We start from the raw sequence: 82685 nt of genomic DNA, 5'->3' as shown, positions 1-82685 counted from the left end.
TCCCTCTGTACTGGTGCAGCCCTTATCTTCTTCAAGCAGAAGAAGGGGTTGCATACCAAGAAGGAGGATCATGGTGTGTTCATCTATGCTTGTTCGCATAGAATGTGATTAAACTCAATTCAAACGTAAACAAATGAGCAAGTGTGTTGAAATCTGAATAGTGTAACCGATAGGCTCACCCTTTCGTCAGGATGGGCCTATCTTCATATCAAGTTAATGTAAACCCAGAACAAGAATGATTCTATACGTTATCATAACATTCGTGGCTATCCTTATTGGTATGGCACTTTCCGTATCAGCCTTTGGTACAGGCGGTAAGCGCAAGAAGATATTCCAGGACATCTACTTCTCCATCGAGGACGTGGATGGCATCGGTGTGATCTATACCAAGACCGGGGAGTATTCTGCCATCCTGAAGATGGAGAACCCCGTCCAGAAGTATTCTGCCAACATCGACAGCTATTATGAGTTCAACCATCTGATGACCTCCCTTGCCCAGACTCTTGGTGAAGGCTATGCCATCCATAAACAGGATGTGTTTGTCCGCAAGCATTTCCATGATGAGAGTAACGATAATCATGAGTTTCTGTCAGAGTCTTATTTCAGGTATTTCACAGGCCGTCCCTATACCGACAGTCAGACCTACCTTATCATTACTCAGGAGAACAAGAAGAGTCGCATCTTCTCTTTTGACAGCAAGAAATGGCGTGACTTTGTCGTGAAGATACGCAAAGTGAAAGACCAGCTGAAGGATTCGGGAGTATCGGCGACCTATCTTGACGGCACCACAGCCCGCGACTATGTTGACCGTTATTTCGCGATGAACTTCAAGGACAAGATAATCTCCATGACCAACTTCAAGGTAGATGAAGAGTCCATCTGCATGGGCGACAAGCGTTGTAAGGTCTATAGCCTTGTCGATGTCGATTGCATCAACACCCCTTCCATCGTCCGTCCCTTCACCAATATTGAGGTGAACAATGTCGCCATGCCTGTTGACATGGTGTCCTTGGTTGACAGCATCCCGTCAGCCGATGTCGTGGTGTATAACCAGATGTTCTTCATACCGAACCAGAAGCGAGAGCTCTCCCTTCTCGACAAGAAGAACCGTCATGCCAGTATGCCCAACCCCAGCAACCTCATTGCTGTGGAGGACATCAAGAAAGTTCAGGAAGTCATTGCCAGGGAGAACAAGCAGCTGGTCTATGCCCACTTCAACCTTGTTGTGGGTGTTCCCATTGATGCCGACATCCAGAAATGCACCAACCATCTGGAAAACGCCTTCGGTCGTTTGGGCATCCATATCAGCAAGCGTGCCTACAACCAGTTGGAGCTGTTCGTCAACTCCTTCCCCGGTAACTGCTACGGCATGAATCCCGACTACGACCGATTCCTCACATTGAGTGACGCTGCCGCCTGTCTCATGTATAAGGAACACATACAGCATAGTGAGGAGACCCCTTTGAAAATCTACTATACAGACCGACAAGGTGTTCCTGTTGCCATTGACATCAGCGGCAAGGAAGGCAAGAACAAGATCACGGACAACTCAAACTTCTTTTGTCTGGGTCCAAGTGGCAGCGGCAAGTCGTTCCACATGCATGTCATATGGACTAAAACGCATCGAAAAGAACTCCAAACAAAACTTAGAGAAACGTCATAAATAGCTCATTTTCAATACATATTCATTAACATAACGCTCCAACCGCCTATTGCGAGTTTCATCCGTTTATAGTAATTTTGTACCACGGTTGTACCATGGGCAGAGGGACACACGGTTCTTAATGAGGGTTCTTATTTCCTCTTATTTCCCCTTGTTTCCTCTTAAAAGTTTCCGTCAAGGACCATCCCCCATGAGTCACTGCAAAATTCAAAAATAACGGTAAAAATGAATACTACAACTCGCATTCCAATCGTGCTGATGTCCGTAGAGGAAACAGCGCAGGCAGTAAGCATCAGCGTCAAGACAGTACGCAGTCTTATTCGTCAAGGCAGGCTAAGAGCCGTAAATTTCGGTACACGCATGACCAGGATCTATTTGCAAGACCTTCTTGAAATAGCCAAGGGACAAGGTTATCAGGTGGTTCTCCCTTCTTCCCTATCGTTAGAAGGAGCAACGTCCAAGAAAGCACAGAGGCTAAAAGATGCCGAGACTGGCTCAGTCAACAAGTTGGCAAAGTGTCGCAAGACTCCCAGGGCTGGTGAAAGAGCACCTGATGGAGTAACCCACGACACCCATTACACAATGGCAGAGGTGTTGAGCACCTTTAATATCAAGTATGGAAGATTCTATGAAGTCCGCAATCGTTACCAACTCCAGTCAGTTCACGCATGGGGAACGACCTGCTTCAAGAAAGAAGACGTGGAAAGGGTTATCGGGCTTTATAATGAAGAACAGGGAAAGAACATTTCCGATGACTGGTACACCTGCTTCGACATCATGAAACTCTACGGATTGGGTAAGACTCAGGTACGCAGATTTGCAGAAACTCATGGAGTGAGAATCCGAAAGTTCAAAGGCGGAAGAGCCAACTACTATCTGAAAGCAGACTGGGAGGCAGCACGCAAGAAGGCAGAGAAAAGCAGCACTTCGACCAAGGCAAAGCGGAAGTGAGAAACAAACTCATATACGACCCATGCCGTTGCAAATGGTCTGAAACTGCTATCATTGACGGTCGAAACAAACCCCAAACGCAGAGAAACGGATATAAGATAAAATGCGCTACTGAAACCCCATTTAAGTCCGATTTTTAGCGTAAAATCATACTCAAAAGCAAATTCAGGTTAAATTCAGATACTATTTGAAGCCATCTTTGCTTTCCTCTTTTCACGGCAATCTAACTTTGCATCGGATTTGAGAGTTAAAGCGTTGCGACCATGGCTATTCGCATCCTCAGATACACATCGGTAAGAATAATAAAAGAATAACAATATGACGAACATTTGTACAAAGGTCACCGTGCGGAAACGACCTATCAAGAACGGACAGACTTCCCTCTATCTGGATTTCTATCCCCCAATCCGCAACCCGAAGACAGGCAAACTCTCACGCAGGGAGTACCTTGGTCTTTACATCTACACCAACCCAGTTGAACGCTTTCAGCAGGAGTACAACAAGAGTATGATTCAGAAAGCGGAAATCATCAAGTGCCGCAGGACTGAGTCCATCATCAATGAGGAGTATGGCTTCCTCGACCGCAACAAGGGCAAGGAGAGCTTCTTGGAATACTTCAAGAACCTCATGATTGAGCGTGGCAGCAGCCAGAACTGGGCAACCGCCTACATGCACTTCCACAACTACACGCATGGAGAGTGCCGTTTCTGCGACCTTACCGTTCCGTACTGTCAGGGATTCCTCGACTACCTGTTGTCGGATGCCTGTATGCACAACGGCAAGCGCATGATGGGAACAACAGCCAACAACAACCTTACCAAGTTGAAGTGCATCCTTGCCATCGCATACGAGGACGGACTGCTCAAAGAGAATATCGCCAAGAAACTTGTGCGTGCCAAGGCTCATGGCAACAAGCGGCAGTTCCTCACCAAGGAAGAGTTGTTGCAGCTGTCTCAGACTCCTTGCAAGAGTGATGTCCTTCGCCGTGCAGGTCTCTTCTCCTGCCTTACAGGTCTTCGCCTTTCTGACTGCATCAGACTCCAGTGGGAGAACATAGTCAAGTTGGCTGATGGCGGCTGAGGAATGGACATTATCACAAAGAAGACTTCCACCGCTGCAATCCTGCCTATCAGCGAAGAGGCTCTGCAGCTCTGTGGCGAGCGAAGCACTGGACAGGTGTTCAAGAATCTCACGAACAGTACAGTGGCATTGTATCTCAAACCGTGGATAAAGGCTTCCGGCATCGAGAAACACATCACCTTCCACTGCTTCCGTCATACCTTTGCCACCTTGCAGTTGGCAGAGGGAACGGACATCTACACCGTGAGCAAGCTGCTTACCCATAGCAATCTTGCCACTACTCAGGTGTATGCCGATGTGGTGGACGAGCTTAAACGTGATGCAGCAGAACGTATCTCTCTCAAGATGCCAACCAAAGCAGAGAGTGACCAGACATAAGTGAATAAAATAATCAGGATAACAAATGGAAGAAAACAAATCATTATCGTTCGACCAGCTGCCCACTGCAGTTGGCGAACTTCTGACCAAGGTCAATACGATGATGACTCGTCTTGATGACATTGGTCAGAGAATAGGCAATGTTCCGTGCGAGAATGACCATGTTCTTATGGACATCAGAGAAGCAAGTGCCTTCGTCCGAAAGAAGGTCTCATCGCTCTATGCTTACACATCTGAAAGGCGCATTCCTTTCTACAAGAGAGGGAACACGCTCTACTTCTTCAAAGACCAGCTGATAAAATGGATTGAGGCAGGTGGCTCATGGGACAAGCCTTACGAATCGACCCAGGAGGAACAGGCAGACTTCGAGGCTCATCTGGCAATGTTACAGAAGAGCAAGAAGAACAAGCCTGCCTCCATGAAGAGGGACAAGGATGAGAAAATTCCTAATGGGGAAAGAATGACATGACGGATAAGAGAATCATGTAATCTACTTTTTACGAAAGGGAAAAGAGAAACTATTCATTCTTTCTTTGCTGAGTAATCCGTTTCACTTATAATCCGTTTTTCAAGATGAGTAACCAAAGCATAAAATACGGAATCCTGCTGACCAAGGAACAGCTCGATTTCTTGAAGGATGACAGGCAGGGCTTCCACCGCATGACCGCCTTCGGCACTTTTGTATCAATGGCATCCACCAAGCCAAGTGTTTATCTGAAGACAGGCTTCTCCGCTTCTCTCTCCATCGGGCAGTTTGCCATCTCTACCGTTGAGCTGTCTGCCCTTTGGAAGTGTGACCGCAAGACAGCGGCAAAGGTGGTGGAACTGTTCAATCAGGTGGGCATCCTCTCAACCGAGAGGAACAACCGCACCTCCATACATACGATACTATGCATCGCCTTCTGGTACGTTGACGGCATCAAGGAAGCCATCAAGAACCCCTTCTACAACCGTCAATCCGTGACTTCCGCCACCCAAGAGGAATCGGTGTCCAATGTCCCATCCGATACCGCTTGCTCTTCGGAAGGCAATCTTTCCAATGGCATAGGTCAGCAGAAAGACAGCAGCGTCAATCCTGCCACTACTGACATTCTGCAGCCCCATGTTCCTGCCTCTTATAATACCTCTTCCCCTTTCGTTAATTCTCATGTTATCGGGGATGGACTTTCAGATCCTTCTCCGATACCACAAGACTTCAAACAAAGGGAAAAGGAAGGTGATGACCATTTTGAGTATGAGGTTGGACAGCCGTCAGAAGATGACTGCAATCAAGGAGAAGGGGCATCACCCATTGAGTTGCTGCCGTCTCCTGTCTATGATGACGAGGGCAACCTCTTGCAGCCACCGCCCCATGAAGGACGATGCGAGGATCACACGGAGAGACATGGCGCGCATATCACCCCAAGTCACTCATGATGTCATCTCTACTTTTCCCTTATTTCGACTATTGACGTTCCCGACAGGCAAGCTATCCAGAAGCCGCTACCTCTATTAGCCGTAGTTTTTTTTCGGAGGTCTAAACAAGAAGTACCAGTGTCAGACGGTTTCGCTTCGCCCACCGCTTCCTACTGGCATTCTTGAATGTTCGCAGGCTCACATTGGCTGTCCTGTTATATCAAGTATAAACTTTATAAACCCCATCTACAATGACAAAAGACAAGAATAACAACACGGAGAAAACCTCAAGGAAGAGACCTCCGAAGACCAGACACATTGACGTTCGTTTCACAGAAGAACACTACGACTTGGTAGTACATAATGCCCGACTGTCAGGCAGGAGCAAGAGCACATATCTTCATGACTTAGGCATCGGACACAAGCCATCCCTACCCATGACCGCAGAGCAGGAGGAAGCCTTGAAGGGCTTAATCGGGGCAAGGTCTGAACTGGTTTATGTGCGCAATGCGCTTCATGCCCTGCCACAGACCGAGAGACTAAAACTCTTCAAGAGAGCCGACTTCATGGAACGTTGGCTTCAAGGCATCAACACCCTGATAGAGGAATTGAGCCGCATTAGAGACAAATTCTTGGATATGTTATGATAGCAAAAGCGTCAGCAATTCAGCATGGTCAGGCAATGACCAATTACGCAACCAAAAACAATCGCGCGGACATCGTCAAGACCAACCATCTCAGCGAGGGTCTGCCGCCGATGGGCATGTGGGACGAGATGGTGCTGCATCAGTCCATGTTCAAGCAGAGGTATGCCAAGAAGCCCATCGAACTGACGTCCATCCGCTTTGAGCTTTCCCCATCTGAGGAGGAGGCACGTAACTGGACTATGGAGGACTGGAGAAGATTCCTTGACGAGTTCATTCGTGAGATGGATGGTATCTCCAAGGTGAACCACATCGGCAAGAAGAAAGGCAAGGCTGCAACTTCGGTCAAGCCGACCAACATAGCCAACTCACAATATTTTGCCGCCCTTCACCGTGACTCCAAGAGTGGCATTCCCCACCTGCATCTGGTGGTGAACCGCATCGACATGGACGGTAATCTCAATGATGTGAAGTTCATCGGTGAGCGTGCCGTGATGGCTGCGAAAGCCATCAATCAGCGTCATGGTTGGAAGGATGCCATGGATATTCGTCAGGAACGCATTGCAGAGGTGACCAAAGCCTGTATGGATGTGCTGCGTTCAATGCCGTTCTTTGATTGGGATGAATATGCCGACCGATTGAGGGCAAAGGGATATGACATCGAGCTTATCCGTGACAAGAATGGTCAAGGCAGGGTGCATGGCTACCGCTTCAAGTTCGGAAAAACTACCATCAAGGCTTCCGAACTGGGTGTAGGAAGGAATCTCACCGCATCGAAAATCGGGAATACCTTCCGCAAGCTGCACCCTCAGCCAACACCTGTTGCAGTTGGTCAAAGACCTTCTCCTTCTGTTTCAAACGCTACCACATTGGACAGCAGAAATACGGCATCGCAAGGTGGTCTGTCTCGTACAAGCAATGTTGCCAAACCTGACCTTCCTGCCGGATTGAGAAAGATTATTGAAGTCGATGGTGAGCGTTTCAGCATAGTCATGCCGAGAACTGCTTACGACACGATGAACAGTTGTATCGAAGTTCCCGAGAATGGATCCGCAAGCCACACTGACATTCTGAATGTAGCCATGCTGCTCTTCATGAACTACCTTGATGCTGCCACATCGATGTCTGAGTCATGTGGTGGCGGTGGCAGTCCTGGCAGTGGCTGGGGACGTGATAAGGACGATGATGACCGTGAATGGGCAAGACGTTGCGCAATGCAAGCAAACACACTCTGCAAGCCGATAAAGAGAGGCATGAAACGATAACTTTTCAAACAAGAACGGTATGGGAAGAAACAAGAAAGATGCCACACAGGATGTGCTTAACCTGTACAATCAGATGCAGGAGGACGAGAACATCGAGAGTGGCAAGGAAGAAATCAAAGTGACCCTGAAAGAGATTGAATCAGCCAAGAAAGCACTCTATGAGGCAAAGGAGGAACTGGGCAATGCCTATCGGAGGTTGGAATCAACGAAAGTGGCACTTATGGCTGCCCACAGGAGCACGGACAACATCGTGGATAGTATATGCCATGCCATAGTCAAGGCAGAGCAGAGCAACCTCAAAGTCGGCATCAACGATGAAGGAGTTGCCCAGTTGGATAAGCGGAACAACACCGCCATTTCTGCTTTCAAGCAAGCCCTTGACGAGCATGAGAAGCGGATAAACGACCTGTTCACTCACCAGCAGAAAGAGCTTAAACGAATCCGCAATATCGAGGAGGGTGCATACTTCAACGGTAGCACCTATGCCTGGATGTTCGGCTTGGCTTTCCTAAGTTGGTCTATCATCTTTGTTGAAATCACCATTTGGATATGCATCACACTTTTTTAGAAAACTCAAAACATCAGAATCATGACAGACAACGAATACAGCAAGGCAAGAAAAGCCGCTGTTGATGCCCTTATCTACTGGGCAAAGACAGGCATGAGAGAGTTCACCATGCGTGACGCAGTAAACGACTATCTGGAGGCGAGCGGTGCTAACCGCCCCTCCATCGGTGGCGAATAGACCATCCTTGCACACAGAAAAAATGCAGCCAACCGACTGGCGATTGACTGCATATACAATTCATTTTGCAATAAGATTACTTACTTTCCCTCTTTTCCATCGGTTTTATTAGATGAGTTTGTTTTTGTAGTTGCTGTTTTTGATGAGGTTGCTCGTGGAAGAAGAGTTGGATTAGAGCCTATTGACCAACGATTATTCTTCGGTTGCGACGGAGGAACATTTGTGTTTGTGCGACTGGTTTCTTTTCGCTTTTGTTCCGCTTTTCTTTTTTCCTCTGCTCTTCTCCTCGCATTTTCCCGTTCTAAAGCAATGCGATTACGTTCATTAATCTCATGAAGACGTTGATTGTTTATCCTTTGTTGCTCTTGTTGGAATCGTCTCTCATTTTCTTTTCTAATTTGTTCATTACGTTCTTCTTCAAGATATCCTAAATTCCGCAGCATTTTAGTTTAACTTATTTTATAAGTACCTGAGCAACAAAAAGTTGCTCAGGATTTTGCTATGTCAGATTTTTCACCTATCTTAGTGTTGCAAATCAAAATATGTATCAAACCCGACAGACATGGCAAAGGTAGCAATAAAATCTGAGAAACTCTCTCCTTTTGGAGGAATTTTTTCAATAATGGAGCAATTTGACTCCAATCTCTCATCTGTAATCGACTCAACCCTCGGTATGAGATGTAGGCTGTATGGTTATCAATACAGCGAAATCATCCGTTCGCTTATGAGCGTTTATTTCTGTGGCGGCTCATGCATAGAGGATGTCACCACTCATCTGATGTACCACCTCTCGCTTCATCCGACACTTCGCACATGCAGTGCCGACACGATTCTCAGAGCCATAAAGGAACTGACCCAGGATAACATTTCCTACACATCCGACACTGGCAAGACCTACGACTTCAACACGGCAGACAAGCTGAATACACTGCTCCTCAATTGCCTATTGTCCACAGGGCAACTGAAAGAGGGCGAGGGGTATGACGTTGACTTCGACCACCAGTTCATAGAGGCTGAGAAGTATGATGCGAAGCCTACATACAAGAAGTTCCTTGGTTATCGCCCTGGCGTGGCGGTTATTGGCGACTTGATTGTCGGCATTGAGAACAGCGACGGCAACACAAATGTCCGTTTCCACCAGAAGGACACGCTGAAGAGGTTCTTTGAAAGGTTTGAACAGAACAAGCTTATTATCAACCGTTTCAGAGCTGATTGCGGCTCGTGTTCTGAAGAGATAGTGGAAGAGATTGCTAAACACTGCAAGACCTTCTATATCCGTGCCAACCGATGCAGTTCGCTCTACAATGACATCTTTGCCCTCAGAGGTTGGAAGAAAGTGGAATTGGGCGGCATTGAGTTTGAGCTGGCCTCCATTCTCATCGAGAAATGGAAAGGGAAGGCATACCGTCTTGTAATCCAAAGGCAGAAGCGGATAGACGGCGAACTCGACCTGTGGGAAGGAGAATACACCTACCGCTGCATCCTTACAAATGACTACGAGTCTTCCGAGAAAGAGATTGTCGAATTCTATAACCTCCGTGGAGGGAAGGAACGCATCTTCGATGACATGAATAACGGATTCGGCTGGAACAGGCTTCCAAAATCCTTCATGGGAGAAAACACGGTGTTTCTTCTGCTTACGGCACTCATACGCAACTTCTATAAATTCATCATGGCGAGGCTTGACGTGAAGAGGTTCGGACTCAAAGCAACAAGCCGCATCAAGGCGTTTGTCTTCAAGTTCATCTCTGTGCCAGCCAAATGGGTCAGGACATCAAGGCAGTATGTGCTGAATATCTATTCATGCAACAACGCTTATGCTGATGTGTTCCAGAATGACTTTGGATGACACCGACAACTTATGGTCGTGATTTTGCGTATTGCCTCAAGTCGCATGGTGGGGTAAGGGGATTTAATGCGTCTTTGTGGCGATTTTTGCTGCGTTGCACCCTCTTTTGCCACAGTGTCGCTACCTTTTTGACCTCTGTGTCATCTTATGAGGGCGGTTGCGGATTTGAGGTTGAACTTTTGTGCAATGTTGAAGATTAGTAATTCTATTCAACATTTGTGCTAAAAGTCGGCTCCATCGCCAATTTGCCAGCCGTTATGCGGCAGCTTAAAAAAAGACGACACCAAACCAAAAAAATCATCTTGACAACCACCCGACTTTGAACTACGAAGGATGAAATTTTTCAGGGACAACTTCCAGCATTTCCAAAAAACAGTTTAACCATTGACTTGGAGACAAACAAACAATTTGAGCATTAAGGTTTAAACCGAATTTTTCCGAAATTGACCTGACCTGACTTTTCCTGAAAATCGACTTTAAAGCTGTTTTTACAGATAAATCAGGTTTCTCTAACAGACAGGAAATAAATGCTAAGTATTTGGCTTTAAACTTAAAATCAAAAAATAAGTGTTTTCTTTTAATGTTTAACAGGGCTGATTTGACAGTTGGCGGTGGCAAGAAACTTTCAGGACCTACCTCATAGACAAGTTTCAAATCAAAAAAAGTATGATAGAAAACGGTATATGGATTGTAAAGCTTCCTCGAAAATAACTTTTGTGTAGGTTCTAATTGAAGGACAATGGAACCTCCCAGAAAATTTCCAAGACTCTCAAACATCAGGATTTTGAAAATATCGGAAGTAATGCCATAAGGAATATTTGACACCACTTTGAAAGGAAATTTCGGAACTGCAAAATTCCTAAAATCACAACCGACAACTTGAACATTTCGGGCATCAGAAAATAATTTTCGTAAATGTTCAACCAAAGCTGTGTCGTTTTCAATAGCAACAACATTGTTGGCGATTTTTAATAAATGAACAGTAAGAAACCCCTTGCCTGCCCCAATATCTAAAACCGTATCCTGATTACTTATATTTGCTTGTCTTATTGCATCTTTTATTAGCACTTTATCAATAGTAAAGTGCTGACCCGTAAAACGAACGGGCAATTTCTTTTTTGTCATCCTTAATTCCGCAACACTTTGATTTAACTTTATTTATAAGTACCTGAGCAACTGTTCATACAACGGTTGTTACATCCTGCGCATGACATTGCATTTGCAGTTTCTGACAAGATAGGACTTGACAGGAGAGCTGCACCAGCCAAAATAGGCAGAGCACCTTTAGCGGCTCTCTTAAAGAACTCACGACGAGACTGAAGTTCTTCATTCTTACCATTTTTCTTCATAAAATAAAAAATTTAAATTAAACAATATGCCTTTCGGCATTATTTGACAATCTCAATAAAATCAGTAGGAATATACGCAGTAGCGACAAGGCACAATCCCGAGATCTCAACAACAATTCTTTGTTGTCCTGCTATTCTGGCAACTTTTCCAACCACTCCCTTGAAGTCACCAGCTATTACTCGTACTTTATCTCCACTTTTATAGTGACACTGTTCCGCTGTAACAATGCGTACATGCTCACTATCAGTACTTGTTGCTTTGATAAAATTTATCATTGCATTGTATGGTATAATAAGCGGAGGATTTTTACCGTTTGCCTCTGGAGGAAGCGTCTTATCCAAATAATATTTTATAAAAGAGATTGGGGCATCAACTGTCTTTTTCACAAAACTGTCTGATTGTTCCCTTGTGGCGTATATAAAAAGAAAGTTGGGAAGAAGAGGCTGTTGTATTCGCTTCTTCTTCCCAGCAATCACTTTTAGTACATAGTGCATCGGCACGTATGTCTTAATATCATTCTTCTTTGCTTTCTCTACGGCTGCATTTACCCTGTTATAAGTAGCACGAAGAACAAACCAGTTGTAACCTTCCTGCTGGACATATTCCGAGGACACCCCTGTTTGTGAGCTTTGGGCTTCGGGGGAGACATTGGAGGCAAATCCAATGTGAGGAGGTGAATCGCAACCTCGTTTGGTATGCGCATTAAGCAATGCGTTCATATCGGCTTATATGTCGTTGCTCGTTAATAGCAATATAGACATAAAAAGAGCGTGGAAACGTCTGTTGTCTATTCCACAGTCTGAGGCTCTAGCAATTGCCTATCATAGTTGAACAGACAACGTCAGAGCCCACGCCGATATGAATAATCATTTCCATTAGGAGACCATAATAAACAATTGTTGTGCCCGAAAAGGTACAATCCGTGCTTACAGGTCTCCGCAGGAGCGATATTATCACACCCGGGACATCTACCGTTGGCTTTGCTCAAGACTATGATAACTGTTAATTTGCTAGATTACAGACTGTCTTAAACAGAGCGTTAGTAAACGCCTTCATTATGTCTGGACTATCTTTCCCACCCAATGCCCGCTTTGTACCGCTTTGTCATTATGACTCCGCCATACTCAGCACGGCGTAGGCTGCCTTGTATGCCATCACGAAAGAACACGTCTAACCTCAATGGCTATAAACATGGCGATAATAGTCCGCTGCAAAAGTACAAAGAAAATCTCAATACAACCTCATTTTGTTATGGAAAAGTATGTATAAACCTTAAATTTAACCATAATTAACTAAATTCTTGCTCAAATCTCGTATATTTTGTGTAAGGAAATGGCCTCTTATTGGCGTAAAAAGCAAAAGACAGATGCGAATGTCACATCTGTCATTATTGTTGTCGCACATGTCTTTCTTGAAAGAAAGCCTATGGCTGGTTTATTTCAGAATGATTTTCTCCTTTGCTGGATGACATAAGGAGAATGTACTTTTGCCGTCTTTGTTTGTATAGCAGAAGTCGCATGAATTTATAATATCCATGCCAATCACCACATCATAGTCTGAATTGTCGTTAAGCAGAGCCTGAACATTCAACTCTGCTGTTCCTGTTGGAAGGATAACATGAACAAGGTAAGTCCAGGATTCGACATCACCTCCTGCACTCGAAATAAGAGCCTTGTTCTTCGGTTGTAACCCTAAAGCATTTACAACTTCCTGTGAAATCAATGTATTGGTCGCTCCTGTGTCCCACAATACATTTTCAACTTGGCAATGAACAGGAACAGCCACGTTTGCCGACAAATCTACGGCTGGACAGATAATGACGTTTGTAAGAATAGCCTCTGGCTGGGATTCGTATTCTTTTGTATATACAGCCATTCCTACCTCAACTCAATTTTTCCCGTATATGAAGTTTGTTGAGGAACAGGCTCGTCAGTGATAAGGCGAACCAAACGGACATAACCTGTCCGTGCAGCTCTATTTCCGTTAATGACGGGAGCCTGAACTGCGGTTGCAAAATCTATTGTCTTGTTCTTTATAACTTTCATATACCTACAATTTAAAAAATGTCCCGCTGGGTACGCTGTTCTTATGGGAAGCGAGCGGGATTTGTCAATGCAAAGGTAGGCATTCAATTCCAAAAAACCAAACAATTGGAAGAAAAACTAATCTAACTACCCTAAATTTAACATTTTATCAGGAAAACTACTAAACAATGAATACGTCTTTCAAACGCTATTCTATTGCCGCCGAATTATTAACCTGCATTGTCTATCAGCAATATATGCCGACTGAGATACAACTGAGGTACAAGACATCCATTTTCGCCCAATGTTGAAGCCACCAAGAAGGCTCTCTCATCCCTCTTTTTCTTTTTCGATTGTCACACTCTTTATGGCTGATGGAGGTGGGACTTATTATCAAAAATGCGCTCTTTGGATAGCAATCAGCCAAAATTACCCAAAATATTTTCATAAATAATCTTAAAACCACTTTTTACCCCTGTCATAGTTTTTTCTCTTTGCCGAGTGCTTTGAACTATAGATTTTCGCCTGTTCAAAATTTGTACCGTTTTGAATTTGTTGTTTTCAAGAGAGTGCTGTAGCTCAGCGTGTTAGGAGATATAAAAAGGCTTCCACATGAACACCCAAGAGAATTAGATAGATTTATACGAATGTTATTAACAAGAATAAACTCCCAATTTAAAGGGCAGAAAGAAGAAAGAATAATTTTAGGAGGGCGCAATATACCAAACCATGATAATGATTTGCTTGGTTATCGTATACCTATTCCTGAAGATACTATTAAAAATGTGATAGTGTATCCTGCTGTACACAAAAGCTACGTAGAAAAACTTGAAGCTATTACCTTTATTAAGGATAAGATAATAGAAATGGCATAAGAGTCATTTACCTATTTCTTCTTTTCGTTATTTACTTATGTCATAGCAATAGAACTAATAAATTCAAGAAACTCTACATTCAAATGGACAATAACGAAATACGTAAACAGATGGAGCTAGACCAGAAACGTGCTTTCTGTAAACAAAGCTGTACAAAAATTGACCAAGGTCTTGATAAACTTGATCCTCGAAGTGGAGAACGGGCAATTTGGGAACTATTTCAAAATGCTCGAGATTTGGCACGATTAGACAATGGAAATAAAACGGCTCACATCAAAATAACCTTAACCCCAACAGAGTTTATTTTTGCACATAAGGGACAGCCATTTGACCACGACTCTCTTACATCGTTGGTTATGCAGGTGTCTTCTAGAGGAAAGGAAAATGATGACACAGTAGGTCAATATGGCACGGGGTTCTTAACAACACATGTCTTCGGTCGGAAATTGCACGTCACAGGTTCTTTGGATATGGGGAAATATTCTCCCGGAACCTACTCGGATATCAATCGCTTTGTCATTGATAGAACGTATGATAATATTACTGAGTTTGTAGACAAAGTAGCACATCAACTTCTTGCAGTTAATGAGTTTGCTGACGCACCCAAGACCACATACTTCCGTGAATGGACGGAACTGTGTTATGACCTTTCGTCAATGGAACGTGCTTTGGAGAACGCAGAAGCCGCTCTCGTATCTTCATTAACTGTTATTCCATATGTAATGACGGTAAATAATCCAATCGTAGATGTAGTAATAGAGAATAAACTGACAAATGAGATTTATCAGTTCGAGAAAAGACAGCTACCGGATGAGGAAGGTTTAAAAGTAATGGCTGTGCTTATCACTCATAATGAAGAGTACGAAGAAAGAAAGATTTATTATCTAGAGTCTGAGGATGGAGATGATCTGGCAATACTTCCACTCGAAACTCCATATAAAGCAAAGAATTTGAGTGGAATAGCGAAGTTATTTGTATACTTTCCACTCCTTGGCACAGAGAATTTCGGTATGGATGTGATATTTCATTCTAAAAAATTCTTTCCTGTTGAAGAGCGCAACGGATTACATCTGCCGGTATCAAACGCAAATGTTCGCTCAAAATATGAGCAGAATACTCAAGTTCTTGACTCACTTACAGAAATGGTTCAGCAGTATTATCGAGAACATGCAGAAAACATTACCAATTGGGTAAATATTTCTGGACTGTCATTTGATTGCGAGCATCATAAAGAAGATGTGACAAAAGATTACTTTCGGACTTTCAAGAAAAAATGGAGCAACTTCTTCCAAAATCTTCCTATGGTTGATTTCGGTGATAGGAGAATAAGCATAACCGAATCGGATATTCGTTTCTTCTCACAGGAAATAATATCGGATTTCACTGATGAAAAAGCAGGAGAAGTATACTTTGAGGCTCTATATGATGCAGCTATCGTAACAAACAGTATGGTTGCACGCTCAGAGATAATAGCATGGAGCAATGTAGTAGCTTCTTGGGATGAATTGCATCCTTCTTTAATTGGAGTAGAGGAAATAGCTAAAAAGCTCGGAGCATGCGATAATGTTTCTAAATCGACACTATATGCGTTTGATTCATATCTTTCCCAGAAAGGATTTAGTACTTTATTTGACACATGTGCCCTTATCCCTAATAGAGCCCATATTAAGAAGAAGAGAGCAGAACTTCGTGATGCTTCCGCTATTCCGGAATGGCTTGAACAAATCGTCACGGAGCTTGTCCCGGACAAAGTAGATTCTTTTTCAGATGATATGTTTATTGGTCTTGCCGGAATGACAGAATTTACACGCAACGACCTACGCGATGCAATTACAAGCCGCCTTAGAACTTTACGACAAGACTGGCTTGAAAAAGGCAATATTTATGAATCTTCCGTGGTAGAAACATTACTTAAACTTAGCTTAATATTCACATCTGAAACATCATCTATAGGCCGTAGAAACACGACAAAGATTATTAAAGAACATCTCGGAATAGCTGCCGATGCGCGTATGATGGCACCTCTTGATAGTAATGAGAGAGACATAGCGGAATTGCCTTTCAAACATTTGGTTGAGTGTATGCTTCTTGAAATATCTCAACAAGATAAAGAATGGATAACAAATAATAGCGATTATATTATTTCGCTACACTCTTCACTCTCAGAATGGACAGAATATTATAATAGAAACAACCATGATGGTCTATGCATCAAATACGGTGCATTCCCAAATCGAAACGGCTGCCCATCTATGGTTCGCAACCTTGAAAAAGGTATTGATATTCCAGATGAATTATCTGTGCTATATCAGGAGGTAATGGATAACGATCTTAACGACAGACTGGTTGACAATCGCTTTGAGTCATTCTGTGATTTCAATAATCTTTCAGCCAAGGATGTGGCAGAAGAAATTGAAAAACGGTTGGAAGAAAATGGATTCCAAGGCTCTGCAGTCCTTGATATCATCAATAATATTGACAAGGATGAATGTTGGGGACGCTGGTTCCCTCGGATTGCCTCCCAAAAAGCGGAATTGTTCCTAAATCACGTTCGAGAAGACTGTAAAGAAAGTGTTTTCAAATTGATGAAAATAAACGATCCGGATAAGTTAGAACAGCTTGCTGAACTTGCAGATGAAATTGATCTTGATGAGATTATCAAGAATGGTCGTGCATCTATAACTACTCAACGTAATAGAGAAGTTGACTTCAATTTCAAATTTGAATTGGGAAGGTATGTTGAGCGAATGATTCAGCAATATTTATCTGATTACATAATAGAAGACGATATAACAGTTGTAACTGAACAATATGGTGCGGACTTGAGTATCTGCAAGAACGGCACCCCGGCATACTACATTGAAGTGAAGTCTCGCTGGGGGACAGATCAATCCGTAATGATGTCACCTTTACAGATGTCACAATCTGTTAAAGAAGCAGATAATTATGCTCTGTGCTGTGTTGATATGTCTCATCTTAAACTCTCAGATGACGAATTACATTCATATCCACCGCTCGAAGATGTATTTCCACTGATTAAAGTTCTACCAGACATCGGCAATCTGAACAAAGAGGTGTCAGACATCGCTAATGGTCAAAATAAACGCCTCGTCCGAATTGGTGGTGATTTCAAATGTGTAATTCCTCAGGAGACCATTAGGGCTTACGGAGTTAGCTTTGTTTCACTCATTGACACAATCATTTCTAAAATCTTATCAGATTAACCAATGGACAAGTTCATTAAGTCATTGTTTTCATTAACTATTTTACCTAATTTTGTAATGTGAAAGACAAGATAATGGCACAGAATTACGAAGATATAGTACGCGAGTGGTACACTCGCTTGCGTCCGGAGTTTCTTCGCCGTCTGACGGCGAAGTATTCCAGCTTATCGCTCTATGATGCCGAAAATCTTTATCAAGATACGTTTATAGCCGTGCAGGAGAATCTTATGCGTGGTCGTATCAAAGAGGATACATCGTGGAGCAACTACATCATGACAATCGGGATGAACCTGGCCAGCAAAGCATGGCGTAAGATTGGCAAGACCGATTCGACCGATGAGGGATTCGATGATGATACTGGTTCAAAAACAGCCCGCAAGGTGCAGGAATTATTGAAAGCTCTTCCGGACGATGAGGATGAAAAGCCTCTCTATAAAAATGAAGAGGCACTTTCTTTGCTTGGCAATGAACTGACTCATACGCCTGAGCCGTGTGGCTCTATAATTCGTCTATTCTATTATGAAAATATGTCTATGGACGAGATAGCCGAGGAGATTGGTTATCGCAACGCCACAACCGCAAAGGCAAAGAAAAGCCAGTGTATGACCGACTTGATCAAGCGAGTGGCTGATGCGTTGCGTCGAGCCGGTTTTGATGTTACACCTAAAAAACGGAATCGCAATGGAAAGAATTGACCTATACGATAAATATATTAATGACCAGCTTTCAGAGAAAGAACGGTCAGGCTTTGATGCCCGGTTAGAATCTGACGAGAATTTTGCATCGGACTTCAAGGTATATCTATTCACCGTTGATGGCATCTGTCGTGAAGCTCATCAGGACAATCTTGATTTTGGATTGGCATTGAAAAACCTTTCCAAAGAGCAACTACGCAATATTATAGGTGCCAAGGCAGAGAGTCCTGTTAAGCCAAAAATCTTGCATTTCAAACCGTGGATGTGGCAAGTAGCATCGGTCGCCGCAATTTTCGTTATTGTTTTTGGAATGTTTTTCAATATCGAAAAGAACGCTAGTTATGCGGTGGACAATGCCATATATACTTGTGCTGACATCAGCCCTGACCTGGTCAGAGCAGGTGGTAAGCCGATTGACATTACGTCAATGACTCAAGACGAGTTAAAGACTAAACTTACTGAATTGGAATCCCTATATCAATCTGCCTCTACAAATGATGAGATAGCTGATACTGGCTATGCTCTCGCCATGGCATACTTGCGCCTTCATGATAGAGACAGAGCAAAAAGTGTGCTCAATCAACTTATCGTAAGGTTTGAAGGCAATGCAGACTATGCAGATGATGTGAACAAATGGAAGTCTATTCTGAATCTCCTAAAATGATAAAGAGAATAAGCATATTAGCCATTATATTTTTTATTGGCTGTATGAGTAGCTTTGCTAAGAAAAGAGCCTTGCTGATAGGCATTGGCAACTACGATTTTACCGCTACCGGCTGGTCCGTAATACATGGAAACAATGACGTTGCTCTGCTTGAATCAAAACTTAAAGCAAAGGGGTTCTCTGTTACTTATCTCACTGATAACAGAGCTACAAAAAGCAACATCAGGTTCGCATTATCTGATCTTGTAGCTTCAGTAACCGCTGGAGATATAATTTATCTTCATTTCTCAGGTCATGGCCAACTTATCGAAGATATGAATAATGATGAGCAAGAAGATCTTGATCAATCTTTTGTCTGTTATGATGCTTGCTTCTCGTCCAATTATAAAGTATCTGGCACCAGTTATCGTGGACAGAACCATTTTATAGATGACGAGACGTTCCCATATCTTAACAACCTCAAGCGAAAAGTTGGTAAAACCGGTTCTGTAATAGTAGCATTTGATACATGTTATAGTGGCGGTGCTGACCGAGGAGAACAAGCAGACAGTTCAGACTCGGAAAGTGATGTGGAATGGATTGACATTACACGCGGCACAGACGATGAATTCAAGGCGAACGCATCAGCAGAAACGTATCTTCGCACTATTAGGAAACCAGGTAGCTATACAACTGGAGGTGGTAAAATCACTATAATTAGTGCTTGTGAGAGTGATAAGAAGAATTATGAATGCAAGGAACGTCATTCTGGTCGTAAGTATGGTTCTCTGAGTTATTGCATCGGCAAGATGCTCGACATGAACATTCCCATAACCCAATGGGAAACATACTTTCTGTGTCAGAAATTTCGCACATTACATATTATCCGACCATCGCAAAATCCAGTAGTTGAAAGCTACAAATAACGAAAACATATAGAAATCGAGTAGGAGGTAAACACTAATCATAGGTTGTTTATCTCCTATTTTCGTGTTTACCGACCTCTCACACCACCGTACGTGCCGTTCGGCATACGGCGGTTCTTAACGCGGGTGCACTTTCTCGTAATATTCCGTAAGCGTGGGATAGTGCGCCCGTTTCAAGTTCTCATTGGATATAGCACGTGTAAGTATGGGGCTATGGACGGTGCGCCAATAGCCTTTTCGGGTATTTGCCCACTGCCATGCCTGCCATTTGGCGATGCCACACCTTTGTAGGTTCTTGAAGCGTGTCCGCACTCGTTTCCAGCATTTCCATATACACATGCGTATGCGACTACGCAACCATTCATCAGTTTCCCTTAGATAGTTGCGCATCTCGGCAAGCCGAAAGTAGTTCACCCACCCTCGGATTGCATAGGTCAGTCTCTCCTTGCGCTTCTCGTAGCCCCAGCCGTTACTGCGCGATGTCAGTTCTTTCAACTTTGTGCGTAGTTTGGCTTTGGTCTTCGGATGAACGCACAAGAGAGCCTTTCCTCTTCACATATTGAACGAGTAGCCGAGGAACTTCTGTCCGTGGACACTGCCGACATGCGTTTTCTCGCGGTTTACTTTGAGGAAGAGTTTCCCCTCTATGAACTTCGATATACTTTCGCATACTCTTTCAGCCGCCCTCGGACTTTTGCAGAAGATGACGCAGTCGTCGGCATAACGCACAAACGGAAGTCCGCGCCTTTCAAGTTCACGGTCGAGTTCCGTCAGCATTATGTTGCTCAGTATGGGACTGAGCGGTCCGCCCTGCGGCACGCCCTCCGTCGTGTCCTCATACTTGTGTCCGACCATTACTCCTGCGTTGAGATACTTGTGTATCAGTGATATGACCCTGCCGTCTTTGATGGTTTCGCCAAGTAGCTGTATCAGTTTGCTATGGCTGACCGTGTCAAAGAACTTTTCGAGGTCAAGGGCTACGCAGTATTTATATCCGCTGTTGATGATTTCCTGCGCCTTTCGCAGTGCTTGGTGCGCGCTCCGTCCCGGTCGGAAGCCGTAGCTTGTCTCCGAGAACTTCGGTTCGTACACCAGGCTCAGAACCTGGGATATGGATTGCTGGACTACGCGGTCAACCACGGTGGGTATGCCGAGCCGGCGCGTCTTGCCTACCTCTTTGGGTATCTCTACCCTCCTTACGGGATTGGGGCGGTAGCTTACGCCAAGCAGACTTTCAGTTATTTCTTCCTTGTGTTCCCGCAGATATGGCAGCAGTTGCTCTACTTCCATTCTGTCGATTCCACCGCTCCCCTTGTTGGCCTTGACTTGTCTATATGCTCTGTTAAGGTTGTCGGGAGTGAGGATGTACTCTAACATCCTGTCTGACGATAGTTGCACTTCTACGAGTTCGTCTCCAACTATCCCAATCAAAGTAGGCGCTCCCTCATACCTTTCGCTTTCCGAGCTATTCTTCCGAGGGCAGCTTTCTGATGTTTTCGGCTTTTCTCCTTTCATCGGGTAAATAAAGTCTTGCTCGTGTGGTTAAGTTTTGCCCTTCGTCTCCGCCCACGAGCTTTAAGGCGTTGACTACTATGGCATCTGCTGACTTCTGTGGGTTTGTTGTTACTGCTTGCCTTGCGGCTCGCCCCACAGACCTCCCCGATTAAGAACATAATCTTTCAGTCTTATACTCCCTTGATTTACTCGCGTCAGTCCGGATAGCTATCGGGCTTCGGTTTGTTCAGCAACCTTACCCCTGACTTTGAGCCTTGTATCAAGTTTCTGTGCGTGGAGCCAGACTTTTGTCCTTAGCTTCCTTCCGATTCCCCTCGCGGTGGACACCGTTGCCTCGGACTATGCGCTTCCCGCTATCGGGGCGCGCTCGGGACTTTCACCCATTAGATTATGCCCATGTCGGGCGAACTAATATGAAGTCCATCTCCGAAATTGAGATGGACTTTTTCGTTTACCCTTTTCTTGTTTTGGTATTACTAAGTGTTAGACAAATTTAAAACAAAAAAGGATATGATTACAAAACAGGAATTTGACATCGCCACAAAGTCGGCCAGAGCCAACTTAGCCTTGGTACTTCCAAAAATGATTAGTTATAAAAGCTACATTCAGGTATCTGTACTTGATATTACAACTTCTCAGGAACTTGCAGATGTACGTGATGGTCGCATCAATCAAGTTTTGATTGACAAATTATGCCACATAGCACACCAAGAATGGGTGTTGTCTCGAGATGCCACTTCGCTCTATTGCGTAGCAATGGCCGTAGCAACTATCGTCAAAGAATATGACTGGGGAACGCAATACCTCATCGGTAACGGCTTATGGGAAATTGCACAACGAATACAAAACGCTTAAACTCAGAACACATGGAAACTCAGAACTTTAATTTTGTCGGAAATATCAACGGCCACAGAAAAAAACTTGTAGTTATAACACCAGTAGAAAACGGTGGCGTTTATACCAATAAGTATTGCCCGCAAGAGCTTCTTACTGGTGGCCTTGGTTTTGTTGTGGCAGTCAATGGGGAAAATCTTGACGAGTTTGTGAAGGATTGCCAAAAACAAATGATAGCTATGGAAGCAGCCGGTGTGCAGAAAACGTTGCTCGATGTTCACATAGCAGGTCTAATGGGCGCAGTAATGGATCACCTCACACGGTGCGGACGGTTGATATTTGGAGACCTGCTCATCTATATGGATTGTTTCTGTCTTCTATTGGAAGCTGATGGCTTTTCAGAAGACGAAATCGGTGACATATACCCTCGTGTAACCCGCACTATCGTTGAACTTTATCCAGACTACATTTTCAACACAGCAGATCTCTCGCCATTCAAAGGAAGTCATTTTGACTTTGTACTCTACAATCTCACCCACAAATAAATCAGAAACTATGAAGAAATTTCTATCCACAGTTTTAATCATCCTCATTGTCACCTGTGTCTCGTGTGCTGATTCAATCAATGAGATAGAGAAAACCTATCAACGAGGCATTGAGAGGGCTAAATCCGCCCAATCCCCTGACGAACTATCCCAAATCACAATTGATGTGCGTAATGACCTTATTAATGGGGCGAAAGGAATCGGAGGAGACCGAAAACTGAGTGAAACAGAAATGCGCCGTTATTACAATGCTCAGCGTGAGTTTGAGCAAGCGGTCGAGAATCGACACTATCAGCTTACCGGTAACAGGGGCGTTTGGAGGGAAGTAGAATGATTTACCTTTCTCAACTCAAGGTATATAAAATAAAAGAAACCTATAAAACTCAAAGATATGGAACTATCACCAATGGACAGAATGATTGTCCCCGGTTTGTTTTCGCCGCAGGAAAAACAGTCTTTATATCAAGTAATGTGCGCAGTACGCCGGATTGGTAATCATCACATGATGCAGAAAGAGAAGCACATCCACGAAGTAATGACAATAACCGGAATCACATCTAACGACCAAATCCAATCGCGGACATTATCCCAGCCACAGATGACCGACATACTGAAACGTATGGACAACGGCAAAAAACTTTACTTCGCCAAATTTGTTTCTATCACCGGACTCATAGGCGGACTCTCGGAAAAAGAAACAATGTTCATCAACTGGCTTTTCTCTGAAATCAACGTGCCTACAGACTTCTAACTATGTTTAATCCTCCAAAACATCGTTTCCGCGACTATTTCCGTCAGGATCTTATCAACAATCTGATGAACCGGTCAAATCAAGGGACAATACAACTCTATAAACATCATATCATAACGGAATGTGTCATGTACTCTTGCGATATGTGTTTGGAGTTTCAGCGCAAATCCGATGGGCTGTTGACTTCAGTCTGGATCGAACATATCACGAAAGAAGCAGGTGAAGCTCTCAAAATCATACTGCCAAGAGATTTCAATGATGCTGACATCCACGTCGCAATCGACAAGGTACAACAGCTTATGCGCTTTCCTGCCACAAATCTACAAGAAGAAGTTGACAGATATTATAACCGTATTTAATTTTACGAAGAGATGAAGCTTTTAATAAAAATCACACTGGTTCTTGCCGTATCGGTAATGACATTTCAGCCGATGGCAGCAAAAAAAGATGAGCCGTCATATAATCTCAGTCGTGCGCTTGAAGAAGCACAGCGCGGCAACAAGCAGAGTGCAATGGAATACTTCAACAAAGAAGTAACCGATAATCCCAAGAACGGATATGCTTATATGGCGATGGCTGCTTTCCACATGGATAATTCAGACTATGGCGAGGCTCGAAATGCAGTTGAATCAGCTCTGAAATACCTGCCTAAGAAAGATAAGGGTAGCCACGCATGTATACTTCTGTTTCGTGGTCAACTGCTCGCTATTGAATGCGACACCGTTGGCGCATATTCCGACATGGCTACTGCAATTAAACTTGATCCAACCAAGGAAGAAGCGTATGAGAAACGAGCCCAGTTGCTTTATGAACAGGGGCGTTACGATGATGCTGATACTGATTATCAAAAAATACTCGTACTCAATCCCGGGGGTGTGATGGGTAGAATGGGGCTTGGACGCAATGCTTTTGCCCGTAAAGATTATGATATAGCAATCGAACATTATAATCGTATCATAGCTCTTAATCCTGATTATTCTTCCAGTTATTCTTTTAGGGCAGAAGCTTATCTCGCCAAAGGAGAACATCTGAAAGCCATTGAGGACATCTGTAAGGCATTGGAGATAGACAGCGATTCAAAAGCCCATTACCTTCTGTTTCAGTTCCCTCCAAATCAGCTTCCGCTTATCGTAACTAAGTTAAAAGGGCTTTCTGCAAAGCATCCCCATACAGGAGAATATGAATACTATATTGCTCAGCTATATCAGGACAAGCGTATGTTTGTCCAGTCGAATGAAGCACTTGAACGGTCTTTTGACATAGATGCGCAAGGTTTTGTATTGGAGATGATTGCTGACAATTACTCGAAAATGGGTGAATATGAAATTGCGCTGAAGACCTTAGACCGTGCTATGCAGATGATTCCCGATGATGACGACTTGATAGCCAAGCATGCTGATATGCTCGGCGAATCGGGAAACTTTGAAGGTGCAATATCTCAATGGGGAGAATATATAAAAAAACATCCTGACTATTTTGGTGGCTATTATAGACGTGGTTTTTTTGAAGATAATTCCGATCGCACGGAGGATGCCCTTGCAGACTACGAAATGTCAATAATGTTAGCACCAGAATATGCTTATGCTTATCTTGGCAAAGCTGACATTCTTGAGAGACTTGGTCGACATGAAGAGGCAATTACAACTTATCAAAGAGTTGTTGAATTAGATACCGTCCCCAATAACGAATCATGTGCTATGTACGCTCTGTTGGCACTAAACCGTCGAAAGGATGCTATTGCATTTATGGATAGAGTACTTGATAATGACAGTATCAATCCAGGTAATTATTATGATGCTGCTTGTCTTTTTGGCAGATTAGGTGATAATAAAAAAGCGTTGGTGTATCTCGAAGAATCGTTGAAAAAAGGATTTCACCGTTTTATGCATATATGGCATGATGATGATTTGGCAGAGTTACGTTCATTTCCTGAATTTGAAAAGTTAATTGCAAAATACAAGAATAGAAAAATTTGTCAAACAAATAATCAAACAAAAGAGGAAGTCATGAATACAGACAGCGTGTCTGATATGTCAGAAATCCCGTTTACGCCATGTGGAGGCATTGTCAAGGTAAATTGCTTGATAAACAATCTCCCATTGAACTTCATATTTGATACTGGAGCAAGCACGGTTTCACTTTCCTTGGTTGAAGCTAATTTCATGATGAAGAATGGCTACCTTAAACCGAGTGATGTCGTTGGAACAGGAAATTTCTATGATGCAAATGGTGACATATCAGAAGGCACAATAATAAACCTCCGTCAGATAGATTTTGGAGGTTTAAAACTGGATAATGTCCGTGCTTCCGTTGTAAAGAACCAAAAAGCACCGCTCCTTTTAGGACAATCGGTACTAGGACGCCTCGGTATAGTTGAAATAAACAACCAAAGCAAGAAACTTATCATCAAATCCAATAGATGACAAATTTCAAACATAGTTCATTTACCTTTTTCTTGTTGATGGTATCACATTATATAACGATAAAATATATTAGACATGAAGAAAGCAATTATGTTTTTGATGTTCCTACTCGGAGTTGTTACGGCTGAGGCCGGAGAACCTTATGGCGACTATGTTTGTCGCTATATAGTAGAAAATGGTAGATATCATGAAATCTACAATCCGATCAAAATTACCCACTATGGTATTCAAGTAAAAAACACAAATGCAGGTACAAAAATATGGAAAGCAAATTATCAGGGTCCGATAAGACTGACAAATCGAGGCGGAAGTGAGAGATTCCACAACTTTTATCTCACTAATCAACGTGTAGAATTTTCTATCAGTGATCGCCCCTGTGCCTCATACAACGGTAAAAAATACTATATTATCAACTTTGATGGTCAATGGCAACTTGCAGAAGCAATATAGAACGATTCAACTATGAACAACTATTTAGAAATTCTCAGTGTCACGTGTGTGGCTGTATCTATTATTGCACTTTCAGTTGAAAAGGTCATAGATTACTTAAAAAAGTGCCTGTCACATCCAAGCGGAGACTCATCGGAGCAGCCTGATACAGCAAGATTGATGTTCAATGTCCTTAGCGAAATTGGCTGTCAGCCAGAGAAGGACAATGATGGATCTATCAATGTTCAATATCAAGGAGAAAACTTTCATATAGACTTTGGCGGGATGTATGCCAGAGTCTGGGATCCAATGTGGGCTGGAATAAAGGCCAATGATCCGAATCTACCACAGATACGTGAAGCGGTGAATGCCGCCAATTTCAACTTCGGACCAACAATCGTTCTTTCATCTCCTGATGAAGATGGCATTATTGGTTTTCACACACGGCGCGACATAATGCTTCATCCCTCATGCCCAGACAATGCACAGTATGTAAAAGCTGTTCTTGATTCATTTTTCAAGGCGAAAGAACAAGTCAAGGGGAACTTTCAAGAAATCAAGGCTAGTCAAGATAAAATCATTAAAAAAAGACGTCCAATAGGTTTTAATACTGATTATACAAAAGACGAAATAGCGAAATAATACGAGTCATCTCTGATGTCCTGCATACAAAATTGCAGCACACATAACCACCATCCCACCAACAGAGAATCCAATTAGTTTCAAAAGCTCCATGGAGTGAAACAGGAAGATGTTGGCAGCAATCACAAGTCCAAGGAAGGCGGCAAGGAAGAAGAACACAATGAACAGGCAATAGGCGGCTGGCAAAGGGATAGATACCCTTTTGTCAGCCATCTTTGCTTTCTTGACAGTTGCCTCCACCTTGGATTTGAACGTGTCAGCAGCAAGTGTTCCTTGCGCTTTGGCTAAAGTTATCAGCTGAGATTCCACATCTTTCGGGATATGCACTGCGCTCGCTTCCTTCAACGCATCTGCAAGTGGCGACAGCTTGCCTATAGTGTCATTGATGTCTGACAGCGTTTCTGTAAGGACGGCTATTTCCTTGTTCACCTCTTTCTCTTTTCTGTCACGCTCCTGCTCAAGAGAGAACTTGTCCAACTCTGCACGGAGGTCTTCGGTATTTGTAATCTTCATTTTTTTGATGTTATTATTCTATGATTTGGAAACTGTTATCTTCTCATACTTTTCTTTGGCTTTCTGCCCAATGCCTTGATGGCAGCTTGCGCACAACGACGAGCCCATTCCTTTTCGTCCTCATCCTTGTCTCTTCCCCATCCTTGGTCAGAAGAACTGCCACCTCCGCCACCTGACGGAGATACATCAGGAACAGCGAGCATGGTGAAGAACGCCATCGCCAGATTGGTGAGCGGCTGCCAGTTGAAGACTTCACGACTATCAAAAGCATCCTCGAAGATACTGACAACATCGTTGGGGATATAACGGGTGAAGGTCTTGTTTCCAGTCTCGATGATGACCTTGGAACGGTCGGGCTTCCATTGGGTGTAGTCCTTTGCAAAGGTCGAACGTCGTGTTCTATTAGCAGCATGTTGTTTAGGTTGCTGCTGTGTCGGTTGCAGGACAGAAGGGCCTGTCTGCTGGGGAGACATTGCCACTGATGGCTGGTGCAGTCTCTGCCATGTCTTCTCTATCTTTGATGCTGTCAAGTTACGACTTGTTCCAAGGTCGGAAGCCTTATAACGCACATTCGGGTTCTTCTTGCTGACAAGTGTATAGCCCCTTACCACGCCTTGCTTATCCACTTGTGACTTGACATAGTACCCCTTGCCATACAGCCTCTGGAAATAATCATCGAATGACCATTGAGGCATGGCACGCAATACTTCCATGCACTCCTCGTTGACTTGCTGGATGTAGGAAGTCCGTATCTGGTTTGCCGTTGTCCATCCTCTTCTCTTGGCAACCGTCTCCGCTGCCCGTTGTGCGCGAAGATGAATCTGATGGTCATTGTTGATGTTCCCCTCCTCGTCCACACGGCAGACAAGGGCATGCAGATGAGGGATGCCGCTGTCTGACTCTTTGTGAAGCCAGACAGTGGCTTTGCTCCCCAAGATATTAGTGGGCAAAGAAAGTGTTCTTCCCTTGCCGTCATGGATGGTCTGCCTGTCGAACTCCTCGGCAACTTCCTGCCACAACTTCCGCCAATCGTCTATTGTGAAGTCTTTGGTGTGCTCCATTGCCGGACTGACCTCTATATGGATTACAGAGTTCTTGATGCAGGGATGGCTGTTTGCTGTGAGTGACATTTCAAGCCAGATACCCATTGCATCCAGGTCGGGAGACAGGTATTGGTCACATACATGATGTATCTTCTCCGGCTCTTTCTTGTTCCTCGACTCTCCTTTGATGTACCGCAGGGCATTGATGCCATGCGATATTGCCTTTGCCTTACCAATCATAAGTTTATTCCCTCCTTATAATCATTCGTTGTGCGTGGCCTAAAAATACCAGCTTTCATCACGAACTGCAAGTACTCTATTACAAGGTCGGTTACAGGAGCCACTTTCTCGTACCAATCAAGCATTATACGATGGTTGCGGAAGAGGGACAGTTTCTCCTCTTTCGTCAGTCCTGACAGGGCATTGGCGAAGTTGACCATGTCACGGCGGCTGTCTCCGAGATTTCGCAGCAATGCTTTTTCCTCGTCAGAGAGACGAGCCTTCAGCTGCACACTATACAACAGCGAGCGGAAAAGCGCACTTTTATTGATGCCGCAGCGTGACACCAACTGTTTTGCCATACGGTAGTCCTTTTCCGACAATCGGATGGTAACGGTACGGTTCAGCTTATCCTTGTCTTGTTCATTGCTTCCTGTGGCAATATTACCTTCGGCAGCGTTACCAACTGTGATGTTCTTTATTCTCTTATTTGTCATATCATTATTCTATTATTGTGTATAAATTCGGCAATGATGCTGTTTCATTGCCATTGTTATAACAGTATTCTTCCCTGTTGGGAAGGCAGTCAATACAGCTCTTCCTACAAGAGGTATTTGGCAGGATGCGAGCCTGCGAGCGTCCTTATCATGCGAACGGCAGTGAGTATGCGAGAGTGCCTTGGTGTGGACAGAGCGTAGCGATGTAACACAAAGGCATATCTCGCAACAAAAAATCTGCGGCTCGGCTAAACACGTATCTGCTATGGTCAAAACCATTGACAGGATATGTATGGAGGTGCTTAACTGCTGCCTGACGACAGCAGGCAAATTGTCAGTCTGCCTTGTTTCGCCCACCTCACAAGAAGCCTTTAAGGTTTGCCCACGACTTCATTCTCTTCCCTCTTGTTCATTCCTTTCTGCCTGTTTGACGTGGTAGGGATTAACGATGAATCCCTTTCCATTGAGTGTCCACCCGTCAATGCAGGGGAAAGTCATATAGGAGGCTATCCGTGACGGGTAAGTCCTGACTAACCCCAATAGTTCCATCCGCTGCAATAGATTCCTTACCCGTTTGCGTCCAAGATTCCATAGTATCGACAGCAGCTCCTCAGAATATTGCATCTGACCGACATGCAACAGCAATGGTCTTCGGAAAACAAAATGAGGGAAAGAAGAATGAGAAGGCGAGGCCTCACAAAGATGCGTGTCTGGTATGGCATATTCTTCCGATTCTTCAGAGAACTGCATCCTTACAAGCAGGTCATGGAAAAACCGCCTGTTGGATATCTGAATTCCGTTGTCATCCCTCGTTGTCCCATCCAACCAGACTAATGCTTCTGTGGAAAGACGGAAGATGATACTTCTGACATTTGCAGGGAACATCAAAGATGCAGTTTCCTTGTTCTTTTGATTCATGCTCTATGATATTTTGTTATTTGATTGATATAGGAGAACCAAAGCATGGGACACACCACAAATCTTTGATGTGGGACAGTGTTTCTTGTCCCATGCAATCGCGCTCCTTATTAATGAAACCTTCTCATGACAAGAAGCGGCAAGTGCAGATGTTTTGCATTTTCTGTGCAGATATTTGGTGAGGTATATGCACATACTCTCACAGACATCTGCTACCTGCTTGCTTCTTTGCTGAGGACCTGACATCAGTACGGTCATGGCTTAGCCATTGCGTTTACGTTGGAATTAGCAGGACTTACGGCATTGCCACCTGGACGCTTGTCGAAGTTGTTGTAAACCTCATCGATGTCTTTCTTGCAGACGGCAATGGTGAATAGGGACTGCCCCAGGAGAATAGCCTGCTGCTTGTCCACATAGTCTGCCACCCGTTTCATCAGAAGAAAGGAACGGCTCACCCGATGTCCCTGTATCATCTCTGTGCTACGCTGGTTGTTGCTCAACCCATAGTTGAGGTAACGGTTCACGGCTATGCGGTCATCATGGAGCATGTCATCACAAGATGTCTTTCCATCTGCAATGGCAATGCTCACCCTGAGGGCATCAGCCTCGTACATTCCTACTGATTCCAGAAAGCCTCGGATAACCTGTGCTTCCTTGGAACTGTCATTCTTTCTCTCACTCTTTCCTGCACTCTTCTTCAGTGCGGGAGCGGATGCAATATCGGCAACCTGCTCCATGTTCTTGATTTCGTCCATTCAATAATGAATTAAAGGGTTAATAACTGGTGTTGTCTATTTGCGGCTGATGATGTAGCGGTTGGCTTCCTCCTCTATCTCATCCAGCGAGGAGATGCGCACGCCTGTGAGGAATGCGTCGAGATCCTCCTGCTTGAAGAAACACAACTTGCCCGTAGGCTTGTACATAGGAATCGTTCTCCGCATCATCAGCTTGCGGAAGTAGGAGAGCTTGAAACCGCAATACTCGGCAGCCTCCTTAGTGCTTAACAGCTTTTTCTTTTCGCTCATATATAATCTGTTTTTGGTGAATAATACGTGCCTCATTCGTCATGAAGACAGTGCAAAGGTAGTGAGGAAATAAAGCCGAAAAATGAATGTAAACAGCACAAGGAGAACGAATTGCGAATAATAAACGGCAATATAAACAGAACCCATCGGATTATAACGGAATTATAAACACACCATAAACACCAAATAACCCAGCATGAGAATACAAGGGAATGCGCCTTGGCGTTCGCTTCGGAAAAGGGCACAAAAAATCCCGCCACTTTCTTACGGTGACGGGGAACAAGGAGTATGTCTGTCCTTACAGATTTGACATTAACAGAAAAAGTCAATGCCCTTTGAAATACTGGAGGTCGTATGTGTCGAGTTCCGGACGGATGCGCGTTGCCTTGCGGAGCAGTCTGGCAATCTGTTTCTGGTATTGTGTCGATGCGTCCTTGGTCTCCTGCTTGTACCTGCTGACGGTCTGTGTGCCGTTATTGATAGGCCACAGTTTCTCGAATATCTTCCACTTGCCCTGACGTATGTTCAATGCGGTGCATACGGCATCGGCAATATAGGCATACAGCGTCTGGTTGATTTCTCCGTCCTCTTTCCTTATGGCAGGTTTCAGCTCGCTGTCAAGGAAACCGCCTTCCTGAAGCATCAACAATAGGAACAGGGCATCTTCGGATTTGAGCGTCTGGGGTAACTGCTCCTTTACGCCAGAGGGAATGCTTGCAACCATCTTCTCATAATACGCTATCTCTTCTTCCTGACTCATGGACTTGGGTGCAGGTGAAGGAATGACAGCCTGTTTCACCTCTATTTTTGACATGGCACTCTCTCTGTCTTTCTTCTTGAGTTTATCATTCCACAGTTTCAGCAAAAAAGAAGAGATTTGTCTTCCATAGACCATACACACCATGTACGGCAGGAGGAATATGACGGCAAAGAGGGACAGCATGACTATGGCCGTGCTCCAGTCAAGATGCTTGTCGGGAGTAAGGATGAAAGACAACAGCAAGGAAAGGAGAAACCATGTGGCAGCTATGACAGAACGGTCTTTGGAGAGCCACCTGTCAATGATGGAGTCATACAGGAGGAAAAACTCGCTTACGAGTGCTATCCATGCGAACAAGGAGAAGAAGGAAAAGACAAAGCCTTCCGTGTTTGCCTCCATACGGAAGGCAATCACGGCAAACATTGTCAATGCTATTGCCGCTGTCAATGTCAGGGGCAGCAGCATGATGAGAACAGTATCTTTAGGGCGATTCATTGTCGGTTTAATGTTGATTTCTATAACAGTGCATCGGTGAGTGACCAGTAAAAGTAAGCCTCGGGATTGCCCATCCTCAACTTGTTCAGCTTCGTGGTCAGTCTATTACCTATCGCCATGCCTGATACCGACAAGGGGTTGCCATCGTAGTGTCTGACCTCACGGATGCCCTTTTCAAGCAGGGTTGCGAGATAGGCAGCCTTGGAAGCGTCTGCAATAGCATCCTCTATCTTGTAGTTCTGTCTGTACATGAAAGGACGAATGCTTGTGATGCCTTTCTGGAGCAAAGCGAATTTATCCTTATCCACAAATCCTCTTGTGGAGATATTCAGGGCAGTCTGCCTGATGTCTTCATAAATGAGAGATACATCATTCGTAGGCAGCCCCCTATAGCCAAGTTCTACCGGCGCAATCTTTGAGAATGCAGCTTCTGTGATGGTGAGATTGTCCACACGGTCAAAAAGTCTTCCTACATCATACAACTGCTTGATGATTTCAAGGGTAGCCAGCTTGTCGTTCTTGTAATAGGGAATACCTGTGGTCTCGGGTGCAAAGGCGGTCAGCTTGTCACCAAGGATGTCGCCAATGGACGGGACATTGACCAGCGGACATTCTCCGATCATTTCTATCAGCTCACTTTGAATAGGCACACGCTCCACCTGCTGATAATGGCAGTCCTCATACAGTACGTCCAACAAGATGTACGATGTCCTGTCCATGTCTGCCTTGAAAGCCACCTGATAGAAGAACTTGGAATGGCTCTTGGGCACATCCGTCCCAGCCTGTTTCCGTTCCACAAGCTTATAGTCAATGAATCCGCAATCCGCATACGAGGCAAGGTACCGCTCGATGTCCGTACCCAGCGGACACATGATGTCGATGTCTATGGACAAACGGTGGGGAGTGTCATGTAGCAGAAGCATCAGGCATGAGCCTCCCTTGAAGTGGAACGGACATCCTGAACGGACAAGCATATCCAGCAGGGAAAGCGCACGGATGACTTTCTCAATGAGGTTGGTGTCCGAATAGTTCAGCTCCTTGGCTTTTGTCTCTATCCATTCGGTGGTAAAACATTTGTTGTCAATCATAATAACCCTTCTATTTTCAATCCGCGCCTTTTCGCATAGCGTCTCAGACGGGTGGTGTTAATAATATAAAGTGCCTTGGCATTGTCCATCATCCGCTCTGCCTCCGCACCATGCAGGTAGGAGAAGTCTGCATCCTTGTTTATATCCACCAGCAGTTTCTCCAAGGTGGGTACGGTGACTCCTTCCATTTTCTGCAAGGGAGCCTCGGTAACAAGCGGCTTCACGATTATGCCTCCTTTTTCAAGATCAATGTAGCGATAGACCATATCCTCGTCAGGCATCAGCCACACCTCCTTGCCGCTTTGTTCCTTGATATACTCAAATATGCTCTCCATTGCCTGACGGTCTGTCTCCACGTATGTCATGTTGTTACCTGACAGATGGTGCTGCAAGGGTGCTATACTCTTGCCGTTGTATATACAGAAGGGAGCAAATGGGAAACGTTCTTTCAGGTTCCTCGCCAGATCCAGCTCCTCCGATGTCAGTTCAACAGTGAACAGGTTCTTGTGTCCTGCCGAAGCATACACACCTCTGGCTATGCGGACAAGTTCTCCCTTATCCACCATCCTTGAAAGCATACAGTTCATGGTGCTGCGGGTTGTCAAGCCCATTGCCGATAGCCAACCCCAGAGGTCATCCAAAGAGAACGAGTCCTTCTTTGTCGAGTATTGCAATATAAGGTTCTTGTATGTGTCCATCTTGCTTTTGAAATACTATTTTGCATGCAAAGGTAATATAAAAACGGCAACAATCAAAATCTGTTGCCGTTTTATATCAATATCAGGCGATTTCTTGACGTTCCGCAAACTTTTTGTCCCAATCAGGCAAAGGCGGCATCAATCAGGCTGACGGCATCGTCTTTTTTCTTGTTGATGATTTTTGCGTAAATCTGCGTTGTCTCCACCTTGGTGTGGCCAAGCAATTTGGAAACAGTGTAGATGTCGGCTCCCAATGTCAGCATCATGGTAGCGAATGTATGGCGGCTGCAATGGAACGTGATGGGTTTTGTTATACCTGCCGAGTCAAACCAGTCTTTGAGCAGATGCTTTGTACTTACCTGTACGGGAAGTTTTGGGAATATGCGGTCGTCATCCTTGGCAGTACCTCTTTCGGGAAGCCATTGCAGGGCTTTCTTCGACAATGGCAGGTAAATCGGTGTCTTTGTCTTGTGCATGATGATATGCAGGCGGCATTGACCGTTGTCGTCTGTCAACTGCCCCCATGTGATTTTCCTGATGTCGCTCGTACGAAGTCCGCAGTAACACCCGAAGAGGAAGGCCTGCTTTACATACAGGTACTTGCATTCCGCCTCTTCTAAGCGTTTCACCTCCTCGATGGTAAGGAACTCACGCTTGCTTTCCGGTGCTTTTACCTTGTCCTGTGGCGTGAGCCTGTTCATCGGGTTCTCTGGAAGAACGTCCTCGCGGACTGCCATATTGAGTGCGTTTCTCAGGCAAGCCATGTAGTTGATGACCGTATAGGCCTGTATCGGCGTTCCGTCTGGCTTCCTGTGCTCATTCCTAAGATAGTCTGTCAGTCCGACGAGATAATCCCTGCCCACATCCCGGATGGCAATGTCCATACCGTACCCTTTGAGGGCATGGATGGTGTTGGAAATGAGCTTTCGGTCTTTGATGCCACGTTCCTCCTGCCGTTTCTTGTATGTCTCCATCCAATCGGACAACTTTACTCTCGATTTGAGGGAAGTGTTCTTCAGACCTGCCTTGTTGTTCGTGAACTCCAGGATACGCTTCAGTTTGATGGTGTTGGCAGCATTCAGCGTCGCTTCGTTGCGTGCCTTGGCTGCCGCATTCGTCTCTGGTATGAGGTAGAGTTTCAGGAACTCATAACTGCGCCTCCCGTTGTCATAGCAGTCGAGGTAAAGCGATTCTGAACCGTTGGCCAGTTTCTTGCTACGGAGTCTGATAGGTTCTTTCGGTGTTTTTGACTTTATCTTCTTTATCATGGTGTATGCTGTTTGAGGGTTGTGCTTTCTACATTATTATATATGAGAAATCTGTCTTTGATGGTCCTGTGGGCTTAGGGTATCATTTCATCCATCAATCCCACAGTCTTGTCCTTGACGCTGTCAATGATTTTAGCATAGCGTTGGGTATGTCTTATGCTGGAATGTCCAAGGAGTTTTGAAACCGTATAAAGGTCAACTCCAAGAGATATAAGCATGGTGGCGTATGTGTGCCGCGCCACATGAAAAGTCACGCGCTTGCCCTTTATTCCCGCTTTCTCAACCCATGTATGCAGATGGTCAGAGATGAGTCCTGCGCTCAATCCTGCAAAGACAAGTTCCTCGCCGTCTCTTTCTCCGGGATTACTTCCCAGCCACCTCATTGCCTGTTTGGGAAGCGGAATATATACCAGGTTGGTGGTCTTCTTCATGCGTGTACATACTCTCCATGCACCGTCGTCAAACGTGATGTCTTTCCATCGCAGGGACAGGATGTCTCCACGCCGCAGGCCGCAGTTGCAAGAGAACAGGAAGGCACGCTTGACAATATCCTTGTCGCATGGGGTGTCTATGAGCCTTTTCACCTCGTCTATGGTCAGGTACTCACGGACTGTCTCTTTGGGAATAATCTTTTCTGAAGCATTGAGTTTCGTGATGGGATTGACACGAATCACTCCCTCGTTGACAGCAATATTCAAGGAGGTTCGGAGTTGTCCAAGCACATTAAACCCCGTCTTGCCGCTCAGTGTCTTTCCGTCCTTTGTCTTGTACCCGATTTTCAGGAAAGCGATAAAGCCAAGGCAATACGAAATGTCAACATCCTCCAAAGCCACTTCTTCATTCCTGTACAATGACAAAAAGCGTCTGAGGGAACGGATGCTACTGAGGTCTCTTACTCCTCGGCTCTTTTGGATTTCTTCATACCTGCCAATCCAGTCCAATAATGACAGTTTGCGTTCTTGCTTCTCGCTTTCTACGGCTAAACTCTGCTGTTTTTGGGCTTTCAATATTTCCCGTTTTCGCTGCCTGCATATCTTTTCAGCCTTGGCGAGAACAGCCTGATTGGCTTTTATAGCCTTTTGGTCTGTTTCGGGTACAATCACCAGGTCTGGTATGCGTTCGTATGTGCGCACACCTTCCTTGTAGAACTCCAAGTAAACTACTTGTTTTCCACCTGCCCGTTGCCGCAGTTGAAGCCTTACGGGTTCTTTCTTATATGTAGTCTCTTTTGTATTCATATTATACCCTGTTGTGTGGTTTCGGGTGCAAAGGTAACAAAAATAATTCAACCTGTCGCAAAAACGAGTAACAAAATATCGAAGAAAATGAGAATTTGACAGAACCAAAAGGAATGGGGTATGTATTTATAAAGTATTGTGTGTAAACATTATATGGTTACTTTCGTTTCTTTTAATTTCTCTTGTTTTCCTTACATTGGGAATTAGGCTTCCCGAGACTGAAAAAAAGTGGCACGTGCAAGCACGCTGCCTATCGTTGCTTAACTCCATTCAGCGAAGTGCGTACGGAGCGTCTGAAACGCTTTGGCGAGATGGTTATTATAAAGGGTGATTCAATAGTCATTGTTTTCAGCAGAAGAAGAGACCGAAGGGGTCTGGGTCGGTGGCAGCTTATGTCCCCTAATTGAGGGAAATGGAGGGTTATCGTAATAGGTGGATTCAACACCTGAGCTGTAATGCTCGAAGATGCAGTCCATGAGGATTACCTCACCCTTTGAATACTCCGATGTCACTTCTGCCATATAACTGGGCTTGCTGTTGGTGCGTAGTGCAGCAGCCATGATGCCAAGTGTAGCAATCACTTTGTGCCAGTCCCAGACATGGTTTTTACCGAACAGGAGCTCGACCGAGTCAGATAACTCTTCAGGCAATTGTTTGTGTGCATCGAGGACATGAAGCATCGATACTGCCAGGCCGTCGAATATGACAGTCTGCTCATTAAGCACGTGTCGTGCAGGTATTCCGCCATTCCCTTCTTTCTTCGCCATGTCCAACTTCAAGGCATAATACCGGTTGTAAGATTCCGCCACCTCATTTGCTCTTGTCCTGCCTTTGAGATAGCGCACAAACTGCATGGCACAGAAGTCGAGAATATCGTCTGGTGTCTCAACAAAGAGAGACAGACGCTGTGAGAGGTTGACCGAAAAGATGAAGCTCTTGGAGTAAGGCTTGGCAGAAATATGTCCGAGGTTTGCCAGCCCTGCGATAAATTGCCGTACAGTGGCACGCTGCCATTTCCATTGGCGTGAAAGTTCTGAGATGGTGGCAACGAACTGGCCAGGCAGCAACTGCAACGCACCTTCGGCTTCAGGTGTGGCGTATGCACCTGCGGATGCTCTGGACAACAGGTCGCAATAGGCTTCGAGCTTGCTGTAACGTTCCTCCGATTTGGGTTTGAGAAACTCCAGCAATGAACGATCCACACTTTGTGGAGTCTCTCCCTCAGAAGAGACATGTTTTGATGATTGGTTCATTTGAGTCATTCTTTAATTTGATATGTTATTTACCAGAGCAAGTGTTGTCTAATCTCTGCCACAAACAAGTGGCATTTAATAGTAGTTTTTGAATATCTGTTCCAACCGTTCTTCATGCTTTTTGAGCGGTTTGGAATCATCGCAAAGTGCAAGCACTTTTTCAGATGGGTAAAAGACCGCTGCCATACTGAGTGTGAAGAACAGATGAAAGACACTGTTCATATACGGAATGGCATAGCAGACCATTGCCACAAATACAGTGAAGAACCAAAGCCGCTTCCTCTCATGCAACAGTCTCAGTACGCTAACCATAATCTTTCTGGATATAAGAATGAGAGTAATAAGACAGGAGAGAGCCACAGCTATGTTCGGGTCTGTCATACAGCAGCACCAGTTGATGAAGATGAGAAGGAACGTAACCATGCTGACATAGAAAAGCTTGCTGTTACGGAGTGAGACCATCTTCCACATGAATGTTTTCATGAACTTGTATTCCTTCTTGTATAGACAGAAGAATGCCACCAAGAGCAGGAAAGGGAAGATGAAACGAATGATGGTAAGAGTCAGTGTCATATTTAATCGTTATTTTATTTGAGGATTATTTTGAGGCAGATTCCAATGACTCCAGTCGTGCAGCAATGTATCTGTTCAACTGGATGTTATAACTGGGAGACATCTGGTCAATCTCGGGGTCTTTTGAAAGCTTTTCATCTGCCTCAATCAGGAGACGAAGATACAGATCGACATTAGAGCCATGGTCAGTCTGAGCGTGGATGTCCTCCTTCTCAGTTTTTAGTAGAGAGCCGACAGGCTGCATTGTATCGGGGTCAATATCATCGGGCAACTGATAAGCATTCCGAATACTACGCATGACCAACAGACAGAAGAACACAATCAGGCACAGTATGGATTTGGCCATCAGGTTCAAGTCAAACACCATCATTGCCAGCACAGCCAGTGCTATGATGGTAATGTAGAAGGCATATACCTTTTTCTTAGTATTCATAATCGTCGAGTTCAAGTTTTATTATTCCAAAAGATGCTTTTTCGATAATGTATTCAACATCACGCAATGTGAGGGCATTCCTCTTGACACGTACAGATGCGGACGGGTCTTTCCTGCACAGGGCTGCCACTCCTTGGTTCAAGTCATATTCACTTATATTCCATGTGCGTGATTTGATGAAAGAGTAATGCTCTCTGTAACTTTGAAGAGTGATAGCCTTGTAGAACAGGGTTTTCAACACACCATCCTGAGGTATTCTCATCTCTATAAGCCTTTCCGTGTCTATGACCTTTATCCATGTCCTGTTTTTATGTATGATGTCAGCAATGAGATAAAATGTTCTTTTCTCCATCAAAGACCGCAGTTGAAGTCGTTCATGATTTGAACATGTTCACGTTTCACCTTGAAGGTTCCACGCTTCTCGTGAAGACGTAGGTCTTCAAAGAGGTCAGCTGACATCACCTCAATGGAGTTGTATATCGTGACATTGAGCTGGTGGACAAGTCCGTCAACATGTGTCTTGCAGTTAATCTTGAACATGCGTTCCGTGACGGGGAAGCAGTAGGCGCAGCTTTCATGGCCGAAGACCGTATCAACTGGTGGTTCCAGATGATAGAGGATGGCAAGATCAGCATTCATTTCCAACATTTCCAGGACATTCTCCATAGACTGAGGCTTGGGAACGTCATACAGAAGAATGGCGTAATCCTCATAGGAAGTGACCTTGCTGAGGAAAACATTATCTATGAGATCTGGCAGGATTACTGGTCCTGACGTTTTAAATTTGTAGATGGCTTCCTGTAACATTTTCGAGGTTGATTAGAGAGTTGATATGTATAAACGCATGAGCTGTGTTGGCAATTTATCGGACAGTTCCTTGTCTAAAAGATGTTTGCTGTCAAGCCTTGAAACAATCGCCTGGAAGTCCTTCGCAATATCTATCATGGCTTGTGACTGTTCGGGAGTAAGCATTGCCACGCCAAAGGAATCCATCGACAGGTACGGCTGGAGCATCATCCACAAATAGGCATTGGCTTGAGGAGCATCTTTTATCTTACCTCTTTTTAGTACCTCGTGGCAGATCTTTGCATTGAGAATCAATCGGCGGTTGGTTCTCATGGACATATAAACCAGTGCTTCCTCTGCGGAAATTATCTTCTTGGAGGCATTTGAATATACATTTGTACAGATGTCGGTTGTCAGGTTCGTAATGCCAGTCATATTCATTGAGGAGCATTTGTCAAGATGCGCAAGAAAAGAGCGGAAGTGTCTGTCCTCATTGGCTATGTAATTGAGGAAGTCCTTCTTTGAATGGATTCCCATCCTGTTCACCTCGGAAAGGTACTGGGAGTAGTCTGCAAGTATCTCACGTACATCTTTATTATAGATTGGACTCTTATCCAAGCTGGAATAGAAATTACCAGCAGCCTGTTTTAAGGAATCAAGTCCACTCTCTTCAGCATATTTAGATGTGTGTAATTTCACGTATGCCACATCACTCAAGGTGCATTTATCAGCCAATCTTAGCAGTGCCGTGCGAATGGAGTCCGTGTTTTCCGCAAACACCATTGATAAGCCGGCATGAGCTGTGAACGCTGGGTCTTTCTCGATGTAATGAAGAACTGTATCTGACAACTCTTGCCACTGGTTGATGTAAGCAGCCATTTGTTCAGAATTGACTACTTGTTGTTCCTGTATGGAATGAAAGAAGCTATTATATTTCCTCAAAGCGTCCTCAGAAGACTCAAAATCATATTGAGTTCCAGTAGAACACGAAGAGGAAATGAATAAGGTGCATAAAAAAAGCAAGTGAAAGATTAAACTCTTATGAGTCTTTTTTCTTTCACTTGCTTTACTTTCTTTCATTTCGCTTTTGAGACCTGAAGCAGAAGGGTTGCAAAGGCAACGCTGATAATGGAAACAGTGTGGTATTATCCTATATTTCATTGGCATTTATATGTTAAATTCGAGTGCAAAGATACGGTTATTTTTCCATACCACAATGAAAATAATGCCACTTTAAATTATTTTGTTATTCATACTCTATAAAGTATGATAAATTACCAACCATGGAAAGCATTAAACAAGGTTAAATAATCAAGAAAGGTTAATTATATTGCCTCAGTATGATTATTATTATGAATATAATTTGTAACTTTGCACGCAATATAGAATGATGCGTATGACCAAACCTCACTACCACAAACGGATGGCTGTAAGGTTAGGTTGTATCTAACCATCATAATATCAGATAAATACCTTTTTACAATGGCAAAAATTGGCTACATCATGGCTATCTCCCAGTACGACAGATTGGAGGAAGACCGAAAGTGGATGAACGACTATGGTTGCATCCGTATCGTTGAAGAAAGTGACGAGAACGAACGCAACAGACCGCTCTGGAAACAACTGATGGTTGCCCTGCAAAGGGGCGACGAACTTGTTATATCCAAGTTTTCCAATGCCTTGCGTGGCAGTCGGGAACTGGCAACATTTCTGGAATTTTGCCGAGTCAAGGTCATCCGTATTATAAGCATCCATGACCAGATTGATTCAAGGAACGAGCTGTTTCCCGAAACAAGGCCGTCCGATGTATTGGAAATGATGGGGGCTTTGCCGGAAGAGGTTCTTGCCCTGCGTAAGTCTGCGGAGCATGTCGTCAATTTACAGGAGAAGATGATAGTGTCACTACCTCCCGTCTCGTCAGCAAAGATGCAGAAGCTCGACAGAGAAAAGACAGTCATCAACCTGTATGTTGCAGGTCATCCCATTGATGAAGTATGGAGAGCCAGCGGTTTCAGAAGCCGAAGCTCTGTGTTCCGCATACTGAACAAGCATGGCATCAAGCTGAACCGTGGCAATCATTCTGGGCCAATCAAGAGAAAGGGCATATCTGACAATCCACAAGACAAAGAATAAATAGCATGAAAAAGATACTGTTCCTACATGGTTTCTTTGCTACTGGCAGCTGTCCGATGGCGAGAGCACTGAGGGAGGCCTTTGATGGGCAAGCCATCGTGCTGACTCCCGATCTGCCTCTCCATCCCAAGGAAGCACTGAAATACATACGCATGCTTATCGACAAGGAGAAGCCAGACCTGCTCATAGGCAACAGTTGCGGGGCTTTCCTTGCACAGATGCTTTCTCCTGTCGTGGGCATCCCTGCCTTGCTCGGTAATCCTCATTTCAAGATGACGGACTTCCTGAGGGAACGCATTGGCGAACATGAGTACAAGGCTCCGCGCATGGACGGTAATCAGACAATAGTCATCAACGAATCACTCATCAATGAGTTTGAGCAGCTCGAAGCCTTACAGTTTGACTATTGTAATCCGTATTACAAGGATCGTGTGTGGGGACTATTTGGTGAACAAGACACACTGGCTCATTTTGAGCCGTTGTTCTTGCAGCACTATAACAAGAGCTATCACTTCCCTGGCGGACACACGCCCACAGAGCAGGAAGTCAAGACTTGGTATGCCCCATTGGCACAGAAGATGCTCATGGAGTATTCAGTTAAAGAAGAAAGGTTTTTCCGTCATTTTAAGGGAGGAATGTACAAGTATATCCATTCCGCATATGACAGCGAGACTCAGGAGCGCATGGTGGTATATCAAGCACTATATGGTGAGGAAGCATACTGGGTTCGTCCCGAGAAGATGTTTTTCGAGCAAATAACAAGAGACGGAAGGACATTTAACCGATTCACAGAAATAGACAGATAAAGATGGAAACATTCAAAGACGTTATATCAAGCGACCAACTTGTCTTGGTCGATTTCTTCGCCACATGGTGTCAGCCATGCAAGATGATGCACCCCATTCTGGAGCAGGTAAAGGGTGTATTGGGCGACCGCATCCGAATCATCAAGGTGGATGTGGACAAGTACGGAGTAACAGCAAGCCAATACCGCATTCAATCCGTGCCTACGCTGATGCTCTTCCGAAACGGAGAAGTATTGTGGCGCACAAGCGGTGTGGTAGATAAAGCCGAACTGCTGGCTACGCTTGATCCATTCTTAAAATAAAAAGATGAAAAGAATAAAGGAAGAGCAGCGAGTTGTGGAGCAGATGATACGTTCTGTACTGCAGGAAGAAGGAGGGCAATAATGAATTATGTCCTGGGTGCCAAGAGTTGCTACAGTACGCTACTGCAAGACTGGAACGCTGTAAGTTTGGCGAGAACAAACCAACTAGCAAAAAGTGTCCCATCCACTGCTATCGTCCTCAGATGAAAGAACGAATGTGCAAAGTGATGCGCTGGGGTGGGCCAAGAATGTTTTGTATCACCCGGTAGCTGCCATCAAGCATGTCATAAGAGAATTGTAACAATAAGAAAATGAGCATAAAACAGATAGAAACACTCGTCTTTGATTATGGAGGTGTCATCGTGAACATTGATGATGCTTCTGTTGTGAAAGCCATGGAGAGCCTGGGCGTAACGGCGTTCAAGCGACTAATCCATGTCCGCAAGATCAAGAGACTGATGCACCAATATATTAATGGTCTTGTAGCGGAATCAGAAACATTGAAAGTTATGCTGAGTCTTTGCCGTAAAGGAACCACAACCGAGGATATTGAAAAAGTGCTCGAAGAGCTGTGTGGTAATCTGCCCGTAGAAAGACTGGAAGCATTAGTCAAACTTCGGAAGCAGTACAAGGTCTATCTGCTCAGCAACATCAACGACACGCTTTGGCAGAAGTCGGTCAGTCTGATGAAGCAGCTTGGATATTCCACGGACGAGTTGTTTGATGAAGTATTCCTCTCATACGCCATGCGGAAGGAGAAGCCATCCGTCGAAATCTATGAAGAGATGACGAAACAGACTGGATTGAATCCAGCCACCACCCTCTATTTCGATGACCGTGCCGAGAATGCCGAAGCTGGCAGAAACTTCGGCTTCCAGAGTGTACTGGTAAAGACCAATCATCTGGAGGAGCATCAGGAATGGCAAGAAATTAACAAGAATACAAAAGAATAATCTTATGCACATAATAGGAAACTTACTTTGGTGGCTCTTCGGAGGTCTCGAAGCTGCCATCGGTTATTTCACCGGAAGTCTGGCTCTTGCATGTACTATCATCGGCATTCCCTTTGCGATACAGACATTCAAGATTGGTCTGCTATGCCTATGGCCTTTTGGTTCTACAGTAAGAGAAACGAATAGTCCAACTGGTTGCATTCGCATCCCGCTGAATTTACTCTGGCTGATTTTCGGAGGTTTGTGGGCTTGCCTCATGCATCTGTTCTTCGGCTTTCTCTTATGTATAACCATTATCGGCATTCCTTGGGGGAAACAGCATTTCAAGATGGCCGGGCTTTCGCTCGCACCATTCGGCAAGGATGTGGAGTTGGGAATTTAAAGAGATAAGAAAACGCAGTTGAAGAGTATGAACACATTACATAGTTACCTCGCCTACTATCTCCTTGCCATCAACGCTGTTGCATTCATCGTGTATGGCATTGACAAATACAAGGCCAAAAAAGCCAAGTGGCGCATTCCAGAAACCACGCTTTTGTTGCTGGCAGTCATTGGCGGCAGTATCGGAGCATGGGTAGGTATGCGGATTTGGCATCACAAGACAATGCACAAGAAGTTTAAGTATGGCATACCCGTAATAATCATCTTTCAGGTAGCCTTAGCGGTTTATCTTCTAACAAATATTGAATGAACAATGAATAAAAGAGAATACACACAAGTTAATAAAAATTGGCTTACAGCTAAAGCACAGGAAGAGGGAGTGAAACCGCTCCCCAAGGGTATATATTATAAGGTGTTGGCAGAGGGCAAGGATGACGGAAAGCATCCTACGCCCAGAAGCATAGTCACTGCCCATTACACAGGCCGTACCATCGACGGCAAACAGTTTGACAGCAGCCGTGGAGGTGCACCTTTGGCAATACGTCTGTGTGACCTTATCGAGGGATGGATCATCGCTATGCAGCAGATGTGTGTGGGCGATAAATGGGAGGTATATATCCCTGCCGAAATGGGTTATGGCAAGTTCTCACAGCCAGGCATCCCTGGGGGCTCCACACTCATCTTCGAGATAGAGCTTCTTGGCATTGCGTAAGTAAAAGAAACTAAAGTGGCAGCACGTCAGAACGAAGAACTCACTCCCATTGTTTATGTGGATGATAACAAATATTACATCGAACTGAAATGCGAGCGCGGAACATGTGCCGTAATTGCTTTTGAATAAATATGAAAGTACAAGAATACAGAGATTACATTGCAGCAGGGAAACCTGTCGTGGCTGGTAGCGAACCACACCTCTTCATGCACCAGATGGCACAAGAGGCTATTCGCATTACCATGGAGATTAATAATAAGTACCACACACCTGAGGAACTCAGGAAGCTGTTCTCCGAACTTTGGGACATTGACGTACCAGAGACATTCGGCATGTTCCCTCCGTTCAATACGGATTGTGGCAAGAACACCCACATTGGTGAGCGTGTGTTCATCAATAGCGGTTGTAAGTTCCAGGATCAAGGAGGCATCTTCATCGGCAATGATTGCCTTATTGGTCATAATGCAACACTCTGTACTATCAATCACAATCCCGATCCTGAGCATCGTGGCGACATGACATTCAAGCCTATTCGTATAGAAGATAAGGTTTGGCTTGGAGCAAATGTTACGATACTGCAAGGAGTGACAATAGGCGAAGGAGCCATTGTTGCAGCTGGAGCTGTTGTAACAAAAGATGTAGAACCAAGAACTGTTGTTGGTGGTGTACCTGCTAAGTTCATAAAGAAGATTTAGAAAAATGAAAGATAAGATAATCTCATTCATCTGGCAACACGTTCTGCTTCTCACCTTTTTCTTAGCTTACATCCAAACTACAGAGGCGAAAGGTCAATCACCATGTCCTTCATATGGGGCAAGCATTATGAATGGGGATTTATATTGCGGTCATCAGGAGGATAGTGCTTTTGCCATGCATAGCGTCATGAAATTTCCACAGGCTTTATACGTAGCAGACTACTTGCACAAGAAAGGACTGACACTGAGCGACTCTGTTCTTGTACACAAGGATAGTCTGGACGCTGAGACATGGTCGCCTATGCTTTCAATATTTGAAGGTATGCGTTATTTCACATTTGCAGAGTTAACAGAATGGTCATTGAAACAGAGCGACAATAATGCGTGCGACCTTTTGTTTGCATCATGCGGACAGCCGGATGCAGTAGAGAAATATATCCATACGCTTGGATTCAAAGACATCCATGTGCAACTGACGGAGAAGGAGATGAAAAAAAATCCTCATAGAGCCACAGAAAATTCAGCCACTCCGAAAGAAATGGCAAGGCTCTTGGAGTGGTTCTATCTTCATAGGAATGACAACAAGAATCTCTCCTTTATCTGGAATACAATGGCAGATTGTAATACTGGTAAGCAACGCATAGCAGCAGTCTTGCCCAAAGGTGGCAAACTGATTCACAAGACAGGTTCAGGCTTTCCTTCTTCTGACGGAAGACAAGATAGAAACGATGTTGGAATCGTTCTTTTGCCCGATGGTTCTCACTTATCAATTGCCATCTTCTTGCAAAACTCAAAAGAGGAGAAAGAGGTGGCAGAGATTGCAGAACAATGTTTGATGCGCATCCAGGCAGATGGATTTCTACGTAACATGCCGTCTGACCTTCTAATGCCATAAAATTTATCAATAACAAATAATATATGAACATAGAAAAATGTAAAATACAACATACCAATGCAATCATCATTGGAGAAAAGAAAGAGAATGCGTTTCTATTTGTACATGGACAAGCAGGCAACAAGGAAGAAGCGATTCGCTTTGCAAATATTGCTGTTCCTTTAGGCTATCAAGTGATTGGGATTGACTTATCCGTTATGGATGTGCCTTGGAATGTTCTTCCTAAACTTTTGGAAGTAAAGGATTTTCTCAAAGAACACTATTCAACAATAAGTCTCCGTGCCAACTCAATTGGATGCTGGTATTCCTTGTTGGCTTTTGAGAATGAAAAGATTGAACAAGCATTGTTCGTTTCCCCAATTTTGGACATGAAAAGATTTGTTGAGGGTATGGAAGAGAAAGATGAACAGTATTATGAATGGGTTGTATTACATCAAATAGCAAATTGGTCCAACAAGACATATATTTTGCGTGCTGAAAAAGATTTGGTTGTCAGCGACAAAGTGAACGAGACATTTATCAATCAGTTCATGTGCAATGTTGTAACATTAAAGGACAGCGAACATTGGTTACACACTCCGGAACAACTGTCTTCATTGAGAAAATGGGAAGAATCTGTTCTAAAACAACAATATGATGACACTCAGATACATCTTCCATAGTGGATTCCTGCTTGAAACGGATCGGTGCATCCTGGTCTTTGACTACTGGATGGATCCTGCCGATGTCATGAGTGGGTACATGAATACATGTAAACATGTGTACGTGTTTTCAAGCCACTTCCATGAGGATCACTTCACGAAAGCAATCCTCAGATGGAAGAATAGCATCCCAAATATCACATACATCCTGTCAAAGGATATACTCAAACGAAGAAGAGCGCAGAAAGAGGATGCCGATGTATGGATGGCCAAAGGAGCGGTATGGGAAGATGAGAACCTGAAAGTGACAGCCACAGGCAGCAATGACAGTGGCGTGAGCTGGATTGTTGAAACAGAAGGTAAAACCATCTTTCATGCTGGTGACTTGTGCAACTGGTACGCACGCTTTCTTGTTGACGGCACGCCTGAAGGAGAGGTCTTCTGTGAAGAGTTTGGTCAATACATCAATCCAGTGGCAGAGGAAAAGCGGTTCCTTGGTGAACTGAAAGACATTCGAAAGATAACCGATTCCTTTGACCTCGTGATGTTTCCTGTGGACGGACGCATCGGCAATGGCTATACGCTTGGAGGGCGTCAATTTATAAATCGCTTCAAGGTTGGGATGTTCGTTCCAATGCACTTTGTCATGAGTGGGTTTGAGAGTGCGTGGCGCATGGAGCCTTTCTGCAAAGAAAAGGATGTCCCCTTTTGGTGCATCGGGCACGAAGGAGACAGCTTAACAATATAATAATAACACATCAAATCATCAAAACAATGGACGCAAAAGAAAAAGTATTAGCAACAATGAAAGAGGCAGGTCAGCCTCTTAACGCAGGTAAAATCGCAGAACTCAGCGGTCTCGACCGCAAAGAGGTAGATGCAGCCATGAAGCAGCTGAAGGCAGAGGGCGCAATCGTCTCTCCTGTTCGTTGCAAATGGGCACCTGCAGAGTAAAAACTTTAATGGCTTGGTACTGCGGTCTTGAATAACAGGCTGCAGTACCTTCCTTTCCTATCTGAACTTCTGTACCACCAATAGGATGATTACCCGACTGCAAAGGTATACCTTTGCTACGTTTTTTTTATAAAGTAACAAAACATTCGCCACATAGTAGCCATGCAAGATCTTTGTTTGTCTTGTTATATGCGATTTTTTATGGAAATCGCATCGTTTTTCAAAAAAAAATCGTACCTTTGCACCGAAATGTCAGATACACATGAATACTGAACAAGTATGAGGTGACACAGAACAGGAAGAAATATATGGCATTACCAATAAACATCGACGAACTGCAGAAGGGGAAGACTATGGAATGGTCACTTCCTTGCGACGGTGCCCATACATCAGGCTTTTGTTGACGAGAAGGCTTATCTTGTCTCTATTGGCAAGGAACTGGATGAGGGTGGCAAGAAAGAAGGAAAGAAAGACAATGATTTCCTAAAAGACTTCCCAAAATACTTCCCAAAAGAATCTATGGAAGAAATAACTGATAGACAGCGGATTATACTATCATTGGTGCAGAGTGATTGCACTTTAACTTCCCAAAAGATTTCCCAAAAGATTTCGGAAAAAGAACCTGTAACACAGAGAACGATAAAAAAAGATATTGCAGACCTGCAATCCAAAGGCATACTCTCTCGTGAAGGCGGTCGCAAGAATGGCCGATGGGTGATAACAAACAAAAATGACAACAAAAATCGTGAGTAGTGCAGAAATCAGAGTTATTGGCAACGCTTGACCCATTCTTAAGATAATGAAAGCATATACATATATAGATAAAGGCAGGTTTGAAGATTGACACCACACCGCTCATCACCCACCGTTTTCCGTTGGAGAGGATAGCTGAAGCCTATGAACTCTTTGAGCAGAAGCGAGATGGAGTTATCAAAGTGGCCATAACTCAATAAACAGATAAAGGAAAGATGAAGATACATCAAATCATATTCAACCCCACGGGAGGAACTCAACGAGTGAGCGAAATCCTACTCTTTCTGCTTCTCACCTTTTTCCTGGCTTACATCCAGACTACAGAGGCGAAAAGTCAATCCCCATGTCTTTCATATGGGGCAAGCATTATGAATGGAGAATTATGTTGCGGTCATCAGGAGGATAGTGCTTTTGCCATGCATAGCGTCATGAAATTTCCACAGGCTTTATACGTAGCAGACTACTTGCACAAGAAAGGACTGACACTGAGCGACTCTGTTCTTGTACACAAGGATAGTCTGGACGCTGAGACATGGTCGCCTATGCTTTCAATATTTGAAGGTATGCGTTATTTCACATTTGCAGAGTTAATAGAATGGTCATTGAAACAGAGCGACAATAATGCGTGCGACCTTTTGTTTGCATCATGCGGACAGCCGGATGCAGTAGAGAAATATATCCATACGCTTGGATTCAAAGACATCCATGTGCAACTGACGGAGAAGGAGATGAAAAAGAATCCTCATAGAACCATAGAAAACTCAGCCACTCCAAAAGAAATGGCAAGGCTCTTGGAGTGGTTTTATCTTCATAGGGATGACAACAAGAATCTCTCCTTTATCTGGGATACAATGGCTGATTGTAATACGGGTCAGCAACGCATAGCAGCAGTCTTGCCCAAAGACGGCAAACTGATTCACAAGACAGGTTCTGGTTTTCCTTCTTCTGACGGAAGACAAGATAGAAACGATGTTGGGATCGTTCTGTTGCCCGACGGTTCTCACTTGTCTATTGCCATCTTCTTCCCAAAGTCAAAAGAGGAGAAAGAGGTGGCAAAGATTGCAGAACAATGTCTGATGCGCATCCAGGCAGATAAATTCCTACGTAACATGCCGTCAGACCTACAACACAAACAGACATTGGCTATACTCAGGGCTATTGATGGAGATAACAAAGGGTTGACAGCTGTCCGTAATGCCCGGAATGCTCTACCCAAGTATTCTGACCATGTGGAAACAAAGATGATTACCCCATCCATGCGCCTTTATGAGCCCAAGGGAAGTCAAGACCAACGCCTTCCTGTCTTGTTGTATCTGCATGGAGGAGGCTGGACTTTTGGGAGCATCAATAGTTGTGGAAGGTTCTGTGATGCCCTGGCTGCATCGGGCAAGATGAGAGTTATAGCTCTTGACTATCGTTTGGCTCCAGAGCACCCTTATCCTGAAGGACTGGACGATTGTATCTCTGCCGTCAATTACATCATCGACCATGCTGCAGAGCTGCATATTGATGCCAACCACATCACCATTGGCGGTGACAGTTCGGGAGGCAACCTTGCCCTGGCCACAGCTTTGTCAGAAACATGCCGCGGCAAAATAGAATCCTTGCTTCTGTTCTACCCTGTGACAAAGGCTTTTGACGATGGTTCGGAATCATGGAAGCAATATGGTAAAGGATTTGGTTTGGATGCCGAAATCATGGAAGCTTTCATTCGGGCGTACACCATCAATGCAGACAATCGCTGTTCCGCCATCAGCGTAGGCCTGTGTAGTGATGAAGTGTTGAATATGCTTCCGAGAACTTTACTCATAGCTGCAGAAAGGGACATTCTGCGCGATCAAGGATTGAATCTTGCAGAAAGAATGTGCGGACAGATACAGAGGATAGAATATAAAGGAGCCGTACATCTTTTCATCACAGTTCCCGGGCAGGATACGGCATTTGACAGAGCAGTCAAAGATGCCATTGGATTTATCTGTAACAAATAATAAAACAATTCTCTGTCACTGAAATGCGTTTCAACAATATTGTTACTTCTCCTTGTAAAGAACGTAACTGGGCATATATAAATTTTCTTCAGGTTGGAAAACATATTGTTATGCCATCCTTCAATATCGAGGAAGACAATATAGCGTATCAGTATGTCAAAAATGCCTTTCCTGATTGTCATATACACCTGTTAGAAATGACGGAAATAGCAAAAGAAGGAGGAGCTTTGCATTGTATCAGTTGGAACATTCAAAGATGAGGACTGATTAAACCCAACAATAATGACCGCACCGAATATTGAATCATCAACACGAGAAGAGCGTTTGGATTATGTTCTGAATGAATGGAAATGCTTACACAACTGTGAGTTGTGCGGCAAATGCCATGTTCTTAAAGGCCGATGCGAAGAATTGCTCTATGCTGACTATATAGACGGCAAGCGGTCGTATATGGATATAACATTGGAAATAAGAAGCAACAGATGAGTCTATGACACTAGATACAACCTATAATAATAACACATTAAATCGTTAAAACGATGGACGCAAAAGAAAAAGTATTAGGAACAATGAAAGAGGCAGGACAGCCTCTTAACGCAGGTAAAATCGCAGAGCTCAGCGGTCTCGACCGCAAAGAGGTAGATGCAGCCATGAAGCAGCTGAAGGCAGAGGGCGCAATCGTCTCTCCTGTTCGTTGCAAATGGGCACCTGCAGAGTGATGGTACAGGACTCGACAACATATTATGTATGGATAGGCGGGTCATGTGACTACGGTCATAAAGAACCGACGCACGAAGCAAGAGCAGAATCCCAAGCTCGCTTGGGTTATGCCTTGCAAGAAGGAGGAAGACGAAAGTCAACGTGCTGGTGGTACATGACATGGCAACATAAGCATCAAGGAAATCGCAAGGATATGCGAGACATATCATCTTAACAATCATTAGTATTATGACCGAGGACAACCGTACATATATAGCCATCGACCTGAAATCGTTCTTCGCTTCCGTGGAATGCGTAGAGCGAGGTCTCGATCCGCTCACCACCAATCTTGTTGTGGCAGACGTGAGCAGGACAGAGAAGACCATCTGTCTGGCCGTTTCCCCTTCCCTCAAAGCCTACGGCATTGGAGGAAGGGCACGACTGTTTGAGGTTATGCAGCGGTTGCGTGAAGTTAACCGACGAAGGAGCGAGCGGAGAGCCGAGCTTGCTCGGGCTATCCCGAGCGAGGAGGAGGAAGACGCAGTCAACAATGAGCGAAGGTACAAGAGCCCTTTCTGTCGCCTGACTGGAAAATCGTGGAAGGACGAGGAACTCAAAGTTCACGAAGATTGGGAAGTTGACTACATTGCTGCCCCTCCTCGCATGGCCAAATACATTGAATACAGCACACGTATCTATCAGATATACCTGAAATACGTCGCTCCAGAGGATATTCACGTTTATTCCATCGACGAGGTCTTTATGGACGTGACGGCTTACCTTGACACATACAGGATGACGGCCCATGAACTTGCCATGACCATGATACGTGATGTACTGAAGAATACCGGGATAACGGCTACTGCCGGCATCGGCACAAACCTTTACCTCTGCAAGATAGCCATGGACATCATGGCAAAGAAGGCTCCTGCTGACAAGGACGGTGTGCGCATTGCGGAACTCAATGAGATGAGTTACCGGGAACAGCTGTGGGACTATACCCCAATCACCAAGTTCTGGCGTGTGGGCAAAGGCATAGCAGAAAAACTTGCTCAATATGGTATGTACACCATGGGCGATGTGGCTCTCTGTTCCGTAGAGCGTGAGGGACTGCTTTACAAGCTCTTTGGTGTAAATGCGGAACTCCTTATCGACCATGCCTGGGGATGGGAACCTGTCACGATGGACTATGTGAAAGCCTATCGACCTGAGACCAATTCGCTGAGCAGCGGACAGGTGCTTACAGAGCCCTACACATTCCATAAAGCAAGGGTCGTTGCCCAGGAGATGGCGGATGCCGTTGCTCTCGACCTTGTGAGCAAACGTCTCGTTACAGACCAACTGGTGCTGACAGTAGGCTATGACATCGAGTCTTTGACGAACCCTGACATTCGTGACAACTACCATGGCGATGTCACAACAGACCACTATGGCCGCCAAGTGCCGAAGCACGCTCATGGGACAGCCAACTTAGACAAGTTCACTTCATCTACCAGACAGATTATGAAGGCTGTGGCATCCCTCTACGACCGGATTGTCAACCCCAACCTGCTGATACGTCGCCTGACACTAACCACCAACCATGTCATCAGTGAAGAGAGTGCCAGAACAACGAGCTCCACTCCCATACAGTTAGACCTGTTCACCGACTATGAAGCATTGGAGGCACAACATAAAGCCGAGGAAGCAGCACAGGCTAAGGAGCGAAGGATGCAGGAGACATTATTGAGTATCAAGAGCAAGTTCGGCAAGAACTCCATACTCCGGGGACTAAACCTTGAAGAAGGGGCTACAGCCATAGAACGCAATAAACAGATAGGAGGACACAAAGCATGACGGATAAATACGCCCATATCATTGACTTGCCCCACCACGTATCAAAGGTCAGACCACAAATGACCATGTACCAGCGTGCAGCTCAGTTTGCCCCGTTTGCGGCTCTAACAGGGCATAGTGCAGCTATCAGTGAAACGGCAAGACTGACAGACAAGGTGATAGAACTCTCTGAGAGTGAGTGTAAAGTGCTCAACCAGAAAATCACATTACTTTTAGCGCACCTCGACGAACATCCGTATGTCTGCATTACATACTTTGTTCCTGACTTGCAGAAGGAAGGTGGCAAATATGAGACACATTCGGGTTCCATCAAGTCCTGGGATGAGTACGAACAAAGGATTACCTTCGACGACAACACGCAAGTCAAGGCAAATGAAATCATTGACATAAAAGGGGAATTGTTCGACAACAGAGCATTTTGAATGTCCATCACCGATTGAAGTGTAGCCACATAATGCACCTGTAGAAGCATCCAATAAGGCTGCCACTACAATTCTTAGTCATTACATGTAGAACTATGACTATCTATCCCGTCTGAAATCATTGCGCTCGTCCCCATGCCACCATGCTCCTAAGAAAGCGAACAGCACGCGGAAGACAACGACAATGACAACAATATCAAATATCTCATTCATAAGCGTTCTAATATAAGTTTGTAACAGAAATACCCATCTCTCTTGCCTTTCTTATGGTGTAATAAGTTCCTCCTCTTTCCCTACCATCATAATAGGCAATAATCTGTGCTGCATTGCATACCATAAACTCATCCCTGTCAAGGAAACACCTCGGATAATAATGTTCCGACAATACAATCACCTCGTCTGCTTTTTCTATAAGTTCATCGTAACACCTCCTGTCATGTGGTTTGAACCTGCCAGCCTGTCCTCTGAAAGGTATTGCGGCGGTGAGCACCATTCCTGGGTGAGAGAGCTTCAGAGACTGTACGGTCTGAGCTGCCATAAGGTCTATGCCTGTGGCAAATCCCGAAATGAAGTTTCGGATGCCATTGTCGTATGCTACGACAATGGCTCGTGACAGACGTTGCCTGATAATCTCTTTTCGTGAGAAGTCATAGTAACGATGTCCTGTGAAGGCTGCTGATTTAGCCCTGTCAAATGAGTTGTTGTTTCTTTTTTTCATTGCTGTACATATTTATATGATGTCTTGCCGAGGAATATGCCATCTGTAACATGCGCCCCGACCTGTTCTAATTGATTACTATAAGCACAAAAGGAAGAGCCGGTTGTCACCACATCGTCCCAAATGCAGACTATCTTATTCTTGAAGAAATCTGCATCCACCTCAATGTTCATACCCTCCTGTAATCTCTTCGTGCGTAATTCTTTCTTTACTTTTGTTCCATGAACGGCAGTACGTTCCCCTTTTACTCTTACATGTGAAAAACCATCAATGGCACCCGATAGCCTGCATACAAGTTCGGAGAAATACTTGTTGCGAGCCTCGTTTCGTTCCTGGCTGCTTGCAGGAACACAAGAGAAGACTACCTAGCCTATCTTGCGTCCATACTTCTTCACCAATATCTTTGCAACACATTTGGCTACTTCTGCATGGTTGTGACCATCCTTGAAGTTATAGATGATTTGTCTGTCAAAAACAGCATCAAACCCAATGTTTTTTATTCTTGCAGGATAGTAACGTAAGAAACTGCTTAGGTTCTTGTCTTCTTGTCCTTTGATGTAAACCTTGACCATGTTCATTGTTCTTCTGATTTTTATTTCCCTCTCGTTAAATCCTTTCGGACTGTGATTGGGAAGATTTTCTGCATTCAGAAGTGCGGTCAAGGCAATCAGACAAGTCTGCCGTGAAGAATACTCTTTTTCTGTGAAAAAGGAAGATTGTCCACGAAGCACGACTTGCCATTTTGCATTGAACAGTGGTAACTTCGCAGAAAATTCTCCCTAATCACCCGTCCGACAGGAAGTAAAGAGCATCTTTACGTGAACCCTACATGATAGGACTTGCCAAGATAGTAAAAGAGGATGTACTGCTTTTCGCTCTTTGTTAGTCATTCGGGGTCGTATTAGTTTAGATACCACTCATTGATGTTCCACACCTCAATGTCATAATTCGTCTCATAGCCTTGGGTTTGGTAGGCAATTTCAAGTTCCTTACGGAGTATGCGCCTTGCTTCTGCTTTCAGCACACGTTTTGAGGTTTGTTCTATCTCGTCCTTGTCGAAGAACTCTTCCAACTCTATGCGATGGTTCTTCACAATGGCATTCACTGCCGCCCATTTGCTTGTGAAAACGCCTGCACACTTTTGATGGTTCATGCTATGCCATGCATCGGTTTCATAAACTACAAATATTTGTCTCATAATACTTTGTGATTATTAGGAATAGGCAGCGTTGTAGCCACCTATCCCTAAAGTGTATTACTATCCAATCTCTGAAATGATGAAGTCAATATGACCAGCAAAGATGTCATCTGCCTTAATCTCATGCTCATTGCCTCGGTCGTTCTTCTCATCACCAATGAAAGTGATGTCTCCGTCTTTATCCATTCTGACAGCAAGGATAACCACGTCACAAGGCTCATCATAGTCGTATGCGGCTACGATGGGACATTCTCCCTCAAAGTGCCACTCATAGCCATCATCCACCTTTTCACCATGAAGTCGAAGTGCGGTTGCAAGTTCTTCCTGCTCTCTGTTTTTCACTTCCTGCACACTGTCATAGATGGAAAAGTCCTTCAGTCGTCCGCTACGTGTGGCGTGAACTTCTTCGCCGTTCTCCTTGTCAGTGTCATACTCATGGAACTGCACCGGCACAAAGTCGATGGGTGCTGCCATCCATGAAATGTTGTTCAACGAATAGCCGTGCTCGGAAAGGAACAATTCTATTTCGTCCTCCAGCATGTGGTCGGCTACGTTTAAAACCTCGATGCGCACGTTGGCGCTGTCCATTACGATAATCTTCATAATCTGATATGTTTAAGGGTTATACATTAGTCTTTATCATAGAGCCGTGAGAGGAATGCTTGCAGTTCTGCGTCCTCAATCTCTGCAAGGGTGCAAGGCTTGAAATCCTTGTCCTGCTCAATCCTCAAAGTGCCAAGTCCGTACTCGCTTGCATCATAGGTGATACTTGCCATTTCGGTTACAGACTGGTAGCCGTACTCCGTCTCTTGTAGTCCAGTAACGATGCCATAGAGCGTAAAGTCATTGCCTTCCTGCTGTCCTTCCATGATGTACCAGCGGATATTGCCAAGGTAAAACACAGCAATGCAGAGAGCATCCTTATGCTTGCCATCCTGTGAATAAAGAGGATAGTCTGCCAATCTCTTCTGCAACTCAGATGTTATCAGGCGGTTAGTCTTTGTTGCACACTCCTGGGTTCTTGCAGTGCTCGAACCTTGTTCGGCTCTGCTGTCATTGTTCTTTTGCATGTTCAAATCTGTTTTCATATCTCTAAGATTTTTTCTCCCTTTCGTTAAGTCCTTTCGGACAGGATTGGGAAGATTTTTCTGCTTTCAGAAGTGCGTACAAGACAATCATGCAAGTCTGACGTGAAGAATACTCTTTTTTGTAGAAAAAGGAAGATTGTTCACAAGGCACGACTTGCAAACTTGTTGAAGGACGCTATAACTTCGCAGAAAAATATTCCCGAAATCCTACGGACGACATGGAGGAACATTATAACTCAGAAAAGAAACCATAGTATCGCCAGAAAGGAAATCGGTTAAAACTGTATCGGGTGGGCTAATTCCAAATCATCTTGCTGTCAGTGGTGACAAAAGTGAAGTGTCATCAATACAAAGAGCCCACTTCAGAAAGAATGGAGTGTTTAGTTCCATCCTTACGGAAGTGGGCATGGATTGAAGACTTTTCACGTCACCACCTTTTGAGGAGGGTCTTCTGTTCATAGTCGTTAGATCTTGAATGGAAGACTCTCACCAAAATTGCAACATGGTTTGGGATTGGTGTGGGGCGAAGCATTATAACAGCTGGGGGGGAATGTCCTTGCAGACACCAACAGCCAGTGCGACAATAATGAACTCTTCGTCTATCTCTGATGACGGAATGTTCATGTCGTACCTTTGATAGAGTGGCTTCCTGCCCATAGTCGATACACTCGACCATGGAGCAAGGAAGTCTCTCCATCAAACTGTTAGTGTTTGCGGACATCGGTGTGGGCGAAGGTTAAGCTAAAGAAAGAATTATACGTTATAGCAGGAAAAGAAGTATATTGAAACGAGGACAGCCATCTTTTTATAAGTTGAAAGAAGGGAGGGTCAATGAAGAGTGCAGCTGTGAGCAAGAGCATCTTCTCGACGAATGGACACGCAGTATAGGCAAACTGATTAAGTGGGTAACGCTTGCGTCCCACCTACTCAGTTTGTTAGATACCGCATGTCGTTTCGTGATGCTCCTTCCTGCTGAGTGACCTGGCTTTACGTCATGCTCAGCTGACATAAACGAAAGGTTTCTCAGGTGGAACTCCAGTTGCATCCTTCATGGTGTGGGGCGAAGCTGTATCTTGGTAAATGACAATACGCAGGAAAAAGAATAACTCATCGTTTTCGACGAGATAAGGATTATAAAGGTCTTACATAGAAGATTATACAGTTGTGTACATGTATTCACGTCCACATGAATACAACTACACAAAAGAATGATTGCCACCACCAGAACTGGAAAATCTGATAGTGGCAATCTTCATTATTTCAATAAACAAAGGAATAGTTCACGTTAAAACATACATCAGACACCTTCATGGTGGTAATGACCATAGACCTATCCTCGGTGGTGAAACAGTATTGGTAGGATGTTTCATCGGATGCAGATACGAGGGTGTAGTGTTTCTTCAGATAGTCTATTATCAGACGGCTGTTGGAGATAAGTTCCGTATCAATGACTGAATACAGGGTGCTGTCGCTTCGCAAGAAACTATAGAGAATAGCCTCGTTGCCATTACCCATCTTATATGCCAACTGAAAACTATCAGCGGTCTTGTTCTCTGCCTCGAAATGGTAACGCATCATTGTACCACTCATGTAAGCTGTTACTTCATCCAAGGACGCACCTTTGATGTGATACGGCTCAACCCATACTTTGAGCTCGGATGATGGTTTTTCAGTTTCTTCGATAATGTCATTATCACCACAAGAGGTAAACACTGTTGCCACCAACAATGATAGGATGGCGGTTAGGAAATACTTTTTCATTGTCTTTTTATTTTATTGTTTACTAATATTTTGAACTATGTTCTCACATCCACACATATATATGTATTCATGTCTATATGTATTCATGTCCACATGTGTACACGTCCACACATATACATGGCTACTTATCCACATGGCTACATCACCTCATGAATTTCTTTCGACCTGATTTTCTTTACCTTTCCATGCTTGGACTCATAAGCCTCTATACCTTGTTTCATGACATATTCCATAAAGGAACGGATAGTAAACCCTTCTTTGTGGGCAATGGCTTGCACCTTGTCCACAAGGGCTTTTGAGCATATAAAGGAGAAGTGTCGCCAAGAGTCATCAGACTGTTCCTTGGTTGTTGCTTTCGTAGATGGTGCTGGAGCATCATTCTCTGGTAAAGGAGCAGCCGGCTCTTCATACCTGTCCTGCGGCTTGATGGCAGCATTTCCCAAGATATTGCCAAGCAGGATGTCCATATTCTTCTTTCCCATTGTCTTTATTGATTACGTGAAATAATCTCCTCCGTCAACGCAAGGTAGTCTTTGGCTCCATTGGAGTTAGGGTCGTACTCGAAGATGCTTTTTCCGCTTCCTGCCGACTCGGCGAGGGCTATGTTCTCACGGATTCGGGTCTTCATGGTGATGCTTTCGTAGCGAGACTTTACGGCTTGCTCAACTACCTTGTTCAGTTTTCGATGGTTGAAGCGGGCTATGAACACACCTCCCAGGCGAAGAGAGGGCTTCACTCTTTGGAGGTTGGTCACAAAAGCATCAAGCATCCTCATTCCTTTGAGCGGAAGCAGCTCAGGAGTCATTGGCACGATGATTTCATCGGCTGCAAGAAAGGCATTCGTGGTGACGATGCCCAATGAAGGTGGGCAGTCGATGAGGATGTAGTCATAGTCCTGTCTGATTGGGTCAAGAAGCCTACTGAGCAGCTGTTCTCTTGCCAGGAGATTGGTCAGGGCAATCTCTGCACTCGCCATTTCAAGTGACGATGGCACAAGGTCGAGATTGTCCCTGATATGCTTCACTGGCAATGGTGCTCCATCTACGAGAGCATCAAAGATGCTGGTCTCAATGTCATCCTCGTTAGGGATGAAATACAAGGTGAGATTAGCCTGTCCATCGAGGTCGATGAGCAGGACTTTCTTTCCCATTTGCGCCATGCAAGCCCCGATAGAGGCTGTGGAAGTGGTCTTTGATACCCCTCCTTTGTGATTGGCGAACGTAATGATTTTCTGTTTCATACTTATTTGTATATATGTATCAATGTTTACATGTACTCATGTAAACATGAAATGAAAAGATGCATGATTATCGATGCATAGCCATAAGGCAGTCATTAAGATCATTGTACTCTCTATAGCGATATGACTCATCAATAACCTTACTGCCGTAAGCATTCATAATCGACTTTGTGGCATTCTTGCCTGCGTTATCATTATCAAGATAACAGTGAATGGCCTTATATTTTTCCAAAAGAGGAATGAGTATTTTGATCTCACCAACTCCGTTGAGTACAAAGTAGTCAAATGAGCCATTGATGGAAATGCCGTTGTCTTGAATTTCTGCTTGCATCGTAAGAAAAGAAAGCAAATCAAAGAATCCCTCAAAAACGCAGCATTGCTGTTGAGATGATCCGTCTGCATAAATTACAGAGATACTCTTCTTTCCAATACAACGCTTGCAGAATACATTGCGTGCTTCCATACCATTAGCTACATTCTTGAATGCGATGGCATAGTATCTTCTGCCCCGAAAAGTATAGTGAACCTCTTTACAGAATTGTTGAGCGATTCTATAACTGATACGTCTCTTGAAAATATAATCGGTTAGAGCTGGATGAGTCAGAGGTACAACCATTTCCACAAATGTCTCTTGGTTTAAGTTATCAGAAAATTCCTTTCTTTTTCCTTCTAACCATTGACGTTTGTTTTCCTCTTCTCTTAGCACAGCGTTATAATCTTTACTGTATAGCAGTTTCTTTTCTTCAATTTGCCTTTGAAGAAATGAAAGAACTTGATGTTCAGACCATGCAGGATGCAGACGTTCAACAAGGTTGATGAGATTACCGCCAATGCCGCTTCCAAAATCATACCATAGGTTTTCTTTGATATTAACAGCAAATGAAGGGCTATTTTCTGGGCGGAGTGGGGAGCAATAGAAAATACCCTTGCCTTTTCTGACACCATCCCCATAATTATTCTCTTTCATCCATTGATAAATACTTACAGATTTAATTTCTTCAATAGTCATGTTACATTGAGTATAAGTAATTGTACACGTGATTGCAGGTGTATGCGCGCGCGTATGTAATATATATACCTGTTAAACTTAAACCTAAACTTTCTTGCTTTCTTCAGTGCTTGGATTCACAAAACCCTCTGATTTATAAATATATGCATCATCTTGCTTCACAATAATACCTTTGCCTGAAAGAAGTTTAAGTAAGTCCTTGATTCCATTTGTTCCACGCTTATAACCTGCGTCCTCATATGCACGTGAGACCATTTCAACCAAATCACTGTATCGTGTAGGAGAGTTGTTCTTGAAAGCCTTGCTCAATATCTCCTGATGTACTTCGTTATCCAGGCTCACAAGAGACTTCTCCCTGCGTTTTACAACAGTCACAGAAATGCCATTGTCAAGAACAGGTAACTTGTTGTCATCAATATGGAATGCAAAGGTGCTGAACTCTTTATCTCTCATGTGCATAGGTCTAACCTCACTGATACTGTTATTTTGTAGGTTCTTACTGATAATCAGTACTGTTTCTGCCTTATTTTCAAGTTCAGTACCTATGTGTCCACGTGGATTGTTATCGTTCTTGTTTAAGTGGAGTACAGTATGGATATGAAGGTCATACACACTTGTCCATGCCATGAGAACGGTCATCACATCCGTGGCTTCTTTACCATTGTTTATGTCATACATCAGATCTCTGAGTCCGTCGATGATTACAAGACCTACCTCTTGGTGCTTTCTCAAAGCATAATCAATGAGAGCGATACGAAGTTTCGGCGTGTATTCACGCAACCCCCAAAACAGAAGGCGTGGGTCATCCTTCTTGACAGAAAGCCCTGACAGTTTATAGATTCGCTCCAGAACATTATGGCAATGATATTTGCTCTGTTCCGTATCGAAATAGAGAATCTTCCGTTTCCCCTCAGGAAGGCACGCCCGGTAGTTAAGCACTGTAGTATTTGTAACTGCAGCTGCTACCATTGCAGAGATGTTGAATGTCTTTTTACTTTTTGCCTTACCTGTTGAAGCACTGAAATTTCCAAACGTGGCAATGGTACAGTCTCCAACGAAGAGAATTTTGGGAGGTATTGTAACCTTGTCTGTTGCTTTGATTTCACCTTTTGATAGATAGGACTCCAACTCTTCATCACTGAAATCGTCCTTCTCTAACATTGAAACTTCCAGTGACTTATGTTCAAGATTCGATTTCTGAACTAATTGCACTGGTTTATCTTCTCTTTTTTCCATCTTGATTTTGTTTTTTTTTATTTGTCTCAATGTCCTTTACGGATATTGCACACCTGTCAAGCAACTCCACCAAACGAGAGTCTGGAAGGTTGGTACCATCAATGCTGTTCTTCTTTGACCGCTTCTTCATCTTTACTTGATTCTATTGATTCCATGTTTACGGACAGGCTGGATAACTCCTTGTCATTTACCTTGTTCCTCTTAATCCACGCTATTAGCTCTTTCTTCTCAAAGAAAATCATTTTACCACGTGGCTTAAAATGAGGTATTTCACCACTACAAGTGAGCTTGTAAAGAAGACTCTTGGATATGTCAAGGTATTGGCACACATCCTTCATGTTAAGGATTTCCTTTGTGGTGTAAATCGCATCTTCTAACGATTTCAACTTTTCGTTCACCACACCTGGATCCACAGTCTTCAACTCTTTTATTTGCATTTCCAAGAGTTCTATTCGTCTTGAAAGTTGCTCGATGTCTTTTTTCGCCATTTCTTTAATTGTTTTGAGTGATACATAGAGGGAGCCACCCTCATCGTGAACCGATTCGAATGCAAAGGTATATTGATAGTGTTGCTTTATGGGATGATGTTACTATATAGGAGGAGTTATATAGTAACTATATAGCCACTTTCGTTTCATGTGGTTGGAATCTTATGTCCTTTCATCACTTATTTGCATCTGAATATATCATACTCATAGAAAAACAGTAATATAATAAGGGTATATATTACTTTATTACAACGGTGCGAATAGGCTGCACCATGATTGTATAACTTTGCACTAATTTGCACAAATATGCATGAGAAAAGAAAGAAAACATTATTATACAGTACTATGGCATACGTTTGTGTGCCATGTATTATTCTTAATATAAACTTAACACAAAAAGAAAATGAAGCAGTTAAAAAACAACTTCGTTCTCTCTCTTTTTGTGTCCATGCTATCCAAGCTGTACAAAGAAAGAAGAGAAAGAGTTGCCTGAAAATGAACTTTGGCAACTCTATCGTGCTGCTTATGAGCAGTACCAGTGTGAAATCCTCAAAGGAGAGAAAAATTACTCTCGTTTTGTGAATGATTTCTTTGCATACCATCTTCCTACATCGTGTACAGGTGAAGAGCAAATGCGTCTTCATGTGATGCACGTCTTTAGCATCAAAGAACTCCTTGAAGAACGTCGAGACCTCGTCAATTCCTTTTTTTCAAAAGGAAGTTTTGATGAGGAAGACTATCATCAGATGGAGCATCTGTTTAACACCGGCAGCAGCATCGAGCCAGAAAGAGAGAGTCTTGCCAATTTCTCAGAGAAGCAGATCAGTCTCATCACGGATTTTGTCAACACTACAAAACTCTTCAGACAGGATGTCTCAGAGAATGACATGGCAAATCTATTCAAATGCAAACTGGACGCACCATTGCAAGCAAATGTCAATAGACATGTCGCACTATTCTTCGGTGCTCTTAGGCAATATGGCTTATTGCCTTTCTCATGGCAGATGATTATTGAGGAGAACAGGCTGATTTCTTCATCAGCCAATAACCAGCCACTTCGTGCCAGTCATCTCAGATGCGGGTTGTCACAGGCAAAGAATGTCAAACTCGCAAAGGAAAAATCTTCCTTGAACAAGATGGAAGATATTGGCTTTGAAGCCACATGCAATGCTTTTGTAAAGAAGTTGAAAGAAAGTATCTAAGATGTAAGAAAGATAAGCAAATATGATATGTTCAGCGATATAACAACTATATTCCAGTACCTATATAGTTGATATTATTATTCTTATGATTCTGAGGGGCTACCTTTGCAATCGAATCGATTTAGATACGGAGGTAGCCTCTCCATTTACGTAATCATAAGCACATAGACAATGAACAATAATACAGAAATAATATTCTCGGATAAAACGGTCACTTACGACCAGTTTGTCACAGATCTTGCAACAAGGATTGCATTGAAGATACATCAAGTAGAAAAAGGTCAGCTTGAAATCAGCCAGGCCAAAGCGTTCAAGATGTTTGGTAGGGCAGATGTTGAACGGTGGATTAGGAATGGTAAGTTAAAGCCGTGTAGGGTGTCACCAGGCAAGAAACGCTACAGGTTGATAGATCTACAGAAACTTGCAAACATTCAGCAGAATTACATTCTGTAGCCAGGTTCGAGAAGTACATTAAAAAACTCAGATGCAGCACCATACTGTATCTGAGTTTTTTGTATAAGTATCAGTTAAAAGAGAAAACTGTTTTATGGAATCAGACGTTGATACATCTGAGTCAAGTTTTTATCAACATTGGTTATCTTGAACTGAACTCGAGCATTGTGAATATTCTTAGGTAGGATATTCACAAGTTTGTCCATTACCTGATCAACATTGGAAAAACCTGTATCTTCAATAGCACAAACCTGCTTTCCCATCACATAGGCTTCTGCACGGACATAGTTGTACTTTGATATTTTCTCAAATGACTTATCCTCTTTTTCAATGTACTTTGACTCTTGATCAGTGAAGAACACAAAATCTATTACCTTTTCGTTAAGAATCCACGCAGGAGTGAAATCTATCTTGACATATACTTTTGCCATTCTGTTGATAGAATGGTTGAGTCCAAAATCAACATCATTCATTGTTGCTCCACATTCGTTCTGGGCTATGGTTGCCCAACTGTGTCTAAAGGCATAGAGCGATGCTCTGTAACCTGGCTCTACCTTTTCCCAAATCTGCTTAATGCCCGTATTGACGTTTGCACAGAAAGAATCAGATGTTGCTAAACGATCGTGGAAGTTAAACAACCATGGAGAACGTTCATCTTTTGTGAGATACTTCTCAAATGTTGGTTTCAAGAATGCTGGTACACGAACTTCAAAGTAACCTCTGTCAGAACGTGTCGACCTCGTCTTCTGTCGTTCGTAGTGAAAGATGTTCCCATCGTACTGATCCTTCTTCGCATTAAAGATGTCCACAGCATTTAAGCCGCACATACAGAATGAAATCAATGCCACATCCTGACCAACTTCCATTAGTGGGTGAGTGAATTTACTTCTATCTGGAACGACATTGAAGAATGCACGCAATTTGCTTGCAGGAATGGCACGCTTCTCAGGCACATCACTTCTTGGGATAGCGACATTACTCCAAGGATTCTTCAGTTTAAGTATTCCTCGTTCTTCGTCATTGAATTCTCTTCTGGCAGCTTTGTACACCTCCCTCATACATACTGGATATTGTTCCTTGCTTCGAGTTGTGGTGGAAAGGGATTCTATCCATCGGTTAAGGAAAGCAGAAGTAAGACGTGAAAACATGATATTGTCTGTCCCAGCGAATCTTTCCATATGTTGCAGAGACCACTTATAGTTACGTGAAGTGCGTTCCTGTCCTCTTTTAATCAATTTCTCGATATGCGCTCTTGCGTAATCAGAGAAAGAAAGGTCTTTTCCATAGTCGGTCACATAAGTGAGTACTTCGTTTGCTGACCACGTAGAAGCATCAACTTGATTAAGCATATTATAAAACTTTTCTATCAAGATTGAAGTTTGCTGTATTACGAAGGGATCAATGATGTCTTTCTTATCATCACTTAATCCCTTATCGTTTACCATCCATGATGTTCTAACGTAAGCGAACTGTCTGTTTTGAGTAATACGGATATATACATTGTACATTCCGTTTCTTGTCCTTGACTTTACAATTGCTTTTAATGTTGCCATGCTGAAAATTGTTATTTTGGGTTATTCAAATTGTGATAAAATACCTGTTTGCAGAGTTCTAAAATCTGGGAAACACCGAGATTTTTTTGGGAAACATCCAGTGTTTTTTGGGAAACAAATGAATGGCTTGGGAAACACGCTCCTGATTTTTGGGAAACATTTGCCCTGATTTTGGCCTCTTATTCTGCATTTGGAACAGGCAGAATATGCACAAAAAACTAAGGGCAAGTACCTGTTTCCCAGATACTTGCCCTTTATATAGCTAATTTTCAGCACGTTTCGATTATTCTTCGACGGCGGCCTGCGCCGCTGCGAGACGTGCGATTGGCACGCGGAATGGAGAGCAGCTTACGTAGTTGAGACCTACTCTATGGCAGAACTTGACTGATGAAGGCTCACCACCATGCTCACCGCAGATACCGCATGTAAGGTTTGGACGGGTCTTACGGCCATTGTCGACTGCCATCTCTATCAACTGACCGACACCTGTCTGGTCGAGCACCTGGAATGGGTCTACGTTCAGAATCTTCTTGTCCAGATATACTGGCAGGAAGCTTGCGATGTCGTCGCGGCTGTAGCCGAAAGTCATCTGAGTGAGGTCGTTTGTACCGAAGCTAAAGTATTCAGCCTTCTTTGCGATGTAACCAGCCGTAAGGGCTGCACGAGGAATTTCGATCATCGTGCCGACCTTGAATTCAACTTCAACACCAGCCTCCTCGAAAATCTTATTGGCTGTAGAGCGGATAACTTGCTCCTGCATGTCGAACTCGTTGACTATACCAATGAGCGGCACCATGATTTCCGGCTCCGGATTGAAGCCTTCCTTCTTCAGCTGCACGGCAGCACCGAGGATTGCTTTTGTCTGCATCTCTGTGATCTCTGGATATGTGTTTCCGAGACGGCAGCCGCGGTGTCCGAGCATAGGGTTATGCTCGCTCAGGCTGTCAACGCGCTTCTGAATCTCTGCTACGGTAAGACCCATCTCCTCTGCCATAGTCTGCTGACCTGCGAGATCGTGTGGCACGAACTCATGCAATGGTGGGTCGAGCAAGCGGATGTTTACAGGGCATCCGTCCATGGCCTTGAGGATTCCGTAGAAGTCCTTAGTCTGATAAGGCAGCAGCTTCTCGAGCGCCTTCTTGCGTCCTTCTACTGTGTCGGAGAGAATCATTTCACGCATTGCCTTGATCTTCTCGTTGTCGAAGAACATGTGTTCTGTACGGCATAGTCCGATACCTACGGCTCCGAAGTTGCGTGCAACCTGGGCGTCGTGTGGTGTGTCTGCATTGGTACGAACCACGAGTCTCGTATATTTGTCGCAAAGCTTCATGAGGTCGGCGAAATCACCTGTCACCTCTGCTGGCTTTGTCTTCACCTCGCCGAAATATATTTCACCTGTAGAACCGTTGAGCGAGATGTAGTCGCCCTCCTTGAGTGTGACACCGTCGATTTCTACAGTTCTTGCCTTATAGTCAACGTTCAACGCACCGGCACCTGAAACACAGCATTTACCCATACCTCGGGCCACAACGGCTGCGTGTGATGTCATACCGCCACGTGCGGTTACAATACCCTCTGCGGCAGCCATACCTGCAAGGTCTTCCGGACTTGTCTCGATGCGCACCATTATGACGCGTCGACCAACCTCATGCCATTTTTCTGCGTCGTCGGCAAAGAATACGATCTGTCCGCATGCTGCACCTGGAGATGCAGGAAGACCGCGTGTGAGGACCTTGGCTTTCTTCTGAGCGTCTTTGTCGAATACGGGGTGTAGGAGCTCGTCAAGTTTGTTTGGCTCACAACGCTTGAGTGCTGTCTTCTCGTCGATCTCGCCCTCGTGGAGCAGGTCCATGGCTATCTTTACCATTGCGGTACCTGTGCGCTTTCCGTTACGTGTCTGCAGGAACCACAGTTTGCCCTCCTGTACGGTGAACTCCATATCCTGCATATCGTGATAGTGCTTCTCTAGCTTGTGCTGCAGAGCGTCCAGCTGAGCGAAGATTTCCGGCATGGCCTCTTCCATTGAAGGATACTTGGTTGCACGCTCCTCTTCTGGTATCTGCTGCTGCTCAGCCCAACGCTGTGAGCCGAGCTTTGTGATCTGCTGTGGTGTGCGGATACCTGCTACCACGTCTTCGCCCTGTGCGTTTACGAGGTACTCACCGTTGAACACGTTCTCACCAGTCGCGGCGTCGCGGCTGAAGCAAACACCCGTTGCCGATGTGTTGCCCATGTTTCCGAATACCATAGCCATTACAGAAACGGCTGTTCCCCACTCTGCCGGGATTCCTTCCATCTTTCTGTAGAGGATGGCACGCTCGTTCATCCAACTGTCGAACACGGCGCAGATGGCGCCCCAGAGCTGGTCCATAGGATCTGTAGGGAAGTCCTTGCCGGTCTGCTCCTTAATGGCTTTCTTGAAGAGGTCTACGAGCTGCTTGAGCTCGTCTACTGTCATTTCGTTGTCGAGAGAGATTCCGCGCTGTGCCTTCACTTTCTCTATGATGGCCTCAAACGGATCGATGGCTTCCTTGTTTACTGGCTTCATTCCGAGCACCACGTCTCCGTACATCTGCACGAAGCGGCGGTAGCTGTCGTATGCAAAACGCTCGTTGCCGGTCTTCTTTGCCAATCCCCTCACCACTTCGTCGTTGAGACCGAGGTTGAGGATTGTGTCCATCATGCCTGGCATTGAAGCTCTTGCCCCTGAACGCACGCTGACGAGCAATGGATTCTCAATGTCGCCGAACTTGCTGTTCATCAGTCCTTCTATATGGTGTACCGAAGCGATTACCTCATCTCTGAGGAGACTTACTACGGTTTCCTTTCCTTTCTCGAAGTATTCATTACAAACGTCTGTAGTAATAGTGAATCCTGGAGGTACTGGTACGCCGATAAGGTTCATTTCCGCCAAGTTGGCACCCTTACCTCCGAGCAGGTTTCTCATGTCTGCCTTACCTTCTGCCTTACCATTGCCGAAGGTATAAACTCTTTTTTCGCTCATAGTTTAATAAAAATTACGTGTATTTAGTTAGAATTATTCTCCGTTTTTCTGAATTATTTTTCTTAGTTCTTTAGAATTATGGTTCAGTTTTATTGGAAATATGTTTCCTTTGTTCTGCAAAAATAATAAATTAGGGAATAAAATGCAACATTTCAGACAAAATCTTAACATTTGTGCATGTTTTAATTTTTCAAAAAATGATTTATATCAAAATACTCCTTATGTTTATGACCATTTTGCAAACTCTACTTTATAAATATCAAAGGAACTTTGCTCCTCGTGTCAACACGAACTTCACCTTCTTTCCCTTCATGGCCTCAGGCTTTTTCCATTCTCCTCCCGACACGGCGATTGTGACTTTCCTGCCTTTTGGAGCGCTTGCCACCGCAGACTCGAGGTCGTCAAATTGTCCGCTGCCGTTTTTCGACACATAAATGTCATAGTATACGTGATGTTTTGCCAGCTCGGCCACTTGTCTGCAAAGGGCGTCGGCGAGCAATCCTGCAACCTTGTTGGCGCCAAAGATGTTATAGTGTGTGTTGTCTTGCCTTCCGTCTGGCAGCGATGGAGTTTCTCCCGGCTTGAATATCATGTGCAGTTTCTTGGAACCTTCTTTTCCCATCGACTGTTCCAAATCGTGTGTAATCTTGTTTGCGTCAACGAAGACTACACCCATTTCCTTGGCCACGCGCCTTGGCGAGACGAGATATTCACCGTGGGTGTCTATCAGAGTGTCGCCCTCGGCGAGTTGTTTTGAGGAGTTGTCACGCAGGTCATCGTCGGCAACAGCCGTCTTTGAGTCGCTGAAGTTGCGGCGCACCACGCTGTTCATGAGTATCGGCGTGGCGCCCTTTTCTCTTGCTTCCCTTACAAAGCGTCTGAGGTTGGCGTCGAAGGTGGTTCCTGGTGTGGTGTGGCGAGCCGAGTCAGTTTTCTCGTCGTTGTGGCCGAACTGTATTATGAGGTAGTCGCCGGGCATTATCCTGTCGAGCACAGCTTTCCATCTGCCTTCGTTGATGAAGCTCTTCGATGAGCGTCCGTTCATGGCGTGGTTGTCCACGATGATGCCGTCGTCGAAATAGTTCTGCAGCATCATTCCCCACCCTCTCTCTTGCTTGTCTCCGCTGATGTCTTTGTTAGCCATCGTTGAGTCTCCTATCATGAAGATTGTCTTTGTCTTGTCTGCCCTGAACGACGAGATGGCAAGCACTGCAAGGACCATTGTCAGAATCGTGTGCAATGGAGTTGCCAGGTCTGCAATCGATTTTTTAATTTTCATTTGTTTTATGTTATAAATGTATTTGTTTTGGTATTTGAAATTGTGAATTGCCTCGTAACGGATAGTGAATGGAGTACTGGCATCCTGATGGAATGCCATGATGACAGATGCCGGATAGGCTTTCAGAAATCCTACTACATAATATATATAATATATATTGTGGCGATTATGCAATAAATCATATTATGATGGTCTTCAAAATTTCCAGGCACTATATGCCTACTATAATTACGCTGGGGGCTTAATCGAAAAAGTGCCGACAGAAACTACTTACTGCCGGCACTCGATATACGTATTATCCCTTCACAATTTCTATCAGTTGTTCTGGTGTTACTTGTTCCTGCTCTCCTGTTTCCATATTCTTGAGCGTCACCACCCCTTTCTGTATCTCGTCGTCGCCGGCGAGAGCCACATATGGTATGGCGTTGGCATTGGCGTATGCCATCTGCTTTTTCATCTTCGCTGCATCAGGGAACATCTCCGTGCGTATTCCGTTCTGTCTGGCTTTGGCAACGACAGGAAGACAATAGCAGGTTTCTTTCTCTCCAAAATTTATGAAGAGCAGTTGGGTGTCGGTCGTTATCTCCTTTGGATAGAGGTCAAGAGTGTTAAGCACATCATATATTCTGTCGGCTCCGAATGAAATTCCCACTCCACTTATTCCTGGCATTCCGAAGATTCCTGTGAGGTTGTCGTAGCGTCCTCCGCCTGTGATGCTTCCCATTGGAGTGTCCAACGCCTTGACCTCAAAGATTGCCCCTGTGTAATAGTTGAGTCCACGAGCCAACGTGAGGTCGAGCTGAAGTTCGTTTTTCAAGTCAACCTGTGATGCGGCATTCAGAATAAAACGAAGTTCCTCTATTCCCTTCATGCCCACTTCAGACGAAGCAAGGAAGTCTTCCATGACCTTGAGTTTTTCTTCATTGCTTCCGGATAAAGTTATGACAGGCTGCAACTTGGCTATCGCCTCTTCACTTATTCCGTCAGTTCTCAATTCTTCGTTCACCTTGTCGAGACCGATTTTGTCGAGCTTGTCGATAGCCACCGTAATGTCCACTATCTTTTCAGCCTCTCCTACAATCTCGGCAATTCCTGATAGCAACTTTCGGTTGTTGATTTTTATCTGTACTCTTATTCCAAGACGCTGGAATACGGTATCCATTATCTGCACCAACTCCACCTCGTTGAGCAGCGAATCGCTGCCCACGATGTCGGCATCACATTGATAGAACTCTCTGTAACGGCCTTTCTGTGGACGGTCTGCTCTCCACACAGTCTGAATCTGATAACGCTTGAAAGGCAACTGGATTTCATCTCTGTGCATCACGACAAAGCGTGCAAACGGCACGGTGAGGTCATAGCGCAATCCTTTCTCGCAGATTTTTGAAGAGAGTGCAAGCGAATTTCGTTCTGCCAGCTGTTCGTCGCTCACCTTGGTGAGATAGTCTCCGCTGTTGAGCACACGGAAGAGGAGTTTGTCACCCTCCTCGCCATATTTTCCGAGCAACGTCTGCAACGTCTCCATAGCGGGTGTCTCTATCTGCTTGAAGCCGTAGAGGGCGTAAACGGAGCGAATTGTATCGAAAATATAGTTTCGTTTCGCCATCTCCGCTGGAGTGAAGTCGCGCGTGCCTTTGGGTATTGATGGTTTGCTCATCTGTTGTATTTATGTCTATATGTTAATTTCTTACGATTGTCTGTTCTCTATCCGGACCGACCGACACGATTTTTATAGGAGTCTCGAGTTCCGTCTCGAGGAATTCGATGTAGTCTTTGAATTCTTTCGGGAACTGGTCTTCTCTCGTTATCTTTGTCATGTCTTTTTTCCATCCTGGCAGTTCTGTATATACAGGCTCTATGCCATGCTCGATATCGAATGGGAAATCACGAGTCTCGACTCCATCCTTGCGGTAGGCCACGCAAGCCTTGATTGTGTCGAATCCGTCGAGCACATCGCTCTTCATCATGATGAGCTGTGTAACTCCGTTTATCATTATAGCGTAGCGAAGTGCAACGAGGTCGATCCATCCGCAGCGGCGCTCTCTTCCTGTAACGGCTCCATATTCGTGTCCGAGATCACGCAGTCTGCTTCCGGTCTCGTCGAAAAGCTCTGTAGGGAACGGACCAGCTCCGACACGTGTACAGTAAGCCTTCATAATGCCGTAAACCTCTCCAACCTTGTTGGGGCCTATGCCGAGTCCTGAGCAGGCCCCCGCACAAATAGTGTTTGAAGATGTTACGAACGGATAGCTACCGAAGTCAACGTCGAGCATAGTGCCCTGTGCGCCTTCGCAGAGCACGGTTTTGCCGTCTCTCAGCACTTTGTTGATGACATGCTCAGAGTCAACAATCTCAAACTGGCGCAAGTATTCTATACCTTCCATCCATGTCTTCTCCACGTCGGTTATGTCGTAGTCGGTATAGCCGAGGTCTTTGAGCATCTCTTCATGGCGTGCTTTATGCTGCTGATATTTCTGTTCGAAGTTGTCGAAGATATCTCCTACACGAAGTCCTGTACGTGAGATTTTGTCTGTATATGTCGGTCCGATGCCTTTTCCTGTCGTTCCGACCTTGTTCTTGCCCTTTCTTGCCTCGTATGCGGCGTCGAGCAGTCGGTGTGTAGGCATGATGAGATGGGCTTTCTTTGATATTTTCAGACGCTTGGTGAGCGGGTGTCCGCTTTTCTCCAGTTCTTTGGCCTCTGCCATGAAGAGGTCAGGAGCCAGAACTACTCCGTTTCCGATGATGTTTGTCTTTCCACCCTGGAAAATACCTGACGGGATACTGCGCAGTACGTATTTCTCTCCTTCGAACTCCAGCGTGTGTCCAGCGTTTGGACCGCCCTGGAATCTGGCAATGACATCATAGTTTGGTGTCAGTACGTCTACAACTTTTCCTTTTCCCTCATCGCCCCACTGCAAACCGAGCAGGACATCAACTTTTCCTGTTTCCATTTTTATATGTTGTTTTTATTAGCCGAAGAGTTGAAAATTGGCAAATTGAAAGTCAACGGAATTCTTTGGACCAAAACAAATCTAATGAATTGGTGACAACAAAACTTCATGACGTTGACGGACGACATGCCGACGGTCAACCTTCGCCTTCTGTTATTTCCTGTTCTTTGCCACGGTCAGCACTTTTAAAAAACGTGCATGAACCGTTTCTGCGTACAAAAATACTACTTTATTTTATATTTACGTGTACTACACGAAAAAAAGTACACTTCTACATGCACTTTCTCATTGCCGCCTCTACTATTTTTTCCTGCAACTCCCCCATATCTGCAAAAGCCACGAGACTGTTGTTTGCGGCATGTCTCACAGCCATGGAATTGTCGGCGAGGGCCGCTATTGCCTGGTCTAAAAATTCATTGATGTCTCTATCATCTGGTTCTGCTCCTTTTCTGAAGAGACACGAGAGCAGGTTGAAACCGCAAATCTGCTCCAGAGTCTTGTCTGAAGCTATCCACGCAAAGGCATGGAGCGACGCGCTGTCCGTATATTGAAACAGGTTGAATGTGGCGTATTCTGCCATCTCTTGAGTCGTAGTCTGCTCCATCCAAAGGTCAACGAGGTCTGAACTCATCCTTTCGGCTGGCATTATCAACGTGGCTAGGATCTTACACTCTCTGACGTTTTCTTTCCACAGGGCAGCGGCCAGGTCATAATCCTTGCCGTACTGTTGTGCTATGTTGCGGAGCGCTGGCAGCTGGATTCCCCAATTCAGGTATCCCCCGATGCCTTTCTCTCTCATCGATGCCGACGCCACACCATTCATCTGCAGCGAGAAGCCTCGTTTAATAAGTTTTATGGTATCCTGTACTTGTTGCTGTTCCATGTCTTGTATGGTTTCATAATTCTACAAAGCTCCATATTCCTTGCCGTATCTCATCATCTGCTGGTCGTAGTCCTCAGAATAGTCAACAAGAATATCCTTTACATCCCCTCTGTCGTCCGTAACAGGCGTGAGCTTCGGATTCAGAAAGCCCTTATATGGCGCAAGGTCAAGCCTGGCATATCTGTCGAGTACTTCTTTGTGGAGTTTCTCGTCCACATTCACGCCATAAGTCTCCACGAGCAGTCTTGCCGCCTCGAGGTCTCCCTCGCTTTTCACGCGTTGTATCTCAGCAAGGAGTTGGGCAAACAGTCGGCGGAGAGCCTCGTAGTCGTTTATGCGCAAGTAAGTCTTCCCGTTGTCGGTATATAACTCGGCCACACTGTTCTTCTTTCCCTTCTCATAACACCACCTGGCTATTAGAGCCCTGTTGCGCATGTGTGCCTCCTCAATCTTGTTGCCTGGCGCAATTCTCACGAGCTGAGTCATGAGTCCGTTGAGCATATAAGAATAATATGCTGCATGATATGCCTTGCTGTTGTCCAGGAGTCCGAGCTGCAGCAGCTTTGGATCCGCTATGAAATACAGACCGAAAAGGTCCGCCCTCGCCTCCTCTATCGTGCTGCCATATGATTTGAGTGCGTCCGGCGACACTCCGTCAAGCAGTTTCCCGCTTCCGTGTCCCAGACATTCGTGCAGATCGGTGTGCAGATTGTCGCATTGGTCACCCCATTTGTCTATCAATTCCACCATCTCCTTGTCTTGTATGAATTCTTCTTTGAATCCGTTACCGTGTGCAGCCTTATTGTATGCGTCGATAAGATTGCTTATCGTGACGCTCTTGCTGCCGTGTGCAGCCCTTATCCAGTCGGCGTTCGGAAGGTTTATGCCGATTGCCGTTGACGGATATTCGTCACCGCCGAGCATTGCGGCCCTCACCACGTGTGCCGTCACTCCCTTCACTTTCTCTTTCTTGAAGCGGAGGTCTACGGGCGAATGGTCTTCAAACCACTGAGCCTCATCGCTTATAGTCTTGGTGCGCCGTGTCGCCTCCTGGTCTTTGTATTCCACTATGCCCTCCCACGAGCCTTTCAGTCCTAGAGGGTCGCCATACACTTCGATGAACCCGTTTACGAAATCAACGTCGGATTCATGCTCTCCTACCCATTCTATGCAGTAGCGGTTGAAAGTATTCAAGTCGCCTGTCTCATAATATTTCACAAGTGTCGAGATGTATTGCGCCTGTGATTCGTTGAGCGCCAGCTGTTGGGCTTTCTTGAGCCAGTATATTATATGACTGATGGCCGGAGCATATTTCCCTTGAGCGCTCCACACGTCTTCTCTGATTTGTCCGTCGGTGCCTTTCACAAGCGTAGAGTTGAGGCCGTGCGACACCGGTTCCGGTCCGTCATCTTTTGCCTGGTCACGATAGTATTCTTCCACTTCTTCCTGTGTCAGCCCCTGGTAGAAATTGCATGCCGACTCTTTAACGATGTCTACGCCGTCTTCTGTACACACGCGTTTAGGCATATAGTGCGGGTCGAATATTGGGCGGCGCAGCTCTTCAATGAGCCCATCAACGGTTTGCCCGTTGTCTAGCGGCAATTGGCTGGCAGGCAATGCCCTCACCTGCGTTTCGAAGAATTCTTCTGAGAAACGAGGTTCAAACTTCTCGCATCCATAATGATGATGAATTCCATTTGAGAACCATACCCTTCTGAGGTACTCTTCAAACGACCTGTACTCTTCTTGATTTCTGTCGCCCTTGAACCCGCTATAGATTGCTTCAAGGACCTTTCTGATCTTGAGATTGTGGAATCCGAACTGGTCGAAGGTGATGTCGCGTCCCCATAGCGTTGCCTCAGAAAGACAATATATAAGTTTCTTCTGCTGCAATGACAATCGTCCGAAGCCTTCAAGTCTGTATCGTAGTATCTGTATGTCTGCGAACCTGACGTCTGTGTATTTATAGTTTTCCATTTCTTCCTTTTGGTGGTTATGGGAAATCTTTCCCAATGCTGCCAGAGCCTTGGCTGTCTACTGCTATTGTCGCTACTGCGACTGCATCTCACGCAACCATGTTCCAGTTACTGCTCCTGTGTGTCCTGCTCTATCGGCTCAGGCACCTTCATTTTCTCAGGCTTCGGTTCAGACGACAGCTTATACTGTCTTGGAGTGATGCCTTCGAAGCGGTAGAAGGCAGCGTAGAACGATTGCCGGTTTGCGAATCCCACCATGCTGCTTACATCCTCCATCGTCATCCCACGATACCGGTCGTCCTTGAGTATCTGCATAGCCTCGGAAACGCGGTAGCGGTTTACGAACGAGGTGTAGTTCATGCCGAATCTAACATTGAGCACAGCAGACACATATCTAGTGTTAGTACCGATGTCATAAGCCAGGCGCTTTGCTGAATATGCCTTCTCCTTATACATCTTCTTGTTTCCTATATAGTCGATGATTCTGTTTTCCAGTGTTTCCATCAGCTCAGGATTCACAAGATTAAGATAAGTCACCTCTTTTGTTTTCTTTTCTCTAATATTATATTTTGCCATACCTATTAAATGTTTTGGACCATTACGGTCTTTCCTGCTACAATTTATATACCTTAGTATTATGTTTCACGTGCATTATGTCTTACGTTCGATACGCAGACTATCGTCTCATGTGCCATGTTTGCCTGTAAGCAAAAGGCTTGGACCCTTGATTGAATTTATCTGTTGATACGACGCATCCCGGAAATGAGGGAACAGAATGAAATGAATCCATTCATTTCTTATCCCGAGCCGAAGCTTATATTATGCAAAGATAATGCAAATTATTTACAAACAAAAAGATTTTGTTGAGCTTTTTGTTTTTTTTAAGTTGACATGTCATTAGAATTCTTGGGCTTTGGCTTTTGTCTTGATTTACTATTTCTTCTGAAAGTCATTCATTCCAAGACCTATATCATCTTCGATAAAGCAGACAAACAAAACATTAAAAGCTTTTCAGCAAGCAAAAAAGCAACGTTTTGACAAACATAAACCGCCTTCTTGTATCAGAAGAATAATAGGTTTACGCAACACAAACAAGGGGAATAGAAACAGGAAACATGGCAAAGAATTAAAGGATTCTCAAAGATTGCCTCAACAGCCCAAAGTGACATTAATCTATGCAGAGCCTTTTCAAATCATAGAATGACCCATTGTAAATGTTGAAGTCAACGTAGCCCTTGATGCCTGGAAGTTTGCCGGCATCGGTATGCTGCCAGAACTTCCATTCGCCCTGGTATTCTATTTTGTCCACATAGTAATGAGCAATCCAGTAAGGATAGTCGTCGAAGACGGGAGTGTCGAGATACTGCTTCTTGAATTTATAATATGTATAGATTATCGGCTTTACATGATACCTGTCTTCCACGATATGAAGCCATGTGAGAATGTCCTGCTGGAAATCCTCCACGCTCTTGTCTTTCGGCTTGTGCTCAACATCGAGCACTGGCGGGAGATCTCCCGACTCGAGAGGTACGTTGTTGAGAAAGAAATAAGCCTGCTGACGAGCCGAAGAGTGGTTGCTCCAAAAATGATAAGCTCCTCGGATATAGCCATATTCCAGAGCTTGTTTGAAGTTATACTTGAATGAGGGATCTATCTTGCTTGAGCCCTCGGTAGCCTTCATGACAATGAAACGGATGGGACATTTCTCTATCATGGCATTCTGCAGCTGATCCCAATCTATATCTCCCTGATAGTGGCTGATGTCGATGCCTCTGATTTCATAGCCGCCCGGATAGTTTGCATCACCATAGAGAGCTCGCCATCTGAATCCGAATGGACCAACGAAGAAATAATAGAATGCCCAAACATACGCCACAGCTATAAGTATTCCTCCCGTCCACCATGCCAACCTTGCACGCGTACCGAAGAGTAGCCCAAACACCCCTCCAATCTTATGTTCAGAGCGTCGCTTTGTTACGGGGCGATGCTTCGTTGAGGAGCGTCGCCCTGTTGGCTTTACGGTTCTTCTTCTGTTGGTTGTCATGGTTTAATTTATTATAGATATATAAACATCCAAACCTCAAACCGGCCTTACCCCCATAAAAGGAAGTGTAGAAAGGTTTGAGGTCTGGATTATCATATTCAGGAATCTTCCCTACGCTTTTCCTCCTCTCTCTAATGCGAGAGTCTTGGTAGTGCGGTCACAGAGCTCAGAAGGTCCCCAATACTGCACAGGTCCGGGATATACGAACGATGTCTCCTTCGACCACTCATCGCGGTGTTCAACCAGTTCCTTGAACGGCCTGCCGTTGAGGTCAACAAGCGCCTTGCGTATAACAGGCTTCATCTTGCCATTGCGTCGTTCCACGTTAAAGAGCGACGTGATAGGCACTCCACCCGCTTTCCAATCTGCTGGTTTGGCTGTAGTATTGCGCACCACTGCCATATAGCCAGTCTTGCCGTTGGCGATGAGATGGGCTGCACTTGCTCCAAGAGCATAGCAATAGTTTGCGTCGAAATTGGAAGGCGCAGCGCAACGCCCCTCATAACCGAAGAAATGATGGATAGAGTTGAAGCTTCCATTAAACTTCCCTTCTTTTTTCCAGGCCTGCAGCTTTGCATCCACCATTCTCGAAAGCAGACGTTCTGTCTCGATAAGCGAAACCTGAACGTTGCCGTGTGGGTCGCGATCTAGCGAGAGTTGTCGCGCCACGTCATCGGGTAGCGTTTCAAACGTTTTGAGGTTCTCTTCAGATAGATGTTCTAAAATATATTGCTTCTGCTCCATAGGCGAGAGGTCCTTGTAATCCTTGCCATGAAGGGCGAGCAGATCATTTAGTTCGTCAATGAGTCTGCCGATTGCCGGAATGAACTCAATAAGTCCCTCAGGAATAAGCACGACTCCATAGTTCATGCCACGGTCAGAACGATATTTCACCATACGGCAGATGTCTTCAACGATATCGTTGAGGCTCAGATCCTTTGCCTCCACCTCTTCTGATATCAGGCACAGGTTAGGATGGCATTGCAAGGCACACTCCAAAGCAATATGCGAAGCAGAACGACCCATGAGCTTCACGAAGTGCCAGTATTTACGGCTCGAGTTGCAATCGCGCTCAATGTTTCCGATAAGTTCTGAATAAACTTTCGTTGCCGTGTCAAAACCGAAAGACGCCTCTATCTGCTCACATTTAAGGTCGCCGTCGATGGTTTTCGGACATCCTATCACCTGAACAGGATAGTTCTTCATCTTGTAGTACTCTGCCAACACGCATGCATTGGTGTTGGAATCGTCGCCTCCAATGATGACAAGCGCCTTGATGTTGAGGTATTTCAGTATTTCGTATCCTTTTTCAAATTGGTCTTCCTTTTCGAGCTTGGTTCTTCCGGAGCCAATCATATCAAAACCGCCCGTGTTACGGAAGTCATTGATGTAGGTCTCAGTAATTTCAATATACTTGTGATCTACCAGTCCGCCCGGTCCGAGCAGGAATCCGAAAAGTCTGCTATGTGGATTGATTTTCTTGATGGTATCGAAGAGTCCGGTTATTACGTTGTGACCGCCAGGAGCCTGTCCACCACTCAGGATTACACCCACGTTGATAGGATCCGTGCCTCGCTCCTCGCCTTCTACGAACTCCACGACAGGCATTCCGTATGTGTTGGGGAACATTTTCTTTATCACTTCCTGATCAGCAACGCTTGTCGTTGCCTCACCTTCCTTAATACCTACTGCTGTCCGCAAGCCAACCGGCAGAACCGGCGTGAAGGCATCTCTGACTTGCTGGAAAACACTTTTCTCCATAAAAAAATACTTTAAATAGTTTGTTGTTGTCAGTCTGATAGTGATTGCGCCGCAAGCGACGCTGAGCATCATGAAAAGAAAGCGCTACAACCTACATCGGGAATGTTTACTATTCCCAAGCCATATTGCTCTTTACGCTTTGCTCCACTGAACATTAATATATATCTAACACCTAATGACGTTCGTCCGCAGACATACGGGATCAGCACCCTGCCTGCTTTCTTCGTGCAAATGTAAGATTTTTATTCTGAATAAAGAAAAAAAATCACATTTAATCATCATTAAAACATTTTTTATTGCATTTATTGTTTTACATCAAAGAAAAAAGGCTATATTTGTCGCTGATTATAAAACGTATTTGTTTAATCTAAAATTTCAACAATATTATGGCAAGTAAACGTGATTTGAAGAAAAACATCAATTATATATGCAGCGAGCTTTTCGCCGAGTGCGTGGCAAGTTCAATATACAGCGCCAAATGCTCGAAAGAGAATTCCGACGCATTGCTCCACTCCATTCTGACTATCCACAACGATTTCGTATGCCGCATCTCGCACCCGGAGCCAGGAATGGAACCTAAGAAATACTTCGCTGACCTAACCAAGAATTTCAACTCGCAAATTAGCGAGATAGTCGATCAGATTGCCAATCTGAACTAACAGAGGAGGACAGGCAACACATGATAAGAACAATTTGCAAATGGATGCTCTACAAGAAACTGGGATGGAAAAAGACAGTAACAGTAGAGCACCCTGATAAATTTATTATATGTCTGGCACCGCATACGAGCAACTGGGACTTCTTCTTTGGACAACTCTACGAAAGGGCTGAAGGACTAAAAATCAATTTCCTGATGAAAAAGGAGTGGTTTTTTTGGCCTCTTGGACCGATTTTCAAACATATGGGAGGAATTCCAGTATGGAGGTCGAAACACACAAGCCTGACGGACAACTTAGCAAATACGGCATTGGACAGAGAGGAGTTCAGACTATGCATAACGCCGGAAGGCACAAGAAAAAGAGTGGAAGACTGGAAAAAAGGTTTCTACTTTATAGCCCTGAAGGCCAACCTGCCGATTCTGCTCTATGGCGTGGACTATGAGAAAAAGGAAATAACATGTACGGAATGTTTCCATCCTACAGGCGATGTGGAAAAAGACATGAAGCACATAAAGCTGTATTTCAAGGACTTCAAAGGAAAGAAACCGGAAAATTTCTCCATAGGAGACGCAGCTCAAGAATAGAAGTGAGCAATAACTTATTGCAACTGCTCAGTGGTTCCGGCCATCATCGACTCGGAAAAATGAAACACACCGGAAAAAGATGAAAAAGAAGATTGTCATATTGGCGGCAGTAGCAATGCTTTGTGCATGCGCAAGCCACCGCGACTCCTCAAAGACAAAATGGAAGGAGACCCCCTACGCTTCTGTGAAACAAGACGGCAAGGGCAAAAAAGAAAAGAAAAGCAAAAAGAAGAAGAAAGATAAGAGGAATAAGCAGGAAGCCTCAACAGAAAACAAGACCACACCCATTGTACCGGCAAAACGAGGTAAAGAATATGACGGGGAACAATGGGTGAGAAATATGTCGTGGCCACTTAAGCCAACGAAAGGCCTGCTGAACAAGCATTTTGCCGTGTGGGCAAGTCATGGAAGATACTACGACAAGAACAAAGACAAATGGGAATGGCAAAGACCAAACCTATACTCCACGACGGAGGATCTGTTCACACAGACAATCGTAGTGCCTTATCTTATTCCCATGCTCGAAAATGCCGGGGCAACGGTGTTCTCTCCAAGGGAAAGAGACTGGCAACCAAGTGAGGTGATAGTGGACAACGACAACCCACAACTGCCCTACTACACCGAAACCTCACTACAAGGACGTTGGACTGATGCAGCAACGCCGGGTTTCGCTGGAGTAGCGCAAACTATATTATATGGTAATACAAATCCCTTCACATGGGGAACTACCCGCAAAACGAAGGCAGACAAAATGCCTACATGTATGATTTCATACCAACCTCGAATAGAAAACGAAGGAAGGTATGCCGTATACGTAAGTTATCCCACGCTCAAAAACAGCGTGGACGATGCTGAATACACCGTTTACCACAAAGGAGTCAAGACTGTATTCAACGTGAACCAACGCATGGGAGGCGGAACATGGGTTTATCTCGGAACATTCGAATTCGGGAAAGGGTGCTCTTCTGACAACCGTGTAGTACTTTCTAATTCAAGCCGCTGCAAAGGAGTAGTAACGGCGGACGCCGTACGCTTCGGAGGCGGTATGGGAACGGTAAACCGCAACGGCCAGACAAGCGGAATGCCAAGGTGTCTGGAGGGCGCAAGATACTATGCACAATGGGCTGGAGCACCTGAAAACGTATACAACTCATATAATGGGACTGACGATTATAAAGACGATATAAACACCAGGTCGAAAATGACGAACTGGCTTGCTGGAGGTTCTTGCTTCGTTCCTGACAAGGACGGAAAGGAAGTGCCGCTTGAGATGTCACTTGCAGTACACAGCGATGCCGGATACGCCCCCGACTTCAGGTCTATATTCGGTTCGCTGGCAATATGCACAACGCAATTTCACGACGGACTTCTCGCTGACGGTTCATCGAGACAAACATCAAAGACTCTTGCTCAGAACCTGCTTTCCGGATTGGACAACGACATGAAGCGGCTATTCGGCAAATGGAACAAAAGGGATCTCTATGACCGGAACTATTCGGAAACAAGACTGCCAGAAGTACCGTCGGCCATTATAGAGACCCTGTCGCACCAGAGTTTCCCGGACATGATTATGGGACAAGATCCTAACGTGAAGTTTGTGATAGCAAGAAGCTTATACAAGACGATACTGAAATTTACAGCTGAAAGACACCGCAACGACTACATCGTGCAACCACTCGCCCCCAAGAACGCCTATCTTCGTTTCGTTGACGAAGGAGTGGTGGAACTGACTTGGGACGCACAAGCTGACCCACTGGAACCATCAGCAAAGC

Annotated in this window: 85 protein-coding genes and 6 pseudogenes (1 of these 91 only partly in view); 48 read left to right on the top strand and 43 right to left on the bottom strand. The window is 44.6% G+C overall.

What is annotated here, in order from left to right:
* From CCC32_RS10865 to CCC32_RS10820, 10 genes and pseudogenes are all read left to right on the top strand, one after another.
* Positions 1 to 108: pseudogene (locus CCC32_RS10865) on the top strand (DUF4133 domain-containing protein); the annotation flags it as partial.
* Between the two features lie 127 nt (positions 109 to 235).
* Positions 236 to 1657, top strand: a pseudogene (locus tag CCC32_RS10860) (TraG/VirB4 family ATPase); the annotation flags it as partial.
* A gap of 231 nt (positions 1658 to 1888) precedes the next feature.
* Positions 1889 to 2614 (top strand): helix-turn-helix domain-containing protein, encoded by a 726-nt coding sequence (locus tag CCC32_RS10855; protein WP_234078687.1) that lies wholly within the window; start codon positions 1889 to 1891, stop codon positions 2612 to 2614.
* 318 nt (positions 2615 to 2932) lie between these two features.
* A pseudogene (locus tag CCC32_RS10850) lies at positions 2933 to 4072 on the top strand (tyrosine-type recombinase/integrase).
* Between the two features lie 25 nt (positions 4073 to 4097).
* Positions 4098 to 4541, top strand: a complete 444-nt coding sequence (locus tag CCC32_RS10845) for a helix-turn-helix domain-containing protein (protein ID WP_234078689.1) — start codon at positions 4098 to 4100, stop codon at positions 4539 to 4541.
* Positions 4542 to 4645: 104 nt separating this feature from the next.
* Positions 4646 to 5488 carry a hypothetical protein gene (locus tag CCC32_RS10840; protein ID WP_048317554.1) on the top strand — a complete coding sequence of 281 codons (843 nt, stop codon included), beginning with the start codon at positions 4646 to 4648 and terminating at the stop codon, positions 5486 to 5488.
* 230 nt (positions 5489 to 5718) lie between these two features.
* On the top strand, positions 5719 to 6114 hold the full coding sequence (locus tag CCC32_RS10835) for a plasmid mobilization protein (RefSeq protein ID WP_048317552.1): 396 nt from the start codon (positions 5719 to 5721) through the stop codon (positions 6112 to 6114).
* Complete coding sequence (locus CCC32_RS10830) at positions 6111 to 7376, top strand: relaxase/mobilization nuclease domain-containing protein (RefSeq protein WP_048317550.1); 1266 nt, start codon at positions 6111 to 6113, stop codon at positions 7374 to 7376. Before CCC32_RS10835 ends, CCC32_RS10830 begins: the two co-directional genes overlap by 4 nt.
* A 19-nt stretch (positions 7377 to 7395) precedes the next feature.
* The gene (locus CCC32_RS10825) at positions 7396 to 7944 is read left to right on the top strand and encodes a hypothetical protein (RefSeq protein ID WP_048317548.1); all 549 of its coding nucleotides are present in this window, start codon (positions 7396 to 7398) and stop codon (positions 7942 to 7944) included.
* A 21-nt stretch (positions 7945 to 7965) separates the two neighbouring features.
* The gene (locus tag CCC32_RS10820; RefSeq protein WP_153093198.1) at positions 7966 to 8121 is read left to right on the top strand and encodes a hypothetical protein; all 156 of its coding nucleotides are present in this window, start codon (positions 7966 to 7968) and stop codon (positions 8119 to 8121) included.
* 80 nt (positions 8122 to 8201) lie between these two features.
* Here the strand turns inward: CCC32_RS10820 and CCC32_RS10815 are convergent, their stop codons facing one another.
* On the bottom strand, positions 8202 to 8564 hold the full coding sequence (locus CCC32_RS10815) for a hypothetical protein (protein WP_053078087.1): 363 nt from the start codon (positions 8562 to 8564) through the stop codon (positions 8202 to 8204).
* A gap of 119 nt (positions 8565 to 8683) precedes the next feature.
* On the opposite strand from CCC32_RS10815, the gene CCC32_RS10810 reads away from it, so the two are divergent.
* Positions 8684 to 9970 carry an IS1380-like element ISBf11 family transposase gene (locus tag CCC32_RS10810; RefSeq protein ID WP_234078895.1) on the top strand — a complete coding sequence of 429 codons (1287 nt, stop codon included), beginning with the start codon at positions 8684 to 8686 and terminating at the stop codon, positions 9968 to 9970.
* Between the two features lie 324 nt (positions 9971 to 10294).
* Here CCC32_RS10810 and erm(F) read toward each other — a convergent pair whose 3' ends face one another.
* The 3 genes from erm(F) to CCC32_RS10795 all read right to left on the bottom strand — a co-directional run bounded on the left by erm(F) (position 10295) and on the right by CCC32_RS10795 (position 13195).
* On the bottom strand, positions 10295 to 11095 hold the full coding sequence (gene erm(F) / locus CCC32_RS10805) for a 23S rRNA (adenine(2058)-N(6))-methyltransferase Erm(F) (protein WP_002682030.1): 801 nt from the start codon (positions 11093 to 11095) through the stop codon (positions 10295 to 10297).
* Between the two features lie 263 nt (positions 11096 to 11358).
* Positions 11359 to 12039, bottom strand: a complete 681-nt coding sequence (locus CCC32_RS10800; RefSeq protein WP_049129570.1) for a UpxY family transcription antiterminator — start codon at positions 12037 to 12039, stop codon at positions 11359 to 11361.
* A gap of 715 nt (positions 12040 to 12754) precedes the next feature.
* Positions 12755 to 13195, bottom strand: a complete 441-nt coding sequence (locus CCC32_RS10795; RefSeq protein ID WP_048316574.1) for a retropepsin-like aspartic protease — start codon at positions 13193 to 13195, stop codon at positions 12755 to 12757.
* A gap of 733 nt (positions 13196 to 13928) precedes the next feature.
* Here CCC32_RS10795 and CCC32_RS10790 point away from each other — a divergent pair.
* The 5 genes from CCC32_RS10790 to CCC32_RS10770 all read left to right on the top strand — a co-directional run bounded on the left by CCC32_RS10790 (position 13929) and on the right by CCC32_RS10770 (position 19707).
* Complete coding sequence (locus CCC32_RS10790; RefSeq protein WP_287074410.1) at positions 13929 to 14219, top strand: hypothetical protein; 291 nt, start codon at positions 13929 to 13931, stop codon at positions 14217 to 14219.
* An 83-nt stretch (positions 14220 to 14302) separates the two neighbouring features.
* Positions 14303 to 17443 carry a sacsin N-terminal ATP-binding-like domain-containing protein gene (locus tag CCC32_RS10785; RefSeq protein ID WP_044079400.1) on the top strand — a complete coding sequence of 1047 codons (3141 nt, stop codon included), beginning with the start codon at positions 14303 to 14305 and terminating at the stop codon, positions 17441 to 17443.
* 74 nt (positions 17444 to 17517) lie between these two features.
* The gene (locus CCC32_RS10780) at positions 17518 to 18138 is read left to right on the top strand and encodes an RNA polymerase sigma factor (protein ID WP_044079399.1); all 621 of its coding nucleotides are present in this window, start codon (positions 17518 to 17520) and stop codon (positions 18136 to 18138) included.
* A complete protein-coding gene (locus tag CCC32_RS10775; RefSeq protein ID WP_044079398.1) occupies positions 18125 to 18802 on the top strand; it encodes a hypothetical protein in 678 nt (225 codons plus the stop codon). Before CCC32_RS10780 ends, CCC32_RS10775 begins: the two co-directional genes overlap by 14 nt.
* Positions 18799 to 19707, top strand: coding sequence for a caspase family protein (locus CCC32_RS10770; RefSeq protein ID WP_052484580.1), 909 nt, complete (start codon positions 18799 to 18801; stop codon positions 19705 to 19707). The genes CCC32_RS10775 and CCC32_RS10770 overlap by 4 nt, the downstream gene beginning before the upstream one ends.
* Before the next feature lie 117 nt (positions 19708 to 19824).
* Here CCC32_RS10770 and ltrA read toward each other — a convergent pair.
* A pseudogene (ltrA, locus tag CCC32_RS10765) lies at positions 19825 to 21222 on the bottom strand (group II intron reverse transcriptase/maturase).
* A gap of 510 nt (positions 21223 to 21732) precedes the next feature.
* Here ltrA and CCC32_RS10760 point away from each other — a divergent pair.
* The 7 genes from CCC32_RS10760 to CCC32_RS10730 all read left to right on the top strand — a co-directional run bounded on the left by CCC32_RS10760 (position 21733) and on the right by CCC32_RS10730 (position 26846).
* The gene (locus CCC32_RS10760) at positions 21733 to 22077 is read left to right on the top strand and encodes a hypothetical protein (RefSeq protein ID WP_044079397.1); all 345 of its coding nucleotides are present in this window, start codon (positions 21733 to 21735) and stop codon (positions 22075 to 22077) included.
* Between the two features lie 11 nt (positions 22078 to 22088).
* Complete coding sequence (locus CCC32_RS10755) at positions 22089 to 22601, top strand: hypothetical protein (protein ID WP_042518005.1); 513 nt, start codon at positions 22089 to 22091, stop codon at positions 22599 to 22601.
* A gap of 10 nt (positions 22602 to 22611) precedes the next feature.
* The gene (locus CCC32_RS10750; protein ID WP_044079396.1) at positions 22612 to 22935 is read left to right on the top strand and encodes a hypothetical protein; all 324 of its coding nucleotides are present in this window, start codon (positions 22612 to 22614) and stop codon (positions 22933 to 22935) included.
* A 168-nt stretch (positions 22936 to 23103) separates the two neighbouring features.
* Positions 23104 to 23352 carry a hypothetical protein gene (locus tag CCC32_RS10745; protein WP_044079395.1) on the top strand — a complete coding sequence of 83 codons (249 nt, stop codon included), beginning with the start codon at positions 23104 to 23106 and terminating at the stop codon, positions 23350 to 23352.
* A 371-nt stretch (positions 23353 to 23723) separates the two neighbouring features.
* Positions 23724 to 25775 (top strand): tetratricopeptide repeat protein, encoded by a 2052-nt coding sequence (locus CCC32_RS10740; protein ID WP_287074403.1) that lies wholly within the window; start codon positions 23724 to 23726, stop codon positions 25773 to 25775.
* 75 nt (positions 25776 to 25850) lie between these two features.
* Positions 25851 to 26225, top strand: coding sequence for a hypothetical protein (locus CCC32_RS10735; RefSeq protein ID WP_287074401.1), 375 nt, complete (start codon positions 25851 to 25853; stop codon positions 26223 to 26225).
* Between the two features lie 12 nt (positions 26226 to 26237).
* On the top strand, positions 26238 to 26846 hold the full coding sequence (locus tag CCC32_RS10730) for a hypothetical protein (RefSeq protein ID WP_044079391.1): 609 nt from the start codon (positions 26238 to 26240) through the stop codon (positions 26844 to 26846).
* 6 nt (positions 26847 to 26852) lie between these two features.
* Here the strand turns inward: CCC32_RS10730 and CCC32_RS10725 are convergent, their stop codons facing one another.
* From CCC32_RS10725 to CCC32_RS10645, 17 genes are all read right to left on the bottom strand, one after another.
* Complete coding sequence (locus CCC32_RS10725) at positions 26853 to 27359, bottom strand: hypothetical protein (protein ID WP_287074398.1); 507 nt, start codon at positions 27357 to 27359, stop codon at positions 26853 to 26855.
* Positions 27360 to 27394: 35 nt separating this feature from the next.
* Positions 27395 to 28642, bottom strand: coding sequence for a relaxase (locus CCC32_RS10720; protein ID WP_287074396.1), 1248 nt, complete (start codon positions 28640 to 28642; stop codon positions 27395 to 27397).
* Positions 28639 to 29118: a hypothetical protein gene (locus CCC32_RS10715; protein ID WP_044079388.1), complete on the bottom strand. Its 480-nt coding sequence runs from the start codon at positions 29116 to 29118 to the stop codon at positions 28639 to 28641. Before CCC32_RS10715 ends, CCC32_RS10720 begins: the two co-directional genes overlap by 4 nt.
* Before the next feature lie 390 nt (positions 29119 to 29508).
* Positions 29509 to 30036, bottom strand: coding sequence for a hypothetical protein (locus tag CCC32_RS10710; RefSeq protein WP_044079387.1), 528 nt, complete (start codon positions 30034 to 30036; stop codon positions 29509 to 29511).
* Positions 30037 to 30290: 254 nt separating this feature from the next.
* Positions 30291 to 30791: a hypothetical protein gene (locus CCC32_RS10705; protein WP_287074393.1), complete on the bottom strand. Its 501-nt coding sequence runs from the start codon at positions 30789 to 30791 to the stop codon at positions 30291 to 30293.
* 36 nt (positions 30792 to 30827) lie between these two features.
* Positions 30828 to 31061 carry an excisionase family DNA-binding protein gene (locus CCC32_RS10700; RefSeq protein WP_287074391.1) on the bottom strand — a complete coding sequence of 78 codons (234 nt, stop codon included), beginning with the start codon at positions 31059 to 31061 and terminating at the stop codon, positions 30828 to 30830.
* 325 nt (positions 31062 to 31386) lie between these two features.
* The gene (locus tag CCC32_RS10695) at positions 31387 to 32316 is read right to left on the bottom strand and encodes a hypothetical protein (RefSeq protein ID WP_287074389.1); all 930 of its coding nucleotides are present in this window, start codon (positions 32314 to 32316) and stop codon (positions 31387 to 31389) included.
* 20 nt (positions 32317 to 32336) lie between these two features.
* Positions 32337 to 33404, bottom strand: coding sequence for a nucleotidyl transferase AbiEii/AbiGii toxin family protein (locus tag CCC32_RS10690; RefSeq protein WP_287074387.1), 1068 nt, complete (start codon positions 33402 to 33404; stop codon positions 32337 to 32339).
* A complete protein-coding gene (locus CCC32_RS10685) occupies positions 33401 to 34102 on the bottom strand; it encodes a type IV toxin-antitoxin system AbiEi family antitoxin domain-containing protein (protein ID WP_287074385.1) in 702 nt (233 codons plus the stop codon). The genes CCC32_RS10690 and CCC32_RS10685 overlap by 4 nt, the downstream gene beginning before the upstream one ends.
* Positions 34103 to 34224: 122 nt before the next feature.
* Complete coding sequence (locus tag CCC32_RS10680) at positions 34225 to 35370, bottom strand: site-specific integrase (protein WP_287074383.1); 1146 nt, start codon at positions 35368 to 35370, stop codon at positions 34225 to 34227.
* Positions 35371 to 35444: 74 nt separating this feature from the next.
* On the bottom strand, positions 35445 to 36608 hold the full coding sequence (locus CCC32_RS10675) for a site-specific integrase (RefSeq protein ID WP_044079380.1): 1164 nt from the start codon (positions 36606 to 36608) through the stop codon (positions 35445 to 35447).
* Between the two features lie 332 nt (positions 36609 to 36940).
* Positions 36941 to 37861: a hypothetical protein gene (locus tag CCC32_RS10670; RefSeq protein WP_287074380.1), complete on the bottom strand. Its 921-nt coding sequence runs from the start codon at positions 37859 to 37861 to the stop codon at positions 36941 to 36943.
* Between the two features lie 75 nt (positions 37862 to 37936).
* Positions 37937 to 38434, bottom strand: a complete 498-nt coding sequence (locus CCC32_RS10665; protein WP_235394179.1) for a hypothetical protein — start codon at positions 38432 to 38434, stop codon at positions 37937 to 37939.
* 25 nt (positions 38435 to 38459) lie between these two features.
* Positions 38460 to 38867, bottom strand: a complete 408-nt coding sequence (locus CCC32_RS10660) for a hypothetical protein (protein ID WP_287074377.1) — start codon at positions 38865 to 38867, stop codon at positions 38460 to 38462.
* Positions 38857 to 39219, bottom strand: a complete 363-nt coding sequence (locus CCC32_RS10655; protein ID WP_027324285.1) for a hypothetical protein — start codon at positions 39217 to 39219, stop codon at positions 38857 to 38859. Before CCC32_RS10655 ends, CCC32_RS10660 begins: the two co-directional genes overlap by 11 nt.
* Positions 39219 to 39674: a hypothetical protein gene (locus CCC32_RS10650; protein ID WP_027324286.1), complete on the bottom strand. Its 456-nt coding sequence runs from the start codon at positions 39672 to 39674 to the stop codon at positions 39219 to 39221. Before CCC32_RS10650 ends, CCC32_RS10655 begins: the two co-directional genes overlap by 1 nt.
* A 12-nt stretch (positions 39675 to 39686) precedes the next feature.
* Positions 39687 to 40733 carry a hypothetical protein gene (locus CCC32_RS10645; protein ID WP_287074374.1) on the bottom strand — a complete coding sequence of 349 codons (1047 nt, stop codon included), beginning with the start codon at positions 40731 to 40733 and terminating at the stop codon, positions 39687 to 39689.
* Positions 40734 to 41135: 402 nt separating this feature from the next.
* On the opposite strand from CCC32_RS10645, the gene CCC32_RS10640 reads away from it, so the two are divergent.
* The 20 genes and pseudogenes from CCC32_RS10640 to CCC32_RS10545 all read left to right on the top strand — a co-directional run bounded on the left by CCC32_RS10640 (position 41136) and on the right by CCC32_RS10545 (position 53823).
* Positions 41136 to 41786: a recombinase family protein gene (locus CCC32_RS10640; RefSeq protein ID WP_235394176.1), complete on the top strand. Its 651-nt coding sequence runs from the start codon at positions 41136 to 41138 to the stop codon at positions 41784 to 41786.
* Positions 41787 to 41791: 5 nt separating this feature from the next.
* Complete coding sequence (locus CCC32_RS10635) at positions 41792 to 42592, top strand: YqiA/YcfP family alpha/beta fold hydrolase (RefSeq protein WP_235394175.1); 801 nt, start codon at positions 41792 to 41794, stop codon at positions 42590 to 42592.
* 2 nt (positions 42593 to 42594) lie between these two features.
* Positions 42595 to 42894 (top strand): thioredoxin, encoded by a 300-nt coding sequence (trxA, locus tag CCC32_RS10630; RefSeq protein WP_287074373.1) that lies wholly within the window; start codon positions 42595 to 42597, stop codon positions 42892 to 42894.
* A gap of 4 nt (positions 42895 to 42898) precedes the next feature.
* Positions 42899 to 43195: pseudogene (locus CCC32_RS10625) on the top strand (nitrous oxide-stimulated promoter family protein).
* Positions 43196 to 43205: 10 nt separating this feature from the next.
* On the top strand, positions 43206 to 43847 hold the full coding sequence (locus tag CCC32_RS10620) for an HAD-IA family hydrolase (protein WP_287074372.1): 642 nt from the start codon (positions 43206 to 43208) through the stop codon (positions 43845 to 43847).
* A gap of 4 nt (positions 43848 to 43851) precedes the next feature.
* Entirely contained in the window at positions 43852 to 44229 is a 378-nt protein-coding gene (locus CCC32_RS10615) for a YccF domain-containing protein (protein ID WP_287074371.1), read from the top strand.
* Positions 44230 to 44256: 27 nt separating this feature from the next.
* A complete protein-coding gene (locus CCC32_RS10610) occupies positions 44257 to 44538 on the top strand; it encodes a DUF1294 domain-containing protein (RefSeq protein ID WP_287074370.1) in 282 nt (93 codons plus the stop codon).
* Between the two features lie 3 nt (positions 44539 to 44541).
* On the top strand, positions 44542 to 44940 hold the full coding sequence (gene bamJ / locus CCC32_RS10605) for a BamJ family beta-barrel-assembly machinery protein (protein ID WP_287074369.1): 399 nt from the start codon (positions 44542 to 44544) through the stop codon (positions 44938 to 44940).
* Between the two features lie 131 nt (positions 44941 to 45071).
* The gene (locus tag CCC32_RS10600; RefSeq protein WP_287074368.1) at positions 45072 to 45635 is read left to right on the top strand and encodes a DapH/DapD/GlmU-related protein; all 564 of its coding nucleotides are present in this window, start codon (positions 45072 to 45074) and stop codon (positions 45633 to 45635) included.
* Positions 45636 to 45639: 4 nt separating this feature from the next.
* The gene (locus tag CCC32_RS10595) at positions 45640 to 46530 is read left to right on the top strand and encodes a serine hydrolase (RefSeq protein WP_287074366.1); all 891 of its coding nucleotides are present in this window, start codon (positions 45640 to 45642) and stop codon (positions 46528 to 46530) included.
* Between the two features lie 23 nt (positions 46531 to 46553).
* A complete protein-coding gene (locus CCC32_RS10590; RefSeq protein WP_287074364.1) occupies positions 46554 to 47192 on the top strand; it encodes a hypothetical protein in 639 nt (212 codons plus the stop codon).
* The gene (locus CCC32_RS10585) at positions 47167 to 47919 is read left to right on the top strand and encodes an MBL fold metallo-hydrolase (protein WP_287074480.1); all 753 of its coding nucleotides are present in this window, start codon (positions 47167 to 47169) and stop codon (positions 47917 to 47919) included. The genes CCC32_RS10590 and CCC32_RS10585 overlap by 26 nt, the downstream gene beginning before the upstream one ends.
* A gap of 26 nt (positions 47920 to 47945) precedes the next feature.
* Positions 47946 to 48125: a transcriptional regulator gene (locus tag CCC32_RS10580; protein ID WP_005816310.1), complete on the top strand. Its 180-nt coding sequence runs from the start codon at positions 47946 to 47948 to the stop codon at positions 48123 to 48125.
* 378 nt (positions 48126 to 48503) lie between these two features.
* A complete protein-coding gene (locus CCC32_RS10575) occupies positions 48504 to 48878 on the top strand; it encodes a hypothetical protein (protein ID WP_287074323.1) in 375 nt (124 codons plus the stop codon).
* Positions 48879 to 48961: 83 nt separating this feature from the next.
* Positions 48962 to 49078, top strand: a pseudogene (locus CCC32_RS10570) (alcohol dehydrogenase); the annotation flags it as partial.
* Positions 49079 to 49093: 15 nt separating this feature from the next.
* Positions 49094 to 50866, top strand: coding sequence for an alpha/beta hydrolase fold domain-containing protein (locus CCC32_RS10565; protein WP_502705618.1), 1773 nt, complete (start codon positions 49094 to 49096; stop codon positions 50864 to 50866).
* Between the two features lie 23 nt (positions 50867 to 50889).
* Positions 50890 to 51126, top strand: coding sequence for an agmatine deiminase family protein (locus CCC32_RS10560; RefSeq protein ID WP_287074318.1), 237 nt, complete (start codon positions 50890 to 50892; stop codon positions 51124 to 51126).
* A 279-nt stretch (positions 51127 to 51405) separates the two neighbouring features.
* Entirely contained in the window at positions 51406 to 51585 is a 180-nt protein-coding gene (locus tag CCC32_RS10555) for a transcriptional regulator (RefSeq protein WP_287074315.1), read from the top strand.
* Between the two features lie 229 nt (positions 51586 to 51814).
* Positions 51815 to 53401 (top strand): Y-family DNA polymerase, encoded by a 1587-nt coding sequence (locus tag CCC32_RS10550; RefSeq protein ID WP_287074313.1) that lies wholly within the window; start codon positions 51815 to 51817, stop codon positions 53399 to 53401.
* Positions 53398 to 53823 (top strand): YolD-like family protein, encoded by a 426-nt coding sequence (locus CCC32_RS10545; protein ID WP_235394167.1) that lies wholly within the window; start codon positions 53398 to 53400, stop codon positions 53821 to 53823. Before CCC32_RS10550 ends, CCC32_RS10545 begins: the two co-directional genes overlap by 4 nt.
* A gap of 220 nt (positions 53824 to 54043) precedes the next feature.
* Here CCC32_RS10545 and CCC32_RS10540 read toward each other — a convergent pair whose 3' ends face one another.
* The 11 genes from CCC32_RS10540 to CCC32_RS10490 all read right to left on the bottom strand — a co-directional run bounded on the left by CCC32_RS10540 (position 54044) and on the right by CCC32_RS10490 (position 62561).
* On the bottom strand, positions 54044 to 54541 hold the full coding sequence (locus CCC32_RS10540; RefSeq protein ID WP_287074310.1) for an SLOG family protein: 498 nt from the start codon (positions 54539 to 54541) through the stop codon (positions 54044 to 54046).
* A 365-nt stretch (positions 54542 to 54906) separates the two neighbouring features.
* Positions 54907 to 55119: a hypothetical protein gene (locus tag CCC32_RS10535; RefSeq protein ID WP_287074307.1), complete on the bottom strand. Its 213-nt coding sequence runs from the start codon at positions 55117 to 55119 to the stop codon at positions 54907 to 54909.
* A 323-nt stretch (positions 55120 to 55442) separates the two neighbouring features.
* Positions 55443 to 55739: a hypothetical protein gene (locus tag CCC32_RS10530; RefSeq protein WP_287074305.1), complete on the bottom strand. Its 297-nt coding sequence runs from the start codon at positions 55737 to 55739 to the stop codon at positions 55443 to 55445.
* A gap of 60 nt (positions 55740 to 55799) precedes the next feature.
* A complete protein-coding gene (locus tag CCC32_RS10525) occupies positions 55800 to 56342 on the bottom strand; it encodes a hypothetical protein (protein ID WP_215760934.1) in 543 nt (180 codons plus the stop codon).
* 26 nt (positions 56343 to 56368) lie between these two features.
* Positions 56369 to 56809 (bottom strand): DUF2958 domain-containing protein, encoded by a 441-nt coding sequence (locus tag CCC32_RS10520; protein WP_287074302.1) that lies wholly within the window; start codon positions 56807 to 56809, stop codon positions 56369 to 56371.
* Positions 56810 to 58087: 1278 nt separating this feature from the next.
* Positions 58088 to 58588 (bottom strand): hypothetical protein, encoded by a 501-nt coding sequence (locus CCC32_RS10515; RefSeq protein ID WP_287074300.1) that lies wholly within the window; start codon positions 58586 to 58588, stop codon positions 58088 to 58090.
* Between the two features lie 137 nt (positions 58589 to 58725).
* Positions 58726 to 59070 (bottom strand): hypothetical protein, encoded by a 345-nt coding sequence (locus CCC32_RS10510; protein ID WP_027324306.1) that lies wholly within the window; start codon positions 59068 to 59070, stop codon positions 58726 to 58728.
* A 5-nt stretch (positions 59071 to 59075) separates the two neighbouring features.
* On the bottom strand, positions 59076 to 59828 hold the full coding sequence (locus CCC32_RS10505; protein WP_278968883.1) for a ParA family protein: 753 nt from the start codon (positions 59826 to 59828) through the stop codon (positions 59076 to 59078).
* A gap of 67 nt (positions 59829 to 59895) precedes the next feature.
* The gene (locus CCC32_RS10500; protein WP_287074294.1) at positions 59896 to 60837 is read right to left on the bottom strand and encodes a DUF8464 domain-containing protein; all 942 of its coding nucleotides are present in this window, start codon (positions 60835 to 60837) and stop codon (positions 59896 to 59898) included.
* Positions 60838 to 60921: 84 nt separating this feature from the next.
* Positions 60922 to 61998, bottom strand: coding sequence for an AAA family ATPase (locus CCC32_RS10495; protein ID WP_502705619.1), 1077 nt, complete (start codon positions 61996 to 61998; stop codon positions 60922 to 60924).
* Between the two features lie 173 nt (positions 61999 to 62171).
* Positions 62172 to 62561: a helix-turn-helix domain-containing protein gene (locus tag CCC32_RS10490; RefSeq protein ID WP_235394489.1), complete on the bottom strand. Its 390-nt coding sequence runs from the start codon at positions 62559 to 62561 to the stop codon at positions 62172 to 62174.
* A 485-nt stretch (positions 62562 to 63046) separates the two neighbouring features.
* Between CCC32_RS10490 and CCC32_RS10485 the strand changes: the two genes are divergently transcribed.
* Complete coding sequence (locus CCC32_RS10485; protein ID WP_235394488.1) at positions 63047 to 63763, top strand: hypothetical protein; 717 nt, start codon at positions 63047 to 63049, stop codon at positions 63761 to 63763.
* Between the two features lie 171 nt (positions 63764 to 63934).
* Complete coding sequence (locus CCC32_RS10480; protein ID WP_027324311.1) at positions 63935 to 64216, top strand: MerR family transcriptional regulator; 282 nt, start codon at positions 63935 to 63937, stop codon at positions 64214 to 64216.
* Between the two features lie 92 nt (positions 64217 to 64308).
* Here the strand turns inward: CCC32_RS10480 and CCC32_RS10475 are convergent, their stop codons facing one another.
* The 10 genes from CCC32_RS10475 to CCC32_RS10430 form a co-directional block, all read right to left on the bottom strand.
* On the bottom strand, positions 64309 to 65769 hold the full coding sequence (locus tag CCC32_RS10475) for a tyrosine-type recombinase/integrase (RefSeq protein WP_287074283.1): 1461 nt from the start codon (positions 65767 to 65769) through the stop codon (positions 64309 to 64311).
* A gap of 283 nt (positions 65770 to 66052) precedes the next feature.
* Entirely contained in the window at positions 66053 to 68773 is a 2721-nt protein-coding gene (gene ppdK / locus CCC32_RS10470; RefSeq protein ID WP_287074281.1) for a pyruvate, phosphate dikinase, read from the bottom strand.
* A 259-nt stretch (positions 68774 to 69032) separates the two neighbouring features.
* Positions 69033 to 70052 carry a rhamnogalacturonan acetylesterase gene (locus tag CCC32_RS10465; RefSeq protein WP_231556906.1) on the bottom strand — a complete coding sequence of 340 codons (1020 nt, stop codon included), beginning with the start codon at positions 70050 to 70052 and terminating at the stop codon, positions 69033 to 69035.
* 295 nt (positions 70053 to 70347) lie between these two features.
* Positions 70348 to 71709, bottom strand: coding sequence for a histidine--tRNA ligase (gene hisS, locus CCC32_RS10460; protein WP_022316004.1), 1362 nt, complete (start codon positions 71707 to 71709; stop codon positions 70348 to 70350).
* 22 nt (positions 71710 to 71731) lie between these two features.
* The gene (locus CCC32_RS10455) at positions 71732 to 73006 is read right to left on the bottom strand and encodes an adenylosuccinate synthase (RefSeq protein ID WP_042519917.1); all 1275 of its coding nucleotides are present in this window, start codon (positions 73004 to 73006) and stop codon (positions 71732 to 71734) included.
* Positions 73007 to 73277: 271 nt separating this feature from the next.
* Positions 73278 to 73889, bottom strand: a complete 612-nt coding sequence (locus tag CCC32_RS10450; protein WP_022316002.1) for a DNA alkylation repair protein — start codon at positions 73887 to 73889, stop codon at positions 73278 to 73280.
* A 21-nt stretch (positions 73890 to 73910) separates the two neighbouring features.
* Positions 73911 to 75866 (bottom strand): dipeptidyl-peptidase 3 family protein, encoded by a 1956-nt coding sequence (locus CCC32_RS10445; RefSeq protein WP_287074275.1) that lies wholly within the window; start codon positions 75864 to 75866, stop codon positions 73911 to 73913.
* Between the two features lie 107 nt (positions 75867 to 75973).
* Positions 75974 to 76441, bottom strand: coding sequence for a helix-turn-helix domain-containing protein (locus tag CCC32_RS10440; RefSeq protein ID WP_022316000.1), 468 nt, complete (start codon positions 76439 to 76441; stop codon positions 75974 to 75976).
* Positions 76442 to 77033: 592 nt separating this feature from the next.
* Complete coding sequence (locus tag CCC32_RS10435; protein ID WP_022315999.1) at positions 77034 to 77909, bottom strand: glycoside hydrolase family 25 protein; 876 nt, start codon at positions 77907 to 77909, stop codon at positions 77034 to 77036.
* Between the two features lie 111 nt (positions 77910 to 78020).
* The gene (locus CCC32_RS10430) at positions 78021 to 79670 is read right to left on the bottom strand and encodes a diphosphate--fructose-6-phosphate 1-phosphotransferase (RefSeq protein ID WP_022315998.1); all 1650 of its coding nucleotides are present in this window, start codon (positions 79668 to 79670) and stop codon (positions 78021 to 78023) included.
* 386 nt (positions 79671 to 80056) lie between these two features.
* On the opposite strand from CCC32_RS10430, the gene CCC32_RS10425 reads away from it, so the two are divergent.
* From CCC32_RS10425 to CCC32_RS10415, 3 genes are all read left to right on the top strand, one after another.
* Positions 80057 to 80329, top strand: coding sequence for a hypothetical protein (locus CCC32_RS10425; RefSeq protein ID WP_022315997.1), 273 nt, complete (start codon positions 80057 to 80059; stop codon positions 80327 to 80329).
* Between the two features lie 20 nt (positions 80330 to 80349).
* On the top strand, positions 80350 to 80913 hold the full coding sequence (locus CCC32_RS10420; RefSeq protein WP_044065841.1) for a 1-acyl-sn-glycerol-3-phosphate acyltransferase: 564 nt from the start codon (positions 80350 to 80352) through the stop codon (positions 80911 to 80913).
* A gap of 79 nt (positions 80914 to 80992) precedes the next feature.
* On the top strand, positions 80993 to 82685 hold the 5' portion of the coding sequence (locus CCC32_RS10415) for a golvesin C-terminal-like domain-containing protein (protein WP_287074268.1). Its footprint extends 1028 nt past the window's final position; only the first 1693 of its 2721 coding nucleotides appear in the window; its start codon is at positions 80993 to 80995; its stop codon lies beyond the right edge, outside the window.

The organism is Prevotella sp. LMAG:51 (genome assembly GCF_008680225.1).
Lineage (GTDB): Bacteria > Bacteroidota > Bacteroidia > Bacteroidales > Bacteroidaceae > Prevotella > Prevotella pectinovora.
Note: the sequence above shows the minus strand (reverse complement) of the source record. Positions and strands in the feature narration are given on the sequence as shown.

Excerpts from the sequence above, each read along its gene's own strand:
- CCC32_RS10760 (WP_044079397.1), top strand. The coding sequence starts at position 21,733 with ATGATTACAAAACAGGAATTTGACATCGCCACAAAGTCGGCCAGAGCC.
- CCC32_RS10730 (WP_044079391.1), top strand. The coding sequence starts at position 26,238 with ATGAACAACTATTTAGAAATTCTCAGTGTCACGTGTGTGGCTGTATCT.
- CCC32_RS10455 (WP_042519917.1), bottom strand. The coding sequence starts at position 73,006 with ATGGAAACAGGAAAAGTTGATGTCCTGCTCGGTTTGCAGTGGGGCGAT.
- CCC32_RS10435 (WP_022315999.1), bottom strand. The coding sequence starts at position 77,909 with ATGACAACCAACAGAAGAAGAACCGTAAAGCCAACAGGGCGACGCTCC.
- CCC32_RS10520 (WP_287074302.1), bottom strand. The coding sequence starts at position 56,809 with ATGCAAAAGAACAATGACAGCAGAGCCGAACAAGGTTCGAGCACTGCA.
- CCC32_RS10420 (WP_044065841.1), top strand. The coding sequence starts at position 80,350 with ATGATAAGAACAATTTGCAAATGGATGCTCTACAAGAAACTGGGATGG.
- CCC32_RS10670 (WP_287074380.1), bottom strand. The coding sequence starts at position 37,861 with ATGAACCAATCATCAAAACATGTCTCTTCTGAGGGAGAGACTCCACAA.
- CCC32_RS10600 (WP_287074368.1), top strand. The coding sequence starts at position 45,072 with ATGAAAGTACAAGAATACAGAGATTACATTGCAGCAGGGAAACCTGTC.
- CCC32_RS10620 (WP_287074372.1), top strand. The coding sequence starts at position 43,206 with ATGAGCATAAAACAGATAGAAACACTCGTCTTTGATTATGGAGGTGTC.
- CCC32_RS10825 (WP_048317548.1), top strand. The coding sequence starts at position 7,396 with ATGGGAAGAAACAAGAAAGATGCCACACAGGATGTGCTTAACCTGTAC.
- CCC32_RS10545 (WP_235394167.1), top strand. The coding sequence starts at position 53,398 with ATGACGGATAAATACGCCCATATCATTGACTTGCCCCACCACGTATCA.
- trxA (WP_287074373.1), top strand. The coding sequence starts at position 42,595 with ATGGAAACATTCAAAGACGTTATATCAAGCGACCAACTTGTCTTGGTC.
- CCC32_RS10640 (WP_235394176.1), top strand. The coding sequence starts at position 41,136 with ATGGCAAAAATTGGCTACATCATGGCTATCTCCCAGTACGACAGATTG.
- CCC32_RS10610 (WP_287074370.1), top strand. The coding sequence starts at position 44,257 with ATGAACACATTACATAGTTACCTCGCCTACTATCTCCTTGCCATCAAC.
- CCC32_RS10755 (WP_042518005.1), top strand. The coding sequence starts at position 22,089 with ATGGAAACTCAGAACTTTAATTTTGTCGGAAATATCAACGGCCACAGA.
- CCC32_RS10585 (WP_287074480.1), top strand. The coding sequence starts at position 47,167 with ATGACACTCAGATACATCTTCCATAGTGGATTCCTGCTTGAAACGGAT.
- CCC32_RS10505 (WP_278968883.1), bottom strand. The coding sequence starts at position 59,828 with ATGAAACAGAAAATCATTACGTTCGCCAATCACAAAGGAGGGGTATCA.
- CCC32_RS10800 (WP_049129570.1), bottom strand. The coding sequence starts at position 12,039 with ATGAACGCATTGCTTAATGCGCATACCAAACGAGGTTGCGATTCACCT.
- CCC32_RS10540 (WP_287074310.1), bottom strand. The coding sequence starts at position 54,541 with ATGAAAAAAAGAAACAACAACTCATTTGACAGGGCTAAATCAGCAGCC.
- CCC32_RS10660 (WP_287074377.1), bottom strand. The coding sequence starts at position 38,867 with ATGAATACTAAGAAAAAGGTATATGCCTTCTACATTACCATCATAGCA.
- CCC32_RS10725 (WP_287074398.1), bottom strand. The coding sequence starts at position 27,359 with ATGAAGATTACAAATACCGAAGACCTCCGTGCAGAGTTGGACAAGTTC.
- CCC32_RS10820 (WP_153093198.1), top strand. The coding sequence starts at position 7,966 with ATGACAGACAACGAATACAGCAAGGCAAGAAAAGCCGCTGTTGATGCC.
- CCC32_RS10840 (WP_048317554.1), top strand. The coding sequence starts at position 4,646 with ATGAGTAACCAAAGCATAAAATACGGAATCCTGCTGACCAAGGAACAG.
- CCC32_RS10775 (WP_044079398.1), top strand. The coding sequence starts at position 18,125 with ATGGAAAGAATTGACCTATACGATAAATATATTAATGACCAGCTTTCA.
- CCC32_RS10565 (WP_502705618.1), top strand. The coding sequence starts at position 49,094 with ATGAAGATACATCAAATCATATTCAACCCCACGGGAGGAACTCAACGA.
- CCC32_RS10500 (WP_287074294.1), bottom strand. The coding sequence starts at position 60,837 with ATGACTATTGAAGAAATTAAATCTGTAAGTATTTATCAATGGATGAAA.
- CCC32_RS10550 (WP_287074313.1), top strand. The coding sequence starts at position 51,815 with ATGACCGAGGACAACCGTACATATATAGCCATCGACCTGAAATCGTTC.
- CCC32_RS10475 (WP_287074283.1), bottom strand. The coding sequence starts at position 65,769 with ATGGCAACATTAAAAGCAATTGTAAAGTCAAGGACAAGAAACGGAATG.
- CCC32_RS10685 (WP_287074385.1), bottom strand. The coding sequence starts at position 34,102 with ATGGACACATACAAGAACCTTATATTGCAATACTCGACAAAGAAGGAC.
- CCC32_RS10535 (WP_287074307.1), bottom strand. The coding sequence starts at position 55,119 with ATGAACATGGTCAAGGTTTACATCAAAGGACAAGAAGACAAGAACCTA.
- CCC32_RS10835 (WP_048317552.1), top strand. The coding sequence starts at position 5,719 with ATGACAAAAGACAAGAATAACAACACGGAGAAAACCTCAAGGAAGAGA.
- CCC32_RS10530 (WP_287074305.1), bottom strand. The coding sequence starts at position 55,739 with ATGAGACAAATATTTGTAGTTTATGAAACCGATGCATGGCATAGCATG.
- bamJ (WP_287074369.1), top strand. The coding sequence starts at position 44,542 with ATGAATAAAAGAGAATACACACAAGTTAATAAAAATTGGCTTACAGCT.
- CCC32_RS10615 (WP_287074371.1), top strand. The coding sequence starts at position 43,852 with ATGCACATAATAGGAAACTTACTTTGGTGGCTCTTCGGAGGTCTCGAA.
- CCC32_RS10795 (WP_048316574.1), bottom strand. The coding sequence starts at position 13,195 with ATGGCTGTATATACAAAAGAATACGAATCCCAGCCAGAGGCTATTCTT.
- CCC32_RS10780 (WP_044079399.1), top strand. The coding sequence starts at position 17,518 with ATGGCACAGAATTACGAAGATATAGTACGCGAGTGGTACACTCGCTTG.
- CCC32_RS10465 (WP_231556906.1), bottom strand. The coding sequence starts at position 70,052 with ATGAAAATTAAAAAATCGATTGCAGACCTGGCAACTCCATTGCACACG.
- CCC32_RS10510 (WP_027324306.1), bottom strand. The coding sequence starts at position 59,070 with ATGGGAAAGAAGAATATGGACATCCTGCTTGGCAATATCTTGGGAAAT.
- CCC32_RS10720 (WP_287074396.1), bottom strand. The coding sequence starts at position 28,642 with ATGATTGGTAAGGCAAAGGCAATATCGCATGGCATCAATGCCCTGCGG.
- CCC32_RS10690 (WP_287074387.1), bottom strand. The coding sequence starts at position 33,404 with ATGATTGACAACAAATGTTTTACCACCGAATGGATAGAGACAAAAGCC.
- CCC32_RS10635 (WP_235394175.1), top strand. The coding sequence starts at position 41,792 with ATGAAAAAGATACTGTTCCTACATGGTTTCTTTGCTACTGGCAGCTGT.
- CCC32_RS10815 (WP_053078087.1), bottom strand. The coding sequence starts at position 8,564 with ATGCTGCGGAATTTAGGATATCTTGAAGAAGAACGTAATGAACAAATT.
- CCC32_RS10560 (WP_287074318.1), top strand. The coding sequence starts at position 50,890 with ATGCGTTTCAACAATATTGTTACTTCTCCTTGTAAAGAACGTAACTGG.
- CCC32_RS10430 (WP_022315998.1), bottom strand. The coding sequence starts at position 79,670 with ATGGAGAAAAGTGTTTTCCAGCAAGTCAGAGATGCCTTCACGCCGGTT.
- CCC32_RS10595 (WP_287074366.1), top strand. The coding sequence starts at position 45,640 with ATGAAAGATAAGATAATCTCATTCATCTGGCAACACGTTCTGCTTCTC.
- CCC32_RS10855 (WP_234078687.1), top strand. The coding sequence starts at position 1,889 with ATGAATACTACAACTCGCATTCCAATCGTGCTGATGTCCGTAGAGGAA.
- CCC32_RS10555 (WP_287074315.1), top strand. The coding sequence starts at position 51,406 with ATGGACGCAAAAGAAAAAGTATTAGGAACAATGAAAGAGGCAGGACAG.
- CCC32_RS10715 (WP_044079388.1), bottom strand. The coding sequence starts at position 29,118 with ATGACAAATAAGAGAATAAAGAACATCACAGTTGGTAACGCTGCCGAA.
- CCC32_RS10645 (WP_287074374.1), bottom strand. The coding sequence starts at position 40,733 with ATGAAAGAAAGTAAAGCAAGTGAAAGAAAAAAGACTCATAAGAGTTTA.
- CCC32_RS10450 (WP_022316002.1), bottom strand. The coding sequence starts at position 73,889 with ATGGAACAGCAACAAGTACAGGATACCATAAAACTTATTAAACGAGGC.
- CCC32_RS10750 (WP_044079396.1), top strand. The coding sequence starts at position 22,612 with ATGAAGAAATTTCTATCCACAGTTTTAATCATCCTCATTGTCACCTGT.
- CCC32_RS10495 (WP_502705619.1), bottom strand. The coding sequence starts at position 61,998 with ATGTTAGAGAAGGACGATTTCAGTGATGAAGAGTTGGAGTCCTATCTA.
- CCC32_RS10710 (WP_044079387.1), bottom strand. The coding sequence starts at position 30,036 with ATGAATCAAAAGAACAAGGAAACTGCATCTTTGATGTTCCCTGCAAAT.
- CCC32_RS10440 (WP_022316000.1), bottom strand. The coding sequence starts at position 76,441 with ATGGCAAAATATAATATTAGAGAAAAGAAAACAAAAGAGGTGACTTAT.
- CCC32_RS10700 (WP_287074391.1), bottom strand. The coding sequence starts at position 31,061 with ATGAGCGAAAAGAAAAAGCTGTTAAGCACTAAGGAGGCTGCCGAGTAT.
- CCC32_RS10695 (WP_287074389.1), bottom strand. The coding sequence starts at position 32,316 with ATGAATCGCCCTAAAGATACTGTTCTCATCATGCTGCTGCCCCTGACA.
- CCC32_RS10480 (WP_027324311.1), top strand. The coding sequence starts at position 63,935 with ATGAACAATAATACAGAAATAATATTCTCGGATAAAACGGTCACTTAC.
- CCC32_RS10490 (WP_235394489.1), bottom strand. The coding sequence starts at position 62,561 with ATGGCGAAAAAAGACATCGAGCAACTTTCAAGACGAATAGAACTCTTG.
- hisS (WP_022316004.1), bottom strand. The coding sequence starts at position 71,709 with ATGAGCAAACCATCAATACCCAAAGGCACGCGCGACTTCACTCCAGCG.
- CCC32_RS10705 (WP_287074393.1), bottom strand. The coding sequence starts at position 30,791 with ATGGACGAAATCAAGAACATGGAGCAGGTTGCCGATATTGCATCCGCT.
- CCC32_RS10680 (WP_287074383.1), bottom strand. The coding sequence starts at position 35,370 with ATGATAAAGAAGATAAAGTCAAAAACACCGAAAGAACCTATCAGACTC.
- CCC32_RS10425 (WP_022315997.1), top strand. The coding sequence starts at position 80,057 with ATGGCAAGTAAACGTGATTTGAAGAAAAACATCAATTATATATGCAGC.
- CCC32_RS10515 (WP_287074300.1), bottom strand. The coding sequence starts at position 58,588 with ATGAAAAAGTATTTCCTAACCGCCATCCTATCATTGTTGGTGGCAACA.
- CCC32_RS10590 (WP_287074364.1), top strand. The coding sequence starts at position 46,554 with ATGAACATAGAAAAATGTAAAATACAACATACCAATGCAATCATCATT.
- CCC32_RS10845 (WP_234078689.1), top strand. The coding sequence starts at position 4,098 with ATGGAAGAAAACAAATCATTATCGTTCGACCAGCTGCCCACTGCAGTT.
- CCC32_RS10810 (WP_234078895.1), top strand. The coding sequence starts at position 8,684 with ATGGCAAAGGTAGCAATAAAATCTGAGAAACTCTCTCCTTTTGGAGGA.
- CCC32_RS10655 (WP_027324285.1), bottom strand. The coding sequence starts at position 39,219 with ATGGAGAAAAGAACATTTTATCTCATTGCTGACATCATACATAAAAAC.
- CCC32_RS10445 (WP_287074275.1), bottom strand. The coding sequence starts at position 75,866 with ATGGAAAACTATAAATACACAGACGTCAGGTTCGCAGACATACAGATA.
- CCC32_RS10675 (WP_044079380.1), bottom strand. The coding sequence starts at position 36,608 with ATGAATACAAAAGAGACTACATATAAGAAAGAACCCGTAAGGCTTCAA.
- CCC32_RS10770 (WP_052484580.1), top strand. The coding sequence starts at position 18,799 with ATGATAAAGAGAATAAGCATATTAGCCATTATATTTTTTATTGGCTGT.
- CCC32_RS10580 (WP_005816310.1), top strand. The coding sequence starts at position 47,946 with ATGGACGCAAAAGAAAAAGTATTAGCAACAATGAAAGAGGCAGGTCAG.
- CCC32_RS10525 (WP_215760934.1), bottom strand. The coding sequence starts at position 56,342 with ATGAAGATTATCGTAATGGACAGCGCCAACGTGCGCATCGAGGTTTTA.
- ppdK (WP_287074281.1), bottom strand. The coding sequence starts at position 68,773 with ATGAGCGAAAAAAGAGTTTATACCTTCGGCAATGGTAAGGCAGAAGGT.
- CCC32_RS10745 (WP_044079395.1), top strand. The coding sequence starts at position 23,104 with ATGATGCAGAAAGAGAAGCACATCCACGAAGTAATGACAATAACCGGA.
- CCC32_RS10830 (WP_048317550.1), top strand. The coding sequence starts at position 6,111 with ATGATAGCAAAAGCGTCAGCAATTCAGCATGGTCAGGCAATGACCAAT.
- CCC32_RS10665 (WP_235394179.1), bottom strand. The coding sequence starts at position 38,434 with ATGACACTGACTCTTACCATCATTCGTTTCATCTTCCCTTTCCTGCTC.
- CCC32_RS10785 (WP_044079400.1), top strand. The coding sequence starts at position 14,303 with ATGGACAATAACGAAATACGTAAACAGATGGAGCTAGACCAGAAACGT.
- CCC32_RS10735 (WP_287074401.1), top strand. The coding sequence starts at position 25,851 with ATGAAGAAAGCAATTATGTTTTTGATGTTCCTACTCGGAGTTGTTACG.
- CCC32_RS10740 (WP_287074403.1), top strand. The coding sequence starts at position 23,724 with ATGAAGCTTTTAATAAAAATCACACTGGTTCTTGCCGTATCGGTAATG.
- CCC32_RS10650 (WP_027324286.1), bottom strand. The coding sequence starts at position 39,674 with ATGTTACAGGAAGCCATCTACAAATTTAAAACGTCAGGACCAGTAATC.